Origin of the sequence: Leifsonia sp. 2MCAF36 (assembly GCF_052115525.1) — a bacterium.
Classification (GTDB): Bacteria; Actinomycetota; Actinomycetes; order Actinomycetales; family Microbacteriaceae; genus Leifsonia.
The window spans coordinates 56,019-168,778 of the sequence record NZ_JBFRGV010000006.1; the positions used below are offsets into that span (position 1 = coordinate 56,019).

109 protein-coding genes, 3 tRNA genes and 2 pseudogenes (2 of these 114 cut by a window edge) are annotated in these 112,760 nt (G+C 68.8%); 43 read left to right on the forward strand and 71 right to left on the reverse strand.

Going from position 1 to position 112,760, the window contains the following annotated elements; genetic code table 11:
- The 3 genes from AB4079_RS10315 to AB4079_RS10325 all read right to left on the reverse strand — a co-directional run.
- Positions 1–294, reverse strand: the 5' end (the start) of a protein-coding gene (locus AB4079_RS10315) for an HdeD family acid-resistance protein (protein WP_441787206.1). 348 nt of this gene lie to the left of the window's left edge; the window shows 294 of its 642 coding nt (coding positions 1–294); its start codon is at positions 292–294; its stop codon lies off the left edge, out of view.
- Positions 295–385: 91 nt separating this feature from the next.
- Positions 386–997, reverse strand: coding sequence for a dihydrofolate reductase family protein (locus AB4079_RS10320; protein ID WP_441787207.1), 612 nt, complete (start codon positions 995–997; stop codon positions 386–388).
- 117 nt (positions 998–1,114) lie between these two features.
- Positions 1,115–1,528 carry a hypothetical protein gene (locus AB4079_RS10325; protein ID WP_441787208.1) on the reverse strand — a complete coding sequence of 138 codons (414 nt, stop codon included), beginning with the start codon at positions 1,526–1,528 and terminating at the stop codon, positions 1,115–1,117.
- Between the two features lie 122 nt (positions 1,529–1,650).
- Between AB4079_RS10325 and AB4079_RS10330 the strand changes: the two are divergent.
- Positions 1,651–1,854: pseudogene (locus AB4079_RS10330) on the forward strand (GPP34 family phosphoprotein); the annotation flags it as partial.
- Positions 1,855–2,052: 198 nt separating this feature from the next.
- On the opposite strand, the gene AB4079_RS10335 reads toward AB4079_RS10330, so the two are convergent.
- Positions 2,053–2,226 carry a hypothetical protein gene (locus tag AB4079_RS10335; RefSeq protein WP_441787209.1) on the reverse strand — a complete coding sequence of 58 codons (174 nt, stop codon included), beginning with the start codon at positions 2,224–2,226 and terminating at the stop codon, positions 2,053–2,055.
- Positions 2,227–2,733: 507 nt separating this feature from the next.
- On the opposite strand from AB4079_RS10335, the gene AB4079_RS10340 reads away from it, so the two are divergent.
- Positions 2,734–3,207: a hypothetical protein gene (locus AB4079_RS10340; protein ID WP_441787210.1), complete on the forward strand. Its 474-nt coding sequence runs from the start codon at positions 2,734–2,736 to the stop codon at positions 3,205–3,207.
- A gap of 433 nt (positions 3,208–3,640) precedes the next feature.
- On the opposite strand, the gene AB4079_RS10345 is transcribed toward AB4079_RS10340, so the two are convergent.
- Entirely contained in the window at positions 3,641–4,174 is a 534-nt protein-coding gene (locus tag AB4079_RS10345; protein ID WP_441787211.1) for a TetR/AcrR family transcriptional regulator, read from the reverse strand.
- Between the two features lie 172 nt (positions 4,175–4,346).
- Between AB4079_RS10345 and AB4079_RS10350 the strand changes: the two genes are divergently transcribed.
- From AB4079_RS10350 to AB4079_RS10365, 4 genes are all read left to right on the forward strand, one after another.
- Positions 4,347–5,321, forward strand: a complete 975-nt coding sequence (locus AB4079_RS10350) for an NAD(P)-dependent alcohol dehydrogenase (RefSeq protein WP_441787212.1) — start codon at positions 4,347–4,349, stop codon at positions 5,319–5,321.
- Positions 5,322–5,458: 137 nt separating this feature from the next.
- Positions 5,459–6,301, forward strand: a complete 843-nt coding sequence (locus tag AB4079_RS10355) for an SDR family NAD(P)-dependent oxidoreductase (protein WP_441787213.1) — start codon at positions 5,459–5,461, stop codon at positions 6,299–6,301.
- Between the two features lie 316 nt (positions 6,302–6,617).
- Positions 6,618–6,749 carry a hypothetical protein gene (locus AB4079_RS10360; protein ID WP_441787214.1) on the forward strand — a complete coding sequence of 44 codons (132 nt, stop codon included), beginning with the start codon at positions 6,618–6,620 and terminating at the stop codon, positions 6,747–6,749.
- Entirely contained in the window at positions 6,746–7,246 is a 501-nt protein-coding gene (locus AB4079_RS10365) for a 2'-5' RNA ligase family protein (RefSeq protein ID WP_441787215.1), read from the forward strand. The genes AB4079_RS10360 and AB4079_RS10365 overlap by 4 nt, the downstream gene beginning before the upstream one ends.
- An 84-nt stretch (positions 7,247–7,330) precedes the next feature.
- Here the strand turns inward: AB4079_RS10365 and AB4079_RS10370 are convergent, their stop codons facing one another.
- Positions 7,331–7,567, reverse strand: a complete 237-nt coding sequence (locus AB4079_RS10370) for a hypothetical protein (protein WP_441787216.1) — start codon at positions 7,565–7,567, stop codon at positions 7,331–7,333.
- Positions 7,568–7,934: 367 nt separating this feature from the next.
- On the opposite strand from AB4079_RS10370, the gene AB4079_RS10375 reads away from it, so the two are divergent.
- From AB4079_RS10375 to AB4079_RS10390, 4 genes are all read left to right on the forward strand, one after another.
- Positions 7,935–8,435 carry an AAA family ATPase gene (locus tag AB4079_RS10375; RefSeq protein ID WP_441787217.1) on the forward strand — a complete coding sequence of 167 codons (501 nt, stop codon included), beginning with the start codon at positions 7,935–7,937 and terminating at the stop codon, positions 8,433–8,435.
- A 165-nt stretch (positions 8,436–8,600) separates the two neighbouring features.
- Entirely contained in the window at positions 8,601–9,260 is a 660-nt protein-coding gene (locus AB4079_RS10380) for a phosphotransferase (RefSeq protein WP_441787218.1), read from the forward strand.
- A 238-nt stretch (positions 9,261–9,498) separates the two neighbouring features.
- Entirely contained in the window at positions 9,499–10,611 is a 1,113-nt protein-coding gene (locus AB4079_RS10385; protein WP_441787219.1) for an epoxide hydrolase family protein, read from the forward strand.
- Between the two features lie 50 nt (positions 10,612–10,661).
- Positions 10,662–11,267 (forward strand): dihydrofolate reductase family protein, encoded by a 606-nt coding sequence (locus AB4079_RS10390; RefSeq protein ID WP_441787220.1) that lies wholly within the window; start codon positions 10,662–10,664, stop codon positions 11,265–11,267.
- A 95-nt stretch (positions 11,268–11,362) separates the two neighbouring features.
- On the opposite strand, the gene AB4079_RS10395 is transcribed toward AB4079_RS10390, so the two are convergent.
- The 3 genes from AB4079_RS10395 to AB4079_RS10405 form a co-directional block, all read right to left on the reverse strand.
- Positions 11,363–11,557, reverse strand: a complete 195-nt coding sequence (locus tag AB4079_RS10395) for a helix-turn-helix transcriptional regulator (protein WP_441787221.1) — start codon at positions 11,555–11,557, stop codon at positions 11,363–11,365.
- Positions 11,557–11,979 (reverse strand): hypothetical protein, encoded by a 423-nt coding sequence (locus AB4079_RS10400; protein WP_441787222.1) that lies wholly within the window; start codon positions 11,977–11,979, stop codon positions 11,557–11,559. Before AB4079_RS10400 ends, AB4079_RS10395 begins: the two co-directional genes overlap by 1 nt.
- Positions 11,980–12,520: 541 nt before the next feature.
- Positions 12,521–12,829, reverse strand: a complete 309-nt coding sequence (locus tag AB4079_RS10405) for a hypothetical protein (protein WP_441787223.1) — start codon at positions 12,827–12,829, stop codon at positions 12,521–12,523.
- A 67-nt stretch (positions 12,830–12,896) separates the two neighbouring features.
- Between AB4079_RS10405 and AB4079_RS10410 the strand changes: the two genes are divergently transcribed.
- The gene (locus AB4079_RS10410; protein WP_441787224.1) at positions 12,897–13,493 is read left to right on the forward strand and encodes a GNAT family N-acetyltransferase; all 597 of its coding nucleotides are present in this window, start codon (positions 12,897–12,899) and stop codon (positions 13,491–13,493) included.
- On the opposite strand, the gene AB4079_RS10415 is transcribed toward AB4079_RS10410, so the two are convergent.
- From AB4079_RS10415 to AB4079_RS10425, 3 genes are read right to left on the reverse strand one after another with little or no spacing between them, the layout of a single operon-like run.
- Positions 13,475–14,734 (reverse strand): RNA polymerase sigma factor, encoded by a 1,260-nt coding sequence (locus tag AB4079_RS10415; RefSeq protein WP_441787225.1) that lies wholly within the window; start codon positions 14,732–14,734, stop codon positions 13,475–13,477. The genes AB4079_RS10410 and AB4079_RS10415 overlap by 19 nt on opposite strands.
- Positions 14,731–15,063 carry a YciI family protein gene (locus tag AB4079_RS10420; RefSeq protein ID WP_441787226.1) on the reverse strand — a complete coding sequence of 111 codons (333 nt, stop codon included), beginning with the start codon at positions 15,061–15,063 and terminating at the stop codon, positions 14,731–14,733. The genes AB4079_RS10415 and AB4079_RS10420 overlap by 4 nt, the downstream gene beginning before the upstream one ends.
- Before the next feature lie 14 nt (positions 15,064–15,077).
- Positions 15,078–15,677, reverse strand: coding sequence for a dihydrofolate reductase family protein (locus AB4079_RS10425; RefSeq protein ID WP_441787227.1), 600 nt, complete (start codon positions 15,675–15,677; stop codon positions 15,078–15,080).
- 198 nt (positions 15,678–15,875) lie between these two features.
- Here AB4079_RS10425 and AB4079_RS10430 point away from each other — a divergent pair, with 198 nt between their 5' ends.
- From AB4079_RS10430 to AB4079_RS10450, 5 genes are all read left to right on the forward strand, one after another.
- Positions 15,876–16,742 carry a cytochrome c oxidase assembly protein gene (locus AB4079_RS10430; RefSeq protein ID WP_441787228.1) on the forward strand — a complete coding sequence of 289 codons (867 nt, stop codon included), beginning with the start codon at positions 15,876–15,878 and terminating at the stop codon, positions 16,740–16,742.
- Positions 16,743–16,857: 115 nt separating this feature from the next.
- The gene (locus AB4079_RS10435) at positions 16,858–17,217 is read left to right on the forward strand and encodes a PadR family transcriptional regulator (protein WP_441787229.1); all 360 of its coding nucleotides are present in this window, start codon (positions 16,858–16,860) and stop codon (positions 17,215–17,217) included.
- A gap of 2 nt (positions 17,218–17,219) precedes the next feature.
- On the forward strand, positions 17,220–17,597 hold the full coding sequence (locus AB4079_RS10440; protein ID WP_441787230.1) for a DUF1048 domain-containing protein: 378 nt from the start codon (positions 17,220–17,222) through the stop codon (positions 17,595–17,597).
- Positions 17,594–18,409: an ABC transporter ATP-binding protein gene (locus tag AB4079_RS10445; protein WP_441787231.1), complete on the forward strand. Its 816-nt coding sequence runs from the start codon at positions 17,594–17,596 to the stop codon at positions 18,407–18,409. Before AB4079_RS10440 ends, AB4079_RS10445 begins: the two co-directional genes overlap by 4 nt.
- Positions 18,406–19,170: an ABC transporter permease gene (locus AB4079_RS10450; protein WP_441787232.1), complete on the forward strand. Its 765-nt coding sequence runs from the start codon at positions 18,406–18,408 to the stop codon at positions 19,168–19,170. The genes AB4079_RS10445 and AB4079_RS10450 overlap by 4 nt, the downstream gene beginning before the upstream one ends.
- A 217-nt stretch (positions 19,171–19,387) precedes the next feature.
- On the opposite strand, the gene AB4079_RS10455 is transcribed toward AB4079_RS10450, so the two are convergent.
- A complete protein-coding gene (locus tag AB4079_RS10455) occupies positions 19,388–19,750 on the reverse strand; it encodes a YciI family protein (protein WP_441787233.1) in 363 nt (120 codons plus the stop codon).
- Positions 19,751–19,951: 201 nt separating this feature from the next.
- Here AB4079_RS10455 and AB4079_RS10460 point away from each other — a divergent pair, with 201 nt between their 5' ends.
- Positions 19,952–20,218, forward strand: a complete 267-nt coding sequence (locus AB4079_RS10460; RefSeq protein WP_441787234.1) for a hypothetical protein — start codon at positions 19,952–19,954, stop codon at positions 20,216–20,218.
- Between the two features lie 6 nt (positions 20,219–20,224).
- On the opposite strand, the gene AB4079_RS10465 is transcribed toward AB4079_RS10460, so the two are convergent.
- Positions 20,225–20,614 (reverse strand): RidA family protein, encoded by a 390-nt coding sequence (locus AB4079_RS10465; protein ID WP_441787235.1) that lies wholly within the window; start codon positions 20,612–20,614, stop codon positions 20,225–20,227.
- 304 nt (positions 20,615–20,918) lie between these two features.
- Here AB4079_RS10465 and AB4079_RS10470 point away from each other — a divergent pair, with 304 nt between their 5' ends.
- Positions 20,919–21,407 carry an FBP domain-containing protein gene (locus tag AB4079_RS10470; protein ID WP_441787236.1) on the forward strand — a complete coding sequence of 163 codons (489 nt, stop codon included), beginning with the start codon at positions 20,919–20,921 and terminating at the stop codon, positions 21,405–21,407.
- A 24-nt stretch (positions 21,408–21,431) separates the two neighbouring features.
- On the opposite strand, the gene AB4079_RS10475 is transcribed toward AB4079_RS10470, so the two are convergent.
- The 6 genes from AB4079_RS10475 to AB4079_RS10500 form a co-directional block, all read right to left on the reverse strand.
- Entirely contained in the window at positions 21,432–22,274 is an 843-nt protein-coding gene (locus tag AB4079_RS10475) for a class II glutamine amidotransferase (RefSeq protein WP_441787237.1), read from the reverse strand.
- A 99-nt stretch (positions 22,275–22,373) separates the two neighbouring features.
- Positions 22,374–22,802 carry a VOC family protein gene (locus AB4079_RS10480; RefSeq protein ID WP_441787238.1) on the reverse strand — a complete coding sequence of 143 codons (429 nt, stop codon included), beginning with the start codon at positions 22,800–22,802 and terminating at the stop codon, positions 22,374–22,376.
- Between the two features lie 78 nt (positions 22,803–22,880).
- A complete protein-coding gene (locus AB4079_RS10485) occupies positions 22,881–23,960 on the reverse strand; it encodes a zinc-ribbon domain-containing protein (RefSeq protein ID WP_441787239.1) in 1,080 nt (359 codons plus the stop codon).
- A gap of 69 nt (positions 23,961–24,029) precedes the next feature.
- A complete protein-coding gene (locus AB4079_RS10490; RefSeq protein WP_441787240.1) occupies positions 24,030–24,785 on the reverse strand; it encodes a DUF1295 domain-containing protein in 756 nt (251 codons plus the stop codon).
- Positions 24,786–24,865: 80 nt separating this feature from the next.
- Entirely contained in the window at positions 24,866–27,154 is a 2,289-nt protein-coding gene (locus AB4079_RS10495) for a glycoside hydrolase family 3 C-terminal domain-containing protein (RefSeq protein ID WP_441787241.1), read from the reverse strand.
- Positions 27,155–27,209: 55 nt separating this feature from the next.
- Entirely contained in the window at positions 27,210–28,547 is a 1,338-nt protein-coding gene (locus tag AB4079_RS10500) for an MFS transporter (RefSeq protein WP_441787242.1), read from the reverse strand.
- A 98-nt stretch (positions 28,548–28,645) separates the two neighbouring features.
- On the opposite strand from AB4079_RS10500, the gene AB4079_RS10505 reads away from it, so the two are divergent.
- Positions 28,646–29,281 carry a TetR/AcrR family transcriptional regulator gene (locus tag AB4079_RS10505; RefSeq protein WP_441787243.1) on the forward strand — a complete coding sequence of 212 codons (636 nt, stop codon included), beginning with the start codon at positions 28,646–28,648 and terminating at the stop codon, positions 29,279–29,281.
- 626 nt (positions 29,282–29,907) lie between these two features.
- The gene (locus AB4079_RS10510; protein ID WP_441787244.1) at positions 29,908–30,984 is read left to right on the forward strand and encodes a hypothetical protein; all 1,077 of its coding nucleotides are present in this window, start codon (positions 29,908–29,910) and stop codon (positions 30,982–30,984) included.
- Between the two features lie 113 nt (positions 30,985–31,097).
- Here the strand turns inward: AB4079_RS10510 and AB4079_RS10515 are convergent.
- Together AB4079_RS10515 and AB4079_RS10520 are read right to left on the reverse strand one after the other, a co-directional pair.
- Positions 31,098–31,170, reverse strand: a tRNA-Val gene (locus AB4079_RS10515).
- 139 nt (positions 31,171–31,309) lie between these two features.
- Positions 31,310–31,780 carry a peroxiredoxin gene (locus AB4079_RS10520; protein WP_441787245.1) on the reverse strand — a complete coding sequence of 157 codons (471 nt, stop codon included), beginning with the start codon at positions 31,778–31,780 and terminating at the stop codon, positions 31,310–31,312.
- Positions 31,781–31,982: 202 nt separating this feature from the next.
- Here AB4079_RS10520 and aceE point away from each other — a divergent pair, with 202 nt between their 5' ends.
- From aceE to AB4079_RS10550, 6 genes are all read left to right on the forward strand, one after another.
- On the forward strand, positions 31,983–34,709 hold the full coding sequence (gene aceE, locus AB4079_RS10525; RefSeq protein WP_441787246.1) for a pyruvate dehydrogenase (acetyl-transferring), homodimeric type: 2,727 nt from the start codon (positions 31,983–31,985) through the stop codon (positions 34,707–34,709).
- 22 nt (positions 34,710–34,731) lie between these two features.
- The gene (locus tag AB4079_RS10530; RefSeq protein WP_441787549.1) at positions 34,732–35,931 is read left to right on the forward strand and encodes a PucR family transcriptional regulator; all 1,200 of its coding nucleotides are present in this window, start codon (positions 34,732–34,734) and stop codon (positions 35,929–35,931) included.
- Positions 35,932–36,016: 85 nt separating this feature from the next.
- Positions 36,017–36,937 carry an ACP S-malonyltransferase gene (locus AB4079_RS10535; protein ID WP_441787247.1) on the forward strand — a complete coding sequence of 307 codons (921 nt, stop codon included), beginning with the start codon at positions 36,017–36,019 and terminating at the stop codon, positions 36,935–36,937.
- A 19-nt stretch (positions 36,938–36,956) separates the two neighbouring features.
- Positions 36,957–37,961, forward strand: a complete 1,005-nt coding sequence (locus AB4079_RS10540) for a beta-ketoacyl-ACP synthase III (protein ID WP_441787248.1) — start codon at positions 36,957–36,959, stop codon at positions 37,959–37,961.
- A 45-nt stretch (positions 37,962–38,006) separates the two neighbouring features.
- Positions 38,007–38,258, forward strand: a complete 252-nt coding sequence (locus tag AB4079_RS10545; protein ID WP_021765217.1) for an acyl carrier protein — start codon at positions 38,007–38,009, stop codon at positions 38,256–38,258.
- A gap of 107 nt (positions 38,259–38,365) precedes the next feature.
- Entirely contained in the window at positions 38,366–39,604 is a 1,239-nt protein-coding gene (locus AB4079_RS10550; protein WP_441787249.1) for a beta-ketoacyl-[acyl-carrier-protein] synthase family protein, read from the forward strand.
- A gap of 160 nt (positions 39,605–39,764) precedes the next feature.
- Here AB4079_RS10550 and AB4079_RS10555 read toward each other — a convergent pair whose 3' ends face one another.
- Complete coding sequence (locus AB4079_RS10555; protein WP_441787250.1) at positions 39,765–40,268, reverse strand: DUF3145 domain-containing protein; 504 nt, start codon at positions 40,266–40,268, stop codon at positions 39,765–39,767.
- Between the two features lie 188 nt (positions 40,269–40,456).
- On the opposite strand from AB4079_RS10555, the gene AB4079_RS10560 reads away from it, so the two are divergent.
- Entirely contained in the window at positions 40,457–41,035 is a 579-nt protein-coding gene (locus tag AB4079_RS10560; protein WP_441787251.1) for a PadR family transcriptional regulator, read from the forward strand.
- 341 nt (positions 41,036–41,376) lie between these two features.
- On the opposite strand, the gene AB4079_RS10565 is transcribed toward AB4079_RS10560, so the two are convergent.
- Both AB4079_RS10565 and AB4079_RS10570 read right to left on the reverse strand, forming a co-directional pair.
- Positions 41,377–42,237, reverse strand: coding sequence for a DUF1684 domain-containing protein (locus tag AB4079_RS10565; protein ID WP_441787252.1), 861 nt, complete (start codon positions 42,235–42,237; stop codon positions 41,377–41,379).
- 67 nt (positions 42,238–42,304) lie between these two features.
- Positions 42,305–43,984, reverse strand: a complete 1,680-nt coding sequence (locus AB4079_RS10570; RefSeq protein WP_441787253.1) for a bifunctional 3'-5' exonuclease/DNA polymerase — start codon at positions 43,982–43,984, stop codon at positions 42,305–42,307.
- 109 nt (positions 43,985–44,093) lie between these two features.
- Between AB4079_RS10570 and AB4079_RS10575 the strand changes: the two genes are divergently transcribed.
- Positions 44,094–44,429 (forward strand): hypothetical protein, encoded by a 336-nt coding sequence (locus AB4079_RS10575; RefSeq protein WP_441787254.1) that lies wholly within the window; start codon positions 44,094–44,096, stop codon positions 44,427–44,429.
- Positions 44,430–44,523: 94 nt separating this feature from the next.
- On the opposite strand, the gene AB4079_RS10580 is transcribed toward AB4079_RS10575, so the two are convergent.
- Positions 44,524–44,982, reverse strand: coding sequence for an NUDIX domain-containing protein (locus tag AB4079_RS10580; protein ID WP_441787255.1), 459 nt, complete (start codon positions 44,980–44,982; stop codon positions 44,524–44,526).
- Between the two features lie 77 nt (positions 44,983–45,059).
- Here AB4079_RS10580 and AB4079_RS10585 point away from each other — a divergent pair, with 77 nt between their 5' ends.
- From AB4079_RS10585 to AB4079_RS10600, 4 genes are all read left to right on the forward strand, one after another.
- The gene (locus tag AB4079_RS10585) at positions 45,060–45,539 is read left to right on the forward strand and encodes an NUDIX domain-containing protein (protein WP_441787256.1); all 480 of its coding nucleotides are present in this window, start codon (positions 45,060–45,062) and stop codon (positions 45,537–45,539) included.
- 66 nt (positions 45,540–45,605) lie between these two features.
- A complete protein-coding gene (locus AB4079_RS10590) occupies positions 45,606–45,968 on the forward strand; it encodes a hypothetical protein (RefSeq protein WP_441787257.1) in 363 nt (120 codons plus the stop codon).
- A 136-nt stretch (positions 45,969–46,104) separates the two neighbouring features.
- Entirely contained in the window at positions 46,105–50,049 is a 3,945-nt protein-coding gene (locus AB4079_RS10595) for a Pls/PosA family non-ribosomal peptide synthetase (protein WP_441787550.1), read from the forward strand.
- Entirely contained in the window at positions 50,046–51,362 is a 1,317-nt protein-coding gene (locus AB4079_RS10600; protein ID WP_441787258.1) for a M1 family metallopeptidase, read from the forward strand. The genes AB4079_RS10595 and AB4079_RS10600 overlap by 4 nt, the downstream gene beginning before the upstream one ends.
- A 120-nt stretch (positions 51,363–51,482) precedes the next feature.
- Here the strand turns inward: AB4079_RS10600 and AB4079_RS10605 are convergent, their stop codons facing one another.
- The 5 genes from AB4079_RS10605 to AB4079_RS10625 form a co-directional block, all read right to left on the reverse strand.
- Positions 51,483–52,052 carry a 4'-phosphopantetheinyl transferase family protein gene (locus AB4079_RS10605; protein WP_441787259.1) on the reverse strand — a complete coding sequence of 190 codons (570 nt, stop codon included), beginning with the start codon at positions 52,050–52,052 and terminating at the stop codon, positions 51,483–51,485.
- Positions 52,053–52,199: 147 nt separating this feature from the next.
- Entirely contained in the window at positions 52,200–52,775 is a 576-nt protein-coding gene (locus tag AB4079_RS10610) for a hypothetical protein (protein ID WP_441787260.1), read from the reverse strand.
- A 70-nt stretch (positions 52,776–52,845) separates the two neighbouring features.
- Positions 52,846–52,919 (reverse strand) — tRNA-Ile (locus AB4079_RS10615).
- A 17-nt stretch (positions 52,920–52,936) separates the two neighbouring features.
- Positions 52,937–54,190 (reverse strand): glycosyltransferase, encoded by a 1,254-nt coding sequence (locus AB4079_RS10620; RefSeq protein WP_441787261.1) that lies wholly within the window; start codon positions 54,188–54,190, stop codon positions 52,937–52,939.
- A 97-nt stretch (positions 54,191–54,287) separates the two neighbouring features.
- Entirely contained in the window at positions 54,288–55,253 is a 966-nt protein-coding gene (locus AB4079_RS10625) for a multidrug DMT transporter permease (RefSeq protein WP_441787262.1), read from the reverse strand.
- Between the two features lie 40 nt (positions 55,254–55,293).
- Here AB4079_RS10625 and def point away from each other — a divergent pair, with 40 nt between their 5' ends.
- The gene (def, locus tag AB4079_RS10630; RefSeq protein WP_441787263.1) at positions 55,294–55,860 is read left to right on the forward strand and encodes a peptide deformylase; all 567 of its coding nucleotides are present in this window, start codon (positions 55,294–55,296) and stop codon (positions 55,858–55,860) included.
- A 605-nt stretch (positions 55,861–56,465) separates the two neighbouring features.
- On the opposite strand, the gene AB4079_RS10635 is transcribed toward def, so the two are convergent.
- Positions 56,466–57,344: a sensor histidine kinase gene (locus AB4079_RS10635; RefSeq protein WP_441787264.1), complete on the reverse strand. Its 879-nt coding sequence runs from the start codon at positions 57,342–57,344 to the stop codon at positions 56,466–56,468.
- 112 nt (positions 57,345–57,456) lie between these two features.
- Positions 57,457–57,768, reverse strand: a complete 312-nt coding sequence (locus AB4079_RS10640; protein ID WP_441787265.1) for an SHOCT domain-containing protein — start codon at positions 57,766–57,768, stop codon at positions 57,457–57,459.
- A gap of 174 nt (positions 57,769–57,942) precedes the next feature.
- Between AB4079_RS10640 and AB4079_RS10645 the strand changes: the two genes are divergently transcribed.
- From AB4079_RS10645 to AB4079_RS10655, 3 genes are all read left to right on the forward strand, one after another.
- A complete protein-coding gene (locus AB4079_RS10645; protein ID WP_441787266.1) occupies positions 57,943–58,158 on the forward strand; it encodes a hypothetical protein in 216 nt (71 codons plus the stop codon).
- A gap of 105 nt (positions 58,159–58,263) precedes the next feature.
- Complete coding sequence (locus AB4079_RS10650) at positions 58,264–59,544, forward strand: histidine kinase (RefSeq protein WP_441787267.1); 1,281 nt, start codon at positions 58,264–58,266, stop codon at positions 59,542–59,544.
- Positions 59,541–60,203, forward strand: a complete 663-nt coding sequence (locus tag AB4079_RS10655; RefSeq protein WP_441787268.1) for a response regulator — start codon at positions 59,541–59,543, stop codon at positions 60,201–60,203. The genes AB4079_RS10650 and AB4079_RS10655 overlap by 4 nt, the downstream gene beginning before the upstream one ends.
- 99 nt (positions 60,204–60,302) lie before the next feature.
- Here the strand turns inward: AB4079_RS10655 and AB4079_RS10660 are convergent.
- From AB4079_RS10660 to dusB, 11 genes are all read right to left on the reverse strand, one after another.
- Positions 60,303–60,375: transfer RNA gene (locus AB4079_RS10660), tRNA-Asn, on the reverse strand.
- Between the two features lie 79 nt (positions 60,376–60,454).
- A complete protein-coding gene (locus AB4079_RS10665; protein ID WP_441787269.1) occupies positions 60,455–61,489 on the reverse strand; it encodes a D-isomer specific 2-hydroxyacid dehydrogenase family protein in 1,035 nt (344 codons plus the stop codon).
- Positions 61,486–62,358 carry an ATP-binding cassette domain-containing protein gene (locus AB4079_RS10670; protein ID WP_441787270.1) on the reverse strand — a complete coding sequence of 291 codons (873 nt, stop codon included), beginning with the start codon at positions 62,356–62,358 and terminating at the stop codon, positions 61,486–61,488. Before AB4079_RS10670 ends, AB4079_RS10665 begins: the two co-directional genes overlap by 4 nt.
- A gap of 9 nt (positions 62,359–62,367) precedes the next feature.
- On the reverse strand, positions 62,368–64,056 hold the full coding sequence (locus tag AB4079_RS10675; protein WP_441787271.1) for an ABC transporter ATP-binding protein: 1,689 nt from the start codon (positions 64,054–64,056) through the stop codon (positions 62,368–62,370).
- Complete coding sequence (locus AB4079_RS10680) at positions 64,053–65,126, reverse strand: ABC transporter permease (RefSeq protein WP_441787272.1); 1,074 nt, start codon at positions 65,124–65,126, stop codon at positions 64,053–64,055. The genes AB4079_RS10675 and AB4079_RS10680 overlap by 4 nt, the downstream gene beginning before the upstream one ends.
- A gap of 1 nt (position 65,127) precedes the next feature.
- A complete protein-coding gene (locus AB4079_RS10685) occupies positions 65,128–66,225 on the reverse strand; it encodes an ABC transporter permease (RefSeq protein ID WP_441787273.1) in 1,098 nt (365 codons plus the stop codon).
- Positions 66,222–67,832, reverse strand: a complete 1,611-nt coding sequence (locus AB4079_RS10690) for an ABC transporter substrate-binding protein (RefSeq protein WP_441787274.1) — start codon at positions 67,830–67,832, stop codon at positions 66,222–66,224. Before AB4079_RS10690 ends, AB4079_RS10685 begins: the two co-directional genes overlap by 4 nt.
- A gap of 217 nt (positions 67,833–68,049) precedes the next feature.
- Positions 68,050–69,939 carry a DNA primase gene (gene dnaG / locus AB4079_RS10695; RefSeq protein ID WP_441787275.1) on the reverse strand — a complete coding sequence of 630 codons (1,890 nt, stop codon included), beginning with the start codon at positions 69,937–69,939 and terminating at the stop codon, positions 68,050–68,052.
- A 62-nt stretch (positions 69,940–70,001) separates the two neighbouring features.
- Complete coding sequence (locus AB4079_RS10700) at positions 70,002–71,090, reverse strand: DUF4282 domain-containing protein (RefSeq protein ID WP_441787276.1); 1,089 nt, start codon at positions 71,088–71,090, stop codon at positions 70,002–70,004.
- Between the two features lie 66 nt (positions 71,091–71,156).
- Complete coding sequence (locus AB4079_RS10705) at positions 71,157–72,470, reverse strand: deoxyguanosinetriphosphate triphosphohydrolase (protein WP_441787277.1); 1,314 nt, start codon at positions 72,468–72,470, stop codon at positions 71,157–71,159.
- Entirely contained in the window at positions 72,460–73,650 is a 1,191-nt protein-coding gene (gene dusB / locus AB4079_RS10710) for a tRNA dihydrouridine synthase DusB (protein ID WP_441787278.1), read from the reverse strand. Before dusB ends, AB4079_RS10705 begins: the two co-directional genes overlap by 11 nt.
- A gap of 33 nt (positions 73,651–73,683) precedes the next feature.
- Here dusB and AB4079_RS10715 point away from each other — a divergent pair, with 33 nt between their 5' ends.
- Both AB4079_RS10715 and AB4079_RS10720 read left to right on the forward strand, forming a co-directional pair.
- Positions 73,684–74,202: an aminoacyl-tRNA deacylase gene (locus AB4079_RS10715; RefSeq protein WP_441787279.1), complete on the forward strand. Its 519-nt coding sequence runs from the start codon at positions 73,684–73,686 to the stop codon at positions 74,200–74,202.
- A gap of 8 nt (positions 74,203–74,210) precedes the next feature.
- A complete protein-coding gene (locus AB4079_RS10720) occupies positions 74,211–75,200 on the forward strand; it encodes a hypothetical protein (RefSeq protein ID WP_441787280.1) in 990 nt (329 codons plus the stop codon).
- A gap of 174 nt (positions 75,201–75,374) precedes the next feature.
- Here AB4079_RS10720 and AB4079_RS10725 read toward each other — a convergent pair whose 3' ends face one another.
- The 3 genes from AB4079_RS10725 to recO are packed head-to-tail and all read right to left on the reverse strand — an operon-like array spanning position 75,375 to position 77,656.
- Positions 75,375–76,046 carry a DsbA family oxidoreductase gene (locus AB4079_RS10725; RefSeq protein WP_441787281.1) on the reverse strand — a complete coding sequence of 224 codons (672 nt, stop codon included), beginning with the start codon at positions 76,044–76,046 and terminating at the stop codon, positions 75,375–75,377.
- A 27-nt stretch (positions 76,047–76,073) separates the two neighbouring features.
- Positions 76,074–76,892, reverse strand: coding sequence for an isoprenyl transferase (locus tag AB4079_RS10730; protein ID WP_441787282.1), 819 nt, complete (start codon positions 76,890–76,892; stop codon positions 76,074–76,076).
- Positions 76,889–77,656, reverse strand: a complete 768-nt coding sequence (recO, locus tag AB4079_RS10735) for a DNA repair protein RecO (RefSeq protein WP_441787283.1) — start codon at positions 77,654–77,656, stop codon at positions 76,889–76,891. Before recO ends, AB4079_RS10730 begins: the two co-directional genes overlap by 4 nt.
- A gap of 111 nt (positions 77,657–77,767) precedes the next feature.
- Here recO and AB4079_RS10740 point away from each other — a divergent pair, with 111 nt between their 5' ends.
- Positions 77,768–78,517, forward strand: a complete 750-nt coding sequence (locus AB4079_RS10740; RefSeq protein ID WP_441787551.1) for a trimeric intracellular cation channel family protein — start codon at positions 77,768–77,770, stop codon at positions 78,515–78,517.
- A gap of 104 nt (positions 78,518–78,621) precedes the next feature.
- Here the strand turns inward: AB4079_RS10740 and leuA are convergent, their stop codons facing one another.
- The 15 genes from leuA to hrcA all read right to left on the reverse strand — a co-directional run bounded on the left by leuA (position 78,622) and on the right by hrcA (position 96,932).
- Complete coding sequence (gene leuA, locus AB4079_RS10745; protein ID WP_441787284.1) at positions 78,622–80,388, reverse strand: 2-isopropylmalate synthase; 1,767 nt, start codon at positions 80,386–80,388, stop codon at positions 78,622–78,624.
- A gap of 200 nt (positions 80,389–80,588) precedes the next feature.
- Entirely contained in the window at positions 80,589–83,090 is a 2,502-nt protein-coding gene (locus AB4079_RS10750; protein WP_441787285.1) for a bifunctional lysylphosphatidylglycerol flippase/synthetase MprF, read from the reverse strand.
- On the reverse strand, positions 83,087–84,247 hold the full coding sequence (locus tag AB4079_RS10755; RefSeq protein ID WP_441787286.1) for an alpha/beta hydrolase: 1,161 nt from the start codon (positions 84,245–84,247) through the stop codon (positions 83,087–83,089). The genes AB4079_RS10750 and AB4079_RS10755 overlap by 4 nt, the downstream gene beginning before the upstream one ends.
- 263 nt (positions 84,248–84,510) lie before the next feature.
- Positions 84,511–85,956 carry an FtsX-like permease family protein gene (locus AB4079_RS10760; protein ID WP_441787287.1) on the reverse strand — a complete coding sequence of 482 codons (1,446 nt, stop codon included), beginning with the start codon at positions 85,954–85,956 and terminating at the stop codon, positions 84,511–84,513.
- A complete protein-coding gene (locus AB4079_RS10765; protein ID WP_441787288.1) occupies positions 85,953–86,708 on the reverse strand; it encodes an ABC transporter ATP-binding protein in 756 nt (251 codons plus the stop codon). The genes AB4079_RS10760 and AB4079_RS10765 overlap by 4 nt, the downstream gene beginning before the upstream one ends.
- A gap of 231 nt (positions 86,709–86,939) precedes the next feature.
- Entirely contained in the window at positions 86,940–87,653 is a 714-nt protein-coding gene (locus AB4079_RS10770) for a response regulator (protein WP_441787289.1), read from the reverse strand.
- Positions 87,650–89,569 carry a sensor histidine kinase gene (locus AB4079_RS10775; protein ID WP_441787290.1) on the reverse strand — a complete coding sequence of 640 codons (1,920 nt, stop codon included), beginning with the start codon at positions 89,567–89,569 and terminating at the stop codon, positions 87,650–87,652. Before AB4079_RS10775 ends, AB4079_RS10770 begins: the two co-directional genes overlap by 4 nt.
- Positions 89,570–89,653: 84 nt before the next feature.
- On the reverse strand, positions 89,654–90,547 hold the full coding sequence (era, locus tag AB4079_RS10780) for a GTPase Era (protein WP_441787291.1): 894 nt from the start codon (positions 90,545–90,547) through the stop codon (positions 89,654–89,656).
- The gene (locus AB4079_RS10785) at positions 90,544–91,995 is read right to left on the reverse strand and encodes a hemolysin family protein (RefSeq protein WP_441787292.1); all 1,452 of its coding nucleotides are present in this window, start codon (positions 91,993–91,995) and stop codon (positions 90,544–90,546) included. The genes era and AB4079_RS10785 overlap by 4 nt, the downstream gene beginning before the upstream one ends.
- Before the next feature lie 8 nt (positions 91,996–92,003).
- Entirely contained in the window at positions 92,004–92,465 is a 462-nt protein-coding gene (ybeY, locus tag AB4079_RS10790; RefSeq protein WP_121260820.1) for an rRNA maturation RNase YbeY, read from the reverse strand.
- A gap of 29 nt (positions 92,466–92,494) precedes the next feature.
- Positions 92,495–93,592 carry a PhoH family protein gene (locus AB4079_RS10795; protein ID WP_441787293.1) on the reverse strand — a complete coding sequence of 366 codons (1,098 nt, stop codon included), beginning with the start codon at positions 93,590–93,592 and terminating at the stop codon, positions 92,495–92,497.
- On the reverse strand, positions 93,579–93,947 hold the full coding sequence (locus AB4079_RS10800) for an HIT domain-containing protein (RefSeq protein WP_441787294.1): 369 nt from the start codon (positions 93,945–93,947) through the stop codon (positions 93,579–93,581). Before AB4079_RS10800 ends, AB4079_RS10795 begins: the two co-directional genes overlap by 14 nt.
- Positions 93,948–93,987: 40 nt before the next feature.
- Positions 93,988–94,716: a 16S rRNA (uracil(1498)-N(3))-methyltransferase gene (locus AB4079_RS10805; protein WP_441787295.1), complete on the reverse strand. Its 729-nt coding sequence runs from the start codon at positions 94,714–94,716 to the stop codon at positions 93,988–93,990.
- Positions 94,717–94,727: 11 nt separating this feature from the next.
- Positions 94,728–95,843 (reverse strand): molecular chaperone DnaJ, encoded by a 1,116-nt coding sequence (gene dnaJ, locus AB4079_RS10810; RefSeq protein WP_441787296.1) that lies wholly within the window; start codon positions 95,841–95,843, stop codon positions 94,728–94,730.
- 66 nt (positions 95,844–95,909) lie between these two features.
- Complete coding sequence (gene hrcA / locus AB4079_RS10815; protein ID WP_441787297.1) at positions 95,910–96,932, reverse strand: heat-inducible transcriptional repressor HrcA; 1,023 nt, start codon at positions 96,930–96,932, stop codon at positions 95,910–95,912.
- Positions 96,933–97,089: 157 nt separating this feature from the next.
- On the opposite strand from hrcA, the gene AB4079_RS10820 reads away from it, so the two are divergent.
- Both AB4079_RS10820 and AB4079_RS10825 read left to right on the forward strand, forming a co-directional pair.
- Entirely contained in the window at positions 97,090–97,653 is a 564-nt protein-coding gene (locus AB4079_RS10820; RefSeq protein WP_441787298.1) for a DUF4870 domain-containing protein, read from the forward strand.
- Positions 97,654–97,743: 90 nt separating this feature from the next.
- On the forward strand, positions 97,744–98,124 hold the full coding sequence (locus AB4079_RS10825) for a DUF4870 domain-containing protein (protein WP_441787299.1): 381 nt from the start codon (positions 97,744–97,746) through the stop codon (positions 98,122–98,124).
- 13 nt (positions 98,125–98,137) lie between these two features.
- On the opposite strand, the gene hemW is transcribed toward AB4079_RS10825, so the two are convergent.
- From hemW to AB4079_RS10845, 4 genes are read right to left on the reverse strand one after another with little or no spacing between them, the layout of a single operon-like run.
- Positions 98,138–99,373 (reverse strand): radical SAM family heme chaperone HemW, encoded by a 1,236-nt coding sequence (gene hemW, locus AB4079_RS10830; protein ID WP_441787300.1) that lies wholly within the window; start codon positions 99,371–99,373, stop codon positions 98,138–98,140.
- Entirely contained in the window at positions 99,373–100,038 is a 666-nt protein-coding gene (locus AB4079_RS10835) for a DUF1990 family protein (RefSeq protein ID WP_441787301.1), read from the reverse strand. The genes hemW and AB4079_RS10835 overlap by 1 nt, the downstream gene beginning before the upstream one ends.
- 32 nt (positions 100,039–100,070) lie before the next feature.
- Positions 100,071–101,921, reverse strand: a complete 1,851-nt coding sequence (lepA, locus tag AB4079_RS10840; protein WP_441787302.1) for a translation elongation factor 4 — start codon at positions 101,919–101,921, stop codon at positions 100,071–100,073.
- Between the two features lie 51 nt (positions 101,922–101,972).
- The gene (locus AB4079_RS10845) at positions 101,973–103,193 is read right to left on the reverse strand and encodes an amidohydrolase (RefSeq protein WP_441787303.1); all 1,221 of its coding nucleotides are present in this window, start codon (positions 103,191–103,193) and stop codon (positions 101,973–101,975) included.
- Between the two features lie 87 nt (positions 103,194–103,280).
- Between AB4079_RS10845 and AB4079_RS10850 the strand changes: the two genes are divergently transcribed.
- Both AB4079_RS10850 and rpsT read left to right on the forward strand, forming a co-directional pair.
- Positions 103,281–104,162, forward strand: a complete 882-nt coding sequence (locus AB4079_RS10850) for an NAD-dependent epimerase/dehydratase family protein (protein ID WP_441787304.1) — start codon at positions 103,281–103,283, stop codon at positions 104,160–104,162.
- A 163-nt stretch (positions 104,163–104,325) separates the two neighbouring features.
- Positions 104,326–104,586 carry a 30S ribosomal protein S20 gene (gene rpsT, locus AB4079_RS10855; protein WP_441787305.1) on the forward strand — a complete coding sequence of 87 codons (261 nt, stop codon included), beginning with the start codon at positions 104,326–104,328 and terminating at the stop codon, positions 104,584–104,586.
- A 148-nt stretch (positions 104,587–104,734) separates the two neighbouring features.
- Here the strand turns inward: rpsT and holA are convergent, their stop codons facing one another.
- The 5 genes and pseudogenes from holA to AB4079_RS10880 form a co-directional block, all read right to left on the reverse strand.
- Entirely contained in the window at positions 104,735–105,775 is a 1,041-nt protein-coding gene (holA, locus tag AB4079_RS10860) for a DNA polymerase III subunit delta (RefSeq protein ID WP_441787306.1), read from the reverse strand.
- A 638-nt stretch (positions 105,776–106,413) separates the two neighbouring features.
- Positions 106,414–108,204, reverse strand: a pseudogene (locus tag AB4079_RS10865) (ComEC/Rec2 family competence protein); the annotation flags it as partial.
- Positions 108,204–108,950 carry a ComEA family DNA-binding protein gene (locus tag AB4079_RS10870; protein WP_441787307.1) on the reverse strand — a complete coding sequence of 249 codons (747 nt, stop codon included), beginning with the start codon at positions 108,948–108,950 and terminating at the stop codon, positions 108,204–108,206. The pseudogene AB4079_RS10865 and the gene AB4079_RS10870, both read right to left, overlap by 1 nt.
- A 113-nt stretch (positions 108,951–109,063) precedes the next feature.
- Entirely contained in the window at positions 109,064–111,655 is a 2,592-nt protein-coding gene (gene leuS, locus AB4079_RS10875) for a leucine--tRNA ligase (RefSeq protein WP_441787308.1), read from the reverse strand.
- A gap of 127 nt (positions 111,656–111,782) precedes the next feature.
- Positions 111,783–112,760 carry the 3' portion of an anthranilate synthase component I family protein gene (locus tag AB4079_RS10880; protein WP_441787309.1) on the reverse strand. The gene runs 432 nt beyond the window's last position, so only the last 978 of its 1,410 coding nucleotides appear in the window; its start codon lies off the right edge, out of view — the gene reads right to left on this strand; its stop codon occupies positions 111,783–111,785.

The window sequence follows — 112,760 nt, forward strand, 5'->3', positions numbered from 1 at the left end:
GAGGAGGACTCCGAGAATGATGTTGAGTGCTCGTGAGCCTCCGCTCATCCCACGGCTGAAGATGCCGACGCCGAGCCGCAGCACGCCGGCGACCAGGAAGTAGATGCCCAGGAAGATGGCCAGCACGCCGATCGTCTTCTCGGGCCAGAACAGCAGCACGATGCCGAGGATCAACCCGACCGCACCGCTGACGCCAAGCGCCGTCCGGATGGCGTTGATGGCGGAGCGCGTCATGTGGCGGGCGTCCAGGGAGAACTCGTGCAGCATCGGGTCGGTGGGGTCGTTCACGCTCATTGCTTCATCCCTTCGCAGTGGCGGCCGCCTCAGTGGCGGTTGTTGCTGACACTAGCGCCGAGAGGCCTCCAGCGGCAGGAGGCAACCGCGCTCAGGCCGCGCCGTGTCTGCGGTACCGGATGTGGGTCGTCAAGGGGGAGTGAAGCACCTCGACGGGCTCGAAGTCGAAGGTCTCGACGTCGTCGAACAGGCGCTCACCCCGGCCGAGCAGGACGGGTGCGATGTCGAGGGTGAGCTCGTCGATGACGCCCGCGTTGAGGGCCTGCCTGACGGTCGACGCGCCACCGGCGATGTCGACGCCTGAGTCGCCGGCAGCGTCGAGCGCCTGTGCGTAGGCAGCGTCGAAGCCGTCGGTGACGAAGTAGAACGTGGTCCCGCCCTCCATCTCGATCGGTTCGTGGGCGTAATGCGTGAGCACGAAGACCGGAGCGTGGTACGGCGGCTCGGATCCCCACCAGCCGTCCCACGGCTCGTTCCATTCACCGCGGATAGGTCCGTACATGTTCCGGCCCATCACGTAGGCGCCACGAGGACGCATGAGCCACCCAGCGGCGGTCGCGTCTGCCTCGTTGGCCCTCGGATCGCCGATATGCCAGCGATGCAACTCCATGCCGCCGACACCCAACCCGTTCTTCACGCTTTGGTCTGGTCCGGCGACGAAGCCGTCGAGCGAGATGGACATGTGGCAGGTGGTGTCGGACAACGGCGGCTCCCTCGAGATGTCTCATCAGGTTAGCAACGCTGTGGCCGCACCCTCTGGAGGTCAGAAGGTGCGGCCACAGTAAAGGCCCCGCGGGGCGCTCGTTCGATCCGGTTCGGATCAGCTGTTCTTGGTGATGGTGTACTTGACCTCGCCGGCAGTGCCCTCGAGGGTCACCTTCCACTTCGCGCTTGCATAGACGTTGCTGCCTGCGGTTGCCGTGAATCCGGCAGCGGTGAGCTTCTTACCAGCATCCTTGGCGGCGTTAGCGCTGCCCGTCTTGAGCGCGAGCTCGAAGTTGCCGGTGGCCTGGTCGCCGGTGGCCTTCGAGTCGGTGAACGAGGTGAGGTAAGGGATGTCGGAGGGCAGATCGTCGAACTTGGAGTCGTTGCCCCCGAATGAGAAGCTCCAGCCGGATGTGGGGGTCGTGGTGGTCTTGATGTTGGAGGACGAGGTGGTCGCACAGGCGGTGAGCGAACCGACCGCGATGGCCGCGACGGCGAGGACGGGGATAAGGGACTTCTTGAGAGACATGTTTTCCTTGATTTCGTGTTTGCGCGTGCTGTCACACGTGCCCGCTGTTCGCGCGAGATGAGCGGGCCCATGAATACAGACGAAGCACATTGGCAATCGTGACGGACGCGACCGCAACAGAAATGACACCGGTTCAGACCGAACTCTCCCTCGCCCAGCAGACCGCCCTGATGCTTCTCAACGCGGACGGCAAGTGGGTGGTGGACTCGTATCGCAGCAGGATGGTGCTCGCGGGTGCCATCCTCAGCGAGTTGGCACTCGCCGAAGCGATCACGATCGACGACGGCAAGGTCATCCCCGAGCCCGGCCGTCGACACGGCGACCCTCGCGCCCAACGCGATGCGCGCCCACCGCACGATCGTCGAGAAGGCCAAGCACAAGTCGCCGACCCGATAGATCGATCGACCTGGGCGTGTCGTCGAGCATCGACGCATTGCGTCTGTGCTCGACGACACGCATTCCGCAGGGGGAGTGGTTACCGGATCTTGACCGCCCTATCGCCCTGCATCACGTCAGCGCCCGAGTCAGGGTTGGAAATGTGCCCAGGTCTCGAGGTCGTACTCGAGCTCGATGCCCGAGTAGAGTCGCACGACCCAGACTTGGCTGTTGCCACCTGCGTACTGGCCGCGAATGGTCTCGCTCTGCCAGTCGCCGTCGCCGCCGCGCCACCACCGGATGAGCCCGATGTGCTCACGCATGCGGGGTTGGTGCGGCGGATGAGACCAGTCGCCTGCTAAATCGAACATGTCGGGCCCCTTTCCCGATGTACATCTAGCCAGCCAACTTCGCTGGTGTGCCAATGGTGCACCCCGACATGGGAGGGGTAGAACGCTCGTTTTATGAGAGTGCTCTCAGAAACCGCTGTATGGGCGAGGGATGGCCTGGTCGTTCCGCTGCGTCGACGTACATGGCCAGCCCGAATAGTCCACAAGGTGCGCGTATTTCCCGTGCAGGACACCGGACGCGTTGCCGTCTAAACCCACATAGTCGACTGGCAGGACCGCTGTCACCGAGGAGGGAGTCGATGTCGCGCGGACGGTGCTGGCGCTCCGGAACAACGCGAATGCCGGCCGCCGGAGGGCCTCAGGCGGACGCGCGGAGGCGACGGAAGCGGGGAAACCAAACGGGGGCGGCGGGTCATCCGGTTGCTGAAGGTAGCCTGTGACCATGCGGCACGAAGCGCAGTGAACGGGAGTAGTTCGATCGTGGATCCCCAGACCGGCCAGACGAATCCATTCCGTAAGCCGGTGCGGATTGTCGGCGGTTGGCGCGCTGGGTTCGTCGTTGTCTCCTTTTGCGTCCTCATGGGCTATTTGTATTTGACCGAATACGTGTTGGCCGCCTTCATCGATCCGGTCGCCGCAGGCGTCGGATCGCAGGCGCTGGTCGTCGGGTTCTGGACGTGCAGCGCGCGCCTGTTTCGGGGCCACGGCGAACCGGTCGACCCTCCGCGCCCGTGGTGGCAGATTACGCATCGAAGTCCGGCCAGTTGGTTCCTCGCTGTGTTGACGGGGGCGGCGTTCGTGTGGAGTGTCGTGCAGGTAGCGACCGGGGGCATCGTGGACCCCGGGGACTCGCTGGCGTGGATTCTGCTGGTAACCCTTCAACTGGTGACAAGCGGGGCGTTGGTTTCGCTGCTCATTAATTCGGCCATCCGTCTCGGCCGACAACTCGCGTGAGCTAAGCGCTGATAATGCACATTATGTCAGTTCGAAAACACACTATGTGCGAATCTTGCACATAGTGTGAAACCGGATAAGGTCCCGCTCCCCTCACTAAACCGGCCTTGATCAGGCATTTGTGTCGAGCCGCGTTGCTGATGTCGATTGGGCGTACTTCCATTAGTCACTGAGCAAGTTGATCGGTCTATCGAGATCGGCCCGCAGTTCATCTTGGCTCGCGATAACAGACCCGTAGCCCTTACGGGCGGGCACGGTCAGAGCTATCGCCAGCTCTGAACGCGAGCTCGACGGCATAGATTGCAGACCCACGTCGCCGCTCGTCAATGGGCCCCGACTCCGACGGTCGGAGTAAAAGCGGATAACGGTCTTCACCAGTAAAGGTTATTCTGTTTGCAGATAGTGCAATCAGAAGACCGGATCGTTTCTGACGTCAGCTAGTTCGAAGACCGGACAGGATGACATCCTCGGCGACACGACGGGCCGGTTCCCCTGCTTCTCGGCCGATGAGAATGCAGGCGATCGCGAACTGAATGATCGCGGTAGCGCTGACGTCGGCGCGGACGGCGCCCGATTGTTGCGCGAGGGCAAGAAGGTGCGCGATCCGGTCACGAATCAGCTGCTCTCCAAGCTCATGCAGTGATCGGCCCACCTCAGGATCACCCCTCCCCTCGAGCATGTCCCCCAGGCCTCGATGCGACGCGCCTGCGTCGACCATGGCGGTGAAGAACGTCTCGAGCATTGACACGGGATCGCCGACGGCACTGGATGCGTCGGTCATGATCAGCAAGTTTTGGACGCGCTCCCCCAGCACCTCGGCGACCAGTTCGCTCTTGGTGGGGAAATGTCGGCTCACCGTGCCGGTGCTGACCGCTGCTGCCCGTGCGATCTCCGCCACCGAAACCGAAAGCCCGCGTATGGCGAAGGCTTCCGCCGCGACCTCGGTGATTTTCTGCCGATTGCGCATCGCGTCGGATCGCGCGGACCTCGGTCTTTGGCTTTGCGAACTGGTACTCACAGCATCTCCCAACAAAACGGGACGATCATCCCGTATAGTCTATGCGGGATGAACATCCCGTTTCATGTTAGGCGATTGAGGAACCGGTGGCGAGCAGGCTCGCCCCAGGAAGGCATACACCATGAATCCCACAATGCGCGCGGCGGTCGCTCATACGTACGGCTCACCCGAGGTCGTCCAGGTCGAGCGAGTGCCCATACCTAAGCTGGCACCAGGGCGGATCATGATCCGCGTCGTCGCGACTCCCGTCACGCGGGGCGACACCATCCAGCGCGCCGCGACATTTCCTTCGGGCATGGCGGTGCTGGGACGCCTGATGACCGGGCTGCGCGGACCCCGCCGCCCGGTTCTCGGCGCTGTGTTCGCTGGCGTGGTGAGTGCTCTCGGCGCGGGGGTTACCGACTTGTCGGTAGGTGATCGCGTCGCCGGGGTCAACGGGCCCGAGGGAGGAGCGCACGCGGAGTACGTCGTGGCCAAAGCGGCATCGTGCGTACGGATTCCGGACGAAGTGAGCGCCGGCGAGGCTGCGGCGACATTGTTCGGGGGAACGACCGCGACCTACTTCCTAGAGCGCGGCGGCCTCCGCCCGGGCGCACGAGTGCTGATCAACGGCGGATCCGGCGAAGTCGGAGTGATGGCATTGCAGATCACCCGACTGCGGGGCGCGACCGTGACAGGAGTCGCCAGCGGGAAGAATACCCCGCTCATGCGGGAGCTCGGGGCGGATGAGGTGATCGACTACACCGAGAATCCGCTCGAGACCCATCGGCAACGCTACGACCTGGTATTGGACACGGTTGGGAATCTCGGCCCCAGCGACGCCGACCGTCTCCTCAAAGAGGATGGCCGTCTAGTGCTCCTTCGAGCTGGCCTCAACCAGATGATCGCCTCAGGGCGCCGGGTCGTCACCGGATCCTCGCTGGGTCGAGCCGATGGAGCCGCAGAGCTGCTCGAGTCCGTCCGCACCAAGACCCTCAAGCCCGTCATTGACCGGGTCTTCCCGCTCGCGGATGTGGCGGCTGCGCACCGCCGAGTCGACTCGCTGCGAAAGACAGGATCGGTACTGATCGACATCTCCGAAGACATTGTCACGTAAGCCGACCTGCGGGCGTATCGATGAACTCACTGTGGGCTGCAAGGCGTCCAGTGGGCGGGCGATACCGATCAGCAGCTCGCGATGTGGAGGGCGCCTGTGGGCTCCCCCGCAGAAATAGATAGCGACCAAGGAGTCTCATGACCACGAAAACCATCGTCCTCACCGGTGCCAGCGGTGGCATCGGCGCCGCAGCCAGCCGGAAACTGATCGCCGACGGCCATACCGTCGCCCTCGTCGGACGCTCACCGCGGAAGACCGAAGGGTTGGCTCGTGAGCTCGGGACCGACTATTTCCTCGCGGACTTCGCCAAACTGGACGACGTCCGAACCCTCGCGGCGACTCTGAGAAACACCTACCCGCGCATCGACGTGCTCGCCAACAACGCGGGCGGCATCTTCGGCGACCCCGCCCGCACGGTAGACGGCTTCGAGAAGACCCTGCAGGTCAACCACCTGGCCCCATTCCTTCTCACCAACCTCCTCCTGGACACGCTGAAGGCGAGCCACGCTGTCGTCACCAACACGTCGAGCGTGGGAGCACGGGTGTTCGGCAAGATTGACACCGACGATCTGAACAACGACGTCAAGTTCTCAGCGAACAAGGCGTACGGCGACGCGAAACTCGCCAACATCCTCTTCACCAAGGAACTCGACCGCCGACATGGCGCGGACGGGATCTCTTCCGTCGCGTTCCACCCCGGCAACGTCCGGACGAACTTCGCCAACGACACCACGAGCCTCATGCGGGTGCTCTACCGAACCCCGATTGGCCGTCTCGCCGGGATGGTCAGCCCCGAAAGGGGCGCGGAACCTCTCATCTGGCTTGCCGAAGGCACCCCCGGCGAGGACTGGGTATCCGGGCAGTACTACGAGAAGAACCGGATCGCCAAAACCAACCCGCAAGCGGACGACGCGGCGCTAGCCTCACGCCTCTGGGACAAGAGCGCAGAGCTGGTCGACCTAAAGCAAGCTGCGAGATAACCCAGGGAAGCGTCGATCGGCCAGCTCCGCGACGAGCGGCTCAGCCATCACTCGAGTCCGAGCGTCGTTCGGCTCCCTGTGTCGGGAGATGCGCAAGAGTCGCCCGACGACAAAGGTCTGCGATCGCGGATATGGCTCGCAAGGGCGCCTTTAGTGTGAAAACGGATAACGATCTTCACCAGTAGAAGATGGCATGCTCCTGCTGGATGCGAATACGACACTTGGTACGACTCCCCCTGCTGGCTCTTGATGGGTGAGCCCTGAGGGGCTCGCCGAGCGCTGATGCGTCGCCGGTCGGCGCCGGTGAGGCTTCCAAATGGCCGCACCGATCGTCGCAGACTCGTTCAACTACAGCTACCCAGTCGCCGAGCAACACCGCCGCAACGCCGGAGCCCAATTCATCGACTACCTCAGCAAAAGACCCCAACTGGAAGGACCCACCCAGTGAGCACCTTCGCCCTGATCTTCCCTCTCAGCCAAATAGAGGACGGCACCGCATTTCCAGTCTCGCAATGGCCACTACACGCGACCATCGTTCCGCCTTTTGAAACGCCGGCCGGACCAACGGCAATCGCCAACACGCTCCGACCGATCGCCAAGACAATCGAGCCCTTCGCCATCTCCGGCCACCACCGCGAACAGTTCGGAGAACGTCGCGATATCTCCGTGACAACTCTCCTTCCCGTCGACCGGCTTCAAACCCTCCACCGCCTCCTCAGCGACGCCGTCACGACGTTAGGGGCCGCGCCGCTCGAACCGCAGTATCACCACCACGGATTCGCAGCACACATCACCGACAACGAAACAGACAGCTTCTCGATCGGGGAGCACCACCAAATCGATCAGCTAACACTCGTCGACATGAGAACTGAGCAGCCCGGCGCCAACCCCCGGGCTCTACTCACTCTCGACCTGGGCCAAGAGACAAGGCATCCAGCGAAATAGCCGCAGAATACGCCGCCGACAATTACGCACCCTCACCACTCGAAGCAGCCTTAGGCGGGCACGCGGCGCCGTGGCGCAGAGATTTCACCCCATCGAGCCTTTCACCCAGACAAGAACACCGATGAATATCATCCCGACCCCAACCGCAGCCATGCGGCTGGGGGTCGACTCATCCCCGAAGCCCGGAAAGAACCGTCCGAGCTTCTGTTCGAGATTCGCCTTATTCTTGGCGGCCACGCGTTCTCGAAAAAAGATGAACCCGAACCCCGTCAGGATTGACGCCGCACCGACGATTACCATTGCGGCGGCCTCTATGCTCAAGCGCCCCTCCTACCAGAAGTACACGATCATGCCTGAGCAATTGAGGCTGGCACCAGAAGTACCTCCTACATCGGGTGACGAGTTTCCTTGCCAGTCTCGCTCGTATGACGCATAGACACCGCCGACCCCGCGCAACCCACCGTAAAGCCGAGGCCGTTCACCGAGCGAAGTAATGCGAGCCACAGCTTAGCGACGTGTCGCGCGCCCGCCCGTTCGCCGCTGCCGGGGCCTCATCGGGGTTCATAGCGCGACACCGGTCGCCGTCATCCTCGCAGGCGCGGGAGCCGTAGCCCCACTGGACTCGATGATCGCCCCCGGCCCAAAGCGATTCAGCCTTGGATTCCTGCGTTACCGTAGTCACGAAATCATGAACGTCGAAGAAGACACTGCAGGTCGGCCGGTACTCATGCTCCTCTGTGGCCTGCCCGGGTCCGGGAAGACGACGCTGGCGCGCATCCTGACAGAACAGTCGAGGGCTATCCGATTCAGTACCGATGAATGGATGGCGGATCTCGGCATCGACCCCTTCGACGCGATCCGTGATCGTCTGCAGATTCGACTCGACCGCCTGTGGCAAGAACTGCTCACCCACGGGCAGAGCGTCATTCTGGAAGACGGCACATGGAAGCGTAAAGAACGCGACGAGATCCGCCGCATCGCGCAATCCGCGAAAGCCACAACCGAAATGCACTACTTCGACGTTCGGATCTCCGAACTGTGGCGACGGCTCGAAGTGCGCAACGCTGACCTGCCCTACGGGACCGCACGGATCACGATCGACGTTCTCGAACAATCGGTGCGCAGGTTCGAGAGACCGGATGAAGCAGAACTGTCATTATTCGATCGCAGCACCGTCCACCACGGGTGAGGGCTGCCCGCGTTCCCCTGGGACCGAGCTGTCGTCACCGCACCGCCTCCAGGGGATGTGACTTGTTCAGAAACGGATAATCAGCTTCACCAGTATCAGAGTGAACGCACGTCCGAGACGATGACCATCAGCCTCCGGATGTGGTGCCTCGCGTAACCTCTCGTCATGCGACACGGATATACGAACGCCACGATCCGGGTCGGAACAGTTGTCGTGAAAACCTACTCCGGCGCCCGCGCAGCTGCCCGTCAGGTGATCGAGCATCGGGCGGTGACGAGCTTGGCCGGGCTGATGCCGGTGCCCGAAGTGGTAGCGAACGAACCCGGGCAGCTCGTCACCCGCTTCGTTCCTGGTCGGCACGGCCAGGAGCTCATCGACGAAGGCCGAGCGGCAGCCGTTCTCGGTGGCTGTGGGAGCGTCCTCAGGACCCTTCACGCGATTTCACCGACGGTCCTATTCGACCTCACACCGGCTTCCGGACGAGTGATCGTTCATGGCGATTTCGGTCCCAATAACATCATGTTCTCGGCGCCGGACCTCGACGTGGCTGCCGTCCTGGATTGGGAGTTCTGCCACCTTGGCGAACCGGTCGAGGATCTCGCGTGGTGCGAGTGGATCGTCCGCGCTCACCATCCGGAGGCCGTGACTGACCTTCCGAACCTTTTCCGGTCCTACGGTTGGACTCCCCCATGGGCTGATCGGAAGAAGGCAATGGAGGCACACTGCTCGGAACTCGAGCGCTTCTCCCGCGATTCAGACGCCACGGGAGCCGGCGCCGCCCTGTGGGTGAGACGTCGCCAAGAAATCGCAAGCTGGCAAGAGTGACCGCTGAGAGCACACGCTGCGGCTACTACCCCACCGCACAGAAAAGGGAGGAACATGTCCTCCCATACAAAATATATAGCACTCCAGGGAGCTTGCCGCAAGAGGCTCCGGTTCGCGCAGAATGGCAGCTCTGCACCTGTGAACCCAGCCAAGGAGAGCGATTGTTCGAAGTCCGGATCACATCACACGCACCATCCACTCCCCTGGTCGCCCGCCAAGCGAACGGGGAGGGATGAGCATGCCCGCGCCGATCACACCGTTCACCGTCGGCATTCCCGACGACGTCCTCGCCGACCTCCAGCTTCGGCTCGAACACACTCGCGTCCTCCCGTCTATCGGGAGCGACGCGCGCTCGGGCGGTCTGGGCGGTCTGCGGCGCCTCGCCCTGGCCGACCGCTGGCGTGCGTTCGACTGGCGCGCCGAAGAGCAGCGGCTGAGCGGCTACCCGCAGTTCTTGGCGGACGTGCGAGGGCACCGCATCCACTTCGTCCGGGTGCGGCCCCGCCTACCGGCAGCGAAGGTCATCCCACTGCTGCTCCTCCACGGCTGGCCCAGCGCCTTCACCGAGTACCTCCCCCTCGCAGACGCCCTCGCCGCGGCGGCCACCGACGAGCTCGCGTTCGACATCGTCGTACCGTCGCTGCCCGGGTTCGCGTTCTCGCAACTCCCCCAGGGCCCGCTCACGCGGGCCGCCATCGCCGAGGACTTGCACGAACTCATGACGACCGCACTCGACTTCGAGCGGTACGCAGCGTTCGGCGGTGACATCGGCGGAGCGGCCGCCGGCTGGATCGGAGCACTGCATCCCGAAGCGATCATCGGCATCCACCTGATCCACCCGCCGTTCCCCTCTGACCCCGCACCGCAGACGGAACAGGAGACGGCGTACCTCGACGAACTGGCGGCGTACGACGAGGCCGACGGCGGATACAGCGAGATCATGGGCACACGCCCCGACACGATCGCCGCCGCCCTCGCCGACTCCCCCGCCGGGCTGCTCGCCTGGGTCGGCGACAAATGGGACGCGTGGGCCGACGGAGGCCTCGCGGCGATCGCCGAAGCCGACCTCTTCCGGATCGCGACGCTCTACTGGGCGACAGGGACGATCGCGACGTCGTTCCAGCAGTACTTCGACTGGTCGCACAATGAGCCGCGACCGCCCATCGCCTGCCCGACCGGCATCCTGCTCAGCCGGGAACGATGGCTCGACGGCTTCCCTCGCTCTCTCGCCGAACGGGCGGTCACCGACCTCCGCTCGTTCGAGACCGCCGAAGCCGGAGGGCACTTCATGGGGCTGGAGCAACCGGAACGTACCGCGCGTGCCATCCGGGACTTCTTCGCCCAGCTCTGACCCGCCCACTACCCCACTGACAACGCGCACCTCCCACGAAAGGAATGCTCATGCGTCCGCTCATCGTCTCCACCGCGGTCACCCTCGACGGATTCGTCGCAGGTCCCGGCGGGAATCCCCTGGTCCTCAACCTCGACCCCGCGTTCGACGCCCACAATCTAGGCCTCATGCGGGACGCCGACACCATCCTGCTCGGACGCGCATCCTTCGAACTCTTCGGCTCCTTCTGGCCGATGGTCGCCGACGCTCCAGACGACCCCGCCAACCCCGCGCTCAGCGCCGTCAACCGGGAATTCAGCCGACGGTACAACGACATCCGCAAGCTCGTGGTCAGCGACAACTACGAGATTCCGGACGCTCACCCGTGGCGCGGAACCACCACAGTCGTGAGCCGCGCCGAACTTCGCGACCGGGTGGAAAGCGAGAAGGCAGGCGACGGTGGAGCGATCGTCGTCTTCGCCAGCCACATCCTCTGGAACAACCTCCTCGCGGACGGGCTCGTCGACAGGATCGACCTCATCGTCGGGCCGGACGCGATCGGCGAGGGAATCCCCGCGTTCGAACGGCCTGTTCGATTGACGCCCGTCGAGACCCGGATCCTCGACGGCTCCCGCAACACGCTCATCCGATACGTCCCCGCGAGCACCGACTCCTGAAGCCTTGACCGTCGGCGAGACGCGTCGACGGGCATGGACTGGCTCGAAGCGTAGCCACATCCGCTTGTCACCGAGGATCGGCTCAGGGCCGCCCTCTACCGGCCCGGAAAAAAGAGGGCCTCGATCGGCCTCTCGAATAGGCTGGAAATGCGGAACGCGAGTGGCAGCGACGGGTCGTACTTCCCCGTCTCGAGAGCGACGACTGTCTGGCGCGACACATCCAGGCGCTCCGCGAGAGAGGCCTGCGTCCATCCGCGTCGCTCGCGCTCCGAACGGATCAGGTTCTCCATCAGGCCATCGGAGCGTGGACCAGGAGGTTCGTGAACTGCCAGCCAACCAACCCCACAACCGCCACAGCCCACCCTCCATTGACCACGTTGACGCCTGCAGAGTCGAGGGTGCCCAGGGTAACCGCGGTGACCATGGCGACTGTGAACCCGACCACCAGGCCCGGGAACAACAACTTCACCTGATACTCGTCCATCTGTCGTACGCGAAGCACGATGACGACGACCAGCCACACGACCGGAAGCAACGGGAGCACGACCAGGAGCCATCCCCACGTGTTGTTCTTCGTCGCTCCGCCCCACTGATAGAGAGCGAAATTTGCGAGCAGGAAGCACGCCACGCCGACCCAGACCTGAAGTCGAAAAGCGCGACGACGTCTCCGCTCACTCGCTGACTCAGCCGTCGAGTCAAGGTCGCTTGTCATTGGATCAGTCTCGCTGGTGCTGCACGACATGTCAAGCTTCCTTGTCATTAGTCCCCCAAGCTACCTCCCGGGCCGACCGTTCGAACGACCCGTTCGATTGACGCCCGTCGAGACCCGGATCCTCGACGGCTCCCGCAACACGCTCATCCGATACGTCCCCGCGAGCACGGACTCCTGAAGCTCTGCAGCTCACACGGAACAACGTTGGTGCTTAGGCCCAGTCACCGAAGCGAATTCGGTGCTCAACCGTCTGCATGTCGCGAAAGCGGATCCACGTGTAGCCCGGCTCGGGGAACCCTATTCGAAGCACATGGCGTTGCAGCGTGGCAATCTGATTGTTATCGAGCCACCCCAGGAAGATTGCCAGATCGCACCTCGACCACGGGAGCGTGAAGGCCCACGCGACCGTGCCCACGGGAATAAGGATCCACAGCAAGAGCCCTCTGATCAAGACGAGCAGAATCCCAGCTGCTGCGTTTCCCCGCATAGTCGGTTGCACCCCCAATTGCTTCGCTCTCGTCGTTCGGTGAATACGGACCCGCTACCGCTCGTTGTAGGAGTCGCCCAGCCGGTAGGAGTCGTACTCGCTGTGGTCGACATGGATGGTCCATGAACGGCGCCCCGAGATGAGGTCGAGCTGCCAGTCCGGACCGTCGTGATGCTTGCCGACGACGGTTGTTCCGTAACCGCTGTTCCCGGCCGGCTGATGAGTCGCTGCCGCGAAGAGCAGTGCGGCGAGATAGACGACGACCGCAGCGACCGCCAACCCCTGCCGTCGCCGCAGGTGAACCCGCCGCCGATTGCCGTCCCCGTCGCTCGTCGGCTCCGTAGCGTCTGCGGGTCGGTCCATGTGTGAAGCGTAGCCATATCGGTTGACGTCCTGGCGCCGCGCCCCTCGTCGTGCTGGAATCAATGTGATGTCCTTCACTCACCTGGCCCCATCCGACGTCCCTGACCGACTGGTGACGGACGAGTTCACGCTGCGGCCGATCGTGGCCTCCGACGTCGCGCTGGACTACGCGGCGGTGATGGAGAGCAAGGAGTACCTCCGTCCGTGGGAGCAGACGGGCTGGCCCGCGGACGACTTCACCCTGGAAGACGACCGCACGGACGTCGAGATGCTCGAGCAACGCCACGTCGCCCACCGGGCGTTCACCTACACGATGATGAACCCCGACGAAACCGAGTGCCTGGGATGCGTCTACATCCTGCCGCCGGACGCCCGCCACTACACGGAGGCACGTGTCACGCCTGTCGGCGGGCACGAGTGGCAGAGCTATGACGCCCTCGTCAGCTTCTGGGTCCGCACATCCCTCCTGCCCAGCGGCATGGACGAGCGGTTACTGGATGCGCTTCGAACGTGGCTTTCGCAGCATGGGAACCTCGGCGGTCTTCTGTTCGTCACGAACGAGCAGGTCACGCAGCAGGTCGAGTTGCTCGATCGCACAGACCTTCGACTGCTCTTCACCATCGACAAGCCGACCCACGAGGGGACCTATCTGGTGTACGGATAGCCGGTCAGCTCGTCGCGGCGTCGGACGAGGAACGCCACTTCGGCGGTGTTGTCGGCCAGGGCGATCGCTGAGTCGTAGGCCTCGTGCGCTTCCGCGGTGCGACCCAGCTCGCGCAACAGGTCGGCACGCGCCGCGTGGTACGCGTGGTACCCGGTCAGCTCCGTCGTCAGCCCGTCGAGGAGTGCGAGCCCATCCTCCGCTCCGTCGCGTTGCCCGACGGCGATCGCCCGGCTGAGCCGGACGAGGGGTGAAGCGTCGAGCATCGTCAGCTGGTCGTACAGCGCGACCACCTGGGACCAGTCCGTGGCGGCGCCGTCGGTGTGCACGGCGTTGACGGCCGCGAGCAGCTGGAAACGTCCCGGCGCGAGACCGGAGGCGAGTCGCTTGCGGACCAGCGCGTGCCCTTCGGCGATGAGCACCGCATCCCAGAGGCCCCTGTCCTGCTCCCCCAGCGGCACCAACTCCCCCGTGGATGACACCCGCGCCGACCGGCGCGCGTCCGTCAGCAGCATGAGGGCGAGCAGTCCGGTCACCTCGCCGTCGCCGGGCACCAACTCGTGCAGCAGCCGGGCCAGGCGGATCGCCTCGCCGGTCAACTCCTGACGCACCGGAGCGGTGTCGGGGCCCGATGCGAGGTATCCCTCGTTGAAGATCAGGAAGAGCACCGTCAGCACACCCGACACGCGGCTCGGCAGGTCCTCCGCCGTCGGCAGGCGGTACGGGATGGCGGCGGCCGCGATCTTCGCCTTGGCGCGCGTGATCCGGGCACCCATGGTCGTGTCCTGCACCAGGAAGGCGCGGGCGATCTCCGGGACGGTCAGTCCGCCGACCATCCGCAGTGTGAGGGCGATGCGCGCCTCCATCGCAAGGGCCGGGTGGCAGCAGGTGAAGATCAGGCGCAGCCGGTCGTCGTCGATCGCGCCGAGCGGTTCGGTCTCCGTTCCGTACACGAGCTGCGCCTCCCTGTGCCTGGCGTCGCGGCTGCTCTCCCGTCGGATGCGGTCGATCGCCTTGCGTGTCGCCGTCGTGGTGAGCCACGCGCCGGGGTTCGGCGGGATGCCGTCGACCGGCCAGCGCTCGGCTGCGGTCGCGAAGGCTTCCGCGGCCGCCTCCTCGGCGGTGTCGAAACTCCCGAACCGTTTGATGAGCGTCGCGACCACCCGCGTCCACTCGTCCCGGTGGGCGTGGGTCAGCGCGGCGGCGGCGCCGCGCTTCTCAGTGACCTCCGGCCCGTCGATCACGGCTCCGTGAGAAGCGGCCGAACCTCGAGCCGGCGGTTGCACGCCCGCGAACCCTCCGCCATCAGCTTCAGGGCGACGTCCAGATCCGGTGCTTCGATGATCCAGAAACCGGCCGCCCATTCCTTCGCCTCGACGAACGGACCATCGGTGAACACAGGCTGCTCGCCGCGCCCGTCGATGACCGTGGAGACGGTCGGATCGGCGAGGCCGGCGGCGAACACCCAGTGGCCGCCGGCGCGGAGCGTGTCGTTGAACGCGTCGATCGCTACCGCCTCCTCCTCGGTGCCCGAGTTGCTGCGACTGTCGATGACATTGACCAGATACTGCATGTGCCGATCCTCTCTCACTCTGCCTTCCGGCGCTGTGGTCCGACGCCCTCGGGGATCTCCCCGTGCAGGTGCGGCGCGTACACGAGCTTCACCGTACGGCCATCCAGCACCGTCGACTCGATCAGCTCGAGGTCGAACTCGGCGCCGTCCTGGAAGAGCGACGCGTAGCCGGCCCGGCCCGTGATGGCCGGGAAGACCATCACTTCCAGGCGGTCGACCAGCCCGGCGGCGAGCAGGGCGCGGTTCAGTGAGATGCTGCCGTGCGAACGCATCGGGATGTCCGTGGTGCGCTTCAGGCGTTCGATCGCCGTGACCGCATCCTCGTCGATGACCGTCGCGTTCTGCCAGCCGAGCGGCTCCTCGAGCGTGCTGGAGAAGACGATCTTCGGGAGCTGGTTGAGGCTGTCGTAGTACGGCTCATCGAAGAGGGTCACGAACTTCCGGAACTGGCGGAAGGTCGTCGCGCCGAAGACCAGCACCTGGTCCTGTGCGAAGGTGCGGACGCGGTCGTCGATCAGCTCCGGACCCTCCTTGCCCCAGTAGCCCGGCCATCCGTTCGCCGAGCCGTAGCCGTCCAGGCTGCTGAAGAAGTCGACGGTCAAGGTGGTGCTCATGGTGTTGCTCCCCTCGTAGCGCCACCCCGTCGTGAGGCGGCTTCACTTCGTCTACGAACGCCGACCACCCGATTCGACATGGCTTCGAAGAATTCTTGCGTGGAATGCGGTGATGACTCCAGGGGGATCACAGCAACGCCCCACGAGAATGGGCGAACCCGCCCACTGCGACTGGAGCCGACCACGCCACCTCTGTCCGTGTTCCTCAGCACGTGGTCCTTCGACCCCGCGGCGGGCGTCGTGCTGGCCGTCGCTGCCGCGCTCTACGTGTTGGGTGTCGTCCGCTTGCGCGCACGCGGGCACACCTGGCCGCTCCGGCTCACCCTCGCCTACCTCGTGCTCGGGCTCGGGTCGTACGCGGTCGTCTCCTTCGGCTTCCTCGGTGCCGAGAGCACCGACCTCCGATGGGCGTTCACCACGCGCATCGCGATGCTGCTGTTCGTCGTGCCCGGGCTCGTGAGCCTGGGGCGCCCGATCGCGCTGGCCCGCGTCGCCCTCGGTCCCGCCGGGCGGCGCCGCGTCGACCGCGCGACGCGTTCCTGGCCGGCCCGCGTGTTCGGCAACGCCATCTTCGCGCCGGCCTTCGCCTGTGTGGTCTTCCTGGTATTCCTCACACCGGTGTCGGCGATCCTGCGGGACTCCCCCGCTTCCGAATGGACGATCTCCGTCCTGGCGCCCCTGTGCGGCCTCCTGCTGGTGCTGCCGATCGCCGCGCACTCGGTAGTGCGCACGGCCTTCTTCATCACGGTGGAGTTCCTCCTCGCGTTCGTCGAGCTGCTGCTGGATGCGATTCCCGGCCTGCTGCTCCGGCTGAACGACGGCGTGCTCGACCACGCCCCGGCCATCGTCGGACGGCTGCCGCTGTGGTTCCCTACTCCCCTGCACGATCAGCACCTCTCCGGGGACTTCCTCTGGTTCATCGCTGAGATCGCGGATGTGCCCGTGCTCGTCTTCCTCTTCGTCCGGTGGATGCGGCTCGATCGGCGCGAAGGCAAGCGCCTCGACGAGCTCACCGACGAGGAGATGGACGAACTGACCCGCCAGCACCTCGGTCAGCGCAGCTGACTCCCCTCCCCCGGTCGCAGCGTCGGAGAATTCTCTGTAATCGGTGTTGCTAAGTACCGGTACTCAGTGATACTTTCTACTGGTAGTCAACATCACTGAGTAGGAGGTGACCCGGATGGGCAACCAGATGACGGAGATGCTGAAGGGCACTCTGGAAGGCATGGTCCTGGCGATCCTCGCCGGCCGGCCGGCGTACGGATCCGAGATCACGTCACGGCTACGGGACCAGGGCTTCACCGATCTCGTCGAGGGCACGGTGTACGCGCTCCTCGTCCGGATCGAGCAGCGGGGGTTCGTCGACGTCACCAAGGTGCCGTCCGAGAAGGGACCGCCGCGCAAGGTCTACACGCTCAACGACCAGGGTCGGGAGCAACTCGCGGAGTTCTGGAAGACGTGGGGCTTCCTCTCCCAGCGGATCGAACACCTCCACGACAGCAACGGCAACGACGGCAGCAGCACCGAAGGGAACGACTGATCATGGCAGCGAAATGGATCGAGATGCTCACCGGGTCTCTCGAGCAGAAGAAGCAGTACCGGCAGTATGTCGCGCGCATGGACGCCCTGCCCGAGCCGTACCGCAGTTCCGGCAAGGCCCTCCACCGGTACTTCCTGTACCGCGGCGGCCTGGTCGACGGGGATGTGCTGGTCACGATGTTCAGCGACTTCGCCGACCTCTGGGAGCGCGCGGCGACCGACGGAACACCGATCCGCGAGATCGTCGGCGACAACCCCGCCGAGTTCGCCGAATCGTTCGCCGAGGCCTACACCGGCAAGCGCTGGATGGACAAGGAGCGCGACCGCCTGACGAAGGCGATCGACGCAGCCGTCGACGACGAGAAGGAGGGACGATCATGAGCACCACGACCCTCGACCCGGCCATCCGGGTACAGGGCATCACCAAGTCGTTCGGTGAGTTGGAGGTCCTTCGGGGCGTCGATTTCGAGGTCGCTCCCGGGACGATCTTCGCCCTCCTCGGCTCCAACGGGGCCGGCAAGACGACGCTCGTCCGCATCCTCTCGACCCTGCTGAAGGCTGACGGCGGCAACGCCAGCGTCCACGGCCACGGGGTCGCTTCGGACCCGGCGTCGGTGCGGAAGTCGCTGAGCCTGACCGGCCAGTTCGCCGCGGTCGACGAAGTGCTGACCGGGCGGGAGAACCTCCTCCTGGTCGCGAAGCTCCGCCACCTGAAAGCGCCGGGCGAGATCGCCGACCGGATGCTCGCCCGCTTCTCTCTCACCGATGCGGGCGACCGGAAAGCGGGCACCTACTCCGGTGGGATGCGGCGCCGGCTCGACATCGCGATGAGCCTGATCGGCGAGCCGCCGGTCATCTTCCTCGACGAGCCGACCACCGGCCTCGACCCGCAGGCGCGCATCGAGGTGTGGCAGACCATCACGGAACTGGCCCGCACCGGGACGACCGTCCTCCTCACCACGCAGTACCTCGACGAGGCCGAGCAACTGGCGGACCGCATCGCGATCCTGCACAAGGGCACCATCATCCAGAACGGCACCCTCGCCGAGCTGAAGCGGCTCCTCCCCTCTGCCACGGTCGAGTACGTGGAGAAGCAGCCCACCCTCGAAGAGGTCTTCCTCGCCCTCGTCGGCGACGAAAGCGGCGACGCCGGCAGCGGCGGCGGCGCCGAGACAGAAAGGGAACTCCGATGAGCACCTACGTCCTCAGCGACACGCGCACCCTCACGGTCAGGTCGCTGCGCCACATCCTCCGCAGTCCGGACACGATCATCACCACCGCGGTCACCCCGATCGCCCTGATGCTGCTCTTCGTGTACGTGCTGGGCGGGGCCATCCGGATCGGGTCGAACCAGTCGTACATCGACTACATGCTTCCGGGCATCCTCCTCATCACCATCGCCTCGGGCGTCGCGTACACGTCGTACCGGCTGTTCCTCGACCTGCAGGGCGGGATCTTCGAGCGTTTCCAGTCGATGCCGATCGCCCGGTCGTCGGTGCTGTGGGCGCACGTGCTCACCTCGCTGGTGGCGAACCTGGTCTCGGTCGCGCTGGTGATCGGCGTCGCCCTGATCATGGGATTCCGAACCGGTGCATCCGTCGCCGTGTGGCTCGCGGTCGCGGGCATCCTGATCCTCTTCACCCTCGCGCTGACCTGGATCGCGGTGCTCGCCGGTCTGTCGGCGAAGTCGGTGGATGGCGCGAGCGCGTTCAGCTACCCGCTCATCTTCCTGCCGTTCATCAGCTCCGCCTTCGTGCCGACGGACTCGATGCCGGCTCCGGTCGCCTGGTTCGCGGAGAACCAGCCGGTCACCTCCATCGTGGACACCACCCGGGCGCTGTTCGCGCAGCAGCCGGTGGGCTCGGACATCTGGGTCGCACTCGCCTGGCTGGTCGGCATCCTGATCGTCGCCTACGCGTTCGCGATCGCGAAGTACCGCCGCCGCTTCAACTGACGCGACCGGCACGTCGCCCGTCTCCCTGAGGAGGCGGGCGACGTGCCGTCCGGGACCCGTCAACTGTTGACGGTTTCCTGTCCTCACAATTGAGGACACGGGGTCGCTTCGCTTAGCGTTGTCTTCGCCCGGGGATGCCGGACCAGACGCGGAAACGAATTCGTAAGCGAAGACGTCTCAACCCGACGCGAACGGAACGGCATCCCGGGGGAACCACCTACCCCGCACTGTGGTCGACCAGCGGCTGAACCTGCACACCGCTGTGGTCGTGGCGGGCTTCCGCCAGCAGCGAAGCGAGCGCGATCGCCGCCTCCCGTTCGGGCACATCGAGCACGTAGAACCCGCCGACGACCTCCTTCGCCTCGGTGAAGGGTCCGTCCACCGTGATGGGCTCACCGCCCTCACCGCGCCGGACGGTCACGGCGGCGCCCGGGCCCTGCAGCTCGCCCGCGGCACGGATGGCGTCGCCCGCCTGCCGCCGGAACTCGCCGTGAGCGGCGTCGATCTCCGCCCGCTCGGCGTCGGTCATCGCATTCCACCGCTTCGGGTCGCCCTGGATCAGGATCATGTACTCGGTCATCGTGCTGCCTCCTGTTTGTCGAGGATCATCTCCTGTTCACACGTCGAACGGAAGCCCGCAGGATCGACAGCGGCGCGCATCGCTCTGACAGTCGTGCTGAATGTGGAGTCCCACGTCGGCGAGGACGACATTCGTGCCGAAGGCTCGCCCGCCGGGCCCCGCGGGTGGATGATGCCGGGGACGGATCAGAGGAGGAGCGAGATGATGGACGCAGAGAAGGGCGGCACCGGGGACGGAGGGGCCGACGGAGGCCTGCGCGACGGAGGCCTGCGCGACGGCGAGTACCCGGACGACGCGGGCTACCCCGACGGCGAGGGAACGCTCGACGAGGGCACGGGTGCCTTCCGAACGGGTCCGACGGGCGATGAAGCTGCCGACGACGGCGGCCGCGACGACAGCGGCGCCGAGGGTGAGGCGGTCGTCGAGGAGCTCAGCGAGTTCGACGGTCCGGACACCCGCGACGAGTGACTGCGGTCAGCGGGGTACCGCTGCCACCGCGTCGATCTCGACCAGCGCCCCAGGGCGGGCGGGTGCCACCGCGAGCACCGTGACCGCGGTGCGGTGATCGCCCCACACCGTTCGGGTTGCGGCGTAGCCCTCGCTCGGATCCATCCCGGGCGCGAGGTGGATGGTGAGCTTCGCCACGTACTCCGGCCCGCTGCCCGCTTCGGCCAGGACCGCGAGCAGGTTGCGCAGCGCCTGCTCGGTCTGTGCGCCCAGTCCGTCGAGCAGCGCGCCTTCCGCATCCACCCCGTTCTGACCGCCGACGAACAGGACGGGACCCTCGGGCAGGATCATGCCCTGGGCGAACGCGGGGCTGCGGTAGAGCTGTGGCGGGTCGACGGGTGTCGGTACTCCGGTCATCGTGTGTCCCCTCTCGCTTGGCGCTCAGTCTGCGCCGGACCACCGACATCGGCCGACTTCGGCGCAATCGCATCCGGGTTAGGGTGGAACGGTGAACCCGCTCATCTCGCAGCCCGCCGCCTTCGCGGCAACCGGGCGTCTGGAGGTCGTCGGCGCGCACAGCGCCGGCGCGAGAGTGCGCTGACCACTTCTCGGTGATTTCCGCGCGCCCGAGGGCACGCGCCCGTCGCTTCGGCATGCCCGGCGACGGTTCCGCGGACGATCCGTCCGCTCGCGATCGGTTCACGACAGTCAGGCGTTCCTCATGCTTCCTCTTACCGAACAACAGCTCCGTAGCTCCTTCGTCAACGCGTCCCAGCGCGAGCGCAAGGAGCTCACCCTCCCCGATCTCGCGCAGGTACGCTGGGACGACATCGACTACCTCGGCTGGCGCGACCGCAAGCAGCCCGCGGTCGGGTACGTCGTCGCCCAGATCGACGGGGTCCCCGTCGGCGTGCTCCTCCGTCAGGCCGACGGTCGCATGCGGTCCCGACCGCAGTGCTCCTGGTGCGACGACGTGCACCTCCCCAACGACGTCGTCTTCTTCATCGCCAAGCGCGCCGGAAAGGCCGGGCGCAACGGCAATACGCTCGGGACGCTCGTCTGCGCCGAGTTCCAGTGCTCGGCGAATGTCCGCAAGCGCCCGCCGACGGCGTACATCGGTTTCGACGTCGAGGCCGCGAGGCAGCAGCGGATGGACGCCCTCCGGGAGCACGTCCAGGCGTTCGTCCGCAGGGTGCAGGACGGCGACTGACCCGACCGGGGAGCGGGCGGTCGCTCAGGCCGCCTGCTCCAGGAAGGGTTCGTGGTGGTAGCCGTTGTCGTCCAGGATGGCGACCGTCGACTCCTGGACCTCGGTGAAGGCGCCAGGCAGATCGGTGAGCGGTTCGGAGACGACGACCTTGGCATTGTCGCCGAACACCTGCAGCCGCGCGGCGTCCGGGTACAGCTCGCGGAGCTCGGGGATGGCGGTCGAGTGGTAAAGGCTGCGGGTCCTGTGCGAGGTCGAGTACCGGAACGCCCAGAGCGTGTGCCCATCGGAGACCGCGATCGTCCCCTGCATCGGGAACTGGATTCCTTTGCGCTCGCCGACCGACTCCACCATCGCGATCGCCCGTCCCAGCCCGGCCACGGGGTCGTCCTGCAGACCGAGCGTGATGGCCAGGTAGAACAGGACCTCGCTGTCGGTCGTCCCGTGAATCAGCGGGAACAGCGACTCGTCGATAGCGAGCACGAGGTCGCGCTTCATCGCGAGGAACCCGTCGAGGAACCCGTTGTGCATGAACAGCCAGTTCTCGTGACGGAACGGGTGGCAGTTCGACTGCTGGATGGGCGGCCCGGCCGCCGCGCGCACGTGCCCGAAGAACAGCGGGCTGGCGATGGAACTGGTCAGTTCACGCAGGTTCTCGTCGTTCCAGGCCGGCTCGATGCTGTGGAAGAGGGCGGGACGGTTGCCGTTGCTCGAGTCTTCCGGATACCAGCCGAAGCCGAAGCCGTCACCGTTCACGGTCTCGGTGCCGAGCGGTGAATTGAGCGATTGGGCGACCAGGGAGTGCTGGGTGTCCAGGATGAGTTCGGAGGGTTTCAGCGCCTCCCCCGTGTATGCGAGCCAACGGCACATGACGATCTCCTCGAGGTTCCGGATGCGAACGGCTGAACCATAGCCCGCTCCGGCGCCCGGCGGGAATACAGGAGCTGAGGCGTCCGCCGCGGCCGGCTGTCAGCCTGCCGCCTCCTGAGACGCTCCGGCGATGTTGACCAGCCACTGGACGCCGAAGCGATCGACCGCCATGCCGAAGCTGTCGCCCCACGGCGCCTTGGAGAGCGGCTCGATCACCGTGCCGCCGTCGATCAGCTTCTCGTAGTAGCCGGTGAGCTCCGCTTCGTCGTCGCCGCTCAGCGAGATGGAGATGTTCGAACCCTCGTTGAGCTCCATGTGCGCGGGTACGTCCGCGGCCATGATGGTGAAGCCCCCGGGGCTGGTGAGCTGCGAGTGCATGATCAGGTCGTTGTCGGCGGGGTCTTGCGCCATCTGGAACTCGGCGAACGTGCTGCGCTGCACCTCACCGCCGAACACCGACTGGTAGAAGTCCATCGCCTCGCGCGCGGAGGCGCGGAAGTTCAGGTACGGGTTCAGGATCGACGGCATGGTGTCCTCCTCGGGAGAGCTTGTGGATGCACGTTCGCCGCCCAGCGTAGCCACCGGCGTGGTCTGCTCACCAGAGCCTTATCGACGATACGCGGCGACGAAGAGTTCCCCGCGGATCTCCCCCAGCCGGGCCAGGATGCGGTCCACCAGGGCCTCCGTGACGGAGCCCGCAGCGACGTCGTACGGCCCGATCGGCTGCAGTTTGCCCGCTCGGACGCGTACCACCTCCCACCCGACAGCGCGGAGCAGCCGATCTTTGCGCCGATCCGACGTCTCGCGCGGTCCGACATGCTCCAGACCATGCCGCCCCGTCGTGTCGTACTCGATCGCGACCTTCAACTCAGGGATCAGGATGTCCGGCCAGACCTCCAGGTGCGTGTGGAAGGGCTTCGCCACGCGCACCGCGTTCTTGCCCAGATCGACATCGAGCCGCGCCGCCAGCCGCCGTTTCAGCTCCGGCTCCGCGGCCGATGCCGGCGCCGGCGCCCACCGGCTGACGAACGCCTCCCCGACCGGCACGCGGTCGGCGCCCGCGCGCGCGTGCCGGCAGATCGGGCACCTCCGCCCGCCCAGGATGTGCTCGATGCTCGCCTGAAACGACGGATGCCCGGCATCGCACTGCCACGAGTACTTCCCCGTCGTGCCGTTCTCCGCCGACACGGCCACCCGCGACCCCGGCGCCGCCATGGTCACCAGCTGCTCACGCGTCAGCGCCTCGCTGTCGAGCCGGCGGCACAGGTAGCAGCGGTCGTCGTCGGGGTCGGCCTCGATCCTCCGCGGGTCGCGCGCGTGCCCGCACCGATGCATCCCCGCATCGGGTTCAGGTTCGGATTCGGGTGCACGCACCGGGCGGGGAGCCGCGGCCTCTGCGCACTGCGGGCACCACACCGAGCGCCGTCGCGTACCGGCGGGCCGGGCGCGCTGCTCCCCCGGAGTCGCGACGAAGCGGTGGCCGGAGTCGCACTCCCACACCAGGTACACGTCGGCCGCGGGCGGCACCTGCGTCAGCGTGATGCCGTGATTGAGGTCGGGATGGTACTGCCGGATCAGCACCGGGTACCGCTCCCAGTCGCTCCGGTAGCGGCCGACGGGGTACGGCACGGCTTCGCCCTTCGACCACTGGCGGCGCGCCCACCACTGCTCGACGCTCTCCGGCACAGCGCATCCCTTCTCTTCGAGGACAGCGTAGGCACGACCACCGTCATCGGGAGAGGGCCGCAGCGGCCCTCAGAGCACGAACGGGATCAGCGCGCGCCTCTCCGGCGGGTAGTCGGCGAACGTGTCCCGGTACCAGCGGTGGTTGGACACCGCTCGCGGCGCCAGGTTGGCGACCGTGTACAGCGCGAACGCCGCACCGGCCAGCGACCAGGTCGCGATGGCCCACCCCGTCCACTCCACCATCTCGCCGAGGTAGTTCGGGCTCGAGACGTACCGGAATCCACCGCCCCGCGGGATGCGGTAGCCGCCCGAGCCGTCTCCCCGCAGGCGGCGCAGCGTGCGGTCCGAGCGCATGTTCAGCGTGAGGCCGGCAGCGAACAATGCCAGGCCGATCCAGAACCGGGGATCGGCGAGCCAGGCGACCGGATAGCTACCGTACTCAGAGATCCAGCGCGCATTCACCCAGGCGTTGAGCAGGTTGAAGACGATCGCCAGCGCCATCACGAGCACCGGCATCCGCGACCCCGACCGCATCAGGAACGGGTAGACGAACGCCCGGTAGACGTAGTGCACCAGCCAGATCGCCAGGAACAGCAGCGGGACCGCGTCGAACCGGTGGGTGCCCAGCAGGTAGAAGACGACGAACAGGATGGACGCGGGCGCCTCCATGACCACCCAGCCGACGCGTGCAGGCACGGTCGGACCCCATCCCCCGCGCCCGTGACGCCCGCCGTACGGCGCCACGATGAAGAGCAGCGCGACGAACGTGACGGCGGCAAGCGCCAGCTCGGCGTACACGAACCAGCGGTACGGTCCCTCGGGCATGCGGCCAGGCTAGCGATCCATGGGACGCGACACGCCGTTATGGGATGCGCATAACGGCGTGTCTCGTCCTCTCGATGGCCCTACTGCTGTGACGCGTTCGCTGCCGCGATCAGCCCGTCGATCATGTCCGGCGTGACCTGGCCGCCGGCCAGCATCCCGATGCGGCCGATCGGGAACGACCCCAGCATCTTGTCCATCGATACCCCCTCGGGCATGATCCCGGACGCGCCTTCCATCATCTGCGACATGCCGGCCAGCGCTGCCTGCACCATCGGACCGGCGACGGGATGCGCCATCACCTCGGCCAGGGAGGATTCGCGTGTAAGCGGGAGGCGGAGGTCGTCCCCGGCGACGGCGACCGTCGTCGCCGTCCGGAGGTCGCGGCTCGACGCTCCGACCTCCACGACATAGTCGCCGCCTTCGACGACCCAGCGCTCCGCCCGCACGTCCCAGTAGGCGAGGTCGGCGCGACGCACGGTGACGGTCACTTCGCGCGACTCCCCCGCCGCCAGTTGCACCGACGCGAAAGCCTTGAGCTCCCGCGGCGCTCTTTGCACGCTGGACTCGGGCAGCGAGGTGTAGACCTGCACGACCTCGCGGCCGTCGCGGTCGCCGGTGTTTGTGACGGTCACCCGCACCTCCACGTCGCCATCCGGGGTCACCGCGGCCGTCGCGCTGCCGTAGCCGTATGACGTGTAAGACAGTCCGTGGCCGAACGGGAAGGCCACGTCCATCCGTCGGGCGTCGTACCAGCGGTAGCCGACGAAGAGTCCCTCGCCGTAACGGACGTGGCCCTCTTCGCCCCCGAAGTTGAGGAACGCCGGGCTGTCCTCGAGCCGGTACGGGATGGTCTCCGTCAGCTTGCCCGACGGGCTGACCGCGCCGAAGAGCACGGCGGCTGTGGCCGATCCGCCCGCCTGCCCGAGCAGCCAGGCCTCGACGATGGCCGGGATGTCGCCGGCGAACGGCAGCGCGACCACTCCCCCGTTGGACAGCACCACGACCGTGCGCGGGTTGGCGGCGACGACGGCATCGATGAGAGCCAGCTGGTCGGCCGGAAGGTCGATGTCCGTCCGGTCGTAGCCCTCCGACTCGAGCCGCGCGGGCAGGCCGGCGAACACGACGACGACATCGGCGGCGGATGCGGCCGAGAGCGCCTCCCCGTGCAGCCGAGCGGTCTCCTCCGACGAGACGTCGGCTGCGAGCGAGAAGCCCGGCGCGTACGCGACATCGTCGGCGACGGCGCGGATCGACGTGAGTGCGTCATCCAACCGCGTGGGCCGGATCATCGACGAGCCTGCACCCTGGTACCGCGGCTTCTCGGCGAAGGCGCCGATCACGGCGATCGACTGGCCGGGGCGGAGCGGGAGCAACTGCTCGGCCGCACCCCTCGGCGGGTCGTTCTTCAGCAGCACGATCGACCGTGCGGCCGCCTCCCGCGCCAGGGCGTGGTGGGCGTCCACGTCGAGCGGTCCCTCGACCCGCGGGGTGGCCGCCCAGCGGACGGCGAGGTCCGCGTTGCGCTGGGCCGACGCATCCAGCACCGCTTCGTCGAGGGTCCCGTCGGACACCGCCGCCACGACCTGAGCGTCGGTCTGGCCGCCGTTGCCCGGCATCTCGAGGTCGAGCCCGGCGCGGAGGGCCGCGACCCGGTCGTTCACCGCGCCCCAGTCGGATACGACCAGTCCCTCGAAGCCCCACTCCCCGCGCAGCACGTCCGTCAGCAGCCACCGGTTCTCGGAGGCGAACACCCCGTTGATGCGGTTGTAGGAGCACATGACCGTGTGCGGCTGCGCGTCCTCCACGACACGCTGGAAGCCACGCAGGTAGATCTCGCGCAACGGTCGCGGGTCGACGTCGGAGGAGGAACGCATCCGATCGTCCTCCTGGTTGTTCGCCGCGAAGTGCTTGAGGGATGCGCCGACTCCCTGCGACTGGATGCCGCGCACGAGACCCGCGCCGAGCACGCCGGAGACGATCGGGTCCTCGCTGAGGTACTCGAAGTTGCGGCCGCACAGCGGTGAGCGCTTGATGTTGATGCCGGGGCCGAGGATGACGGCAACGTCTTCGATGGACGACTCGACACCGAGCGCCGCTCCGATTCGCTCGGCCAGTTCGACGTCCCAGGACGACCCGAGTGCCACGGCCGGCGGGAAGCAGGTCGCGGGGACGCTGTCGCCGAGCCCGAGATGGTCCCCGCCCTCCCGCTGCTTGCGCAGACCGTGCGGGCCGTCGGTGAGCATCACGGAGGGGATGTCGCCGACCGCCTTGGTGCGCCAGAAGCTCTCGCCGCTGACCAGCGACGCCTTCTCCTCGAGGGAGAGGGTGGACAGGTCGGCGCCGACCGCGGTCGTTGTGGTGTCGGTCATGTGTTTCCTTTCGTGGAAGTCGTGGAAGTCGTGGATGTCGTTGGTGGGGCGGAGGTCAGCGGGTCGCCTTGATGGGCCAGACGGCCAGTGCCCCCAGAATGCCGAGGACGATGGCGACAGGGAAGAGCGCGCTGTAGCCGAACGCCAGGATGATGGCACCGGCGACGCCAGGGGCGAGCGTCTGCGGCAGGGTGGCCGCGATGTTGACGACGCCGAGGTCCTTCGCGAACGACTTCGCCGACGGGAGCACCTCGCTCATCAGCGCCGTGTCGACGGCCTGGAACATCCCGAACCCGAAGCCCGAGACGACTGTCATGATCACCCAGGCGGTCAGGGCGGGCCAGAGCCAGGGCAGCAGGAAGGCGAGACTGACCACCGCTGCCGACGCGAAGACGAACGGCTTGCGTCGTCCGATGCGATCGGAGAGCGGCCCTGCTACGACGGTCGAGATGATGATGCCGACCAGGCTCAACAGGCCGAGCAACGGGATGACCTGCTCCGGGTGCGCCACGTGGAAGTAGTTGCTGAGCAGGTACAGCTGGTACCCCGTCACCGCGAAGTAGCCGGTGTAGAGGAGCAGACGGCCGGTGAACGCCCAGAAGAAGTCGGGATGCGCGACCGGGTTGACCCAGAATGTCTTCAGGAACTCGACGAAGGTGAACGGCTCGCGCTCCAGCTTCGTGCTGGAGTAATCCGGATTCATCACCACGAAGAGGGTCAGCACCGCCAGCGAGAACAGTGCGAAGAACACGTAGCCGACGGTGATGCTGTTGAAGAACATCGCACCGATGATCGAGCCGCCGAGCGCTCCCACCATGAGTCCGATCCCGGACAGTGCGGCGAAGGTGCCGCGGCGCTTCACCGGCACACGGTCCGGCATCACGGCCGTCAGCGGACCCTGCGCGATGTTGTAGCTGATCTGGACGAGCGTCCACGCGATGATGACTCCGAGGAGCGAGTTCGCGAAAGCCAGCCCGATCAGCGACAGGCCGCCGGCCAGCGAGCCGATCAGGATCCACGGCGCTCGCCGCCCGAAGCGTGATCGCGTACGGTCGGAGATCCGCCCGGCGATCGGCTGCGCCACCATGGCCGCGAAGGCCCCGATGGTCGCAACGATCGCCAAGTTGGCCACCTGATCCTTCTGGCCGAAGAGAACCGTGATCTGCTGCGGGAGGAGGATGCCCGGCAGGGCTCCCCAGATGAAGTAGATGCCGAGGTTGGCGGGGATGATCCACACCATCAGGCGGCGGAGGCCGCGGATCGGAGCGGGCGGGTCGTCGTTGCCGGAGGCGGTGCCGACGAAGGTGTTCGTGGTGATGGGGGCGATGGGTTCGATGGGTTCGATGTGTTCGGCGGTCGGGTCGCCGGTCGGGACGGAGGTGTCAGACGTCATTGTCGAAGGGGTCCTCTCACCATCCACCGTGGATGGTGGGAAAACCTTACGACACTCGGTTTTCAGAAATCAAGCGCTGTTCGGTTTATCCTCGGGACATGGCACGACGAGGGGCATATGCGAAAGGCGTGGCGAAGCGCGAGGAGATCCTCGAGCGCGCTCTGGACGTCATCGCCCGCGAGGGCTACCGCGGGGCGTCGGTCAAGGAACTGGCAGAGGCGGTCGGGCTCAGTCAGGCCGGGCTCCTCCACTACTTCGACAGCAAGGACGAGCTCTTCACGGCGATCCTCCGCAAGCGCGACGAGGTCGACTCCCGCCGGTTCGGCGACATCGACGAAGAGGTGACCCGCGAGCGACTGCGCGAGGGTTTCGTCGGCATCGTCCGCCACAACTCCGAGGTTCCCGGGCTGGTGCAGCTGTTCTCGCGCCTCGCCGTTGAGGCCGGTGACGCCGAGCATCCCGCGCACGAGTACTTCGTCGAGCGGAGCGCCCGCCTGCGCGAGATGTTCACCGGCGTCTTCGCCCGTGAGCAGCAGAGCGGCGGCCCCGCCGCAGGAGTCGACCCGGAGACGCTCGCCCGGATCGTGCAGGCGGTCTCCGACGGCCTTCAGCTGCAGTGGCTCCAGGACCCGTCGGTCGACATGGCGGCCGCGGTGGATGCGGTCTTCGACCTGCTCGAGGTGGGAATAGCACGGCCAGGGACCAACCAGTCCGACTGCATAGGAGCCAGGTAGCTCTCGTGCCCCCCATGGGAGGGCGTGACAACTGGTCCCACAGCTAGCAGTATGAACTAGTTCGGGAGGTCTATTAATTTGCCAACCAAGTCATGCCGGTACAGTCATACAGACGGGGGATCACATCACTATGTTTCCTGCTCTGGCGATATCTACATGTGCCATGCGCATCATCGAGGATCATCGCGACAGTCCAAGAAGTCAATATGGGCCATCGATCGCCCGAGCGAGTGCCACACATTTTGCGCGGCTCAGACCTTGGCTGACGTTGACCGCGACGGCGTGTGGTACATATCAAAAGGCGCGAAGCGTGTGCTGGGGACTCGCAACGAACGGCTGGCTTTTTTTCAAGGTGCTACTAATCCGACCGTGCCGTGGCATGGTTATCCCGTTGGGGCCTCATCACCGGGGCAGTCGCGACACATGCCACCTGCAGAAATAATTTCTGGGTGGCGCCAATCGGGCCGAATCAACGACCAAGTCGAAGACAAACTTCGGCGTGGGATATTGTGAGCGACAAAATTCAGAGTGCTACCGTACGCATCCCAGGGCGTTGGCGGGACGCATGGCTTTACAGGGGACAGCTCCTGCTGTGGTCCCAGGACGGGAACATCTTCTTAGTCCCGGTGGAGGCGATTCAGGCGTCCGTCCGGATGCAAGCGGGAACACAGGTCGGACTGGCTTACGACTACCTCATATTCCGAAACGACTGGAAGTACTCCGAGCCTTTCACGCGATTGCTGCGAATTGCGGGCGCGCGCAGTGGAATTTTTGAGTGCCTTGACGATGCCGCTTCGGCCACGGTTACGGTGCCTATCGACAAGTTTCTCAGAGAGGTAAGAACTGACCGCATACCCGGCTACGCGCTTGATTGCGCGGTGTACGGCAACCGACTCTACACGTGCACGGAATCTGGGTTATTTGAAAGCGTGCTTCCCGGCGAGCACTTTTCCTCTTCGTTCAATCCGCAACTTCAGCTCCTCGATTTCAGGGTGTTGAACGTCGACACCCTAGGTGGTCGGCTGGTCGCTTCGGGCGCTGACCGCGGGGCGTTCCAACGACAGATAAACCTCGGATCGGGCGAAGGGTGGATCGAAGATGCAGTCGTCGCGCCCTCTCAGATCGACGACTACTCGAGGCGCGTATCGTTTGCCAACTACAGTGTTCTGAATTACACGGGCGAAGTTGCGCCAACTTTGATTCGTACACAAACCGCGAGACGGCGTACGTCGGAGGCCGCGACTTACGACGAGACTGTCATCGACGGATATGAGGCCCCCGCAACTATTGACGAACAGCTTGCAGGAGCTCTGGACCATGACGAAACAGCCGCGGATTTCAAGGTGGTTGGCAATTCGAATAACCAGCTGCTTGTTCGCAACGCGGGCAGGTACAAAGTCGTGAGTCTGTACACGGATCCCAACGCTGTGACAAAAGCGAAGATCAGCACACGATATCGCCGCAACGCTGTCCGACCCGATCTGGCGGAAAGCACCCTTCTTACGCATCGTCTTCGCGCCGGTTTTCTGATGGAGCAGTTCGAGGGCGTGGGGCTAATTACTGAGCGGGGGTCTTACAGCCTCGTCAACGAGTCAGTGTCGCGCGTCCGTACCTTCCCGCGCTCGAAGTTCTATCATGATGCGTTTGCGACGATTTCAAGCACCCACATAGACCTCGTTGGATTCCTCGAACCCAATATCTAGTTCGTCCGTCACCGTGTAGCCAGAAACCTATCTTGACCCAATAGAAGCGCATTACGGGTGTCTGATCTCTGCGCGATCTGTTCATCTCCAAGCAGAAACCTGCGCTCTTGGTGTGGGCCCTGCCGGGATCGAACCGACGACATCCACGGTGTAAACGTGGCGCTCTACCAGCTGAGCTAAAGGCCCTGGATGCCGTCCAGCCTAGCCGGTCGGAAAGGGAGGGGTTTCAGGGCGACGCGCCGAGCCGATACGAGGAACGGAGGAGGAAGTCGCCCCACGGAGCGCGGAACTCCTCCCGTCCCGACGGCGGCAACGCCGGACGGGGTCAGACGTGGGCGGGCAGGCGGTCCAGCGCCGCGCGGTACGACTCGATCGAGCGCGCCTCGCCGGGGGCGGTGATGAACGATGCGCGGATGATGCCGCGCTCGTCGACGAGGAACGTCGCGCGGTTCGCGAAGCCCTTCTCGGGCAGGAACACGCCGTACTCCTTGGCGATGTCGCCGTGCGGCCAGAAGTCGGCCAGCAGCGAGAACGTGTAGCCCTCCTGCTCCGCCCAGGCCCGCAGCGTGTACTTGGAGTCGACGGAGACGCCGAGCAGTTCCACCCGGTGGTCCTCGAACAGGCCGAGGTTGTCGCGCAGCGCGCACAGCTCGCCGGTGCAGGTGCCGGAGAACGCCAGCGGGAAGAAGACGATCGCGACGGCTTTGCGGCCACGGAAGTCGCTCAGCCGAACGGTCTCGCCGTACTGGTTCAGTAGTTCGAAGTCGGGGGCGAGCGTGTCGTTCTCGAGGGCCATGGTGTCGTCCTTTCACGCCCGCGTCGCGCAGCACACCGGCGGGCACGAGGACTGAGCCTAGACCTCCGTGCTGCAAGTACCAAGTGACGGTCAACGACGCCCACGGAGTGCGGCTAGGCTGAAGGATGGTGTCCACGCTTGTCGAGAACCGACAGCCCCGAGGCACGTCCACGATCCATCCGACACAAGAAAGAGGTCGAGGGTGACTGTAAACGACCAGGACCCGTACTCGATGAACAACATCGATTCGGACCCGGAGGAGACCGCCGAGTGGCAGGAATCCCTCGACCAACTGGTTGCGGCTAATGGCCATGAGCGGGCGCGCGAGATCATGCTCAGCCTGCTCAAGCGCTCCAAGGACCTGCACGTCGGCGTCCCGATGGTCCCGACGACGGACTACATCAACACCATCTCCCCGGAGAACGAGCCCGAGTTCCCGGGCGACGAGGAGGTCGAGCGCCGCTACCGGGCCTGGATCCGCTGGAACGCGGCCGTCATGGTGCACCGGGCGCAGCGTCCCGGCATCGCCGTCGGGGGTCACCTCTCCAGCTACGCCTCCAGCGCGACGCTGTACGAGATCGGCTTCAACCACTTCTTCCGCGGCCAGGACCACCCGGGCGGCGGCGACCAGGTCTTCTTCCAGGGCCATGCCTCCCCCGGCCCGTACGCCCGCGCCTTCCTCGAGGGCCGGCTGAGCGCCGACCAGCTCGACGGGTTCCGCCAGGAGAAGTCGCACGCCGGCGGCGGCCTGTCGAGCTACCCGCACCCGCGTCTGATGCCGGAGTTCTGGCAGTTCCCGACCGTGTCGATGGGTCTCGGCCCGATCAACGCGATCTACCAGGCGCAGCTCAACAAATACATCACCAACCGCGGTATCCGCGATGCGAGCGACCAGCACGTCTGGGCGTTCCTCGGCGACGGTGAGATGGACGAGGTCGAGTCGCGTGGTCAGCTCCAGGTGGCGGCCAACGAGAAGCTCGACAACCTGACCTTCGTCGTCAACGCGAACCTGCAGCGCCTCGACGGCCCGGTCCGCGGCAACGGCAAGATCATCCAGGAGCTGGAGAGCTACTTCCGTGGCGCCGGCTGGAACGTCATCAAGGTCATCTGGGGCCGCGAGTGGGACGACCTGCTCGCCCGCGACACCGACGGCGCGCTGGTCAACCTGATGAACCAGACGCCGGACGGCGACTACCAGACCTACAAGACCGAGAACGGCGCGTACGTGCGCGAGAACTTCTTCGGTCGCGACCCGCGAACGCTCGAACTCGTCAAGGACTTCACCGACGACGAGGTCTGGGGCCTCAAGCGCGGCGGCCACGACTACCGCAAGGTGTACGCGGCGTTCAAGGCGGCCGTGGAGCACAAGGGCCAGCCCACCGTCATCATCGCGAAGACCATCAAGGGCTACGGCCTCGGTCCGTCGTTCGAGGGCCGCAACGCGACCCACCAGATGAAGAAGATGACGCTGGACAACCTCAAGGCGTTCCGCGACGCGATGCGCATCCCGATCACCGACGGGCAGCTGGAGGAGAACCCCTACCTCCCGCCGTACTTCAACCCGGGACCGGACGACGAGGCCATCCAGTACCTGCACGACCGCCGCCGCGCACTCGGCGGTTACGTGCCGGAGCGCCGCGCCAAGTACACGCAGCTCAACCTGCCCGACGACTCGGCGTACGCGATCTCCAAGCGGGGATCGGGCACGCAGGAGATCGCCACCACCATGGCGTTCGTCCGCCTGCTGAAGGACCTGCTGCGCTCGAAGGACTTCGGCCACCGCATCGTCCCGATCATCCCGGACGAGGCGCGCACGTTCGGTATGGACGCCTTCTTCCCGAACGCGAAGATCTACAACCCGAACGGCCAGCACTACACGTCGGTCGACCGTGAGCAGCTCCTGGCGTACAAGGAGAGCCCGCAGGGTCAGATCATCCACGTCGGCATCAACGAGGCGGGCGCGCTGGCCGCGTTCACCAACGTCGGAACGTCGTACTCGACGCAGGGCGAGCCGCTCATCCCGGTGTACGTCTTCTACTCGATGTTCGGCTTCCAGCGCACGGGCGACGCCATGTGGGCGGCGGGCGACCAGATGGCGCGCGGCTTCCTCATCGGCGCCACCGCCGGCCGCACCACGCTGACCGGCGAGGGCCTGCAGCACGCCGACGGCCACTCCCCCGTCCTCGCGTCGACGAACCCGGCGGTCGTCCAGTACGACCCCGCGTACGGCTACGAGATCGGCCACATCGTGCGCGCCGGGCTGGAGCGGATGTACGGCGGCAGCCACCCGAACCCGAACGTCATGTACTACCTCACGGTGTACAACGAGCCGATCGTCCAGCCGGCCGAGCCGGAGGGCGTGGATGTGGACGGCATCGTCCGCGGCCTCTACCGGCTGCGCGCCGGTGAGGGCGAGGGCCCGAAGGCCCAGCTGCTCGCGTCCGGTGTCTCGGTGCCGTGGGCGCTCGAGGCGCAGCAACTGCTGCAGCAGGACTGGGGCGTCTCCGCCGACGTGTGGAGTGTCACCTCCTGGGGCGAGCTGCGTCGCGACGGCCTGGCGGCGGAGGAGCACAACTTCCTCTACCCGCAGCAGGAGAAGCAGGTGCCGTACGTCACCCGCAAGCTGGAGAGCGCCGACGGCCCGTTCGTCGCGGTCACCGACTACTCGCACGCCGTGCCGGACATGATCCGTCAGTTCGTGCCGGGTCGGTACGCCACGCTGGGCGCCGACGACTTCGGCTTCTCGGACACCCGCCCGGCGGCCCGCCGCTTCTTCAAGATCGACGGACCGTCGATGGTGGTCCGGACGCTGGAGCTGCTGGCCGAGCAGGGCAAGGTCGACCCGAACGCACCGGCCTGGGCGATCGAGAAGTACCTGCTGCACGACGTCAACGCCGGCACCACCGGCTCTGCGGGCGGCGAGGCGTAACCGCCCCGTGGCCGGCAGCGCCGTGGAGAGGACGAAGCCCGAGACGCTCGCGTGGCTGCGCAAGATCTCGGGTGAGCTGGCCACGACCACGCTCAAGAAGCTCGAAGACACCCTTCCCTGGTACCGCGACATGCCACCGGGCCGACGAAGCGCCGTCGGCCTGGTGGCCCAGGCGGGCATCTCGTCGTTCATCTCCTGGTACGACGACCCGCGCTCGACGCCGTGGATCGCGGCGGACGTCTTCGGTGCGGCCCCGCGGGAGCTGCTCCGCAGCGTCAGCCTCCAGCAGACCCTCCAGCTGATCAAGATCACCGTCGAGGTGGTCGAGGAGCGGGTGAAGAGCGCCGGCGGCGAGGACCTGCGGGAGGCGATCCTGCTGTACTCCCGCGAGATCGCCTTCGCCGCCGCGGACGTCTACGCGCGGGCCGCCGAGGCGCGCGGCCTATGGGACGCCCGGCTGGAGGCGCTGGTCGTCGACAGCATCCTGACCGGCGAGTACGACGACGAACTGCCCAGCCGCATCGCTGCGCTCGGCTGGCACGGCCACGGCGAGGTCAGCGTCCTGGTCGGCACCGCACCGAAGATGCTCGACGTCGACCAGCTGCGCCGTACCGCGCGGCACATGTCGGCCGATGTGCTGATCGGTGTGCAGGGCAGCCGGCTGGTGCTGGTCATCGGTCGGGCCTTCCCGAGCAACAGCGCCCCGGACGACGCGATCGGCCCGATGCCGACGGTCTCGTTCCTGGAGATCGCGCAGCATCTGGAGCCGGGTTTCGGCGCCGGCCACCTGGTGCTCGGCCACGAGGTGCCAAGCCTGGTGGATGCGTCCAAGAGCGCGAAGGCGGCACTGGCCGGTTTCGCGGTCGCCAAGGCCTGGCGGAACTGCCCGCGGCCGGTCCACGCGGACGATCTGCTGCCGGAGCGCGCGCTCGCGGGCGACGGCCTGGCCCGCGCGACGCTGATCAGCCGGATCTACCGTCCGCTGCAGGCGCACTCGACCGAGTTGCTGACGACGCTCTGGTGCTACCTCGACAACGGCCGGTCGCTGGAGGCGACGGCGCGCGAACTCTTCGTTCACCCCAACACCGTGCGCTACCGCCTCAAGCGGGTCTCCGAGGTGATCGGGTGGGATGCGACGGGAGCGCGCGAGGCGCTCATCCTGCAGGCCGCCCTCATCGTCGGGTCGATCAACGAGCCGGACTCGCCGCGTCGCGGCAGCTGAGTTTGTAGAGAGCCACAAGCATTCTTCGAATACTTCGTACCCAACCGACACATCCGCCCGGCGGAAGATTGGCAGACTGGAAACCGTGATCGTCATCGTGTGCCCGGGGCAGGGATCCCAGACCCCGGGCTTCCTGGAGCCGTGGCTCGCCGAGTCCTCCTTCCGGGATCAGCTGACCGGCATCTCCGACGCCGTCGGCATCGACCTCGTCGCGCACGGCACGACGAGCGACGCCGACACGATCCGCGACACCGCCGTGGCCCAGCCGCTGATCGTCTCGGCGGGCCTGCTGACCCTGTCGGCGCTGCTCGCCGACGGACGCCGTGAGCGCGTCGGCGGCATCGCCGGCCACTCGGTCGGCGAGCTGACGGCCGCAGCCGGAGCGGGCGTCCTCAGCGAGACGGATGCGGTGGCGTTCGTGCGCGAGCGCGGCGCCGCGATGGCCAAAGCCGCCGCAGAGGTGCAGACCGGCATGAGCGCCGTCATCGGCGCCGACGAGGCCGAGCTGCCGGCCCGTCTGGACGAGCTCGGGCTCTCCCCCGCCAACTACAACGGCGGAGGCCAGATCGTGGTCGCCGGCGCCCTGGAGGCGCTCGCCCAGCTGGCCGAGAACCCGCCGGCCCGCGCGCGGGTCATCCCGCTGCAGGTCGCCGGCGCCTTCCACACGCGCTACATGGCTCCCGCCGTTCCCGCGCTCGAAGCGTTCGCGCAGACCCTGAGTACCAACGACCCGACGCTGCGGCTCTGGACCAACAAGGACGGCTCCGAGGTCACCGACGGCGCCGAGTTCCTGCGGCTGCTGGTCGGCCAGGTCTCGTCGCCGGTCCGCTGGGACCTCGACATGGCGGCGTTCCAGGGGGCCGGCGTGACCGGCCTGATCGAGGTCGCCCCCGCCGGCGCTCTCGTCGGCCTCGCCAAGCGCGGGCTGAAGGGCGTCCCGACCGTCGCCATCAAGACGCCGGACGACCTGCCGGCCGCCTTCGACCTCATCGACCAAGCCGCGTAGGCCCCAAGGAGCTCCCCCGATGTCCCACCCCACGCTTCAGCAGTCGCACGGCCCCCAGTACACGCGCATCCTCTCCATCGGAGCGGCCCGCGGCGACCTCGTCGTCCCGAACGAGGACCTCATCGGCCCGATCAACTCCTCGGACGAGTGGATCCGCCAGCGCACCGGAATCATCACGCGCACGCGGGCGAGCCGCGGCATCCTCGCCGTCGACCTGGCCACCGAGGCCTCGAAGGAGGCGATCGAGAAGTCGGGCGTCGACCCCAAGCTGATCGACGCCGTCATCGTCGCGACCGTCTCCAATGTGCAGCAGACGCCGTCGATCGCTGCCGTCCTCGCCGACCGGGTGGGTGCGAATCCCGCCGCGGCGTATGACATGAATGCTGCATGCGCCGGCTACGCCTACGGAATCGCCCAGGCCGACGCGCTCATCCGCACCGGAGCCGCCCACTACGCGCTCGTGGTCGGGGCCGAGAAGCTCTCCGACGTCGTCGACCCCACCGACCGCACCATCTCGTTCCTGCTGGGCGACGGCGCCGGCGCTGTCGTGATCGGCCCGAGCGACTACCCCGGCATTGCGAAGACGGTGTGGGGCTCCGACGGCTCCAAGGCCGACGCGGTCGGGATGGGCAACACGCTCCTCGAGTACCGCGACGAGGGTGCGCCGTGGCCGACCCTCCGTCAGGAGGGCCAGACGGTCTTCCGCTGGGCGGTGTGGGAGATGGCGAAGGTCGCCAAGCAGGCACTCGACGAGGCCGGGGTCTCCCCCGACCAGCTCGCCGCGTTCATCCCGCACCAGGCGAACATGCGGATCGTGGACGAGTTCGCCAAGCAGCTGAAGCTGCCCGACACCGTCGCGATCGCCCGCGACATCGAGACGACGGGGAACACCTCAGCCGCGTCCATCCCCCTCGCGACCCACCGCCTGCTCCAGGAGAACCCGGAGCTCAGCGGCGGCCTGGCGCTGCAGATCGGCTTCGGCGCCGGTCTCGTCTTCGGCGCGCAGGTCGTCGTGCTGCCCTAGACTGGTCCACGGTCAAAAACGACACCCCCTCAAGGAGAAAACACCATGGCATTGTCCACCGAAGAAGTTCTTGCCGGCCTGGCTGAGCTCATCAACGACGAGACCGGCATCGCGACCGACACGGTCGAGCTGGACAAGTCGTTCACCGATGATCTCGACATCGACTCCATCTCGATGATGACCATCGTGGTCAACGCCGAGGACAAGTTCGACGTCAAGATCCCGGACGAGGAAGTCAAGAACCTGAAGACCGTCGGAGACGCGGTCGAGTTCATCGTCAAGGCGCAGGACGCCTAGCGCTAAGCCCAAGAATCTTCCGCGCGGGCGGCGGCCCTGAGTCGTCGCCCGTGCGCGGCGGGCCTCCCAAGAGCGTGCCGTCGTCGTTTCTCTAGAGAGTTGCCGTTATGAGACCCAAGAAGATCGTCGTCACCGGTATGGGTGCGACCTCGCCCCTCGGTGGCACCGCCCCGGACAGCTGGGCGGGACTGCTCGCCGGCGTCTCCGGGGCCCGCACCCTCGAGCACGACTGGGTCGCGAAGTACGAACTGCCCGTGACCTTCGCCGCCGAGGCCATCGTGCGCCCTGAGGAGGTGCTGGAGCGCCCCGTCGCGAAGCGCCTCGACCCGTCCAGCCAGTTCGCGCTCATCTCCGCCATGGAGGCGTGGGAGGACGCGGGACGTCCGGAGGTCGCTCCCGAGCGTCTGGGCGTCGACTTCGCCACCGGTATCGGCGGCGTCTGGACGCTGCTGGACGCCTGGGACACCCTGCGTGAGCGCGGCCCGCGCCGCGTGCTGCCGATGACCGTGCCGATGCTGATGCCCAACGCGGCCGCCGCCGCCGTATCGATGCACTTCGAAGCCCGTGCCTTCGCCCGCACCGTCGCCTCCGCCTGCGCGTCGAGCACCGAATCCATCGTCAACGCCTACGACCACCTGCAGGCCGGCTACGCCGACGTCGTGATCGCGGGCGGCACCGAGTCGGCCATCCACCCGATCACCGTCGCCTCGTTCTCGTCGATGCAGGCGCTGTCCCGCCGCAACGACGACCCGGCGCACGCGTCGCGCCCCTACAGCGTCGACCGCGACGGCTTCGTCATGGGCGAGGGCGCCGCAAGCCTCGTGCTCGAGACCGAGGAGCACGCCCTGGCGCGCGGCGCCCGCATCTACGCGGAGCTCGCGGGCGGCGGCGTGACCGCCGACTCGTACCACATCACCGCCAACGACCCGGAGGGACGCGGCGCCAGCCGTGCCGTCAACCGCGCGCTCGCCCAGGCGGGTGCGTCGCCGGACGACGTGACCCACATCAACGCCCACGCGACGAGCACGCCAGTCGGCGACCCGTCCGAGTACGTCGCGCTGCGCGAGGTGTTCGGCGACCGCATCCACGGCATCCCCGTGTCGGCCACCAAGGCGTCGACCGGCCACTTGCTCGGTGGAACGGGTGCGCTGGAAGCCGTGTTCAGCATCCTCGCGATCCGCGACCGTCAGGCGCCGCCGACGATCAATATCACCGAGATGGACCCGGCGATCCCGCTCCAGGTTAAGGGCGAGCCGCAGCCGCTCGGCGACGGCCCGCAGCTGGTCATCAGCAACTCGTTCGGCTTCGGCGGCCACAACGCCGTCGCCGCGTTCCGCAGCTACTGAGCCGCGACAGCAGAAGGCCCCGGTCCGTGGACCGGGGCCTTATGCGTGTCACCGCGTGCGGGCGGCCGTGGCCGGGCCCGCCGCGGGAGGCTTGGTGTCTGCGCCCCTTTGTCACCTGTGCGGCTGCGCGCACAGGCGCGCACGTGACGGGAGACCGCAGTCAGCCGACGTTGTGCAGCCAGATGACCGACGTGTCGTCGTGAGCGTGACGGAACGGCTCCAACTCCTCGTCCCACGCCTGCCCGAGGGCCAGGCGCAGCTCGCGGTGCAGCTCCAGCGTGTTCGAGCCGGCGATCTCCATGGCGTAGCGGATGCGGTCCTCCGGCACGACCATGTTGCCTGCTGTGTCCACCTGGGCGAAGAAGATTCCGAGGTCGGGCGTGTGCATCCACCGGCCGCCGTCGGTGCCGTGGCCGGCGTCCTCGGTGACCTCGTAGCGCAGGTGCTCCCAGCCGCGCAGGCCGGACGCGAGGCGCGCACCAGTGCCCGGGGGCCCGTCCCAGAAGAACTCCGTGCGCTGGGAGCCCTTCAGCACCGGCTGTGCTTCCCAGGTGAAATTGACCGCTCGCCCCAGGGCGCGACCGGCCGCCCACTCGATGTGGGGGCAGAGCGCGCTGGGAGAGGAGTGCACGTAGAGCACCCCTCGAGCTGCGTGTGCCGACATGATTCTCCTCCGTTTCGTTGGTGCGTCTTCCCCTACGACCAGGAACGGAATGGAATGCTTCGGCGTATTCAATTGGCTGCGCTCATGCGCGTTGCCATGATTATGCCTGAGAACCGCGGGTAGTTACAAGATTGTGATTCGGCGATTCACTCGCCCAGCGAACGTCGGAGCGGAATAGCATACCGAGTATGTCGGTGCAGAACGGTTTCCTGGCGCTGCTCACGCAGGGCCCCGCCTACGGCTCGCAACTGCAGAGCGAGTTCCTCTGCCGTGCGGCGCATCGCAGGCAACTCAACCCTGGTCAGGTGTATTCCACGCTCGACCGGATGTCGGATCAGGGACTGGTCGCCTCCGCCGGTGCGACCGATGACGGGCTGCCGCTGTACGCACTGACGGAAACCGGCCAGGCCGCGGCCAGCGACTGGCTGACGGCCGGTCCGGCGGACGGTCGGCCGGACTGGGACGAGATGCAGGACCAGGTCCTCATCGCCGCATCCCTCGACGGCATCGACGCGCGTGCCATCATCGACGGCTATCGCGCGGCGTACGCCGAGCGGATCCGCTACCTGTCGCACGAAGCGGACTCGCGGGCCCTGCTCGCGGCCAATCGCGCGGCGGAGCTGGGCGCGAAAGCGGCCATCGAGTGGCTGGACGAGGTGGCGGCCACGCTGGCCGCGCAGCCGGGCGCACTGGTGCAGCACCGCTCCCCCGAGCGCCCGCGTCGTGGCCGGCGGCCGTCGGCCGAGGCGACCGCCACTTCCGAGTAGCACGCAGGCAGCCAGCCGCAGGTTCGGGGCCCGTCGACGCAGCACGCCGCACGCGGGTGCGGCGCGCAGGGGCGGCGCGCGGGTGCGGAAACGGAGGTGCTTCCAACCGTTCCGGCGGCGAGCGCCTCCCTTTACCGCCGATCAGCACCACACTGTGGCGTTGTTCCTCCCTTTTCGGCACGTTCCACACGTGCGACGTGGTCGGCAGTGTCGACGTGCTCGACGTCGGGAACGGAGGAGAACCGCGCCCGACACGCCGTGGCGGTTAGGAAACGGAGGAGTTGCAAGCGGCCTCGCGGCGGGCGTTCCTCCGGTTCCGGGCTCGCGGGAACGCGCGGCGGTCAGTGGAGCAGTTCGCCCTGCTTGTTGAGGACGTTCTTCTCGCCCGCCTCGATCGGGACGGAGAACCGGTTCTGCGCCGGCGGCAGCGGGCAGTTGAAGTTGTAGCTGAAGGCGCAGGGCGGTAGAACGGCCAGGTTGAAGTCGAGCGTCACCGTGCCGTCCTCGTTCGGGACCACGAACAGAAACCGGCCGACCGAGTACGTGCTGTCGCCGTTGGTCGCGTCCGCGAACACCAGCTGGAGGGCCCGACCGGCCTTGAACGCGGCGAGGTTGTAGTCGACGCCGTCCTTCGTGAAGGTGATCTCGCCCGGGATGACCATGTCGCGCGTCGCACCGTCGTCCTTGAGGTGCTCGAAGCCGACCGTCTTGCCGCCCTCGATCGGCGTGAACGAGGCCTTGATGATCCACTCGGGGTTGAACGGGAAGGCGTCGATGGAGCCGAACTCCTGGATGGCCTCGGAGTTCGCGTCCCACACCCGCAGGGCGTAGTCGCCGTCCTCACTGGCGATGACGAAGCCCGTCGCCGTGTCGCTGAAGCGGATGGCGCCAGGGTTCGGGTCGTCCTTGCCGCGGACGATGGCGGAGCCGTCGACGAGCACCTCGTCGACGACGATGTTGTCGGTCGCCGAAGCGGTGACCTTCAGACCGGACTCGCCCTTCGGCAGCGGCGACCACAGGCCGGGCACACCCCAGATGGGCTGCTCCGACTCGGGATCGCCGGTGACCCACTGGGTGTTCACCAGCGCGAGGTTGCCCTGCGGCGCGGTGACGGCCTGCTCGCGGCGGGCGCGGTAGCGGGCGAGGACGGCGTCCGGGTCGGTCCTGGGGGCGTCGTCGCGGGCGGTGGCGGTGTCGGTCATGGTGTCCATCCTCGGTCAGGTCTCCCGTCACAACCAACTCCGACACTCGGGCATTCCGCACGCCGCGTCATTTGGCCTCCGCGTAGCTGTCGACGATCGCGGCCGTGACCGGGAACTCGACCGGAAAGGAGCCGAACAGCAGCCGTCCGGCCCGTTCCGCGGAGGCGTGGACGGCCGCGGCTACCTCCTCAACCAGCTCCGCCGGGGTGTGGACGATGACCTCGTCGTGCAGAAAGTACACGAGGTGCGGGCCTTCGGTGAGTGCGGCGTCGGGCCTCAGAGCGGTCAGCCGGTTGCGCAACTCGGCCATCCAGCACAGCGCCCACTCCGCGGCGCTGGCCTGGACCACGAAGTTGCGTGTGAAGCGGCCCCAGTCGCGCGCCTGGCTCCGGGCCCGGCGCTCGTCCGCGTCGGTGGATTCGGCAGCCGACGCCGCCGACTGCGCGCTCGCCCAGGCGCGGCCGGGGAGAGGTGAGCTGCGGCCCAGACGGGACGTCACCTTCTCGCCACGCTCGCCCGCGCGCGCAGCATCCTCGACCAGTTGGACAGCGCGAGGGAACGCGCGCTTGAGGCGCGGCATCAGCCGCCCGCTCTCCCCCGTCGTCGCGCCGTACATCGCGCCCAGCATCGCGACCTTGGCGTGGGCGCGCTCGTCGACCGCGCCGGAGGCCACGATCCCCTCGTACAGATCTTTGCCGCGCCCGGCCGCCGCCATCGCCTGGTCCCCCGAGAGCCCGGTGAGCACGCGCGGCTCCAGCTGCGCCGCATCCGCGACCACGAGCTTCCAGCCCGGGTCGGCGACGACCGCACCACGCACCTGCTTGGGCAGCTGCAGCGCGCCGCCGCCGCGCGTGGCCCAGCGGCCGGTCACCACCCCGCCCGGCACATAGTCGGGCCGGAACCGGCCGTCGCGCACCCAGGCGTCCAGCCAGGTCCAGCCGTTGGCGGTGAGCAGCCGGGACAGCTTCTTGTAGCGGAGCAGCGGCTCGATGACCGGATGCTCGATCCGCTTCAGCTCCCACGACCGGGTGGACGTTGCCATCAGTCCCGCACGCTGCAACGCCTTGAGCAGGTCCGGCGGACTGTCGGGGTTCAGCTCCGGAGCCTCGAGGTGGCCGCGGATGTCGTGGCTCAGTTCTTCCAGCACGGCCGGGCGGCCGTTGGCCGGGCGAGCACCGAGCAGTTCCGTCAGCAGTTCGTCGTGGCGCTCGACGCTGTACGGGAGGCCCGCGTGCTGCAGCTCGACGCCGATGAGGGCTCCGGCCGACTCGGCAGCGAGGAGGAGACGCAGCCGCCGCGGGTCGGCGCTGGTGGCCACAGCGTCCTCTTGGGCCGCGAACTCGGCCCGCACCGAGCGCGAGGGCGTCTCGGCGGCGGGCGCGGGCTCCTCCAGGTCGAAGAGCGCCGTGTGGATGGCAGGCGCCTCCTCGACCGGGTCGGCGACCGTATCCCAGGGTCCAGGCTCCGCGGCCGCCAGCGCCGTACCGGCCGTCAGGGTCGAATTGCGGAGGATGGCGTGGCACAGGCGCAGGTCGACGCAGCGCTCGACCCGCACCCCTGCAGCGAGGAGGGTGGGGTACCAGAGCCGGGTGTCATCCCAGACCCAGCGCGGCCGATCGGGGAGGCGCTCCTCCCCCGCCACCAGGCTCGGCAGCCGGCCGACCTCGACCATGTCGGAGCGTTCCGTCCCGTCGAGCCAGGTCACGCGGACACTGCCGCGGACGTCGCGCTCGAGCAGGATGTGCATCCACCCATTCTCCCGGCGTGCGCCGACACCGGCGCGTCGCTTGCGCGGATCGCCTCATATGAGGATACTTCAGCTAACGACGATGCCGACCCGAAAGGCATGATCGACGATGACCGTATACCTGCATGACAGTCAGGGAGCATGGATAGCGTTCCGGACCGACCCGAGGTCCCGGGACCTGTTCAATCCGGACGGCGACTGGATCGGCTGGTTCCCGTGGAGCGATGACGAAGCCGTCACGCCCGACGGGGACTACCTCGGCACGATCCGCGGCGACCGGCTCTTCACCGAGAGCGCGCGACCCTACCGCGGATCCCCGGGCTACCCGGGCGCTCCCGCGTACCCGGGTGCTGCGCCCTACCCCGGTTCGGCGTCGTACATCGGCCTCCCGGCCGACTGCGACGACGTGCCGAGCTCGCTGCTCTGGCCGCGCCTCGCATCCTGACCCGGCCAGCCTCATCGAGTGGACGCAACACGCCGTCGAGCGCTGCCCGATGACGGCGTGTTGCGTCCACTCGATGAGGGAGCCACGTGGGGCGTCAGTCCGAGAGCGCGGTCAGGCGCGCGCGCAACGCGGGCCAGGAGGCGGCGAAGCCCGGGTGCAGCGGCAGCGAGACCACCTGGGCGATCGGCACCCAGCGCAGCTCGATGCTCTCGACGTCGGCCATGTGCGCCTCGAACGACCGCACCGCCTGGGCGACGACCGTGGTGTACGACCAGAAGCCCAGGTCGAGCACGCTCTCGAAGAGCACATGCACGGCGTCGGGCGGCACGGCCGCTTCCTCCGCGGCCTCCCGCAGGGCCCCATCGACCGCGCTCTCGCCGGCGTGACGCGCACCCCCCGGCAGGCCCCAGGTGCCGCCGAAGTGGCTCCAGTCGGCACGGTGCTGCAGCAGCACCCCCCGACGCAGGTCGTGCACGAGCAGCCCGGCAGCGCCGAACCGGCCCCAGAACCGCTGGCCGTCCGGCCCCTCCACCCACGCGTCTCCCGAGTCCACGTCTCCACGTTAGTCGCGCCGGCGCGTGGCCCCTCGACGCGCTGTCACACGGGGACGCGTGGTGGGAGGCTGTCCTCATGACCGTGCGTAGCGCCGCCCTGCTCCTGTACCGCCGTCGCTCCGGCGTAGAGGTGTGGATCGCGCACATGGGCGGCCCCTTCTGGGCGCGCAAGGACGAGGCGGCCTGGTCGGTCCCGAAAGGCATCGTCGAGGAGGGCGACCTCGCTGACGAGCTCGCCGCCGCCCGGCGCGAGTTCGCCGAAGAGATCGGGACGCCCGCGCCCGACGTCGACTACCTCCCGCTCGGCGAGTTCCGAGGGTCGGGTAAGACGATCGTCGTCTTCGCCGCCGAGACCGAGTTCGAGCCGGAGGCAGTGCGGAGCAACACGTTCGAGCTCGAGTGGCCGCCCCGCTCGGGCAGGGTGCAGGAGTTCCCCGAGGTGGACGACGCCCGGTGGTTCCCTGTGGAGGCGGCGCGGCTGAAGCTCACGAAAGCGCAGCGGCCCATTCTGGACGCGCTGCTCGCGCGCCTCGCGGAGGACGCGGAAATCCACTAGCGCGCATGGCCCCGCGCACCCGTATGGTTGGCCCCACGAGGGGGCGTTACCTGCGAGGAGGTACCCGTGACGAAGACCAAGGCCGAGAAGACCGCCGAGCGCGCGCTGGACACCGCGCGCGTCGCCGTCGGCGATGCCGAGAAGGCGGTCAAGAAGCTCGACAAGAAGACCCGGCGCGAGGCGGAGGATCTGGCCGACCGACTCGCTCAGGCGGCGAAGGACGCGAAGAAGGCGGTCAGGCGGGCGAAGAAGACCGCCGACGATGCGCGGGCGTCGGCGAAGTCCGTGGCGGAGCATGTCGCGGTCCCGGCCTCCGACACCGGCATCCCGACCTTCCGCGAGCTGCGCGACCGCGCCAAGGGCCGGGGAATCCAGGGCTACTCCCGGATGAACAAGGCGCAGCTGCTGCATGCGCTCGGCGAGGGCTGACGCCACGGTCAGGGCTGCTGTTCACCGGCGCTTAACCCGGCACCTCTAGCGTGCCGTCGTGCCCGACGCCCCAGAATCTCAGGCCGCAGACCTCCAGGCCGCAGGCTTCAAGGCCGCAGAATCGCAGGGCGCCGCACTGCGGGCCCCCGAGTCTCCCGGCCTCCTCCTCCGCGGCGACGCAGCGCCCACCGCCCGCACCCTGATCGACATCCTCGCGGAGTCGGCGCGCCGCTTTCCTGACGCCTCAGCCGTAGAGGATGCGGCCGGCGCGCTGAGCTACCGCGAGCTCCTGGCCCGGGTCGGTGCCGGGGCCGCACGCCTGCGCGAGAGCGGCGTCCGGCGCGGTGACCGGGTCGGCGTCCGCATGTCGTCGGGCTCTCGCGAGCTGTACCTCGCCATCCTGAGCGTTCTCGCGGTCGGCGCAGCCTATGTGCCGGTGGATGCGGACGATCCCGACGAGCGTGCGGAACTGGTCTTCCGCGAGGCTGCCGTTCGCGGCGTCCTGACCGACGCGGGTCTGTTGCTTCGCGGCGAGCACGAGCCGCGGAGCGTCTTCCCGGCCCAGCCGCCGCATCCCAGCACCGCCGCGGTGTCGGTCGTCGAGCCGCCGACTCCCGAGGATGACGCCTGGATCATCTTCACCTCGGGCTCGACGGGCACCCCGAAGGGCGTTGCCGTGCGGCACCGCTCGGCCGCCGCCTTCGTGGACGCCGAGTCGCGGCTGTTCCTGCAGGGCGAGCCGATCGGTCCCCAGGACCGGGTGCTGGCCGGCCTCTCCGTCGCCTTCGATGCGTCCTGCGAGGAGATGTGGCTCGCCTGGGCCCACGGTGCGTGCCTGGTCCCGGCTCCTCGTTCGCTGGTCCGGACCGGCATGGACCTGGGTCCGTGGCTGTCCGCGCGGCGCATCACCGTCGTCTCCACCGTCCCGACCCTGGCCGCGCTGTGGCCGGTGGATGCGCTGGACAGCGTGCGCCTGCTGATCTTCGGCGGTGAGGCGTGCCCGCCCGAGCTGGTGAACCGGCTTGCGGTGCCCGGTCGCGAAGTCTGGAACACCTATGGCCCGACGGAGGCCACTGTCGTCGCCTGCGCAGCCCCGCTCACCGTCGGCGAGCCCGTGCGCATCGGCCTTCCGCTGGACGGCTGGGACCTCGCCGTAGTGGATGCGCAGGGCGAGCCGGTCGGGGACGGCGAAGGTGGCGAGCTGGTGATCGGCGGGGTGGGGCTGGCCCGCTACCTGGACCCGGCGAAGGACGCCGAGAAGTACGCTCCGATGCCGACCCTGGGCTGGGAGCGCGCCTACCGCAGTGGCGATCTCGTCCGGTTCGACGCTCAGGGGCTGTTCTACGTCGGCCGCGCCGACGACCAGGTGAAGCTCGGCGGCCGACGTATCGAACTCGGTGAAGTGGAAGCCGCCCTCCAGCTGCTGCCGGGGGTCGCCGGGGCCGCCGCGGCTGTCCGCAGCTCCTCCGCCGGCAACGACGTACTCGTCGGCTACCTGGCGGTGCCGGATCCGGACGCGTTCGACCGGGGTGCGTCGCTCACCCACCTGCGCGAGACGCTGCCCGCCGCCCTCGTGCCGCTGCTCGCTGTGGTCGACGAACTGCCGGTGCGGACCTCGGGCAAGGTCGACAAGGCTGCCCTCCCGTGGCCGCTGGAGGATACGGACGCGGCCGGCGGCGGAGCGGTGACGGACGATCCCGTCGCCCAGGCGCTCGCCGACGACTGGCGCAGCGTCCTCGGCCTCCCGGTCTCCGGCCCGGACGACAACTTCTTCGACCTGGGCGGCGGCTCGCTCGCCGCAGCCCAGCTCGTCTCGCTGGTGCGCCGACGGCATCCCGACATCACGGTGGCCGACATCTACGCGGCGCCACGGTTCGGCGCGATGACGCAGCTGCTCGCTGAGAGTTCGCCGTCGTCGTCCGCCGCGTCGACCCACGTCGTGCCGCCCACGCCGTTCCGGATGCGCGCGGTGCAGACGGTCCTCGGTGTCCCGCTGTTCATCCTCGGCGGCATCCGCTGGCTGCTGTACCTCCTGACCGCGTCTCTCCTGCTCCGGCCGCTCGGCGGTTTCGACGTACTACCCGCGGTGGACCCGGTCTGGCTGGTGGTCGGTCTGCTCATCTTCGTGACGCCGTGGGGCCGGATGGCCATCTCGGTCGTGGCGGCGCGGCTCCTGCTGCTCGGGGTGAAGGCGGGCGACCATCCCCGTGGCGGCGGCGTGCACCTGCGGCTGTGGCTGGCCGAGCAGGTCGCGCACCAGATCGGGGCCGCGAGCCTTGCGGGCGCTCCGTGGATCCTCTACTACGCACGTGCCCTCGGGGCGACGATCGACCGCGGCGTCGACCTGCACACCCTTCCGCCGGTGACCGGGATGCTGCGCATCGGCGCTGGCGCCTCCATCGAGCCGGAGGTCGACCTGGCCGGCTACTGGATCGACGGCGACGTGGTGCGCATCGGCGAGATCCGGATCGGCGCGGGCAGTTCGGTCGGTGCCCGCAGCTCGCTCATGCCGGGGACGAAGATCGGGCGCAACGCGACCGTCGCGCCCGGGTCTGCCGTGTTCGGCCGGGTGCCTGCCGGGCAGAACTGGTCCGGCTCCCCCGCCGTCCGGGTCGGCCGGGTCCACGACTGGTGGCCGGCGGAACGCCCGCCGAGACGGACCCGCTGGGTGATCGCCTATGCGCTCGCCTCCCTGGTGGTCTCACTGGTGCCGGTGCTCTCGCTCGCCGTCGGCGGGGGCGTGGTGGCTCTCTTCGTGCGGGGAGCAGTCAACTGGGCCGACGTCGTCGGGCGCGCCGTAGCCGGGCTGGTTCCGGGCACGCTCGCGGCAGGCGTCGTGCTCGCCGCACTCGTCGTCGGCTTGGTGCGCCTGCTCGGCATCGGGATGCGCGAGGGCGTCTACCCGGTGCGCAGCCGCGTCGGCTGGCAGGCGTGGTCGACCGAGCGCCTCCTCGATCTCGCCCGCACCATCCTGTTCCCGCTGTATTCGAGTCTGTTCACACCCGTCTGGCTCCGGATGCTGGGGGCACGTGTCGGGAAGGACGTCGAGGCCTCCACGGTGCTCCTCCTCCCCCGGATGACGCGCATCCGCGACGGCGCGTTCCTCGCCGACGACACGCTGGTGGCGTCCTATGAGCTGGGCGGAGGCTACGTCCGGATCGCGAACGTCGACATCGGAGCGCGCGCGTTCCTCGGCAACTCGGGGATGGCCGGGGCCGGCAACCGGGTGCCACGCGACGGCCTGGTGGCGGTGCTCTCCTTCGCCCCGCGCAAGGCGAAGGCCGGATCGTCGTGGCTCGGCTCTCCCCCGGTCCGACTGCGTCGCCAGGCGCAGGATGCGGACCTCTCCCGTACCTTCGAGCCGCCCACCGCCCTCCGGGTGGCCCGCACGGCGTGGGAGCTGCTCCGGATCGTGCCCGTCTTCGTGACCTGCGCCATCGGTCTGGGCGTCGTGATCGCCCTCGGCGCCATCGTCACCGCATGGGGTCCGGTCTGGGCAGTGATCCTCGGCGGCCCCGTCCTCATGCTCGCCGGGGCGGTGGCCGCGGCGGTGAGCACGGCCGCGAAGTGGGCGCTGCTCGGGAGGCTGCGCGCGGGCGAGCACCCGCTCTGGTCGTCGTTCATCTGGCGCAGCGAAGTCTCCGACACGTTCACCGAGATGGTCGCCGCCCCGTGGTTCGCCTGGGCCGCAACCGGCACTCCTGCGCTGGTCTGGTGGCTGCGGAGCCTCGGCGCCCGGATCGGCTCCGGCGTCTGGATCGACAGCTACTGGCTCCCCGAGGCCGACCTGGTCACGCTGGGCGACGCATCCACCGTCAACCGGGGCTGTGTTGTGCAGACGCACCTGTTCCATGATCGAATCATGAGCATGGACCAGGTCACCATCGAGCGCGGCGGAACGCTCGGCCCGCACAGCGTCATCCTGCCCGCCGCCGACATCGGGCCGGAAGCGACCGTCGGGCCCGCCTCGCTGGTGATGCGCGGCGAGACCGTGCCGGCCGGCAGCCGGTGGAGCGGCAACCCGATCGGGCCGTGGCGGGAAGTCGTCGTGCGCGAGTACCGGGCACGGGCCGGCGGATGACGGACGCCGCACCGGAGGCCGCACCGCACGCCTACCTGCCCCAGTCGGGCACCGACGCCTACGCGGTCCTCAGCTACGACCTCGACCTGAAGTACCGGGTGGCGACCAACCGCCTGGATGCGACCGCACTGATCCGCGCACGCGCATCCATCGACCTTCCGGCGATCGTGCTCGACCTCGTGCACCTGAAGGCGAAGCGCGTCCGCGTCGACGGGCAGAAGCCCGCCCGCATCAGCCAGACCACAACCCACCTGCGGGTGACGCCCGCGACGCCCGTACCGGCGGGAACGGAGTTCACCGTGGAGGTGGCGTACGACGGCTCGCCGATACCGCGCCGCACGCGCTGGGGCACGCTCGGCTGGGAGGAGCTGACCGACGGAGCCATCGTCGCGGCGCAACCCTCCGGCGCGCCCACCTGGTTCCCGTGCAACGACCGGCCATCGGACAAGGCCTCCTACAGCCTCCGGATCACCACCGAGCAGGCGTACACCGTGCTCGCCACCGGGGAGCCGGCAGGCCACACGGTCAGCGGCGGACGCGGCACCTGGACGTTCGAACGCACGGAGCCCACCGCGACGTACCTCGCCGCGGTGCAGATCGGCCGCTACACGCTCGAACGACGCCACACCGCGGGTGTGGACTGGGCGCTCGCCTACCCACCGGCACTCGCACGACGGGTCCTGCACGACTTCGAGCCGGTCGGGCGGATGCTGGAGTGCTTCCAGGAGCTGTTCGGGCCGTACCCCTTCCCGTCGTACACGGTCGTCGTGACCGAGGACCCCCTGGAGATCCCGCTGGAGTCCCAGGCCATGGCCACCTTCGGCTCGACCCACGCCGACGGGCGCGGCGGCTCGGAGCGGCTGATCGCCCACGAGCTCGCCCACCAGTGGTTCGGCAACAGCGTCGGGCTGGCCTCCTGGCGCGACATCTGGCTGAACGAGGGGTTCGCCTGCTACGCCGAGTGGCTGTGGTCGGAGGCCTCCGGCGGCCTGTCCGCCCGGGCACAGGCGCGGGTGCACCACGCGGCGCTGCGGCTGGCGCCCAAGGATCTGCTGCTCGGCGACCCCGGACCCGACTCCATGTTCGACGACCGGGTCTACAAGCGCGGAGCCTGCCTCCTGCACGCCTTACGGGTGCGGACCGGCGACGAGCGGTTCTTCGCGCTGCTCCAAGAGTGGACGCAGACCCACCGGTTCCGGACGGTCACCAGCGCCGACTTCGAGGCGCTCGCAGCACTGTACGCGGAGGAGCCCCTGGACGCCTTCTTCGACGCGTGGCTGCGGCAGACCCGGCTCCCGTCCCTCTCCCGCTGACGCCGCCCCGTCGTCCTCAGCGCGCCGCGAGGCGTGACTCGTTGCTGCTATGCGCGCCGGGTGGCGACATGTTGTCGCGACTCGGCAGCCCGGCGTGACGCTCTGCTCGCCAGCGGAGGGTCAGGGCTGACGTTCGGCCACGGTGACGACACAGCCGTTCGACTCGGTGGTCGTGAGCCGATAACGGGCGCCGTCGAGGCGCGCGGTGCTGCGGCCGACACGGACAGCGCCGGGCGGCACCCGCAGTCCGCGCCCGTCCGCTTTGAGCACAGCTTCGATGGCGGTCCAACGGCGGAGCGCATCGCCTCGTCCCGGCGCGAGCGCGTCCACGGCGGCCAGCCGGTCGGCGGACGCCGCCGTCGATTCGGCGTCGATGCCGACGGGATGACGGGCCGCGATCGCAAAGGCCCTCCCGGCCGCGTGTGCGAGCGCGAGGTGGACGGGCGCCTGCGCGGCCAGCGCGACCGGCCGCCCGTGGGCGAGCCCGCAGTCGGGGCAGCGTGCGTCGATCCGGATGTCCAGCTCCCCGAGACGCTCGGCCGCCGTGAACAGCGCGCAACGGCCCGAGAGGAACCGCTGGCGGGCCGCATCGTCTGCGCCGAGGGAGGTCAGCCGCACATGGTCGCCCGGCGACAGGCGCGGAACGATGTCCGATGCAGAGCCGTGGGGTACGACGACGAATGGGGGCATCCATCCTCCGTCCGTTGGCGCCGACGGACCGATGCTAACCCGCGAAAGCCGGCAGGACGGAACGCACTGAGGCGAGCGCCGACAGGCCTCAGGTCGGCCGTCGGCGCTCGCCGGTCAATGGGTTCCGTCAGTGGTGTTCGGGGGCGCTCAGCGCGCCGAGCGGTCGCTGCCGTCGTCGAAGCGCGGTGCCTCGTGGCGGGCGCCGTGGGTCGTCGGGTCGTCCACCGGGGTCGCGGTCGCCTCGGGGCCGGCCGTCGTGCCGGCGGGCGCCGTGCCTGCGGGCGTCGTGCCGGCGGGCGCCGCGTCGCGGGCCCCCGCGTCGCGCGTGTTCGCGTCGCGGACCTCCGCGTCGCGGCGGTTCGCGTCCTCGACCCGGTTGCCCTCGCGGTCGGTGCGGACGTCCGGGTCGACCCGGTCGGCCTTGCGCATCGCCTCGTCCGACTCGGCGCGGGCCTTCGCCGCCGCCGACTCCCGCTCCTCGGATTCGCGCCGCAGGCGCTCGGCGTCGACCTCCGCCTGCTTGGCGTCGGCGGACGCGCGGGCGGCCTTCGCCTCACGCTCGCGCGCATCCAGTTGGGTCTGCGCCGCCGACTGCCGCATCTCTTCGGCACGGTGACGGTCCGCCTCGCGCTTCTTGTTGCGGCCGAACGTCAACGCGATGATGGCGACCACGATGATGACGACCACGACGACGATCAGGATGATCCATCCAGTTGTGTTCATGACGCGTCACGGTACCCCCGCAGCCCGGAATAGCTAGGGGATTGAAGTGTTTCCGTGCCTGTACTCGGAGTAGGGCGGACGGGACTTGAACCCGTGACCGAGGAATTATGAGTTCCCTGCTCTGACCAGCTGAGCTACCGCCCCGATCGTGCCGGCTCCGGCTACTCCGGGGCGGGCACGCTGGGGGCCGCGTCCGTCACCGGGTCGGCCACCGGCTCCCCACGATACAGGCTTTCGAACGTGCTGATCGTGGTCTGGATGTCGTGCGCGGCCACGATGCGGAGCGACCCGCGTTTGAGAACATCGAGCTCGTCCTGGGGCAGCGTGAGCACGCTCTCCAGCTTGTCGGCGAGGTCCTGCGCGTCGCCGGGGCGGAACAGGTGACCGTTCTCGCCGTCGTGCACGAGGTGCGGGAGCGCCATGGCGTCGGCGGCGACGACCGGAAGACCCGACGCCATGGCCTCCATGGTCGCGATCGACTGCAGTTCGGCGATCGACGGCATCGCGAAGACGGTGGCGCGCGTGTAGGCCTGGCGGAGCTCCTCGTCGCTCACGTAGCCGAGGAAGTCGACGCGGTCGGCGATGCCGAGCGTCTCCGCCATCACCTGAAGGTTCTTGAACTGGTCGCCGCCCCCGACGATCTGCAGGCGCGCATCCAGGTTCTCCGGCAGAAGCTTGACCGCGTTGAGCAGCACGTCGATGTGCTTCTCACCGGTGATCCGGCCGACGAACAGGATGGTGTTGCCCGTCCGCGGGCTGAAGTCGGGGGTGTAGTTCTGCGCCTCGATCCCGCAGGAGACGGCGTGGATGCCGCGCGCCCCGATCGCGGACTCAAGGAACTCGGCCGCGCGCCGCGTGGGCGTCGTGATCGACTCGGCACGGTCGAAGCTCGTGCGCGCATCCGCCCACGCCAGCCGGACGAAGGTCTTCCGCAGGAATTTGGGGAGCAGGGTGAACTCGACGATGTTCTCCGGCATCACGTGGTTCGTCGCGACGATGCGGATCCCGCGCTTCTGCGCCTCGGCGGCGAGCCCGCGGCCGACCACGATGTGCGACTGGAAGTGGACGACGTCGGGTTTCACCGAGTCGAGGATGCGACGCGCGTTCGCTTTGCTGGTCCACGGGAGGGCGAAGCGCAGCCAGTCGTGCGGATACCAGCGCCAGCTGCGGAGGCGGTGGGCGGTCATCTTGCTGCCCTCGTGCTCCTCCACCCAGGTGCCGTGCTTGCGGCTCGCGGCGGGGGCGACGATGTGGACGTCGTGGCCGTGCTGGACCAGCCCGGCGGCGAGGCGCTCGGCGAACCGGGCTGCTCCGTTGACGTCCGGTGCGAATGTGTCGCAGCCCATGACGATCGTCAGCGGCTTTTTGGCCGCCTGCGCGGGCGGGACGGGATGCGGTCCGCTCGTATCAGGCACGTGGTTCGTTCCCTACGGTCGTCGTGTGCGTCGGATAGCGAAGCCGGAGACGGCGTTCGCGGCCCGGGTGGTGGATACGCCCGGTCGATTCAACGGCCTAGTCTAGGCGGCTTTCCCCTGCTACGTCCGCAATCCGGTCAGCCACCGGCGCGTCCGATGCGGACTGCGGGTGGTACTTCGCCAGCTGGAACACGCCGAACATGGCGACGGCGCCGGTCAGCGCGAAGCCGACCATCGCCCACCAGGGCGCGCCGGCCGCCTCGTCGAGGACGACGATGCCGATGGTGACGGCGACCAGCGGGTCGATGACCGTGAGCCCGGCGATGACGAGGTCCGGTGGTCCTGACGAGTAGGCGTTCTGGACGAAGTAAGCGCCCAGAACTGCGGCCAGCAGCAGGGCGACGATGCAGGCGACCAGCAGCCAGTCCCACTCCTGGACGGAGATGCGCTCGATCGCGACCTTGGCCAGCGTGGCGACGAAACCGTAGAGCACGCCCGCGCCGACGATGTACATGATCGCCTTGAACCGGTGCCGGAGGAACGCGAACAGCACGCCGAACGCAACGAGGACGACGGCCAGGATGATGAGGATGATGATCAGCGCCTGCGTCGTCACCGGGAGGTCGCGGGCGAAGACCGCCGCCAGGAGCACGAACGCCCCGACGCCGCTGACGCAGAGGGTCACGGCGATAACCGATTGATGATTCAGTTTCACACCGCTGACGCGGGCGTTGAGGATGCTGGTGATGACCAGCCCGACCACGCCGAGCGGCTGGACGAGGATGATCGGCGACAGCTTGAGGCTGACCAGCTGGAAGACGATGGCCAGGCCGAGCAGCAGCGTCCCGATCACCCAGGACGGGCGTGCGAGCAGAAGTCCCAGCTGGCGCGGGTTCAGTCCGCTCTCCGCGTGGCCGACCGACGCCTCCACCTTCGTGACGCCGTGGTGCTGCAGCTGAGCGCCGACGGACAGGAAGCAGGCGCCGACGAGCGCGACGGGGATGCCCAGGAGCTGGCTGGGCTGATACGAGACGTCGAAAGCATCCATCAGTTCCGTACCCACCCCACGACCCTACCGGGAATGATCCGGATAGTCTTGCTGAATGGCCGTCCTCCCCATTCGGATCTCCGGTGACCCCGTGCTGCACTCCCCCGCACGCCCTGTCGAGGAGGTCGACGACGAACTGCGCGCACTGGTGGCGGACATGTTCGAGACCATGGACGAGGCGCCCGGGGTCGGACTGGCCGGGCCTCAGGTGGGCCTGCCGCTGCGGCTCTTCGTGTACGGCTGGATGGATGACGACGAGGTGCAGCACCGCGGCGTCGCGATCAACCCGACGCTGTGGCTGAGCCCGCTGACCGTTGACGAGCTCGACGAGGACAGCGAGTCGGAGGGCTGCCTGTCGTTCCCCGGTGAGCGGTTCCCGCTTCGCCGCGCCGAGCGGGTCATCCTGCAGGCGACCGGCCTCGACGGCGACGCGTACGAGGTGCACGCCGAGGGCTGGCTGGCGCGCATCTTCCAGCACGAGTACGACCACCTGGACGGCCTGCTCTACGTCGACCGCCTCACGCACCCGTACGGGAAGTCGGCCCTCAAGGCGCAGCGCAAGAACAGCTGGGGCGTCCCGGGCCTGAGCTGGCTGCCGGGCCGCGACCACCTGGAGGACTGAGCTGCGCGGCAGCGGCACTCTTCCGTCTGCGACGGAGCCGCTGCCCGACGAAATAGGCGCCCGGCCACAGGAGCGCATTGACGAGGATCACCTTCGGCGCGCTGTCGAGAAACACGAGAATGGCCGCGTACGCTGCACCGGTGAGCAGTCCGACGACCGCGTCCTGGACGAGCCCGTAAAGCGGCGTCGTCCTCTCAGGGCCTGAGGTCATAGGGCCTGTCCTTTCGTCGTTCATGATGAACCCGCGGACAAACTCCTCACCCCAACAACTCGGAAGGAATAGCTCCGCGACCGCGACGGCCGTTTGCACCGTCTGCTTATACAGACGGAGGAACTCCGCAAACGTGACGGAGATTCGTTCGGGGTATGCACGAACTCTGCTGCCCCACTGAGCGGGCGGCTCGGCTGGCGTCCTCGATTCCGACGCTGCCCGTCCATGTCTTCACTCAGTACACCCAGCGCGGAGTCCTTCCCGACGGTCACGGGGCGTGGCTCGGTATGGTCGTTGCCATCCTCGGCGCGCTCATCGCCGTTGCCGGGTTCGCCGTCGCGTCACGTAGGCGCCGCCCGGCCTGAACCGAGCGGAGGCCGCTCCGCGCGGCGCCTCAGCGGCGGAGGTCGACGCCGTGCACTCCGTTGTGGTGGCGCAGCGCGGGGAAGACGACCGAGAGGGTGAAGCCGACGCCCGGGATGGTCTGGGCATTGAGCGTGCCGCCGAAGAGGGCCGCGCGCTCGCGCATCTCGATGATGCCTGCCCCCTCGTAGTGGTCGGTCAGCGCGCGGACGTCGTCGGCGATCGTGTAGGCCGTGGCCTGGTCGACGCCGTCGCGGTCGAGACCGAGACGGCGGGCGGCGGCGCGGATGCCGTCGTCTTCGATGCTGACCTGGAGGCCGTCCGCCGTCCAGGAGAACGAGACGGACGCGTTCGTGCCAGGGCCACCGTGCTTGAGAGCGTTCTCCAGGCTGGTCTGCAGGATGCGGAACACGGCTAGCTCTGCGCCCTGCCGGAGCTCGAAGCGCTCGCCGTTCTCGGCGAAAGTGACGGCGAGCCCCGCATCCCGGAGCACCCGGAACAGGTCGCGGGCCGAGTGCAGGCTGGGTTGCGGGAGGGAGGCCTCCTGCGCCTCGCGAGCCACCGCCTGGAGTCGGCGCAGATCGGCCAGCGCATCGCGGGCAGCGGTCTCGAGCGCTCCGACCGAGCGGACTGCGGCGGCCGGGTCGGCGTCCGCGGCGTACCGGACCCCCTCGGCCTGGGACACCAGCCGGGACACCGACTGGATCGCGACGTCGCCGAGGTCGCCGATGATGCGGAACCGGCCGGCCTGCTCCGCCAGATCGAGCTCACGGTCGATGCGGTCCCACTCCGACTCCTGGCGGGTGTCGCGCAGCCGGATGCGGCGGGCGCGCTCCGCGAGCCAGAGGCCGAGGAAGACGAGCGCGGCGACGAGGGCGACCGCGGCGGCAGTTTCGACTGCGACGTGCATGGTCCGTCCTTTCTGCCGCACGCTCGCGCGGCCCGGTCGATCCTACCGGGGCGCGCGGGCTGGGACAGCGGCACGGCCGCCACTGTGGAGAGTGGCGGCCGCTGTCTATAACTTAGGCGCTGTCGCGATTCGAGCGCAGCACCTCCAGCCGGGCGCGGTACTCCTGCTCGTCGATGTCGCCGCTCGCGTAGCGCTGTGCGAGGGTCTGCTCCGCCGAGCGGGTGCCGGCGTGCGGACCCCAGCCGTTGTAGCCGCCGCGCGCGGCGGCCACGCGACGCCAGCGCCGCCCTGCGAACCCGAAGATGAGCACGAACACGAGGATCCAGAAGATCGGGATGAAGATCCACCACCAGCCGACGAAAGGGGGCCCGTAGCCGACGTAGCAGGGCGCTGCCGCGGCGGCGGTGGCCAAGGAGCTGAGCATGATGTGTCCAATCGGTGAGGAGTCCGCGCCTCTCGCGGACGACACAGCCAGCATCGCCCGGCGGACGCTCACGCGAATCCGCCGCCGGGAGCGTTCCTTCCTACTCCTTCGGGAGCAGCCCGCGCGAGGAACACCCCCTGTCGGAGCGCCGCGCACCGGACGTACGATTCGCGCATGGACCACGAGGACGGACGCCACGACGCCCGCAACGACGATTCCGGCGTCGACCCGGACGACCCGCTGACCGAGTACGAGAACGACGAGGCCGAAGACCGCGCGTCCCTGGAGCGCGAGGCCGGTCTGACCGCGTTCGGCGGCCCCACCTTCGGGCACCTGTTCGACCAGGCTCCGCCCGACGACGGCGGTTTCGACGCGGAGCACAACCCGTGAGCGGGCCGGACGCGCGCCGGGTACTCCCCCGGGAGTAGCCGCACAGTGGCTGCGAGACGCCCCTCGGCGGATGCCGGGGCACGGCCGCCTGATTAGCATGAGGGGATGCCCTGGAACACGCCCGCCGACAACGGCTCCGGCGCGCGCCCTGGGAGCATCGACAGCGCGGCGAACCCCTGGCAGCACGGGGTGAGTGGGGACACCGGCTCCTGGCCACGTCCTCCGTGGTCCGGGCGCGGCCGACCGCGCGGTTCCCGCTGGTTCGCCGTCATCGTGGCCGTCCTGTTCCAGGTCCCGGGAGTGCTCATCGCGGCTCGGGATGCGCACGCCGACCCGGTCGCCCTCGGCTTCACACTGCTCGCCTTCGCTGCGTCGTTCGTCCTGCTGGCGTCCCGGAGCCATCCCGGCGCCACCGTCGTGGTGGTTGCCGCCCTGTGCGCGCCGGCCATCGCGGTGACGGTCGGACCACCGTTCTCCGCCGTTCCGCTCGCCTTCGCCGTGGTGAGCGCGGTCGTCCGTGGCGCCCGGGCGTGGGCCTGGTGGACGCTCGCCGGCGTCGCGCTCGCGGGTCCCGCTGCCGCCTACCTCCTGCGCGGCGACCCCGCGGCCATGATCCGCCCGCTCATCGTCGCCCTCGTCATGTGCCTGCTGGTCGGCGTCGGTGAGGCGCTCCGCAACCGCCGTGAACGCTACCGGGAGGTCGCGCGGACGATCGCCGCGCGCCGGGAGTCGGCCGCCGAGGCCGAGCGGCTCCGTATCGCCCGCGAGCTGCACGACGTGCTGGCGCACTCGCTGTCGCAGATCAGCGTCCAGGCCGGCGTCGGCCTCCACCTCTTCGACACGCGGCCGGAGAAGGCACGGGAGAGTCTCGAGGCCATCAAGACGACCAGCGGCCAGGCGTTGGAGGAGGTCCGCGGAGTGCTTGGCTTCCTCCGCGGCCCGGAGGGGCACGCCGCACGCTCCCCGGAACCCGATCTGGCCCGCATCCCCGTCCTGGTCGAGACGTACCGCAAGGCCGGCCTCAACATCGTCTACGAGACCGACCTCGCCTCGACGCCGTCCGCCGCGACCCAGCTGGCGCTGTACCGCATCGTGCAGGAGTCACTGACGAACGTCGGTCGCCACGCTCAGGCCACGAGCGTCACCATCCGGCTGTCGGAGGGCGACGGCTGGTACGTGCTCAGCGTCCAGGACGACGGACGCGGGCTCCCCGCCGACGCCGTATCGCGGACCACAGGCAGGGGCATGCTCGGGATGCGCGAGCGCGCCGAGCTCCTCGGCGGGCGTTTCGAGGTGCGCACGCCCGACGGCGGCGGTCTGTCCGTCGAGGCGCACATCCCCGCGACCCCACCCTCCATGCCTACGCCCGTGCAGGAGGCGTCATGATCCGCGTGCTGCTGGCCGACGACCAGCACCTGGTCAGGGCGGGTTTCCGGGCGCTGCTGGAATCGGAGGACGATGTCGAGATCGTCGGCGAAGCGTCCACCGGCCGTGAAGCCGTCGAGATCGCGCGGCGCACGGGTCCCGACGTCGTGCTGATGGACATCCGGATGCCCGACGGCGACGGTCTCTGGGCCACCGGCGAGATCGTCGCGGACCCGGCGCTCGCCGGAACGCGCATCGTGATCGTGACGACGTTCGAACTCGACGAGTACGTCGCGCAGGCCATCGTCGCCGGCGCCAGCGGTTTCCTGGTCAAGGACACCGAGCCTGTCGAACTGATCCGCGCGGTCCGGGTCGTCGCCGCGGGCGACGCACTGCTCTCCCCCGGTGTGACACGCCGCCTGATCGAGCGCGTGTCGGGCGGCCTGCGCCCGGCGCCGGACACGGCGGCGCTGGAGCAGCTGACCGAGCGCGAGCGCGAAGTGCTCACCCTGGTGGCGCACGGCCTCACCAACTCCGAGATCGGTGAGCGGCTCTACCTCAGCCCGCTCACCGCCAAGACCCACGTCTCGCGCATCATGACCAAGCTGGACGCCCGCGACCGCGTCCACCTCGTCGTGCTCGCCTACGAGACCGGCCTGGTCCAGCCCGGCTGGCAGTAGCCCTCCGCGCGGCCCGCCCGCACATTTGGGGCAAATGTCTGCGAGCACGCCGCAACGACGAAACCCCCGGCCTTCCGTGGAAGGCCGGGGGTTTCAGTGCTCCCCGACTTGGACTCGAACCAAGAACCTGCCGGTTAACAGCCGGCTGCTCTGCCAATTGAGCTATCGAGGAATGCTTGATCAGCGAAGCTACTCTAGCAAGGTTCGCGGCTGCTCCGGAAATCGGGTCAGGATCCCGCGCGCGTCGAGTCTCAGTACCCTGCTTCCGGGTCGACGACCCCGACGAAACGCCCGTCGTCGAGGAAAGCGCGCACGTTGAGACGGATGCGCTCGGCGAGCAACGGGGCCGTCATTTCGGGTGTATCCGCCTGGTGCGGCGTGATGATGACGTTCGGCTCGTCCCACAGCGGGTGGCCGTCCGGCAGCGGCTCCGGGTCGGTCACATCGATGCCCGCGCCGGCGATCGTGCCGCTCCGCACGGCGTCGAGGAGAGCATCCGTGTCGACCAGGCCACCGCGCGCGATGTTCACCAGGTAGGCCGTCTCCTTCATGGCGGCGAACTCGGGGGCGCCGAACAGCCGGCGTGTCCCTCCGGTCAGCGCGGCCGCCACGACGACGAGGTCCGCCGACGGCAATACCTCTTCCAGGTGCGCCGCCGTCACCGTCCGGGATGCGCCAGGCACGGCCTCCTCCGAGCGGCGGACGATCGTGATGCGCGTGCCGAACGGCTCGAGCAGGCGCATCAGCTCGAGCGCGATGCCGCCCGCGCCGACGATGACGACGTCGAGCCCGTACAGGCTGCGTCCCTCCGGCTCGGTTGCCCACGACCGGGCGCGCAGCCGCGTGGGCAGCACGCGCAGCAGAGCCAGGCTCAGCACCAGCGCATGCTCGGCCACCGGCTGGGCGTAGGCGCCCTTGGCGCTCGTCCAGATCAGGCCCGGCCGGCTCTCGGACGACAGGATGTCGGCGAAGGCGTCCACACCGGCGAACGGCAGCTGGACCCAGCCGATGCCGGGATGCGCCTCCAGCACGGCCGGGAAGGATGCGGCGTCCTTGTTCGACAGCCAGACCACACCGCGGGTCCGCTCCGACAGGGGCTCGACGGTGCCGCCCGCTGCTTCGACGGCATCGACGAACTGCTGTCCCGCCTCCGGGAGCACCGCGATCGGGCCGGGCTCCGGGCGCTGGTCCGCGGCAACCACTGTCACCTCGTCCGCCATGACCGCGCGGTGCCGGGGTGCCGCCCCTTCCGCCGCCTGCTCAGAAGCCATGGTGTCTGCACTCATCCGTTGTCCTTCGTTTCGCGTCGGGTCGCCGCTCGTTGGGGTCGGCGTTCGGTGCGCTGCGCCGGCGGCTTCAGCGCCCGGGCGAGACCGGCGACGTAGGGATGCGTCGGGTTCGCGAGCACCTCCTCGATCGGACCGAAACCGACCGGCCGGCCGCCCTGCAGCACCAGGGACATGTCCGTGGCCCGTCGCAGCACGGCGAGGTCGTGGCTGACGACGACCGCCGAGAAGCCCTCATGCCCGCGCAACTGGGCGAGCAGGTCGATCACCGCGTCCCGGACGGTCGCATCGATCCCGGCCGTCGGCTCATCGGCGATCAGGATGCTCGGCCCGAGCACCAGCGCCCGCGCGAGGGCCACGCGCTGCCGTTGCCCGGAGCTGAGCTCGTAGGGGTACTTGTTGAGGACGCTCAGCGGCAGGTGGACGGTGTCCAGCATCGTCGCCGCCCGCTCCCCCGCCGCGCGCCGGGGGTAGTGCTCGTCGCGTTCGAAGATCGGCAGCGCCACGTTGTCCTGCACGGACAGCGTGGGCTCCAGAGTCGCCGCCGCCTCCTGGGGAAGGTAGCCGACGTGGTAGGTCACCTCGGCCAGGTCGCGCTTGCGCGCCTTCCGCAGCCGGTGACCGAGCACCGACGCTTCTCCGCCGCTGATCCGCGGACCGGCGTCGGATGCCCGTGCGGACAGCACCTGCCCGGCGAGCACCCTGGCCAGGGTGCTCTTGCCCGAGCCGGTCTCACCGAGCACCCCCAGCACCTCCCCGGGTTCCAGGCGGAAGCTCACCCCGCGCAGGGCCACGCACGACGTGCTGGGGCCCCGCGCGGGGTACTCGACGGACAGGTCGCTGACGACGATGGCGGGCTCGGAACTCACCCTTCGACCCTAAGCGCTCTCCCGCTGCAACCGCTGCAGTTCCCGCCGTCGGTCGGCCTGTTCGATCGGGTCGGGCACCGGGAGGGACGCCAGCAGTCGCTGCGTGTACGCCTCACGCGGGTTGCCGAGCACCTCGGCGCCCGTCCCCTCCTCGACGAGCTTCCCGCGGTGCAGCACCGCGATCCGGTCGGCCAGCAGGTCCACCACGGCCAGGTCGTGGCTGATGAACAGCGACGCGAATCCGAACTCCTTCTGCAGCTCGGCGAACAGCTCGAGCACTCGCGCCTGCACGGAGACGTCGAGGGCGGAGGTCGGCTCGTCGGCGATCAGCAGGCGCGGCTCCAGCGCGAGGGCGCGTGCGAGGCTGGCGCGCTGGCGCTGGCCCCCCGACAGCTCGTGCGGGAAGCGGTCGCCGTAGGCGCGCGGGAGCTGGACCGCCTCCAGCAACTCATCGACGCGTGCACGCGCCTCCGCCGGCGAGGACGCACGGCCGTGCACCACCAGCGGCTCCGCCACGCAGTCCGCGATGGAGAGCAGCGGGTTGAAGCTCGACGCCGGGTCCTGGAACACGAACCCGATATCGACGCGCACCTTGCGGAACTGTCGCTCGCGCACGCCGTTCATCTCCTGGCCGAGCACCTCGAGCGACCCGCCGGTCACCCGGTTGAGGCCGGCGATGGCCCGCCCGATGGTCGTCTTGCCGGAGCCTGACTCGCCCACCAGACCGAGCACCTCGCCCGGACGGATGTCGAACGACACCCCATCGACCGCGACGAAGCCGGGCCGACCCAGGCGACCCGGGTACTGGATGCGCAGGTCACGTGCCTGCACGACCGGCGCCTGCTCGGGGCGCTCGGCGCGCGCGATGGCGCGGTCCTGCGTGGCGACCGCGCCCTGGCCGATCTTCGGGACGGCCGCCAGGAGCTTCTGCGTGTACTCCGCCTGCGGCGAGGCGAACAGAGTCCGCACATCCGCCTGCTCGACCAGCTTGCCCTGATACATCACGGCGACGCGGTCGGCCAGGTCGGCGACAACACCCATGTTGTGGGTGATGAGCACGATGGCCGCACCGAACTCGTCGCGGCAGCGGCGCAGCAGGTCGAGGATCTCGGCCTGCACCGTCACATCCAGCGCTGTGGTCGGCTCGTCGGCGACGATCAGCCCAGGGTTCAGTACGAGCGCCATCGCGATGATGATGCGCTGTTTCTGGCCTCCCGAGAACTGGTGCGGGTAGTACTTCACCCGAAGCTCCGGTTCCGGGATGCCGACACGCCCCAGGATCTCGACGGCCTTCGCCGTCGCCTCCTTCTTCGACAGCTTCGCGTGGGCGCGCAGGCCCTCTGCAATCTGCCAACCGACCGTGTAGACCGGGTTGAGGGCTGTCGAGGGCTCCTGGAACACCATCGCGACGTCGGTGCCGCGGACCGAGCGCAGCTGGCGCTTGCTGAGGCTGACCACATCCGCTTCACTCGCCCCGTCGCGGCTGCGCAGGACGATCGCACCGGCGGCCGTCGCGGTCTCCGGGAGGAGTCCGAGGATGGTCTTCGCTGTCACCGTCTTGCCGGAGCCGGACTCGCCGACGATCGCCAGCACCTCGCCCGGCGAGACATGCAACGACACGTCGTCGACGGCCTTCACCACCCCGGCGTCGGTCGCGAAGGAGACCGACAGGTTCTTGATCTGAACGACATCGCTCATGGCTTGACCTCGATTCCGTGTTCGTCGAACGTCTCGCCGCTCTCCAGACCGTCCAGCCCGCCCAGGCCCGCGGTCAGCGTGCCACCGGGGACGACGGAGGTCTCGGCGACCTCACCGGATGCCACGGCGGCGCGCCTGCGGCCGCGCAGACGCGGGTCGGCCAGGTCGTTGAGGCTCTCGCCGACCAGCGTGATGCCCAGCACCGCGAGGACGATCGCGAGTCCCGGGTAGATCGAGGTCCACCAGATTCCGCTGGTGACGTCGTCCACGGCCTTGTTGAGGTCGTAGCCCCACTCGGCGGCGGCGGTCGGCTCGATGCCGAACCCGAGGAAGCCCAGGCCCGCGAGGGTCAGGATCGCCTCCGACGAGTTCAGGGTGAAGATCAGCGGGAGGGTGCGCGTCGAGTTGCGCAGCACGTGACGGGACATGATCCGCGCGTTGCTCGCACCGACCACCCTCGCCGACTCCACGTAGGCCTCGGCCTTGATCCGGACCACCTCGGAGCGGATCACCCGGAAGTACTGCGGGATGTACACGACCGTGATCGAGATCGCCGCGGCCAGGATTCCGCCCCACAGACTGGACTGCCCACCGCTGATCGCGATGGCCATCACGATGGCGAGCAGCAGCGACGGGAAGGCGTAGATCGCATCGCAGATCACCACGAGGGTGCGGTCGAGCCAGCCGCCGAAGTATCCCGAGACGAGGCCGAGGAACACACCGATGAAGATCGACAGGATGACCGCGACGATGATGACCAGGATGGCGGTCTGCGTCCCCCAGATGACCCGCGAGAAGACGTCGTAGCCACCGGACGTCGTGCCCCAGATGTGCGCGGAGCTGGGCGGCTGCGTGGTCCCGAACGGCTGGCCGTCGGCGCCCTTCAGCTGAGCGAACCCGTACGGCGCGATCAGCGGGGCGAAGATCGAGAGCAGGATGAAGACGGCGGTGAGCACGAGGCCCGCCACGAGCATCCCGCGCTGCAGCCCGACGCTCTGCCGGAGCTGGTGGACGACCGGCAGTCGGTCCGAAAGCCGGCGCTTGCGGGAGGTGAGGGTCGTGATCGACATCTCAGTACCTCACTCTCGGGTCGATGAGCGCCGCGATGACGTCGACGATGAAGTTGGTGAGCGTGACGATGACCGCGAGGAGGACGACCATGCCCTGCACGGCGACGAAGTCGCGCGCCTGCAGATAGTGCACGAGCTGGAAGCCCAGACCCTTCCACTCGAAGGTCGTCTCCGTCAGCACCGCACCACCGAGCAGGAGGGCGATCTGCAGACCGATCACGGTGATGATCGGGATGAGGGCGGGTCGGTAGGCGTGCTTGCGCAGGAGACGCGACTCGCGGACGCCGCGTGAGCGGGCCGCATCCACGTAGTCCGTCGACAGCGTGCCGATCACGTTCGTGCGCACCAGGCGGAGGAACACGCCCGCGGTGAGCAACCCGAGCGCTACCGCCGGCAGGATCGCGTGCGCCAGGACGTCGCCGACGACGGCGGGGTCACCCGTCTGGAACGCGTCGATCAGGTAGATGCCCGTCTTGCCGTCGAGCGTCTGCATCTCCAGTTCGGAGCTGGTGGAGGCGCGGCCGGAGACCGGAAGCCAGCCCAGCCAGATCGAGAACACCAGCTTGAGCACCAGGCCGACGAAGAACACGGGTGTCGCATAGCAGAGGATCGCGAAGATGCGGAGGCTCGCATCCTGCGCCTTGTCGCGGAAGTACGCGGCGACGAGGCCGAGCGGGATTCCGACGATGAAGGCGACGACCAGCGCGTAGAACGCCAGCTCGAGGGTCGCCGCGCCGTAGGTGAGGAGCACCTGCGTGACCGGCTGATGGTCCGTGAACGTCGTGCCGAAGTCTCCGCGGAGCAGCTGGCCCAGGTATTCGAAGTACTGCACGAGTACGGGCCGGTCGTAGCCGGCCTCGTGGACCCGTTGCGCCAGCTGTGCGGGCGGCAGCTTGCCGCCGAGCGCCGCGGTGATCGGGTCACCCGTCGACCGCATGAGGAAGAACACGACGGTGACGAGGATGAAGATGGTGGGGATGATGAGGAGGGCGCGGACGAGGAGGTAGCGGCCGAGGCCACCGCCCAATCGTCGCTTCGCCTTCGTCCGGTCTGGCCCGGGGGCGGTTCCCGCCGCCGGGGCGCTGACAGTCGCTGTCATGGAGGCCAATCCTGGGTGGTTCGTGGAGAGGGGGTGGCTCGCTTCCTCAGCGTGCCCACGACCGCGACCTGCGAGCCCTGCAGCAGCGGCAGGGTGCTCAGGTCGGCGCCGACCTTGGCCTGGATCTCCTGGATCAGCTTGGTGCGCTCGGCCTTGTCGGTCGTGCCCGCCTGCTTCGCGATGAGCGCCTGGACCTCGGCGTTGTCGTAGTGGTTCGCCAGGAAGTTGTCCTTGATGAAGAACGGCGACAGGTAGTTGTCGGCGTCGGAGTAGTCCGGGAACCAGCCCAGCTGGTAGGCCGGGTAGACGTCCGCGGTGCGGTCCTTCGAGTACTGGACCCACTCCGTCGACTGCAGGTTCACCTTGAACAGTCCGCCGTTCTCCAACTGCGACTTCACCTGGGCGTACTCGTCACCCGAGGACGGGCCGTAGTGGTCCGGGTTGTACTGCAGGTTGAGCGCGACGGGAGTCGTCACGCCCGCGGCCTGCAGAGCAGCCTTGGCCTTGTCGAGGCTCGGTCCGCCGTTGCCGTCGCCGTACAGGTCCTTCAGCACCGTGGTGGCGCCGGTCAGGCCATCCGGAACGAACGAATACAGCGGGGTGTAGGTGTCCTTGTAGACCTGCTTGGCGATCGCTGCGCGGTCGACCAGGTCGGCGGCCGCCTGACGCACCGCGAGAGCCTTCTTGGGGTCGGCGTCCGGGGTCTTGGGACCGTACGGCTGGGTGTTGAAGTTGAACGTGATGTAGCGGATCTCGCCACCCGGTCCCTTCACGACCTTGACGTTCTTGTTCGACTGCAAGTTCTGGATGTCGGTCGCCGACAGCTGACGGTAGGCGACGTCGATCGCGCTCTTCTGGATGTCGAGCTTGAGGTTGGACGCCTGCGCGTAGTACTTCACGTTGATCTTGGCGGTCGCCGGCTTTCCGAGGAGACCCTGGTAGCCGTCGAACGCCTTGTACGCGATCAGGTTGTTGAAGTCGTACGACGAGATGTCGTACTGACCGGCGAAGGCGTGGCCCTTGACGATGGTGTTGTCGGGGGTGACCTTGTCGGCCGAGAAGACCTGCTCGTCGACGATCGGGCCGGCGGGGCTCGAGAGCACCTGCGGGAACGTCTGGTCGTTCGGGACCTTGAGCTTGAACGCGACGGTGGTCTTGTCCGGGGTCGAGACGCTGTCGAGGTTGGCGAGCAGCGACGCCGGGCCGTTCGGGTCGTTGATCTTGATCTGGCGGTCGAACGTGAACTTGACGTCCGACGAGGTCAGGTCGTGGCCGTTCGCGAACTTCAGGCCCGGCTTCAGCTTCACCGTGTACTCGGTCGGCGACGTGAAGTCGGCGCTCACGGCGATGTCCGGCTTGACGTCCGGGCTGCCGTACGGGGTGTTCAGCAGGAACGGGTAGACCTGGTTCATCACGGCGAAGGAGCCGTTGTCGTACGAGCCGGCCGGGTCGATCGAGGTGATCTTGTCCGTCGTGCCGACCGTGAGCGCGCCGCCGCCGCCGGAACCGTTGTTGCTACCCGAGCAGCCGGCGAGCACCAGTGCCGCGGCCGCGAACGCGGCGGAGACGGCGAGTATGCGCCGGCCGCCGTTGTGTGCGGATGTCATATCCGAGTACCTCTTCCTGGTGTGGGATGCGCGTCGGCGCCGATGCAGACGTGCGCGATCGCCGTACGCGTGACAACTTTCCTAGCATGGAATGCTCACAGATCACGCATTGGGATGCGGATCCGGGCGTGATCTTTACACAGGCGCAACAAAAGAGCGCTCGTGAGGCCGTTTCACGAAGGATTCCGCAGGACGACCCCGTGGCGCTCCTTCCGCCCTACTCCCCGCGAAGCCGGCGCCGCTCGGACTCGATCGCCACCATGGCCAGCGAGATCTGACGACGCACTTCCGGGTCCTCCGTACGGCCCAGCCGGGACGTGAGCTCGGCCTTCTCGCGCAGCAGGTCGCGGTCGATCAGACCGTCGACGATCGAGCGCGCATACCGGCCGGGGTCGCCGCCCTGCGGCAGCGCCGACACCGCGAGGGCGTTCACCGTCGAGGAGTACGCCTGCGGCACCTCGGCGAGGACGCGATCCACCCACCCGGGCTGCTCCATCGTCGCCAGTTGGCTGGCGATGGCGTCGCGGACCACGGCGTGCGTCGGGTTGACGAACGGCACCTGGATCGCACGTGCTGCGCGGTCGGGGCCGACCTCGCCGGGAAGCTGCAGGAGGACCATGAGGCTCTCGCGCTCGGTCCGCTGGGTCGGGTCGGCAAGGTCTGCCTGCGAGAGGCGTGGCGGCTCGAGGGCGGCGCCGACCGCCGCGCCCGATGAACGGGTTCGCCCATCGCCCGGATCGCGCGAGTCGCCACCGCGCCTGTCGGCGCCCTCGGTGCGGGAGCCCGTGCTCCGCTGGGCCGCCCGGACGGCACGGATCGTGTCCTGCAGGTCCGCGCCGGAGAGCCGGGCCAGTTCGCGGGTGTAGCCGTTCTGGGAGGCGGGGTCGCGGATGGTCGCCACGATCGGAGCACCGGCGCGGAGGGCGGCCGTGCGACCCTCCACGGAGTCGAGGTCGAACCGCTCCACCACCTGGCGGATCATGAACTCGAACATCGGCTTGCGGGCGTCGATCATGCGTCGGACGGCGTCGTCGCCCTTCGAGAGCCGCAGGTCGCAGGGGTCGAGGCCGTCCGGGCCGACCGCCACATAGGTCTGCGCCGAGAAGCGCTGCTCCTCGCCGAACGCGCGGGTCGCGGCCTTCTGGCCCGCCGCATCCGGATCGAACGTGAAGATGACCGACCCCTGGCTCGAGTCGTCGCCCATCACCCGGCGGATCACCTTGATGTGGTCGACACCGAACGAGGTCCCGCAGGTGGCCACGGCGGTGGTGATCCCGGCCAGGTGGCACGCCATGACGTCGGTGTAGCCCTCGACGACGACGACCTGATCCTGACGCGAGATGTCGCGCTTGGCCAGGTCGAGGCCATAGAGCACCTGAGCCTTCTTGTACACAGGGGTCTCGGGGGTGTTGAGGTACTTCGGGCCCTTGTCGTCGTCGAGCAGCCGGCGCGCGCCGAAGCCGATCGTCTGGCCGGTGACGTCACGGATCGGCCAGACCAGCCTCCCCCGGAACCGGTCGTAGACACCGCGGTCGCCCTGCGAGACGAGCCCGGCGGTGGCCAGCTCCTCCTGGGTGAAGCCCTTGCCGCGCAGGTGCTTGGTCAGCTCGTCCCAGCTCTTCGGAGCGAAGCCGACCCCGAAGTGGGCGGCCGACGCGGAGTCGAACCCGCGCTCGCCGAGGAAGCGGCGGCCGGGCTCGGCGTCCGGAGCGGACAACCGGTCGCGGAAGAAGTCCTCCGCCGCGGAGTTCGCCGCGAGGAGTCGCGCCCGGTTGGAACCCTCCGACGGTCCCCCGCCGCCCTCCTCATAGTGGAGCTGGTAGCCGATGCGGGCGGCGAGCCGCTCGACCGCGTCGGTGAAGGTGACGTGGTCCATCTTGAGGAGGAACTCGTAAACGTCGCCACCCTCACCGCAGCCGAAGCAGTGGTAGCGGCCGACGCCGGGGCGAACGTAGAAGCTCGGGCTCTTCTCGTCGTGGAAAGGGCAGAGGCCCTTCAGAGCGCCGACGCCGCCGGTCTTCAGGCTGACGTAGTCGCCGATGATGTCGCCGATGTTGGTGCGAGCCTTGACCTCTTCGATGTCGCTCTGTCGAATCCGGCCGGCCATACTCTCGATTCTAGTGAGCCGGACCGACGCTCATCCCCGGTCCCAGCGGTCGTGCGGTCTCGTCATTCCCGGGGAGGGCGTCTGCGGCGGGTGTTCTGGGCGATCTCGATGATCGCGCAGAAGACCTCGATGCCCACGCGCAGCAGCAGAACGGAGAGCATGGCGCCGACCAGGGTGATCAGGACCCCGAACAGGAACACGAACGCACCGATCGGTGCGTGCGTCGAGATGGCGGACGTCAACGAGTTGGCGAAGCCGACCACGATCCCGAGGCCGATCAGCACCAGGCCGACGACGTAGACGGGACCGGCCAGCTTCCGCGTCACGTAGTTCGTGAAAGTGAAGTCGAACAGCGACGAGAAGAAGCGGGAGTCGTCGAGCCGATCGGCGAGATCGTTCACGGTGCGTCCGTAGGGCGCTTGTGCCTGGGCCTGGGCAGGGGTCGCCCGAGCTGGGGTCGCCTGGGCCGGGGTCGCCTGGGCCGGTCCCGCCTCGGGGGCAGACGGATCGGACGGCGTGGGAGGGACGGCCGCAGCCTCGCTTTCGATCGGCGCGGTCGCGGTAGCGGTCTCCGGAGCCGCCTGCATCACCTCCGTAGCGGCAATCTTGTCCGTCGGTTCCTGCTCCTTCGCGGCGGCTGGTGCGGACGCGTAGACCTCCGCTGCGGTCGGCAGGCGCTTCGTGGTGGCGATGTCGGACTCCTCCAACGGTTCGGCGGGCGAGGTCGACGTGTCGCTGCCGGCCGATGCGGATGCCCCCGCGAGAGGCCGACGAGCCCCGAGCGTGGCATCCATGATGTCCGGAGCTTCGCCCTCGGGAGCGATAGCCGCTGGCTTGGTGACGGTACGTCGGGTTCGGGTCGTAGCCGGCTTCTTGGCGGCAGGCTTCGCCGCCGCGGCCGGCTTCGCCGCCGCGGCCGGCTTGGCCGCCGTTGGTTGCGCCGCGGCGGGTTTCGCTGCCGCGGGCTTCGCCGCGGCAGGCGTGCGCGCGGGCGCACCGCCCGTTGCGGAGGCACCGGCCGCCTTGGACGTACCCGTTGCGCGGGACGCACGCGGCGCGCGGCGTGGGGTCTCCGGCGTTGCCGGGGTCGCCCCAGCCGACTCGCCCTCTGCTGGGCGGTCGCCGTCCGACGGCGGTAGTGGGGTGCTCATTGGTTTCCTCCCGAAGGCCTGATCTCCAGCATTCTGCACAGCGGCGCGGTATTCAACCCCGGTCCGTCAGTGTTGGACGAGTCGTTCGTACCAGCTGAGTGCGGACTGGTCGGTGAGGCTGGCCACCTGGTCCACCACCACACGCCGACGCTCGTGCTCCGATCCGGCGTCGCGCCAGTCTTCGGCGAAGCCGGGATCGAGCTCGGCCGGCCCGCGCTGGTGGAGCAGATCGGCCAGCGTCGTGAGGATCTGCCGCTGCTGGGCGTAGATCGGCTGACGGGTGTTCTTCGACATCACGAAGGTCGCGACGATGCCCTTCAGCACGGCGATCTCTGCACGGATGCTCAGGGGAACCACGACGTCGGCGCCGAACCGGATCAGATCCGTCCGTCCCGCGGACTCCCTCGTCGCATGTACGGCCGCGTGGGCGAACCGCCCGATCAGCTGGCTGGTGAGGTTCTTCAGTCGGGCCTGGGAACGGCGCGACCCGTCCCATCCGTCGAGCCAGATGTCCATGCTGTCGAGGCGGTCGAACGCCTGGATGAGCTCCTCATGGCTCACCTCGCCGCCCACCCACTCGTGCATCGACTCGACGAGGTCTTCGTGGTCGACCCGGCTCCCCAACGCAGCGACGTCGATGTAGCCGTTGACCACTGCGTCTTCGAAGTCGTGCACCGAGTAGGCGATGTCGTCGGAGAGGTCCATCACCTGGGCCTCGATGCAGCGCTGGCGGTCGGGCGCGCCCGCGCGCATCCACTCGAACACCGCGTGGTCGTCGTCGTAGAAGCCGAACTTGGCCCGACCGCTCGGATCGGGCACCGAGGACGACGCCGGCCACGGGTACTTGCAGCTGGCGTCGAGGCTGGCGCGGGTGAGGTTCAGGCCGTAGGGCCGGCCGTCGCGCCCGAACACTTTGGGCTCCAGCCGGCTGAGCAGGCGGAGCGTCTGCGCGTTGCCCTCGAAGCCGCCGATGTCTTCCGCCCACGAGTTCAGCGCTCGCTCGCCGTTGTGGCCGAAGGGAGGGTGGCCGATGTCGTGCGCGAGGCAGGCGGTGTCGACGATGTCCGGGTCGAGTCCCAGGCTGTTCGCCAGCTCACGACCGACCTGGGCGACCTCGAGGGAATGCGTCAGGCGGTTGCGGGCGAAGTCCAGCCCCGCGGTCGGGCTGAGCACCTGCGTCTTGGCCGCCAGCCGACGGAGCGCGCTCGAGTGCAGCAGCCGCGCGCGGTCACGGGCGAAGTCGCTTCGGCGGTTGGAGTGGTGCTCCGGCAGCCAGCGCTCACGATCGTGCTCGGTGTAGCCCGCCGCCGTCTCATCGTGGGAGGCGTGACGCGGCCCCCCGACCTCGTTCTGCGTGCCGGCCGCGACGTCATCCACCACTGTTGTGCACCTCCGCCTCGGCGACTTCGGCGCGCTGGACGCCGTCCAGCTCCCGACTGAGCAGCCAGCCGTCCGGCAGCGCCGGGCGCTTCGGGGACCCGGCGCGGCCGCGCTGGCCCTCCGCCGCCTCGCCCGGATACTCCTGGTCCCAATCGAGAGTGGCCAGCAGGTCGTCGAGGTGCTGGAGGGTGTCGACGGTCGCCAGGCTGGCCCGCAGGTCGCCGCCGACGGGGTAGCCCTTGAAGTACCACGCCACGTGCTTGCGGATATCGCGGCAGCCGCGCTCCTCACTGTCGAAGAACTCGACCAGCAGCTCGGCGTGGCGACGGAACGTCTGCGCCACCTGGCCCAGCGTGGGGTGCGCCTGAGCGGCCTCCGCCTCGGCTTCGCTGATCTCGCCTGCGCGTGCGCGGAAGGCCGCCGCCAGGTCGCCGAACAGCCACGGCCGGCCGAGGCAGCCGCGACCTACGACGACCCCGTCGCAGCCGGTCTCCTCCACCATCCGGATCGCGTCGGCCGCGGACCAGATGTCGCCGTTGCCGAGCACCGGCGTCGACGTGATCGTCTCTTTGAGCGTGGCGATGGCTGACCAGTCGGCGTGGCCCGAGTAGAACTCGGCGGCGGTGCGGGCGTGCAGTGCCATCGACGCGACACCGGCGCTCTCGGCGATGCGCCCTGCCTCGAGATAGGTCAGGTGGTCGCTGTCGATGCCCTTGCGCATCTTGATGGTGAGGGGGATGTCGCCCGCCGCCTTCACTGCGCCTTCGACGATCTCGCGGAACAGCCCCAGCTTCCACGGGAGTGCCGCACCGCCGCCCTTGCGTGTCACCTTGGGCACGGGACAGCCGAAGTTGAGGTCGATGTGGTCGGCCCGGTCCTCCGCGACCAGCATGGTCACCGCCTCCCGGACGGTGACCGGGTCGACGCCGTACAACTGGATGGACCGCGGCGTCTCGGACTCGTGATGCGTGATCAACCGGAGCGACTCCGGGGTGCGCTCGACGAGGGCCCGCGAGGTGATCATCTCGCTCACGTAGAGGCCCGCGCCGAACTCTCGGCACAGCCGCCGGAACGCGGTGTTGGTGATCCCGGCCATCGGCGCGAGGACCACGGGCACGTCGAGCGCCAGCGGACCGATGGTCAGCTGGGGGGCGTGGCTTATCGTTGCAGTGGTAGACATCTCACTCGATTCTCCCAGAAAGCGTGCTGAGCTATGGCCGAGAGCCCGGAATCTGTCGACTTCTCCCCCACCGGTGGAGAACTGCGTGCAGGTCGCGAGCGGGTGACGGCGGATGCGGAGGCGCGCGGGGTCGACATCCGCATCATCGAGCGCCCCGCGGCCCGCAGCCTCCACGAGGCCGCCTCGCTGCTCGGGATCCAGCCCTCCGACATCGTCAAGACGCTGGTCGTCAAGCGCAGCGACGACACCTTCGTCTTCGCCCTCGTGCCCGGCGGACGCAAGATCGCCTGGCCGAAGCTGCGCTCCGTGCTCGGGGTGAACAAGCTGCAACTGCCGGACGCATCGGTCGCTCTGGCCGCGACGGGATACGAGCGCGGTACCATCACGCCCTTCGGAAGCACGACCGCCTGGCCGGTCGTGGCGGACGCGACCATCGCGGGCCGAACCGTCTCGATGGGCGCAGGCGAGCACGGGTACTCGCTCTTCGTCGACGCGGACGCCCTCGTCGCCGCCTTCAGCGCCACCGTCGCCGACATCACCGACCCCGAGTAGCCATCTAGTTGACGCGACGCGCCGCGCGCGTCACTGCTGACGCGGCGTGTTGCGTCAGCCACATCTTTGGGTTGTGGATAACGGGAGCGGGGATTTCTGCGACGTGGCAGCCTATCGCGATGCAGCAGCTCGAACTCGGCACGAACTTCACCACGCGGCACGCGCAGCAGGAGGGCGTGTCTCGCTCGCGGCTCCGACGCACCGACCTTGCGTCCCCGCACCACGGCGTGCGCACCACCCAAGCTGTTGACAGCATCGTGGCGCAGTGTCGGGCGTTCCTACCTGCAATGTCGCCCGCGATGGTGTTCAGCCACACCACGGCGGCTCGCCTTCACGGGCTCCCGCTACCGACCTCCGTGCGGGACGATGTCCGGCTGCATGTCAGCTCCCGGGCGCCGGAGCGTGCCCCGCGCCACCGAGGCGTTCGTGGCCACCAAATGCGGTTCGGTGACACCGAAGTGATGGTCGTAGACGGCCTGCCGGTTGTCACCCCCGTTGAATCGTGGTGCCAACTCGCCTCGATGGTCGATGAGACGGCGCTTGTCGTCTACGGGGATGCCCTGGTGCGTCGAAAATCCCCGCCTGCCACGATGTCAGCGCTCGCGGCCGCCATCGAATCGAGCCCGAACAGACCAGGAGTGCCCCGGCTCCGGAGGGCGCTTCTGCAGGTCCGAGCCCGCACGGACTCGCCCATGGAGACCATCCTTCGTCTCGCCATTCTCCGTGCTGGGTTGCCCGAACCGCGGGTGAACTACAAGATCGCGAACCGCACAGGCGATGTCGTCGCGCACGGTGATCTCGTCTTTCCAGCCGCCCGCGTCGTCGTCGAATACGACGGCGACCAGCACAGGACCGACGCTCGTCAGTACTACCTGGACGTCGATCGCCTGTGGAGGATCCACTCCCTCGATTGGAACGTGGTGCGCATCAACCGCACCCACCTCGCAGGCGGAGCCGCCGAAGCCGTCCGCCGGATCCGGCTGGCACTCACCCTGTAGTTGACGCGACACGCCGTCGCCCCGTCCGGTGAGACGGCGTGTCGCGTCAACTACATCACGGGAGGGCGCAGGTGTCGCCTTCGCAGACGGCGGCGGGGGCGCCGAGGGGGATGAGGGACGGGCGGGGTGCGGCGACCGGCGGCGTGGGCGCCGGCGGCGGCGGCGCGTCGGCGATCACGCGGGCACCGCGGCGCGCTCGGTCCAGACCTGCTCCAGGACCTCGGCGAACGTCTGCGCGTCCTGCGCACCGGAGACGCCGTAGCGGCCGTCGATGACGAAGAAGGGGACGCCGTTGATTCCGAACTCGGCGGCTGTCTGCTGGTCGGTTCGGACGTCGGAGAGGTACTGCGACGATTCGAGCGCGGCGAGGGCCTCTTCGCGGTCGAGTCCCACCTCGGCGGCGAGGTCGGACAGGTCCTCCGCGCGGCCGACGTGGCGGCCCTCCACGAAGTAGGCGCGGAACAGGCGCTCCGCCAGCTCCAGCTGCGTGCCGTGCGCCTTCGCGTAGTGCAGCAGTTCGTGCGCCTTGACCGTGTTGGTGTGCTTGAGGTTGGCGAAGTCGTAGTCGAGCCCGACCGAGGATGCGATCCCGGTGACACGCTCCAGCATCTGCTCCACCTGACCGGCGGGCATGCCCTTGTGCCCGGCCAGGAAGTCGACCTCGCTGCCCTCGAAGTCGACCGGGGTGTCCGGGGACAGTTCGAACGAGTGGTACTCGACCTCGACGCCACGGCCGTCGCCCGCCTCGGCGAAGAGGCCACTGCCCGCCTCGAACTTGCGCTTCCCGATGTAGCACCACGGGCAGGCGATGTCGGACCAGATGTCGATCTTGATGGGTTCGCTCACGTCAAGTGCAACTCTGCGCAACTGCAGTTATTCCGTGAGGGTTTCCGCGGTCGGCGCATCCACCGCTCCCCCGAACCGCCGGTTGCGCCGCAGGTACAGGTCCACCGCGTCCCACAGGTCCGTCCGGCTGAAATCGGGCCACAGCGTGTCCAGGAACACCATCTCGGCGTAGGCGCTCTGCCAGAGCAGGAAGTTGCTGGTCCGCTGCTCCCCCGAGCTGCGCACGAACAAGTCGACGTCGGGCATGTCCGGGAGGTAGAGGTGGCGCTGGATGGTCTTCTCGCTCACCGCGGACGGCCGCAGCCGGCCAGCGGCAACGTCATCCGCAATGGAGCGGACCGCATCCGCGATCTCGGTGCGGCCGCCGTAGTTGACGCACATCGTCAGGGTCAGAACGTCGTTTCCGGCCGTCAGCTGCTCGGCGTACTGCAGCTCCTTGATGACCGACGACCAGAGGCGCGGCTTCCGGCCGGCCCAGCGGACGCGGACGCCCCACTCGTTGAGCTGGTCGCGTCGGCGGTGCAGCACCTCCCGGTTGAAGCCCATCAGGAAGCGCACCTCGTCGGGCGACCGCTTCCAGTTCTCGGTCGAGAACGCGTACACACTCAGGTGCTTGACGCCGGCCTGGATGGCCCCGGCCACCACATCCAGCAGCGCGGCCTCTCCTGCCCGATGACCCTCTATGCGGGTGAGGCCCTGCCGGTTGGCCCAGCGGCCGTTGCCGTCCATGACGATGGCCACGTGCGACGGGACGCTGGCCGCCGGGAACGCGGGCGGGTGCACCCCTGTCCAGTCCAGCGGGCGGTACTCGACCGCATCCTTGTGGGTGTAGGGCTTCGGACTCATCCGCTCGCCTTCTGATCGGTCGGGTCGGGGCTCGCCACCCGGTCGTGCTGCACGTGCTGCAACGAGCGCAACCCGCGCTCGAGGTGCCACTGGGTGTAGGCGGCGACCACGCCGTTCGCGCGGTTGCGAGTCCCCTCAGGCGCGGCTTCGGCCGCCTCCCAGTCGCCGCTCAGCAGCGCCCCGAGGAGAGCGATCGTGTCGGCGTCGACCTTCGGGGCCCCCTGCGGCGCGCAGTTCGCGCACACCACTCCGCCGAGCTGCACCACGACGGACGTGTGCGGGCCGGGTGCGCCACAGCGCGAACAGTCCTGGAAGCTGGGCGCCCATCCCGCCAGCGAGAGCGCGCGTAGTAGGTAGGAGTCGAGTGTCAGCCCCGGCCCGTGCTCGCGACGCGACAGCGACCGGAGCGCACCGACCAGCAGGAGGTACTGCTGCAGGGAGGCCTCCGCATCCGTCAGCCGGTCGGCCGTCTCGACCATCGCGTTGGCGGCGGTGTAGCTGGCGTAGTCGTCGGCGATCAGTGCGCCGTAGGCCCCGATCGTTTCGGCCTGCGTGACGATGTCCAGGCTGCGGCCCTCGTACAGCTGCACGTCCGCGACCATGAACGGCTCCAGCCGCGACCCGAAACGCGAAGCGGTCCGCCGCACCCCCTTGGCCACCGCGCGGATCTTGCCATGCTGCCGGCTGAGCATGGTGACGATGCGGTCGGCTTCGCCCAGCTTGTGGGTGCGGAGCACGACGGCCTCATCACGGTAGGTTGGCACACTCCAGTATCGCGCCTGCGGCTGACAACCCGGGGCACGCTCCACCGCGCATGGTACACATGGGAGGTGAGCACCACCGCCCTGCACCTCGGCGCCCTGCACTTCGGCGCACTGAACATCGGCGCACTGGCGATCCCGCTCTGGGGCGACCTTCTCGCCGTCGGCGTCGGCAGCCTGCAGGGTGCGATGTTCGCTTCCGGTTTCCGCGACCGCCGGCTCGATCTCCTCGGCGTCGCCATCATCGGCGTCGCCACCGGCGTGGGTGGCGGCCTGCTGCGCGACATCCTGCTCAACGTGACGCCGGTGGCGCTGCAGTCGAACTGGTACCTGCCGAGCACCATCGTCGCGGCCCTGCTCGGGATGCTGCTGATCCGGCTGTTCCGCCGGCTCGACGCGATCATCACCTTCCTCGACGCCCTGACCATCGGTCTGTTCGGGGCCATCGGTGCGACGAAGGCGCTGGCGCTGGGGCTCCCGGAGGTGCCTGCGGTGTTCGTGGGAGTGGTCTCGGCGGTCGGCGGCGGGATCCTGCGCGATCTCCTGCTGAATCTCCCGATTGCGGTCATGCACGTCGGGTCCCTCTACGCGGTCGCCGCGGGCGCCGGAACCATCGTGCTCGTCGTGATGGTGGATGTGGGGGTGCCGCTCATCCCGGCCGCGATCGTCTGCGTCGTGGTCACGCTGGCGATCCGGCTGCTCGCCGTGCGCTTCGGCTGGAGTCTGCCGGAGCAACGGGAGCTCGGCCGGCTCCCCCGGATGCGCTGGCCGCGCCTGCGGCCACCGACACGGAGCCCGGAACGCACCGCCGAGCGCACCGACACGGGCACCATCCCTCGGTACCGCATCGACAAAGGCGAGTAAGCCGGAGGAGTTCGGCCAAACGGCGCCGGATGCGATGAACGGAGGTGGTCACGACCCGTAGGGGACGCGACCACCTCCGTTCGCGTACGGCGGTACGGAACCGGTCAGGCGGAGACCAGCTCCTCGGCCGGCTGGGCGGTGCGGACCGCGCGGTTGACCGCCGAGACGACCGCCTTGAACGAGGCCGTCGTCGTGTCCGCGTCGATGCCGACGCCCCAGCGACGCTGGCCGTCGACATCCAACTCGATGTACGCGGCGGCGAGGGCGGACTCGCTGGCCGACAGCGTGTGCTGCGAGTAGTCGTACAGGTGAGCGTCGACGCCGTGCTGGTGCAGGATGTCGAACAGCGCAGCGATCGGACCGTTGCCTTCGCCGGTGGCCTTCGAGACGGTGTCCCCATCGCGCAGGGTCACGGTGAGGACGACGTGCTCGCCCGTTTCGTTCGCCGTCGTCGTGCTGCCCAGCTCGAACCGGCCCCACTTGGCGTCCGGGTCGGTCGTGGGAGCGGGCAGGTACTCGTCCTGGAAGACCTCCCAGATCTGCTCGCTGGTGACCTCGCCGCCCTCGGCGTCGGTCTTGGCCTGCACGACGCCGGAGAACTCGATCTGCAGCTTGCGCGGCAGGTCGAGCGAGTGGTCGCTCTTCAGCAGGTACGCGACGCCTCCCTTGCCGGACTGCGAGTTGACGCGGATGACCGCCTCGTAGCTGCGGCCCAGGTCCTTCGGGTCGATCGGCAGGTACGGGACCGCCCAGACCAGGTCGTCGACCGACACACCCTCGCGTTCGGCGCGCGCCGCCATCGACTCGAAGCCCTTCTTGATGGCGTCCTGGTGGGAGCCGCTGAACGCGGTGAACACCAGGTCGCCGCCCCACGGGCTGCGCTCTCCGACGGGCAGCTGGTTGCAGTGCTCGACGGTGCGCTTGATCTGGTCGATGTCGCTGAAGTCGATCTGCGGGTCGATGCCCTGCGTGAACAGGTTGACGCCCAGGGTGACCAGGTCGACGTTGCCGGTGCGCTCGCCGTTGCCGAACAGGCAGCCCTCGATGCGGTCGGCGCCGGCCATGTAGCCCAGCTCGGCGGCCGCGACGGCGGTACCGCGGTCGTTGTGCGGGTGCAGCGACAGGATGACGTTCTCGCGGTGGTTCAGGTGGCGTGACATCCACTCGATCGAGTCGGCGTAGACGTTCGGCGTCGCCATCTCGACCGTGGCCGGCAGGTTGATGATCACCTTGCGCTCGGCCGTCGGCTCGAACACCTCCAGCACCTGGTTGCAGATGTCGGCGGCGAACTCCAGTTCGGTGCCGGTGTAGCTCTCGGGCGAGTACTCGTAGTAAATGGTGGTGCCCGGGACCAGCTCCTCGTACTTCCGGCACAGGCGCGCACCGCTCAGCGCGATGTCGACGATGCCCTGCTGGTCGGTGCGGAACACCACCTCCCGCTGCAGGATGCTGGTCGAGTTGTACAGGTGCACGATCGCCTGCTTGGCGCCCACCAGCGACTCGTACGTGCGCTTGATCAGGTGTTCGCGCGCCTGGGTGAGGACCTGGATGGTGACGTCGTCCGGGATGGCGCCCTCTTCGATGAGGCTGCGGACGAAGTCGAAGTCGGTCTGGCTCGCCGACGGGAAACCGACCTCGATCTCCTTGTAGCCCATCCGCACCAGCAGGTCGAACATGATGCGCTTGCGCTCGGGGCTCATCGGGTCGATGAGGGCCTGGTTTCCGTCACGCAGGTCGACGGCGCACCAGCGCGGCGCCTCCGTGATGCGAGTGGATGGCCAGGTGCGGTCCGGCAGGTCGACGCGGATCTGCTCGTGGAACGGTCGGTATTTGTGGATCGGCATGGCGCTCGGCGCCTGTGCGTTCTTCATTGTGTTCTCGAATCCTCTGCTCGTGTGCTGTGGAGAGCCGACGACGAACTCCGCGACGAGTGAGGCCCGAAACTAGGACTCGTCGCGGCAGCTAAGGAGGAGCAGACCGTACACAGACAACAGGCTACCACGCGCGGTGGAGCCCAGGGCAGCGCGGAGCGATGCCGCGACCCCAGCGCCGAGGGAGCCTGCGACCGAGGTCACGAGCGGCCCCGTACGAAGGTCGCCGCCTGGCGGACGGACAGTTCCGGCAGGTACGCGCGGACCAGCGCGATGCCGATCGCGGGCAGCGTCACCGGGTCCGGGTAGGCCATGATCAGCGGGTGCAGCTCGGGCTGGAACTTCTGCTTGAACTTCAGCAGCGAACGGAAGCCGTAGACCGGTTCGAGCGACGAGCTCAGGTAGCTGAGCACCCGATCCATGGTGTCTTGTCCCCCGTCCGGCGTGGCGGCGGTGTGGGCGAGTGGTGCGGCGGACAGCGACATGAACTCGATGCCGTCCTCCTTCATCCTGGTGGCGGCTTCGGCGATGAGGAACTCCATGACGCCGTTGATGCTGTCGGGCCGCCGGCGCATGAAGTCGAGGGTCCAGCCGATCACGATGCCGTTGCGGTAGGTGGGCAGCCAGCTGGTGACGGCCTCGATGCGGCCGTGCTCGGGGCCGTCGCCCTCGTTGACGGCCAGCATCAGCCGCACCTCCGCGTCGCGGAGCTCGTCGAGGCCGCCCAGGGTGAAGCCCATCTCGGGCAGATCCTTCTCGGCCACCCACTGCTCGGAGATGTCGGAGAGCTGGACGGCGGCGGACAGTGAGAGACCGGCGTACGAGGTCCACCGCGCACGGATTCCGGCCCTCTGGGCGCGGTTGATCGAGCTGCGGACGTCCTGCCACTTCTTGCCCGTGGTCGCCCACAGCTGGGGCCGGATGACGGTCTCCTCTGCGACCGTCATCGTCGACCAGCCCAGGCGCTCGAACAGCCCGCTGTAGCGGGACTCGACACTGTAGAAGACGGGGATCCAGCCGTTGTCGTCGCAGAACCGGGCGAATCCCTGGATCGCCCCGTCGTGCGGCGTCGGCGCGCCGAACGGGCCGCCTGTCGTCAGCGCGACCCGTCCCTCCACCCGGTACGCGATCGCGCCGCCGCCCACCGGATCGAACCAGTAGGAGTTACCCGGCCACGTCGCCATGAACGAGATCGCGTCCCCGCCGCCGCGGCGGAGCAGCTCACGCACGTGCCCGGACTCCCCCGTTCCTCGCCGCCGCAGTCCGCGGCCCAGCATCGCCGGGACAGCGGCAACGATCGCGACGAGCCAGAACACCGTTCCGATGTTGTGGTAGACCACCGTGGCCAGCGGAGTGGTCGGCAGGTACTGCACCGGCTCGCGGCGCAGGAAGCTGACCGGGATGAAGCGCTCCAGGACGTCGTCGAACAGGTCTGCCAGGTCGATGGGGCGCGTGAAGCCGGTGTCCTTCTGCAGCCAGCCGACGAGTACGTACACGCCGATCAGCGCCACGCCGGTCGTGAGCACGACCACGATGTACCGGCGCACCGCACGGGCGGACGGCATGACCGTGAAATGCCGACGGAAGACCACCATCAGGACGGCCATCGCCAGAGGCGCCAGGGTCGAGAGGGCGAGGATGGCCGTGATCTCCCAGTAGCGCGCCGACACCACCGGCCGTGCCGACGCGACGGGCAGGATGCCGTAGTAGAGCGCTGACAGCAGCGCGAGCAAGCCGTTCACCGCGACCGCGAGCCAGACCGCGAACCGGCGCCCGCGCAGCAGTCCGTACGCCGCGACCAGCAGGAGCAGGAGGGGCAGCACAGAGAGGAGCACCGGCCCCAGCCCGTTGATCCGTTCCAGCGTCAGATCGCGGACGCATTGACGGGTCACGGCGAAGGCCTGGCAGCGCTCGATGACGGAGGACGCGCTCGGCGCCTCGTTGCTGAACAGCAGCCCGACCGGCGACAGCATCCCGTAGCGCGTGGAGTTGAGCAGACCGATCACCGGTCCGAGCGCTGTGATCGTGACCGCCGACGCGAGCAGCACCCGGACCTCGTGGTGGGAACTGCGCAGCCAGTCCCCGACGATCTTCCGCTGCCGCAGCAGCGGCCCGAGGGCGAGTCCGGTGAGCACCGCCAGCAGTCGGTAGAGGTCGGAGGGCAGGCCCGAGTAGAGCAGGTACATGATCGCCACGAGAAGGGTGATCACGCGGATGCGGCGCCGCCACAGCGTCCCGGCGAACGCGCTCGCGGTCATCACAGTGCCGCCGATCGCCGTGAAGACGTCGAGCACCAGCAGGCCGTGCACGTTGCGCGCCCAGAGCTCCCCGATGTCGTTCGCCAGGACCTGCACGATGGCGCCGACGACCACGCCGACCGCCGCTGTTCCGAAGAAGGCGAGCACGGTTCGCCACGTGCCCATCAGCCGCTCAGAGGCGCCGACGAGCGCGACGGTGAGGATGAGGACGACGATCAGCTCGACCAGGTCGTCGGTGAACAGCACCGCGGTGAAGGGCGACCACCAGTGGCCGTCCAGCAACTGCACCGCGCCGGCGCCCAGCCAGCCGCGGAGGGGGCGGTGCGGGCCGCGGAGCGGACCCGTGACCAGCGCGAGCACCAGGATGAGCAGGGTCACCGCCGTGGTGAACGGATGCCGGACGATCAGCCGTCCGATTCGTTCGAGAAGACCCTTCAGCGTCACGAACCGAGTCCCAGCTGTTCCGCGATCACCGGGAACCCGTGTGTGAGGACGTAGCGCACCGTTTTCCAGTCGTGCGCCGTGCCGGGTGAACTGAGCACCTCGGCGTGCACGCCCGCACGCATCGCATCCTCGGACAGTTTCCGTGCGAAGGCGGAGTACTTCGCGTCGTTCGCCCCAGCGCCGAAGACCATGACCGAGTCATGGTAAGGGGCGTGCGCGACGAATTGCGCCGCCGGCTGCGCCTTCTCGAACGCCGCCTTCGATCCCCCGAACCCCGTGCTGATGGTCAGCTCCTCATTCCCCAACGTCGGCCCGAGTTCGCTCGACGAGGCGAGCGCGGAACCGAAGATGTCCGGCCTGCTGCTCGCGAACTGGACGGCGCAGGTGGCGCCTTGCGAGTAGCCGAACACCCCCCATCCTGCCGGGTCACCGCTCACGCGGAGGTTCGAACGCACCCAGTTCCGCACATCCGTCAGAAGATAGGTCTCCGAGTTGCCGTAGTCGTGGGAGTCGATGCACATCGGATTGCGGCCAGGCCCGCCGAGCTGGTCGGGTGCGACAACGATCGGGGCGTACCCGCCGTGCGTGGCGGCGAACGCATCCATCGCGGAGGCGACGCCGCCCGCTGTGAACATGTCGGCGGGCGCGCCGGGCTGGCCGGACAGCGCGTACAGCACGGGAAGCGCCGGCGGGTTCGCGGTGAGCGCGATGGGCGGCAGGTAGACGACCGCCTCGCGAGCCGGGAACCGCGACACGGTGGCGGGGATGTGGACGGTCCCGACCTCGCCCTTCTGCGGGACCACCGGCGGGTCACCAGCAGGGAGGTTCGCCGACACACGCCAGTCGGTTCCAGCGATCACCTGGCCCCTCTCCGAGTGCAGGTCGAGGGCCTTGTACGGCACAACGCCGATGGCGTCGTTCAGGTTGCGGTAAGCGCCGAAGTCGGCATTGATCCCGCAGAACGCGGCGACGAGGAACACCGGGATGCTGACAGCCGCGATCAGCTTCCGCCACCACCGCGAGCGGAACAGGTTCGCCACCGCGAGGCTCACACCGCCGAAGCCGAGGGCCGTCCACAGTGTGGTCACCGGAGTGAGGGCGACACCGAACAGGTCCAGCACATCCGTCAGCAGCCACACCAGGAACCACCCGGCCAAGCCGCCCCCGAGCGCAGCGAGCAGCCCCGCGAGCGTGCGCTTCCAGGTGGGGCGGACCAGCAGGTACAGCGCGAGCGCGGCGGCGACGACATCGAGCGCGATGAGGAACGGCGGCTTGTCGATCCTCAGGGTCAGGAGCCAGTTCAGGGCGGATTCCTCTCGAAAGCTCAGGTCGGTGCGCTCGGTGGTGGACGCTTCATTATTCAGGGCTCAGTTCACCGATAGCTGAGGCTCCGTGAGAGTTCAGGAAACTTCCAGGGCGGTTACTCGACCGCCAGCGCCTCCACCGGCGACACCCGCGTGGCCCGGCGGGTCGGCGCGAGAGCCGCGACCACCGCAAGAGCCGCGGCGGCGACCACGATTGCGGCCAGGAACGGCAACGGAAGCACCGGGGCCATGAGCCCGCCTCCCGGGATCATGCCGAGCAGCGACTGAGCACCGATCCAGCCGTACAGGGTGCCCAGCACGAGGCCGGTCAGCACCGAGGCGACCGTCAACTGCGCGCTCTCCGCCAGGATCATCCTGCGCACCTGCGCGGCGCTGAAACCGAGCGCCCGCAGCAGGCCGAGCTCCCGGCCCCGCTGCAGCACGCTCAGCGACAGCGTATTGACCACGCCGCACGCCGCGATGACCGCCGAGAACCCGACCAGGACGGTGAAGACGGCCAGCGTGCCCTCGATGACCGGGGCTGCACCCTCGTAGACGCCCGGCTCGCGCGCCGACGCCTCCCGGATCAGTTCCAGCCAGGTCGAGGCGGCGACGACGAACATGGTGATCAGCGTGACGCCGATCACCAGGCCGATCGCCGTGCGCGAGCTCCGTTCCGGGTTCCGCACGGCGTTGGCGGCGGCCAGACGGCCCGCCGCTCCGCGTCCGACGACCAGGCCGACGGTACGCAGGACCGCGGGCAGGAAGAACGGCGCCGCCTGCACGATCCCGGTGAACGAGAGGACGCCGCCGAGCATCGCGATGAGCACGCCGTAACGCGAGAGGTCGGCGAGGAGCGAACCGGCCCGCAGGAACACACCGAGACCGAGCAGCAGCCCCAGCGTGAGAAGAGCGCCACCGCTCAGGATGAGGCCCAGCGAAACCCCGAGTCGTGCGCGGCTACGGACGACCTGCGCCGGGCGTTCCTGCGCCGCGCCGAGCGCCTGCACGGGTGTCACGGAGAGCACCCGGCGGCTCCCGATCCAGGACGCGAGCCAGGTCGTCAACACGACGACCACGGCGGGGCCGACCATCGCAGGCGACAGCACCGGATAGGTCACATCGGGCAGGGTCCCGGTCGCCACGAAAAGCCGGACGGCGAGGAGCGCCAGCGCGGCTGCCGCCGCCCCGCCGACCAGCGCGCCGATCAGCCCGACGGCGAGCCCTTCCCCCGCCACCGACCTCCTCTGCGCACGCGCGCTCGAGCCGATCAGCCGGAGCAGCGCGATCGTGCGGGTGCGACCGGCGATGACCGTCGCGAACGTGTTCGTGGTGACGATCGCCCCGACGTAGACGGCGATCACGAAGAAGATGCCCGCGACGAGGGCGAGGGCGACCTGGACGCTGCCGTGTTCCCCCACCTGCGATGCGCCGATGTAGGCGTCCAGGATGTTCACGCCGCCGACCAGCGCAACGCCGAACGCCGAACTGAGAGCCGCGACCAGGATGCCCGCCCGGTGATCGCGTGCGTTCGCCCGGAACGCGGAGAAGGGCCGACTCACGCGCGCGACTCCATCCCGAGCATGAACGAGGAGATCTCCTCGGCGCTGGACTGCGGCCGCTCGGCGACGACGCGGCCGTCGGCGAGGAAGACGATGTGGTCGGCGAAGCTCGCCGCGATCGGGTCGTGGGTGACCATGGCGATGCTCTGTCCGGACGTGCGCGCCGCATCCTGCAGCACGGTGAGGACCTCTCGACCGGTGCGCGAGTCCAGGTTGCCGGTCGGCTCGTCAGCGAAGACCAGGTCCGGCCGCGTGGCCAGCGCGCGGACGATGGCGGCGCGCTGCTGCTGCCCGCCCGACAGTTCGTGGGGCCGGTGGGTGAGCCGGTCGCGCAGGCCGAGAGTGTCGATGAGGTGGTCGACCCGCTCGGACTCCTGCCGGGTCGGCCGCCGGCCGTCCAACTCGAACGGCAGCAGGATGTTCCCGCGTACATCGAGGGTCGGCACCAGGTTGAACGCCTGGAAGACGAACCCGACGCGGCGACGGCGCAGCACCGTCAGTTCGGCATCGCCGAGATGGGTGATCTCGGTGTCGCCGAGGAAGACACGGCCGCGGGTGACCGAGTCCAGTCCCGCCATCACGTGCATCAGGGTCGACTTGCCGGAGCCGCTCGGCCCCATGATGGCCGTGAACCGGCCGGCCGGAATGCCGACGGTCACGTCGTCGAGCGCGCTGACGCGTCCGGGGCCGGCGCCGTAGGTCTTGGTCGCCGCTTCGACGCGGGCCACCGTTTCGGTGAGAGTGAGGTCCATGTGATCAACGCTAGGGAGCGGCGGAGGCCGCCGGATCGGGCGACGGGCCCATCCTGTGTCCTCCCTGAGGATGACGTGGGATGTCTGTGCGGTCCGCCCCCGACCGCCCCGAGTTTCGTCGGTCGGAGATTCGGACTCGGACTGGCCGCGATCTCCGGCGGGCCGCGGTGCGTCGGAGACTCGCAGCGAGTCCTCCGACGATGGGCGGCGGATCTCCGACGGGAGGCGACGCTACTCGGCGGCGGTCAGCCCGTGTTCGAAGGCGTAGACGACCATCTGGACGCGGTCGCGCAGCCCGAGCTTGGCGAGGATGCGGGAGATGTGCGTCTTCACGGTCGCCTCGCTGAGGAACTCCGAGCCCGCGATCTCGGCGTTGCTGAGGCCGCGGGCGGCGAGGACGAAGATCTCCCGCTCCCGCGAGGTCAGGGAGGAGAACTCGGCCGGCTCCGGCCGGGTCGGCTGGGCGGACGAGAAGTACTCGAACAGTTCTCGCGTGGCCCCTGCGGCGATCACCGCGCTGCCGGCGTGCACTGTGCGGATCGCGGCGAGCAGGAACTCCGGTTCGGCGTCCTTCAGCACGAAACCACTCGCGCCGCCGCGGATCGCACGCGCCGCAGCTTCGTCGAGGTCGAATGTCGTCAAGACCACGATCCGGGGCGGCGTCCGGCCGGCACGCTCCGCGTCGGCGATGATCGCGCTGGTTGCGGCGATGCCGTCCATCACCGGCATGCGGATGTCCATCAGCACCACGTCCGGTCGGGCCTCGGCCGCGAGGCGCACGCCCTCCTGGCCGTTGCCCGCCTCGCCGGCAAACTCCAGGTCGCCCTGCGAGCTGAGCAGCATCCGCACGCCGGCCCGGAACAAGGGCTGGTCGTCGACCAGCAGCACCCGGATGCGCGTGCCCGTCGCGGCGCCGCTCGTCGCGCCCGTCCCTCCGCCGCTCACGCTGCCACCCCCGGCAGGAACGCGGTCACCACGAACTCGCCGCCCTCCGGACCCGCCGTCAGCGACCCGCCGGCGAGGGACGCGCGCTCGCGCATCCCGGGCAGTCCGTGGCCGACGCGCTGCAGGGCACCAGTCGTGGTGGGCTCGGGGGTGGTTTCTTTCATGGTGTTCCTCACGGTGATGACGAGGCCGGGCACACGGCCGGCCGCTGGGTCGGCGGGCGCGGCGGCGAGCACGACGCTGGCCGGACGGCCGGTGTCGCCGTGCCGGAGCGCGTTGGTGAGCGCCTCCTGGACGATGCGGAAGGCGGCGAGCTGCTGAGCGGAGCCGAACGCGTCGAGCGCCCCGCTGCGCTCGAGGGTGACCGGCAGGCCGGCCGACCGGATGTGCTCGACCGTCTGGTCGAGGTCGGCCAGCGAGGGCTGCGGACCGTCGTGCGCGCCCGGCGGTCGATCGGGGTCGGCAGGATGCGACTGCCGCAGCTCGGCCAGGAGCACGCGAACGTCGCCGAGCGCCGAGCGCGCGGTGGAGGCGATGGTGGCAAGTGCCTCATCCACCGCATCGGGGTCGTTGTGCCGGGCATACCGGGCTCCATCGGCCTGCGCGATCACCACGGCCAGGGAGTGAGCGACCACGTCGTGCATGTCCCGGGCGATCCGGGTGCGCTCCTGCTCGACCACGACGTCTTCGACGGCCCGGTCGCGGTCGAGCTCGGCCGCGTCGCGTGCCCGCCGTGCGGCGCGCGCGTTCCGCCAGGTGCGCACCAGCAGGCCGAGCACCCAGGACAGCCCGAGCACGGTGACGCTCACCACGAAGAGGAAGGCGAACTGCAGTGCCACACTGGCGATCGCGCTGGACAGCAGGTCGTAGTAGCCCTGCGCCACCGCTGCGGTAACGGTCAGGTAGAGGGCAGCGACGAAGGCGCCGATGCCGGCCGAGATGAGTCCGGCCGCCCGAACGACCCGGTCGCCGTAGGCCGCCGTCGCGTACAGCACGATCAGCACTCCCAGGTCGCTGACCAGGATGCTGTGGCCGGTCGTCATCTGGAGGACGGCCGCGAGCCACGCGATCGAGAGCGCGACCGCCGGGGACATCCGGCGGAGGGCCACAGCCACGGAGAAGGCGGTGAGCACGACGAAGGCCGCCCGGTCCTGTTCGCCCGCGATCAGGCAGAACACCAGGAAGGCGACCGCGCCGATGATGTCGACGGTCAGCTGCGTCCGGGTGAGACGCCGGACCAGCTGGGCGCGGTCGGCGTCATCCTCGGTGACGTCCGCACCCCCGCTGGATGCGAGCCAGACCAGCACGGACGGACCCTGCCGGCCGCCCCCGATCCGTCGCGCGCCTGCGGCCGGTGAGGCCTCCGTGACCGCCGTCTGCGCCGCACGCTGCCGAGCGACCAGGAAGCCCAGCAGCCACGCGGCAACGAAGATCACCGCCAGCAGCAGGCTCATCAGGACGAAGCCGATCCCCTGGCTCGTGTAGTAGCCCGCGATGACCGGCCCGAACTGCGGGAACTTCAGGTCACCTCGAACCGTGAACAGGTACGCCATCGCCGGCGCGACCAGAATCGCCGAGGCGAAGTCGAGCCACCGCAGCACGCGGCCGCCGTGGGCGGCCACTCCCACCAAGGCCACCACCACCGCGATCGACGCGATCACACGGAACGCTCCGCCCATCGAGTCCTGCTCCGCCAGCTCCAGCAGCACCGCCACCCACAGCAGCCCGAGCGCGACAGTGGGCAGGATGCGCGACACTGCGACAGCCGCGCAGTAGAAGACGAGTGCCAGCGCGGCCGACATGTCGTACGGCAGCCCGGTGACGAACCATGCCGCGAACAGCGCCACCGCAAGCGCCGGCTCCAGCACCCAGCGGTGCGGCGCGAGCGCGCTCAGGAGTCGGCGACGGGAGGGCATGCCTCTACCGTACGGGCCGGGCTGCCACGCTCGCCTCCCAGCGGCCAGGAATCATCCTCGGGATGTAGCACGCCTCAGCGTGCCTCAGAACCCGAGCCGCCCAAGCTGCTTCGGGTCGCGCTGCCAGTCCTTTGCGACCTTCACCCGGATCGACAGGAAGACGTGCCTCCCGAGCAGTTCCTCGATCGGCTTGCGCGCGGTCGCTCCTACGTCGCGGATCCGGCTGCCGCCCTTCCCGATCACGATCGCCTTCTGGCTGTCGCGCTCCACGAACAGGTTCGCGTAGACCTCGACCAGGTCTTTGTCCTCGCGCTCGACGATGTCGTCGATCGTCACCGCCAGGGAGTGCGGCAGCTCATCGTCGACGCCTTCGAGCACCGCCTCCCGGATCAGCTCCGAGATGCGGTCCTCGATCCCCTCGTCCGTGATGGCCTCGTCCGGATAGAGCGGCGCGGGCGACGCCGGCAGCAGCTTCATCAGCTCGTCGGTCAACGTCTCGAGTTGGATGTTGTCGGCGGCGGACACGGGCACGATCGCGTCCCACTCCCGCAGCTCCGACACGGCGAGCAGCTGCTCGGCGACCTGAGCCTTGCACGTCGCGTCCACCTTGGTCACGATCGCGACCTTCTTGGCCCGCGGGTAGTCGTCGAGCTGCTCGTTGATGAACCGGTCGCCCGGGCCGATCTTCTCGTCGGCGGGCACGCAGAACCCGATCACATCGACGTCGCCGAGCGTCGACTGCACGAGCGTGTTCAGTCGCTCGCCGAGCAGGGTGCGCGGGCGGTGGATGCCCGGGGTGTCGACCAGGATCAGCTGGCCGTCCTTCTGGTGCACGATCCCGCGGATGGCGCGGCGGGTGGTCTGCGGCTTGGAACTCGTGATCGCGACCTTCTCGCCGACGAGGGCGTTGGTCAGCGTCGACTTGCCCACGTTGGGGCGGCCGACGAACGAGACGAATCCGGCGTGGTACTCGGTCACGATCTGCTCTCCTGGGTGGTGTGTCGCCTGTCGCCGCCACGGTCGCTGCCGTGCCGGTCGCTGCCACGGTCGCTGCCGTGCCTGTCGCCGCCACGGTCGCTGCCGTGCCGGTCGGTGCCGTGGCGGTCCGGGCGGTCCTCGTCCTTCGGCATGGGCACGCTCCCACTGTCACGGCTGGGTTGCGGAAGCAGGGCGACATCCCGCTCCACCAGCACCGACGCGACATGCTTGTGGCGGCCCTCGATGCGATCCACGGTGAACCGCAACCCGTGCACCTTGACCGTCGACCCGACCTCGGGCAGCCGGCCGAGTGCCTTCGTGACGAGGCCGCCGACACTGTCGACATCCTCCTCCTCGATCTCGATGTCGAACAGCTCGGCGAGGTCGTCGATCGGCAGCCGGGTCGCCATCCGGTAGCGGCCCTCGCCGAGCGGCTGGATGAGCGCCACTTCGTGGTCGTACTCGTCCGAGATGTCGCCGACCAGCTCCTCGATGAGGTCTTCCAGCGTCACCAGGCCCGCGATGCCGCCGTACTCGTCGACCACCATCGCCAGGTGGTTCGACTCGCGCTGCATCTGCGCCAGCAGGGCGTCGGCCTTCTGCGACTCGGGCACGAACAGGGCCGGCCGCGCCAGGTCTCCGACGGTCAGGTCGTCCGCGCCGAGCGGACGCTCGAAGCTCAGCTTGGCCGCATCCCTCAGGTACAGGATGCCCATCACCTCGTCGGGGTCTCCGCCGTCGATGACCGGCATGCGCGAGACGCCGGTCGAGAAGAACAGGCCCATGGCGGTGCCCAGACCGGCGGTCGTATCCACCGTGATCATGTCGGTGCGCGGGATCATCACCTCTCGCACGACCGTGTCGTTGAACTCGAAGATCGAGTGGATGAGCTCCCTGTCGTCCTCCTCGAGCACGTCGAACTCGGTCGCCTCGTCGACGATCGACAGCAACTGCTCCTCACTGGTCACCGGGGCCGAGCGAGCCCGCGACGGCGTCACGCGGTTGCCGAGGGCGACCAGTCCGCCCGGGATGGGTCCGAGCACGACCCGGACGAAGCGCACGATGGGCGCGGCCAGCCGCAGCAGGACAGTGGAGTTGGCCCGGCCGACGCTGCGCGGGCTCACGCCGACCAGCACGAACGACACCGCCGTCATGATGAGCGCGGCCACGATGAGCGAGACCCACCATTCGGCGAAGATCTGCTCGAACGCCAGCGTGACCAGCACCGCGGCCGTCGTCTCCGCGAGGAGGCGGGTGAAGCTGACCGCGTTCAGGTAGGCGCCCGGGTCCTCCGCGATCGCCCGCAGGGACTTCTTCGCGCGCGAGGTCTCCGCCAGGTCGGCGATGTCGGCGCGCGACTGCACGGCCAGGGCGGAGTCGACGGCGGCCATCAGGCCGCCGAAAGCAACCAGCAGGAACGCGACGATGAAGAACAGCGCCTGCAGCATCCCGGCTCCTAGCGCTGTCGGTCGTAGCGGGCGAAGCCGACGAGGATGTCGCGCTGGATCGCGAACATCTCGCGCTCCTCCGCCGGCTCCGCGTGATCGAAGCCGAGCAGGTGGAGGATGCCGTGCGTGGTCAGGAGCAGCAGCTCGTCCATCAGCGAGTGTCCGGCGGTCTCCGCCTGCACCTGCGCGACCTGCGGGCACAGCACGACGTCGCCGAGGAGCCCGGCCGGCGACGGCTCCTCCTCGGTGCCCGGCCGAAGCTCGTCCATGGGGAAGCTGAGCACGTCCGTGGGGCCGGGCTCGTCCATCCACTGCACGTGCAGCTGCTCCATCGCGGCCTCGTCGACGAGCACGATCGCCAGCTCGGCGTCCGGGTGGACGTGCAGGATGTCGAACGCGTACGTCGCCAGCCGCTGGAGGGCGGCTTCGTCGACCTCGATGGTGGACTCGTTGTTGATCTCGATGCTCACTGCGGCCCTATCGTCGCTTCCGTGTCGGTCTATCGGCGCTTGGGGAGGTGATCGCGCGGGCTGCCGCCGCGGCGCTCGGCGCGGTTCGCGAACTCGGCCGCCTGCTCCCGCTCGTAGTGCCGTGCCTGCTGGCGCGCGTCGTACTCGGTGTACGCGTCGACGATCCGCCCGACCAGGCTGTGGCGCACCACGTCGTCGCTGGTGAGGCGGGCGAAATGGATGTCGTCGATGTCGTTGAGCACCCGCGTCACGAGCCGCAGGCCGCTGGCGGCGTTCGGGAGGTCGACCTGGGTGATGTCGCCGGTGACGACCATCTTGGAGTTGAAGCCGAGACGCGTCAGGAACATCTTCATCTGCTCCGGCGTCGTGTTCTGCGCCTCGTCGAGGACGATGAACGAGTCGTTCAGCGTCCGCCCGCGCATGTAGGCGAGCGGTGCGACCTCGATCGTCCCGGCGGCGAGCAGCTTGGGTACGAGGTCAGGATCCATCATCTCGTTGAGCGCGTCGTACAGCGGGCGCAGGTAGGGGTCGATCTTGTCGGTGAGCGTGCCGGGCAGGTAGCCCAGACGCTCGCCCGCTTCGACGGCCGGGCGGGTCAGGATGATCCGGGTGACCTCTTTGCGCTGCAGCGCCTGGACGGCCTTCGCCATGGCGAGGTAGGTCTTGCCGGTGCCGGCCGGGCCGATCCCGAAGACGATCGTGTTGTGGTCGATCGCGTCGACGTACTGGCTCTGCCCGAGCGTCTTGGGTCGGATGCTCTTGCCGCGCGCGGTCAGGATGGCCTGGCCGAGCACATCCGACGGGCTGAGGTTCAGGTCGGTACCCAGCATCCGCGCCGAGCTGGTCACCTCGGCGGGCGAGAGCTCCTGGCCGTTGCGGACCATCTCCAGCAACTCCTGGACGAGGCGCTCGGCGGCGGCGACCTGGGTCGCATCACCGGTGAGGGTGATCTCGTTGCCGCGCACGTGCACGTTGACGAGCGGGTACTGCCGCTCCAGCGTGGTGAGCAGCCGGTCCTGCGGTCCGAGCAGACGAACCATCTGGATGCCGTCGACGCTCAGGCGCGCTTCGGCGCCCGCCTGTTCTCCCGGGTTCGAGGCGCCCTGGGTCGATTCAGAGTTCGGCAAGAGATCCTTCCCGGAGGCTTTCGCCGCCGTTATCGCTGAGGACGTGTGCGTGGACGTGGAACACGGTCTGGCCCGCTCCGGCGCCGGTGTTGAAGATGAGCCGGAAGTCGCCGTCCGAGTGCTCCTCTGCGAGGTGCTTCGCGGTGGCGACGAGCTCGGCCAGCAGCCCCGGGTCGCCCGCGGCGAGCTCCGCGACGTCGCGGTACTCCTCCGTCTTGGGGACGACGAGCAGGTGCAACCGGGCCTTCGGCGCGATGTCGCGGAACGCGATCAGCCGGTCGGAGTCGAACACCACATCGGCCGGGATCTCGCCCGCGATGATCCGCGAGAAGATCGAACGCTCCGTGTCTGCCATATCCCTATCCTATTCGCGCACGCCGACAACGCGGCTGGGGTCACCAGCGCCCGAGCGCGGCGTTGAGGACGGCGAGGGCGGCCGGGCCGGCGGTAGAGGTGCGGAGCACCGTGTCGCCGAGGCGCACGAGCTCGCCGCCGGCGTCACGCAATGCCGCCAGCTCCTGCGGCGCGATGCCGCCCTCGGGTCCGACGACGAGCACGAGGTCGCGGCCATCCGGTCGGATGGCCGTCAGCGGCGCCTCGGCGTCCGGTTCGAGCACGAGAACGCGCGCGCCCGCCGTCAGCGACGCGAGCTGCTTGGTCGTCGCCAGCTCACCCACCTCGGGCGTCCAGGCGCGGATCGACTGCTTGGCCGCCTCCCGCACGATGGTCGCCCAGCGCTCACGGCCCTTCGCGACCTTCGCGCCCTCCCACCGGGAGATCGAGCGGGATGCCGCCCACGGCAGCACCGCATCCACACCGAGCTCCGTGGCCGCCTGCACGGCCAGTTCGTCACGGTCGCCCTTCGCGAGCGCCTGCACGAGCGTGATCGCTGGTGTCGGGCGTGGAACGCGCGACACCGCCTCCACGTCGATCGTCAGCTCGGTGTTCGTCGCCACGAGCACCTCGCCCGACGCCACCAGACCGCGGCCGTTGCCGATCAGCACCGACTCGCCCGGCCGGGTCCGGTTGACGGTCGCCGCGTGCTTCGCCTCGGCGCCGCTCAACGACAGCCGGGCGCCGACCTCGACGTCGTCGAGGTCCTCACGCAGATACAGGGACGCCATCGCTCGCAGTGCTACAGGTTGAGGAAGCGGTCGCGGAGCTTCGCGAACAGACCCTGCTGGAAGTGCGCCAGCGAGGGCTGCGCCGCCTTGTGGGTCGCGGCGAACTTCTTGATCAGCTCTTTCTCTTTGTGGTCGAGCTTCGTCGGGGTGACCACCTGGATGCCGACGCGGAGGTCGCCGCGGCCGGTGCCGCGCAGGTGGGTGATGCCGCGATCCTTCACGCTGATGATGTCGGCGGACTGCGTGCCGGGCTTCAGCTCCAGGCGGATGTCGCCGTCGAGCGCCTTGACGGTCGCCGTGGTGCCGAGGATGGCATCCGTCATCGACAGCTCCAGCGTGCAGAGAAGGTCGTCGCCGTCCCGGCTGAAGATCTCGTGGTGCTTGACCTTGATCTCCAGATAGAGGTCACCGTTGGGGCCACCGGCAGGGCCGGCCTCGCCGCTGCCGGGCATCTGCAGGCGGAGGCCGGTGTCGACGCCTGCTGGGATGTCCACCGGAACGGAGCGGCGGGCGCGCACACGGCCCTGGCCCTGGCAGGTGACGCACGGCGTCGCGATGACGGTGCCGTACCCGCGGCAGGTGCCGCACGGGCTCGAGGTCATCACGTTGCCGAGCAACGAGCGCACCGAGCGCTGGATGCTGCCGGTGCCGTGGCAGATGTCGCAGGTCACCGGCTGGGTGCCCGGCTGGCAGCAGGAGCCGTTGCAGGTCTCGCAGACGACGGCCGTGTCGACCTCCAGGTCGCGATGCGTGCCGAAGATGACCTCGTCCAGGTCGACCTCCACGCGCAGCAGGGCGTCCTGACCGCGCTCACGCCGCGACCGCGGGCCGCGGCCCGCTCCCCCGCCGCCACCGAAGAACGTCTCGAAGATGTCGCTGAACCCGGCGAAGTCGGCTCCGCCCGCCCCACCGCCGAAACCGCCCGAGCCGCCGAGGTCGTACTGCTGGCGCTGCTGCGGGTCGCTGAGCACGTCGTACGCGTGCGTCACGAGCTTGAACCGCTCCTGCGCTTCGGCGCTCGGGTTCACATCCGGGTGGAGCTCCCGCGCGAGCCGGCGGTACGCCTTCTTGATGTCGTCGGGGCTGGCGTCGCGCTCGACGCCCAGGACTTCGTAGTGGTCGGCCACGTGGGGCTGTTCCTTCTTCTCGATCGAGTGCTGTGTACTGGGTTCTGCGAGTGGATGCGGTGCAGGCTACTGCTCGCCGAGCATCCGGGAGAGGTATCGGGCGACGGCGCGGACGGCCGCCATGTTGCTGGAGTAGTCCATGCGGAGCGGGCCGAGGAGGCCGACGCGGGCCACATCGGACCCCGCCGCACTGTAACCGCTGGAGAGGATGGATGCTTCCGTCAGGCCGAAGCCGGCGTTCTCGCGGCCGATGCTCACGGCGACGCCGTGCTGGTCGGTCGCCATCTCGTCGAACAGGCGGAGCAGCACCACCTGTTCTTCGATCGCCTCGAGCACCGGGGTGATCGTGCCGGGGAAGTCGAGTTCGGTGCGGACCAGGTTGGCGGCGCCCGCCATGACCAGCTTCTCCTGCCGGTTGGCAGCGATCTGGTCGAGCAGAGCCCCGGCGACCGGTTCGACCAGCGCACGGCTGCGGTCGGTGAGAGCCGACGGCAGCTCGCGCAGGCGCGCGGTCGCCTCGGCGAGGGTCAGCCCGGCCGCCGCGCCGTTGATGGCGCCGCGCACCTCGGCCACGTCCTCATCGCTCAGCTCGGAGGCCAACTCGATCACACGCTGCTCGACCGCCCCGGAGTCGGTGATGAGCACGCTGAGCAGCCTGCGCGGCGACATGGCCACGAGCTCGATGTGACGGATGCGCGACCGCGCGACCGAGGGGTACTGCACCAGCGCCACCTGGTTGGTGAGCTGTGACAGCAGGCGGACAGTGCGGGACAGCACGTCGTCGAGGTCGGCGGAGTGACCCAGGAACGTCTCGATCGCCGTGCGCTGCGCGGGCGTGAGCGGGCGCATCTCAGCGAGGTGGTCGACGAACAGGCGGTAGCCCTTGTCGGTGGGGACACGGCCGGACGAAGTGTGCGGAGCCGCGATCAGCTCCTCCTCTTCGAGCAGGGCCATGTCGTTGCGGATGGTCGCCGCCGACACGCCGAACGAGTGCCGTTCGACGATGCTCTTCGATCCGACCGGCTCGCGCGACGCCACATAGTCCTGGACGATGACGCGCAACACCTCGAGGCTGCGTTCCGAAACCATCCCCGCCTCCCGTCGACCGATTAGCACTCACGCTTCCTGAGTGCCAATCCTACCGCGAGGAAACACCACGAGGGTGATTGCTGGCTGAGACACGGCAGCAGTACCTTATGTGCAACGGTTCGACACGCTCGCAACCGATCATGAAAGGGTTCCGCCAATGACAGACCCGAACCAGCCGTCCGACCCCACGGGAGGCGTCCCTCCGCAGCAGCCGGGCGGCGTCCCGCCGCAGCAGCCGGGCGGCGTCCCGCCGCAGCAGCCCGGCGGTGTCCCGCCGCAGCAGCCGTATTCGAATGTCCCGCCGCAGCAGCCCTACGCGCAGCCGGCCGGTGGACCGCAGCAGCCCTACGCGGCAGCGGCGGCACCCCTCGACGCCGCGCAGGACAAGCAGTGGGCGTCGTTCGCACACTTGGGCGGCATCCTGTGGATCCTGCCATCGCTCATCATCTGGCTGGTCTTCAAGGACCGCGGCCGGCTCACCAATCAGGAGGCCAAGGAAGCCCTCAATTGGCAGATCACCTGGATCCTCGCCTGGGTGGCGTCGCAGATCATCGGGATCATCATCGGCAGCTTCACGTACGGGCTCGGCTACCTGCTCTTCGGTCTGCTGATCCCGTGGGCGCTGTACATCGTCAACCTGGTGTTCTCGATCCTCGGCTTCGTCCGGGTGAACAGCGGTGGAACGTACCGCTACCCGATGAACTTCCGGTTCATCAAGTAGTCGACGCGTTCAGGCTCTTTCAGCCTCGGGCCTCGCGCCCTAGGCTGGGGCCGACCGCGCCCACCCGGCCAACCAGAGGAGAACCGCACCATGTCCGCGACACCCCCGCCGCCCCCGCCCCAGCAGCCGTACGGTGGCGCCGCACAACTCAGCCCCGCAGACGAGAAGCTCTGGGCGACACTCGTCCAGGTCGGCGGGATCCTGTTCAGCTGGATCCCGGCGCTCATCGGCTACCTGGTGCTGAAGGACCGCGGCCCCTTCATCCGCGCACACACGGCGACCGCCCTGAACTTCCAGATCACGATCTTCATCGCCTACGTGGTGGGCGGCATCCTGTCGATCGTGGTGGTCGGAATCTTCATCATCCTCGCCGCCTGGGTGCTCGACATCGTGTTCAGCATCATCGCGGCCGTGAAGGCGAACCAGGGCGAGTTCTACACGTACCCGATCGCGATCCGGTTCGTCAGTTGAGCGTCCAGCTGCGCTAAGCGGCTTCGTCCGCCAGCAGCCGGCGCACCACCGCGTCGGCCAGGAGCCGCCCCCGCAGGGTCAGCACGATCGACCCGCGGAGGGCGGCTCGTCCGTCTATCAGGCCGTCGGCGATCAGGGCGGGCACTTCGTGGCGGCCTGCATCGCCGAGTTCGGTGGTCCGGACGCCCTCGCGGATGCGGCTGAGAAGCAGCACGCGCTCCACGTGACGGGTCTCCTGGCCGAGGGTCTCTCGGCCCGCCGCCGGCGACTCGCCGCCCAGCACGCGCTGAGCGTAGGCCGCCGGATGCTTGACGTTCCACCAGCGGACACCGCCCACGTGGCTGTGAGCGCCCGGCCCGATCCCCCACCAGTCGTGCCCCAGCCAGTAGGCCAGGTTGTGCCGCGAGCGGTGGGCCGCATCCGTCGCCCAATTGCTGACCTCATACCAGTCGTAGCCGGCGTCGGCGAGCCGGCGGTCGGCCAACTCGTACATGTCGGCCTCGAGGTCGTCGTCCGGCTCGGGTACCTGGCCGGAGCGGATCTGCCGGGCGAGCTTGGTGCCGGCCTCGACGATCAGCGCGTAGGCCGACAGGTGATCCGGCTCGCAGGCGAGCGCGGCGTCGAGGCTCCGCGACCAGTCGTCCAGCGACTCCCCCGGCGTCCCGTAGATGAGGTCGAGGCTGACCTGGAGGCCGGCGTCGCGAGCCCAGCCGACGACGAGCGGGACGCGCGCCGGGTCGTGTGTGCGCTCCAGGGTGTGGAGGACGTGCGGAACGGCGGACTGCATCCCGAACGACACCCGTGTGAAGCCGGCGTCGGCGAGGCGGCGCAGATCGTCGGCGTCCACCGAGTCGGGGTTCGCCTCGGTGGTCACTTCGGCGCCGTCGGCCAAGCCCCAGGCGTCGCGGACGGCGCCGAGCATCGCGGCGAGGTCGCCCGGCGGGAGGAGCGTCGGGGTGCCGCCGCCGAAGAACACCGTCGAGACCGGCCGGTCGGGGATGCCGCTTGCGTGCAGGGCCCGGGCCGCGAACTGCACCTCTCCCACCGCGTGGCCGGCGTAGTCGGACTGCGAGACGCCGCGGAGTTCGGTCGCCGTGTAGGTGTTGAAGTCGCAGTAGCCGCAGCGCACCCGGCAGAACGGGACGTGCAGGTAGACCCCGAAGCCGCGGCTGTCCGCGTCGTCGGCGGCGGTCGCCGGAAGCAGGCCGTCTGCGGGCGCAGGGTCGCCGAGGGGCAGAGCGCTGGGCATCAGGCGGAGCTCGCGGGGTGCAACGCGCGCAGGTACTTCGCGGTGTAGCGTCGCTGAACCGTCGCCAGGATCGGCGCGGCCATCCGGTAGAAGGCGTTCGACGGGCGGGACAGCGCCCGCACCCGGAACCAGACCGTGCCGTCCTCGCGCCGTTCGACCAGGAACAGCTCCTCGCCGCTCTCCGGGTGGCCATGCAGCGTGCCGTAGGCGAAGCCGCGGCGGTGCGGCTCATCGACGACGTAGACGACCCGGACGGGGGCGGTCACCCGGAACGGGCCGAAGGGGATCTTCAGCACCGCGGTCATCCCATTGCGGACGAACGGCGTGCCGTCGTCGGCGTAGACGTCCTCCTCCGGCCGGTTCTCGCGCATCCGCATCGGTGTGCCGTCGGGTCCGAACTCGACGCCCTCGTACTGGACGCCGGTGCCTTCGCGGACGTCCGTGACCTGGATGCCGCTGCCCTTCTGCACCCCCCAGGCCATCAACGCGGTCGCCGCGGCGTCGAACCGCTCGTCCCCGCTGCCGAGCCGGACGGTGCGCTCGAGCGGCTTGTAGCCCTTCGGCGGGTAGTAGAGCAGATCCGCCGCCTGGGTGGCGCCGACCGCCCCGTACGTGACGGGCTGGTCGGTGAAACTCGAGCGGCGCATGTATTCATCTTCCGCCATGTCGGAGGGGTTCGCGAACCCGGGTTCGCGCGCTACTTCTTCTCTTTCTTCTCCGTGTCGCCGGAGAGGGCGGCGATGAACGCCTCCTGGGGGACCTCGACGCGGCCGACCATCTTCATGCGCTTCTTGCCCTCCTTCTGCTTCTCGAGGAGTTTGCGCTTGCGGGTGATGTCGCCGCCGTAGCACTTCGCGAGGACGTCCTTCCGCATGGCGCGGATGTTCTCGCGGGCGATGATGCGCGCGCCGATTGCGGCCTGGATGGGGACCTCGAACTGCTGGCGCGGGATCAGCTCGCGCAGGCGGGAGGCCATCATGGTGCCGTAGGCGTAAGCCTTGTCGCGGTGGACGATCGCGCTGAACGCATCCACCGCCTCACCCTGGAGCAGGATGTCGACCTTCACCAGGTCGGATTCCTGCTCGCCGAACGGCTCGTAGTCGAGGGAGGCGTAGCCGGCCGTCTTCGACTTGAGCTGGTCGAAGAAGTCGAAGACGATCTCACCGAGCGGCATCGTGTAGCGGATCTCGACGCGGTCCTCGCCGAGGTAGTCCATGCCGAGCAAGGATCCGCGACGGCCCTGGCAGAGCTCCATGATGACGCCGACGTAGTCTTTGGGCGCGAGGATGGCCGCCTTGACGACCGGCTCCTCCACCTTCTCGATCTTGCCGCCGGGGAACTCGCTCGGGTTGGTGACGGTGACCGTCTTCTTGTCTTCGGTCGTCACCTCGTAGATCACGCTCGGGGCCGTCGTGATGAGGTCGAGGCCGAATTCGCGGGACAGGCGCTCGGTGATGATCTCCAGGTGCAGCAGGCCGAGGAAGCCGCAGCGGAATCCGAAACCGAGAGCCACGGAGGTCTCGGGCTCGTAGACGAGGGCGGCGTCGGACAGCTTCAGCTTGTCGAGTGCCTCGCGCAGCTCGGGATAGTCGCTGCCGTCGAGCGGGTAGAGACCGGAGAAGACCATCGGCTTCGGCTCCGTGTAGCCAGGAAGCGCGACCGTGGCGGCTTTCGCCGCAGTCGTGATCGTGTCGCCGACCTTGGACTGGCGGACGTCTTTCACGCCGGTGATCAGGTAGCCGACCTCGCCGACGCCCAGGCCCTTCGACGGGGTGGGCTCGGGCGAGGAGACGCCGATCTCGAGGATCTCGTGCGTGGCCTTCGTCGACATCATCTGGATGCGCTCGCGCGGCTGCAGCTTGCCGTCGATCATTCGGACGTAGGTGACGACACCGCGGTAGCTGTCGTAGACCGAGTCGAAGATCATGGCCCGGGCCGGCGCGTCGGCGTTGCCGACCGGTGCGGGGATCTCGGCGACGACGCGGTCGAGGAGCGCCTCCACGCCCATCCCGGTCTTGCCCGAGACGCGCAGCACGTCTTCGGGGCGACCGCCGATCAGACTGGCCAGCTCGGCCGCGTACTTGTCGGGGTCGGCGGCCGGGAGGTCGATCTTGTTCAGGACCGGGATGATCGTGAGGTCGTTCTCGAGCGCGAGGTACAGGTTGGCCAGGGTCTGGGCCTCGATTCCCTGCGCCGCGTCGACCAGGAGGATGGCACCTTCGCACGCCGCCAGGGAACGGGACACCTCGTAGGTGAAGTCGACGTGCCCGGGAGTGTCGATCATGTTGAGGGCGAACGTCTGTCCCTCCACCGCCCACGGCATGCGCACCGCTTGGCTCTTGATCGTGATGCCGCGCTCGCGCTCGATGTCCATGCGGTCGAGGTACTGCGCGCGCATGTCCCGGTCCGAGACCACGCCGGTGATCTGCAGCATGCGGTCGGCCAGCGTCGACTTGCCGTGGTCGATGTGGGCGATGATGCAGAAGTTGCGGAGGGAGGCCGGGTCGGTCGCGGCGGGCTCGAGGGCCTGAAGAGCTCGTGGTGACATCGTTCGGCCATTCTTCCATGAACGCCCGGTGCGCGGGCACGCGGTGTCGGGTCAGGCGAAGCGCTCGCCGCGCTCCACCACGCGGCCCTGGCCGTCTTCCCAGCGATAGACCTCCGCGCCGCCGATGAAGACGCGCTCGGCTCGCGAGTTCACGTCGAGTGGATCGCCGGACCAGATGACCACGTCTCCGTCGAGTCCCGGAGTGAGCGAGCCGACGCGGTCGTCGAGGCGCAGGAACGCGGCGGGGTTCACCGTGAGGGCCTCCAGCGCCGTCTCGCGCGGCAGCCCGTCTTTCACCGCGAGCGCCGCCTGGTAGATGAGGAAGTTGATCGGCACCACCGGGTGGTCGGTCGTGATGGCGACCCGGACGCCGGCTCTGGCGAGCACGGCGAGGTTGGCGATCGCGCGGTCGCGTAGTTCGACCTTCGATCGCGAGGTGAACATCGGCCCGAAGATCACCGGGATGTCGCGCTCCGCGAGCACGTCGGCGATCTTGTGCGCCTCGGTGCCGTGATTGACGACCAACCGGTAGCCGAATTCGTCGGCGAGCCGCAGAGCGGTGGCGATGTCGTCGTGGCGGTGGGTGTGCTGATCCCAGGCGAGTTCGCCGTCGAGCACCCGCACCAGCGTCTCCTTGGAGAGGTCGCGGTCGAACGGCTTGCCCTCGAGTTCGGCGTTGTCGCGCTGGGTGCGGTAGTTCTGGGCCGCGACGAAAGCCTCCCGGATGATCATGGCGACACCCAGGCGGGTGCTCGGCGTCTGGTTCTTGCCGCCGTAGACCCGCTTCGGATTCTCGCCCAGGGCGGACTTCACACTCACGGCCTCGTGGATGACCTGCTCGTCGATGATGCGGCCGCCCCAGGTCTTAATCGCGACCGTCTGGCCGCCGATCGGGTTGCCGGAGCCGGGCTTGACGACCACCGCGGTGACGCCGCCCGAGAGCGCGTCGCGGAAGCCCTCGTCGTCGATGTTGATGGCGTCGATCGCGCGAACCGCCGCCGTGTTGGGAGTGGTCATCTCGTTGGTGTCGTCGCCGGCCGGACCGTTGGCCTCCTCGTGGATTCCCACGTGCCCGTGCGACTCGATGAAGCCGGGGAGGACCCACTTGCCCGCCGCATCCACCACCGTCACCTCGTCGGGCACCGTCACGTCACCCGCGGCACCGACCGCCTCGATGACGCCCTCCCGGACGAGCACGACGCCGTTCTCGATGGGCTCCTGGGAGACCGGGACGACGTAACCGTTGACGATGGCGATGGTGGTGGAAGTCATGGATCGAGCCTACGCGCGCCGGTTCGGCGGTCCAGCGCAGCATGCGATCTCGGGAATGTTCGCCGATCACGCGCGTTGTGGACGGATATGAACATCCTTCTGACCGGTGCGACCGGCTTCATCGGATCCTCTGTCCTCCCCCGCCTTCTCGACGAGGGCCACTCCGTCACCGCGCTCGTCCGCGACGCCGACAAGGCCGCCGTGGTGCAGGCTGCCGGCGCTTCGGCCCTCATCGGCGACGCCGTGGACACCGCGCTCCTGGAGCGTGCCGCACAGGACAGCGACGGCGTCATCCACCTCGCTTCGGGCGAGGACGTGGACGCCGTCCTGGTTCCGGCGGTGCTGAGAGGTCTCGCCGGGTCCGGCAAGCCGTTCGTCCACACTGGGGGCATCTGGACCTACGGGTCGAACGACGACATCGCCGAGGACTCCCCCGTCGACCCTCCGGCGCTGACCGCCTGGCGTGCGACTGCTGAGGCGCTAGTGCACGAGGCGACGGACGTCCGCGGCATGGTGGTCGTCCCGTCCATCGTCTACGGACACGGTAAGGGGCTGCCGAACGTCATCGTGGATGCACCTGTCGGCTCCGGCGCCGTGCCCGTTCTCAGCCTGATCGGCGACGGCTCGCAGCACTGGGCGACCGTGCACGTGGACGACCTCGCGGCGCTGTATGTGCTCGCGCTGGAGCACGGCGCTCCCGGCACGACGTACATCGGTGCGGGCGGGCAGAACCCCACGGTGCGCGAGCTGGGCGAGGCCGCGGCGCAGTCGGCCGGTATCGCCGGCGGGGTCGCAGCGGAATCGCTCGAAGACACGCGGTCGCGGCTGGGCGAAGGCTTCGCGGACGCTCTGCTGCTCGACCAGCAGGCGCGTGGCACGAAGGCCCGGATCGACCTGGGTTGGGAGCCGAATGGTCCCACCCTGCTGGAAGAGCTCCTGGTGGGTTCCTACGCGCCCGCGCGGGTCTGACCGGGCAGGTCCGACGGAGTGGCCCGCGGATTGGCGGGATGCGAGACGCGCTGGTAGAGTTGTTTGTTGGCTTGCGTGTGGATGTGTCCGCACGAAACGCCGCAAGGCGCCCTCTCCGCTGAGCGGCACATCCCTAACTCACTCCGAACGAAAGTGACCACTCGTGGCAAACATCAAGTCGCAGATCAAGCGCAACGGCACGAACAAGAAGGCGCAGGAGCGCAACAAGGCTGTCAAGAGCGAGCTCAAGACCGCCATCCGCGCCACCCGTGAGGCCGTCGTCGCCGGCGACAAGGAGAAGGCAAGCGCGGCGCTGGCCACCGCCGGCAAGAAGATCGACAAGGCGGCCAGCAAGGGCGTCATCCACAAGAACCAGGCGGCGAACCGCAAGTCGGCTATCGCCAAGCAGGTCGCCGCGCTCTAAGCGACGACCGACCGCGGGCCCTGCCCCGCGCCGCTAGCGAGCCCCCGCTCCAGGACCTCGGTCCGGACGGGGGCTCGCTGCATGTCGGGCTCGCTGTGCGGCTGGCTCGAAGCATGTCGGGCTCACCGCTGGTCGGGTTCGCTGCTCGTCAGTCTCGGCCGCGGGCACTGACGATGCGGATCATCCGTTCGAGCGCGAAGACCGGATCGCGGCCTCCGCCCTTGACGTTGGCGTCGGTCTCGGCGAGCAGCTCGATGCAGCGGCCCAGTCCGTCTTCCGTCCAGCCCTGGAGGTCACGTCGGGCGCGGTCTACTTGCCACGGAGCGAGTCCGAACTGCTGCGCGAGCTGGCCGGAGCCGCCACGCGCGCCGGAGATCTTGGCCATGGTCCGGATCTTGCTCGCGAAGGCGGCCACCATGGGGACAGGGTCGGCGCCGGAGGCGAGCGCGTGGCGCATCGTCACCAGTGCTTCCCCGTGCCGGCCGGCGATGGCGGCGTCGGCGACCTGGAAGGCGTTCGTCTCGACGCGGCCGCCGTAGTACTTGTCGACGGTGGCTTCGGTGATCTGTTCGGCGGAGTCGGAGAGCAGCTGCTGGCAGGCGGCCGCGAGTTCGGCGAGGTCGTCGGAGAACGCCGACGTGATCGCACGCAGTGCCCCCGGAGTGATCTTCCGTCTCGCAGCCGCGAACTCGGCCTGTGCGAAGTCGTATTTCTCCGCGTCCTTTTTGAGTTCGGCGCAGATGACCTCGATGCCGCCGCCGGTGCCGGTGCGGATGGCGTCGAGCAGCTTCTTGCCTCGAACCCCGCCGGCATGGCGGAGGGTGACCACTGTCTCATCGGCCGGTGCGTTCAGGTAGTCGAGCATGTCGGCCAGGAACGCGTCGTTGCACTTCTCGACGGCGTCGACCCGGATGAGTCGTGGCTCGCCGAACAGGGAGGGGCTCGCGAGGGTGAGGAGCTCGCCCGGGGCGTAGTCGCCCGCGTGCAGGTCGCTGATCTCCAGGCTGGGGTCGGCCGCCTTGAGCGAGTCGCGGAGGGAGCGCACGGCTCGGTCGGCGAGGAAGGTCTCCGGCCCGGTGACGAGCACGACAGGAGCCGCGCGGATCTGGCTCCACGGGACCTGCGGGATCGCGCTCGCGGCGGCGCGCGCCTTGCTCGCTCCGCCTCTGCTGCCGCCTCGGGTCGCCACGTGCCTCCTCGTTGCTGTGCAGCCCGGCGGTCGCCGGATGCCACCTGTCCAGGATAAGGGCGACCACCGTCAGCGCTCTCCGCTGCGCGCTCGCTCCACACCTCCATGCCGGACGCCCTGGGGGTGACGAGCACCATCCCCTGCTGATCCGTCCGCGCGACGGCCGTACCGCATTCCTGCAGCATGTGCAGCGCCCGATCGGTTGGGTGCCCGTAGCCGTTGTGGGCACCGACGGAGACGAGACCCAACCGGGCCGCGAGTGCCCGATACAGCGCCGGACTCTGATCCGCCGAGCCGTGGTGGGCGACCTTGACCACGTCCACCGGGCGAACGGCGCCTGTGGCGAGGAGCGCATCCTGCGCGTTCTCGCCCAGGTCCCCGAGGAAGATCGACCGGAGGCCGCGCCCCTCCGCCTCCACCGTCAGACTGCCGGCGTTCCCGGTGTCAGCGTCCGAGGCGCCAGAGCCGACGTCCGGAGCCGGCGGCCAGAGGAGCCGCCAGTCGATCCCTCCCAGCCGTCCGCTCAGGCCGGCGTGCCCCAGCTCGACGGGAACGCCGGCAGCGGCGAGGACCGCGAGGGTGCGCTCGTCGCCGTCACGCACCGGTCGCTGCGAGATGGCGCGTTTCGCGTACGACGCCACGCCGCTGACACCGCCGACGTGGTCGGCGTCGAAGTGCGTGAGGATCAGCACGTCGAGCTGACGGACACCCAACCGATCGAGACAGGCGGCCGCGGGCGCGGGTTGCCTTCCCACATCGATCATCGCGACCGCGTCGCCGTCCCGCAGCAGCACGCCGTCTCCCTGCCCGACATCGCAGGCGGCCAGCTGCCAGTCGCTCGGAAGGGCGAGCGAGCGACCGATCGCGTTCCCTCCCCACGCTCCGACGTACACGAGCGCGCCGAGGCACAACGCCAGGGCCGCCACAGCGGACACGATCCGCGGTGCGCCCCGGGCCAGCACCAACACGGCGACGGCGGCGAGAACAGCCGCGCTGAGCACGACGCCGAGCAGGTCAGGCGCCCACGGCAGAGCGACGCCCGGGAGCCCGCTGGTGAACGTCGCCACCTGCGCGATCCAGGCCGAAGGGGCCCAGGCCAGTCGCACGATCAACTCCCCGATCACCGGCGCCCACGGGAGCACGGCGCAGGCGAGGCAGCCCAGCACGGTGGCGACGGGTGCCGCCGGTTCCGCGAGGAGGTTGGCGGGAATGCCGAAGAGCGGGAGTGTCGGCGTCAGGAGGACCAGGACCGGCTGGCACGCGAGCTGGGCAGCGGTCGGCACGGCGACCGCCAGCGCGAGCGACCGCGGCATCCACCGTGCGAGTACCCCGCTGAGCGGCCCGGCCAGCACCAGCAGACCCGCGGTGGCCAGAATCGACAGGGCGAAGCCGTAATCGCGCGCGAGCCACGGATCGTGGACGAGCAGCACCACCATCGCGAGGGCGAGCGCCGGGATTCCGTCGGCGGGGCGCCCACGCGCCAGGCCGATCAGCACGACGCCGGCCATCGCTGCCGCACGGATGACGCTCGGCCCGGGGCCCACCAGGGCGACGAACGCCAGCAGGGCAACACCCGCAACCAGGATGCGCGTCCGCCGGCCGGCCCCCGCGGCGCGGGCGAGCAGGAACACCAGTCCGATCACCAGGGCGCAGTTCGCTCCCGAAACGGCCGTGAGGTGGCTGAGCGAGGATGCCTTCATCGCCTCGTCGAGCTCTGGCGACACGGACGTCTCGTCTCCGATCGCCAGCCCGGGTAGCAGGGCGCCCCCGTCCCCGGGCGTCGCACCCGCGGCGGCGGCGAACGTCGTGCGCGCGGTCGCGGTCCAGGCGAGCCAGACGGGAGGGGGTTGCACGATCACCGGAGCGTCGTCACCCGAGGTGCGGAGCGTGTAGCTCGTCGCCTCCCCTGCGTCCTCGACCCGTGCCTTTCCGGCCGCACGGACGACCGTCCCGACCGCAAAGGCCCGCGCGGTCGCCACATCGGCGCCGAATTGCAGTGACACCGGAATACCTGCCGGGTCTCCCACGGTGCGGCCGCGGAGAGTCCAGCGGAGCGACTGGCCGAATCCGGCGGTCATCCGATGCGGGGTGCGCTCCACGCGGATCAGCGCCCGCACCGTGTCTGACTCGCTCGCCGCTCGGTCCAGCCCCGCACTCACCCGGTCGGGTGCCTGGAAAGCGACCATCGCCGATCCGAGAGCGATCGCGCCGAGGAGCGTCGCCACCAGAGGCAGCACGCGCATGCGTGTCAACGACCGCGGGGGTGTTCGTCCACTGCTCGGCGCAGACACGACAGCCAGCGTCAGCGCTCCGACAGCGGTGGCTCCCGCCACGATCGCCAAACTCACAGCCGCGCCCGGCTGCCCGATCATCACGGCGCAGGCCACCCACAGCGCACTCGCAGGCAGCGCGAGTCGGAGATCGGGCATCAGACCGCCACCCGGTCCTTGAGGCCATCGAACAGCTTCTGCCCGATGCCCGTCACCTTGAGCAGGTCGGTGGGCTTCACGAAGCGGCCGTTCGCCTGCCGCCAGTCGAGGATGCGCTGGGCGAGAGCCGGTCCGATGCGCGGAAGCGTCTCGAGCTGGTCCTGCGTCGCCGTATTGAGGTTGACAATGGCGCCTGCGCCTGCGCTCGAACCGCCCGCGGACCCGCCGGCCGCCGGACCGGCCGCCGCCGGTGCCTCGCCGACGCGCGGCACCACCAGCTGCTCACCGTCGGCGACAGGCCTCGCCAGGTTCACGCCCGCGGCGTCGGCGTCGTCCGCCAGCCCGCCCGCCGCTGCCACCGCATCCACGACCCGCGAGCCGGCCGGAAGGGACACGAGTCCCGCCGAACGGACCGCTCCGGTGACGTGCACGAGCAGGCCGCCACCGGGCGTAGCGCCCGCCGTGGCAGTGGACGGCGCGAGCGGAGCCGCCGTACCCGTCGGTAGGTCGAGACTGTTGCCGGCCTGCGCGGTCGCTGAGACGAGGACAGCCACCACCGCCGCCGCGATGAGCAGCACCACGGCAGCGCCGACGCCGACGCGCACCCGGCCGCTCCGTCGCTCCGGACCCTCCTGCGATGGCGAGTCTGCGACGCCCGCCGCGCCCCCGACGCCCGCCGCACCCTCGACGCCCGCCGCGCCCTGGTCAGGCGCGCCGGCAGCTGAGGGATCGGCGTGGTGTCGCATCCCTCCACGCTAGGAACGCGGCGCAGCCCCGAGACGGCCCGACGCGAACCGGTGGATAAGCACCGAAGGGCGCCGGGTTGTGCACGACAACCCGACGCCCCCGGCGATGACTCTCAGCCGCGCGGCTTGGTCGCGATGTTCACCAGTCGCGGCGCACGCACGATCACGTTGACGATCTCGCGGTCGCCGACCGAGCGGATGACCGCCTCCGACTCGCGCGCCAGAGTCTCCAGCTCGTCCGACGCGATCTTCGGCGACACCTCCAGCCGGTCTCGCACCTTGCCATCCACCTGAACGACCGCGGTCACCGACTCCTCGATGAGCAGCGTTGGGTCCGGCTTGCGCCACTGCGCCAAGGCCACCGAGGGCTCGTAGCCGAGCTTGTTCCACATCTCTTCGGCCGTGTACGGCGCGAATAGGTTCAGGGCCATAGCCGTCACCTCGGCCGCTTCGCGCACCGCCGCATCCCCCGGGCCCGCGCCCGTGTCGATGGCCTTCCGCGTCGCGTTCACGAGCTCCATCAGGCGCGCGACGACGACATTGAACTTGAACGACTCCACGAGTCCGGGCGCGTCGGCCAGGAATCGGTGCGTGACCCGGCGAAGCCCCGCGTCGCCCGTCTTCCAGACCACATCGGGAGCGCTGGTCACATCGTCCGCGATCCGCCAGGCACGCGCGAGGAACTTCGCGGACCCCGACGGCGACACATCCGCCCAGTCGATGTCGTCCTCCGGAGGACCTGCGAACGCCATCGTCAGGCGCACCGCATCGACCCCGTGCTCGTCGAGCTGCTCGGACAGCTTCACCAGGTTTCCGCGGGACTTCGACATCGCCGAGCCGTCCATGAGGACCAGGCCCTGATTCAGCAGCGCCGTGAACGGCTCCGTGAAGCTGATGTAGCCCAGGTCGAACAGCACCTTCGTGATGAACCGGGCGTAGAGCAGGTGCAGGATGGCGTGGGTCACGCCGCCGACGTACTGGTCGACCGGGGCCCACTTCTCCGCCTCGCGCGGGTCGAACGCCTGCGTGTCGTCCTTCGGGGACAGGAAGCGCAGGAAATACCAGGAGCTGTCGACGAACGTGTCCATCGTGTCCGTGTCGCGCGTCGCCGGGCCACCGCAGTTCGGGCAGGCGACGTTCACCCAGTCGCTCGCCGCGCCGAGCGGGCTGGTGCCTTTCGGTTGCAGGTCGAGGCCCTCCGCCGGCGGCAGCAGCACCGGCAGGTCGGCCTCGGGAACCGGGACCTCTCCGCACTGCTCGCAGTGGATGATCGGGATGGGCGTGCCCCAGTACCGCTGACGCGAGATCAGCCAGTCGCGCAGGCGGAAGTTCTTCGCCGGCGCGCCCAGGTGGGAGCCCTGCAGCGCCTCGGTCACCCGGCGGATCGCGTTCGACTTGCTCAGCCCGTTGAACGGACCGGAGTTGACCAGGCGGCCCTCACCGGTCAGGGCGACGCCGGTCTCGGACGGGTTCTCGAGCGCGGGCTCCTCCGGCAGGATGGGCTCGCCGGTCTCCGGGTCGAGGTGGATCACCGGGATGGCGCCGGTCACCGGCTGCGTCGTGTCGACGACGACGCGGACCGGCAGGTCGAAGGCACGGGCGAAGTCGAGGTCGCGCTGGTCGTGCGCGGGCACGGCCATGATCGCGCCGTGGCCGTAGTCGCTCAGCACGTAGTCGGCCGCCCAGATCGGCAGCTTCTCGCCGGTCAGCGGGTTGATGGCGTGCCGCTCCAGGAACACACCGGTCTTCTCGCGCTCGGTGCTCAGGCGGTCCATCTCGGTGGTGCCGCGTACGGCGGCGAGGTAGTCGTCGAAGCGCCGGCGGACCTCAGGGCGGGCACCCTCGACCAGCTCGGCGGCCAGGTCGGAGTCGGGCGCGACCACCATGAATGTGACGCCGTACAGGGTGTCCGGACGGGTGGTGTACACGGTGACCGGCTCGTCGCGCCCCTCGATGGCGAACGTGACATCGGCACCGCTCGAGCGCCCGATCCAGTTGCGCTGCATCGAGATGACCTTGGACGGCCAGGCGCCCTCCAGCTGGTTCAGGTCGTCCAGCAGCCGATCCGCGTAGTCGGTGATGCGGAAGTACCACTGGGTCAGCTTCTTCTTGGTGACCAGGTTGTCGCAGCGTTCGCAGCGGCCGTTGACGACCTGCTCGTTCGCCAGCACCGTCTGGTCGAAGGGACACCAGTTGACCTGGCTGGCCTTGCGGTATGCCAGGCCCTTCTCGTACAGCTTCAGGAACAGCCACTGGTTCCAGCGGTAGTACGCCGGGTCGCTGGTCTGCAGCACGCGGTCCCAGTCGAAGCTGGGCGCGTAGCGGCGCATGCTCGCCTTCTGCTGCGCGATGTTGTCGTTGGTCCAGCCGGCCGGGTCGAGTCCGCGCTTGATCGCGGCGTTCTCGGCGGGCAGGCCGAACGAGTCCCAGCCGATCGGGTGCAGCACGGTGAAGCCCTGCTGACGCCAGTAGCGGGCGATGACGTCGCCCAGCGCGTACGCCTCGGCGTGGCCCATATGCAGGTCGCCGGACGGGTACGGGAACATGTCGAGGATGTACTTGCGCGGACGCTTGTCGGTCGCGTCGTCCGTGGCGAAGGGGCGCAGCTCATCCCAGCGCGGGAGCCACTTGTCTTGGATCGCCGTGAAGTCGTACTGCTCGCGCTCGTCCTGAGCGCGGTCGTCCTGCGGGTTCTCGTGTGCCACGTGACTCTCAATCTCGGTTCCGTCGTGCCGGGTCGGGTTCCGGACGGCACGGAAGAGGTCCGGGCGACAGGCCCGGGTCTCCAGAGTACTAAACGTCCGGGTGCTCCAGACCGTTCCCGGCTGCCCCTCAGTTCGCCGCGGGCGTGACCGAGGGCGTGACGGGGCCCGCGGGAGCGCTGAGACCGGCCGCCGCGAGCATCGCCGCGGCTTTGACCCGCACCTCGTCGAGTTCCTCCTGGGGCACGGACAGGGCCGTGATCCCGCCGCCCGCGCCGATCGTGACGACGTCACCGGCGAAGTGGATGCTGCGGATGACCATCGCCAGGTCGGCCGTCCCGTCGAACCCGAAGTAGCCGAAGCACCCGGCAAAGGCGCCGCGTGGTCCACCCTCGAGCCGGTTCAGGATACGCATCGCGCTGAGCTTGGGCGCTCCCGTCATCGAGCCGGCGGGGAAGCAGGCCGCCACCGCATCCACCGCGCCGAGTCCCGGGCGCAGCGTCCCTTCGACCGTGGACACCAGTTGGTGCACCTGCGCGTAGCTCTCCACCGCGAGCAGGTGGCTGACCTCGACGGAGCCGACCGCGCAGACCCGACCCAGATCGTTCCGCATCAGGTCGACGATCATGACGTTCTCGGCGCGTTCCTTCACGCTCGCCTCCAACTCCGCGCGGAGTTCGACGTCGGCCGCGACCGTCGCGCCGCGCGGCCGGGTGCCCTTGATGGGGCGGGTCCGGACGCGCCCATCCGCCTCCACGCGGAGGAACTGCTCGGGCGACGAGCTCACCAGGACCTCGCCGCCGATCCGCAGGAACCCGGCGTGCGGCGCGGGGCTGGCCCGGCGGAGCCGGAGATGGACGGCGAGCGGGTCCGCGTCGGTACGCGCCTGCGCACGGTTGGTGAGGCACAGCTGGTAGGCATCGCCGGCGCGGATGGAGTCCTGGCAGGAGACGATGGCGGCGAGGTAGGACGCGTCGTCGTGCCGCCACGCGGCGGTGGCCGGTGGGATGGGGTGGGCGGCCTCGTACGCGGGTGCGGCACCGGCCGAGTCCTTCAGGGCCAGTAGTACCGCCCCGGTCCACGCGTCGCCATCGCCGTCAGCCGGGGC

Excerpts from the sequence above, each read along its gene's own strand:
- AB4079_RS10585 (WP_441787256.1), top strand. The coding sequence starts at position 45,060 with ATGACCGTGCGTAGCGCCGCCCTGCTCCTGTACCGCCGTCGCTCCGGC.
- AB4079_RS10640 (WP_441787265.1), bottom strand. The coding sequence starts at position 57,768 with ATGCTCAGCTCCTTGGCCACCGCCGCCGCGGCAGCGCCCTGCTACGTC.
- AB4079_RS10565 (WP_441787252.1), bottom strand. The coding sequence starts at position 42,237 with ATGACCGACACCGCCACCGCCCGCGACGACGCCCCCAGGACCGACCCG.
- AB4079_RS10470 (WP_441787236.1), top strand. The coding sequence starts at position 20,919 with ATGCTTCCTCTTACCGAACAACAGCTCCGTAGCTCCTTCGTCAACGCG.
- AB4079_RS10610 (WP_441787260.1), bottom strand. The coding sequence starts at position 52,775 with ATGAACACAACTGGATGGATCATCCTGATCGTCGTCGTGGTCGTCATC.
- AB4079_RS10800 (WP_441787294.1), bottom strand. The coding sequence starts at position 93,947 with ATGGCAGACACGGAGCGTTCGATCTTCTCGCGGATCATCGCGGGCGAG.
- AB4079_RS10540 (WP_441787248.1), top strand. The coding sequence starts at position 36,957 with ATGTCCCACCCCACGCTTCAGCAGTCGCACGGCCCCCAGTACACGCGC.
- AB4079_RS10350 (WP_441787212.1), top strand. The coding sequence starts at position 4,347 with ATGAATCCCACAATGCGCGCGGCGGTCGCTCATACGTACGGCTCACCC.
- AB4079_RS10645 (WP_441787266.1), top strand. The coding sequence starts at position 57,943 with ATGGACCACGAGGACGGACGCCACGACGCCCGCAACGACGATTCCGGC.
- AB4079_RS10545 (WP_021765217.1), top strand. The coding sequence starts at position 38,007 with ATGGCATTGTCCACCGAAGAAGTTCTTGCCGGCCTGGCTGAGCTCATC.
- lepA (WP_441787302.1), bottom strand. The coding sequence starts at position 101,921 with ATGTCACCACGAGCTCTTCAGGCCCTCGAGCCCGCCGCGACCGACCCG.
- AB4079_RS10675 (WP_441787271.1), bottom strand. The coding sequence starts at position 64,056 with ATGAGCGATGTCGTTCAGATCAAGAACCTGTCGGTCTCCTTCGCGACC.
- AB4079_RS10845 (WP_441787303.1), bottom strand. The coding sequence starts at position 103,193 with ATGACTTCCACCACCATCGCCATCGTCAACGGTTACGTCGTCCCGGTC.
- AB4079_RS10820 (WP_441787298.1), top strand. The coding sequence starts at position 97,090 with ATGACAGACCCGAACCAGCCGTCCGACCCCACGGGAGGCGTCCCTCCG.
- AB4079_RS10445 (WP_441787231.1), top strand. The coding sequence starts at position 17,594 with ATGAGCACCACGACCCTCGACCCGGCCATCCGGGTACAGGGCATCACC.
- AB4079_RS10825 (WP_441787299.1), top strand. The coding sequence starts at position 97,744 with ATGTCCGCGACACCCCCGCCGCCCCCGCCCCAGCAGCCGTACGGTGGC.
- AB4079_RS10505 (WP_441787243.1), top strand. The coding sequence starts at position 28,646 with ATGGCACGACGAGGGGCATATGCGAAAGGCGTGGCGAAGCGCGAGGAG.
- AB4079_RS10490 (WP_441787240.1), bottom strand. The coding sequence starts at position 24,785 with ATGCCCGAGGGACCGTACCGCTGGTTCGTGTACGCCGAGCTGGCGCTT.
- AB4079_RS10495 (WP_441787241.1), bottom strand. The coding sequence starts at position 27,154 with ATGACCGACACCACAACGACCGCGGTCGGCGCCGACCTGTCCACCCTC.
- AB4079_RS10550 (WP_441787249.1), top strand. The coding sequence starts at position 38,366 with ATGAGACCCAAGAAGATCGTCGTCACCGGTATGGGTGCGACCTCGCCC.
- AB4079_RS10325 (WP_441787208.1), bottom strand. The coding sequence starts at position 1,528 with ATGTCTCTCAAGAAGTCCCTTATCCCCGTCCTCGCCGTCGCGGCCATC.
- def (WP_441787263.1), top strand. The coding sequence starts at position 55,294 with ATGGCCGTCCTCCCCATTCGGATCTCCGGTGACCCCGTGCTGCACTCC.
- AB4079_RS10345 (WP_441787211.1), bottom strand. The coding sequence starts at position 4,174 with ATGCGCAATCGGCAGAAAATCACCGAGGTCGCGGCGGAAGCCTTCGCC.
- AB4079_RS10605 (WP_441787259.1), bottom strand. The coding sequence starts at position 52,052 with ATGCCCCCATTCGTCGTCGTACCCCACGGCTCTGCATCGGACATCGTT.
- AB4079_RS10395 (WP_441787221.1), bottom strand. The coding sequence starts at position 11,557 with ATGGAGAACCTGATCCGTTCGGAGCGCGAGCGACGCGGATGGACGCAG.
- AB4079_RS10425 (WP_441787227.1), bottom strand. The coding sequence starts at position 15,677 with ATGAGCACCACCTTGACCGTCGACTTCTTCAGCAGCCTGGACGGCTAC.
- AB4079_RS10435 (WP_441787229.1), top strand. The coding sequence starts at position 16,858 with ATGGGCAACCAGATGACGGAGATGCTGAAGGGCACTCTGGAAGGCATG.
- AB4079_RS10600 (WP_441787258.1), top strand. The coding sequence starts at position 50,046 with ATGACGGACGCCGCACCGGAGGCCGCACCGCACGCCTACCTGCCCCAG.
- AB4079_RS10520 (WP_441787245.1), bottom strand. The coding sequence starts at position 31,780 with ATGGCCCTCGAGAACGACACGCTCGCCCCCGACTTCGAACTACTGAAC.
- AB4079_RS10355 (WP_441787213.1), top strand. The coding sequence starts at position 5,459 with ATGACCACGAAAACCATCGTCCTCACCGGTGCCAGCGGTGGCATCGGC.
- hemW (WP_441787300.1), bottom strand. The coding sequence starts at position 99,373 with ATGCCCAGCGCTCTGCCCCTCGGCGACCCTGCGCCCGCAGACGGCCTG.
- AB4079_RS10375 (WP_441787217.1), top strand. The coding sequence starts at position 7,935 with ATGAACGTCGAAGAAGACACTGCAGGTCGGCCGGTACTCATGCTCCTC.
- AB4079_RS10730 (WP_441787282.1), bottom strand. The coding sequence starts at position 76,892 with ATGAGTCCGAAGCCCTACACCCACAAGGATGCGGTCGAGTACCGCCCG.
- AB4079_RS10690 (WP_441787274.1), bottom strand. The coding sequence starts at position 67,832 with ATGACATCCGCACACAACGGCGGCCGGCGCATACTCGCCGTCTCCGCC.
- AB4079_RS10870 (WP_441787307.1), bottom strand. The coding sequence starts at position 108,950 with ATGCGACACCACGCCGATCCCTCAGCTGCCGGCGCGCCTGACCAGGGC.
- AB4079_RS10460 (WP_441787234.1), top strand. The coding sequence starts at position 19,952 with ATGATGGACGCAGAGAAGGGCGGCACCGGGGACGGAGGGGCCGACGGA.
- AB4079_RS10700 (WP_441787276.1), bottom strand. The coding sequence starts at position 71,090 with ATGAGCACCCCACTACCGCCGTCGGACGGCGACCGCCCAGCAGAGGGC.
- AB4079_RS10450 (WP_441787232.1), top strand. The coding sequence starts at position 18,406 with ATGAGCACCTACGTCCTCAGCGACACGCGCACCCTCACGGTCAGGTCG.
- AB4079_RS10390 (WP_441787220.1), top strand. The coding sequence starts at position 10,662 with ATGCGTCCGCTCATCGTCTCCACCGCGGTCACCCTCGACGGATTCGTC.
- AB4079_RS10555 (WP_441787250.1), bottom strand. The coding sequence starts at position 40,268 with ATGTCGGCACACGCAGCTCGAGGGGTGCTCTACGTGCACTCCTCTCCC.
- AB4079_RS10805 (WP_441787295.1), bottom strand. The coding sequence starts at position 94,716 with ATGGCGTCCCTGTATCTGCGTGAGGACCTCGACGACGTCGAGGTCGGC.
- AB4079_RS10500 (WP_441787242.1), bottom strand. The coding sequence starts at position 28,547 with ATGACGTCTGACACCTCCGTCCCGACCGGCGACCCGACCGCCGAACAC.
- AB4079_RS10475 (WP_441787237.1), bottom strand. The coding sequence starts at position 22,274 with ATGTGCCGTTGGCTCGCATACACGGGGGAGGCGCTGAAACCCTCCGAA.
- dusB (WP_441787278.1), bottom strand. The coding sequence starts at position 73,650 with ATGTCTACCACTGCAACGATAAGCCACGCCCCCCAGCTGACCATCGGT.
- AB4079_RS10765 (WP_441787288.1), bottom strand. The coding sequence starts at position 86,708 with ATGGACCTCACTCTCACCGAAACGGTGGCCCGCGTCGAAGCGGCGACC.
- AB4079_RS10680 (WP_441787272.1), bottom strand. The coding sequence starts at position 65,126 with ATGTCGATCACGACCCTCACCTCCCGCAAGCGCCGGCTTTCGGACCGA.
- AB4079_RS10440 (WP_441787230.1), top strand. The coding sequence starts at position 17,220 with ATGGCAGCGAAATGGATCGAGATGCTCACCGGGTCTCTCGAGCAGAAG.
- hrcA (WP_441787297.1), bottom strand. The coding sequence starts at position 96,932 with ATGGTTTCGGAACGCAGCCTCGAGGTGTTGCGCGTCATCGTCCAGGAC.
- AB4079_RS10465 (WP_441787235.1), bottom strand. The coding sequence starts at position 20,614 with ATGACCGGAGTACCGACACCCGTCGACCCGCCACAGCTCTACCGCAGC.
- AB4079_RS10775 (WP_441787290.1), bottom strand. The coding sequence starts at position 89,569 with ATGCCCTCCCGTCGCCGACTCCTGAGCGCGCTCGCGCCGCACCGCTGG.
- AB4079_RS10455 (WP_441787233.1), bottom strand. The coding sequence starts at position 19,750 with ATGACCGAGTACATGATCCTGATCCAGGGCGACCCGAAGCGGTGGAAT.
- leuA (WP_441787284.1), bottom strand. The coding sequence starts at position 80,388 with ATGAAGAACGCACAGGCGCCGAGCGCCATGCCGATCCACAAATACCGA.
- dnaG (WP_441787275.1), bottom strand. The coding sequence starts at position 69,939 with ATGGCCGGCCGGATTCGACAGAGCGACATCGAAGAGGTCAAGGCTCGC.
- AB4079_RS10560 (WP_441787251.1), top strand. The coding sequence starts at position 40,457 with ATGTCGGTGCAGAACGGTTTCCTGGCGCTGCTCACGCAGGGCCCCGCC.
- AB4079_RS10850 (WP_441787304.1), top strand. The coding sequence starts at position 103,281 with ATGAACATCCTTCTGACCGGTGCGACCGGCTTCATCGGATCCTCTGTC.
- AB4079_RS10835 (WP_441787301.1), bottom strand. The coding sequence starts at position 100,038 with ATGGCGGAAGATGAATACATGCGCCGCTCGAGTTTCACCGACCAGCCC.
- AB4079_RS10385 (WP_441787219.1), top strand. The coding sequence starts at position 9,499 with ATGCCCGCGCCGATCACACCGTTCACCGTCGGCATTCCCGACGACGTC.
- AB4079_RS10380 (WP_441787218.1), top strand. The coding sequence starts at position 8,601 with ATGCGACACGGATATACGAACGCCACGATCCGGGTCGGAACAGTTGTC.
- AB4079_RS10400 (WP_441787222.1), bottom strand. The coding sequence starts at position 11,979 with ATGACAAGCGACCTTGACTCGACGGCTGAGTCAGCGAGTGAGCGGAGA.
- AB4079_RS10405 (WP_441787223.1), bottom strand. The coding sequence starts at position 12,829 with ATGGACCGACCCGCAGACGCTACGGAGCCGACGAGCGACGGGGACGGC.
- AB4079_RS10665 (WP_441787269.1), bottom strand. The coding sequence starts at position 61,489 with ATGAGTGCAGACACCATGGCTTCTGAGCAGGCGGCGGAAGGGGCGGCA.
- AB4079_RS10685 (WP_441787273.1), bottom strand. The coding sequence starts at position 66,225 with ATGACAGCGACTGTCAGCGCCCCGGCGGCGGGAACCGCCCCCGGGCCA.
- AB4079_RS10655 (WP_441787268.1), top strand. The coding sequence starts at position 59,541 with ATGATCCGCGTGCTGCTGGCCGACGACCAGCACCTGGTCAGGGCGGGT.
- AB4079_RS10785 (WP_441787292.1), bottom strand. The coding sequence starts at position 91,995 with ATGCTGCAGGCGCTGTTCTTCATCGTCGCGTTCCTGCTGGTTGCTTTC.
- AB4079_RS10715 (WP_441787279.1), top strand. The coding sequence starts at position 73,684 with ATGGCCGAGAGCCCGGAATCTGTCGACTTCTCCCCCACCGGTGGAGAA.
- AB4079_RS10635 (WP_441787264.1), bottom strand. The coding sequence starts at position 57,344 with ATGCACGTCGCAGTCGAAACTGCCGCCGCGGTCGCCCTCGTCGCCGCG.
- AB4079_RS10480 (WP_441787238.1), bottom strand. The coding sequence starts at position 22,802 with ATGCCGTCGATCCTGAACCCGTACCTGAACTTCCGCGCCTCCGCGCGC.
- AB4079_RS10575 (WP_441787254.1), top strand. The coding sequence starts at position 44,094 with ATGACCGTATACCTGCATGACAGTCAGGGAGCATGGATAGCGTTCCGG.
- AB4079_RS10650 (WP_441787267.1), top strand. The coding sequence starts at position 58,264 with ATGCCCTGGAACACGCCCGCCGACAACGGCTCCGGCGCGCGCCCTGGG.
- AB4079_RS10420 (WP_441787226.1), bottom strand. The coding sequence starts at position 15,063 with ATGCAGTATCTGGTCAATGTCATCGACAGTCGCAGCAACTCGGGCACC.
- AB4079_RS10360 (WP_441787214.1), top strand. The coding sequence starts at position 6,618 with ATGGCCGCACCGATCGTCGCAGACTCGTTCAACTACAGCTACCCAGTC.
- AB4079_RS10570 (WP_441787253.1), bottom strand. The coding sequence starts at position 43,984 with ATGCACATCCTGCTCGAGCGCGACGTCCGCGGCAGTGTCCGCGTGACC.
- AB4079_RS10335 (WP_441787209.1), bottom strand. The coding sequence starts at position 2,226 with ATGCGTGAGCACATCGGGCTCATCCGGTGGTGGCGCGGCGGCGACGGC.
- AB4079_RS10410 (WP_441787224.1), top strand. The coding sequence starts at position 12,897 with ATGTCCTTCACTCACCTGGCCCCATCCGACGTCCCTGACCGACTGGTG.